Origin of the sequence: Pseudomonas putida, assembly GCF_002025705.1 — a bacterium.
Taxonomy (GTDB): domain Bacteria; phylum Pseudomonadota; class Gammaproteobacteria; order Pseudomonadales; family Pseudomonadaceae; genus Aquipseudomonas; species Aquipseudomonas putida_J.
The window spans coordinates 4,347,111-4,459,840 of record NZ_CP018846.1; the positions used below are offsets into that span (position 1 = coordinate 4,347,111).

Annotated in this window: 107 protein-coding genes, 5 tRNA genes and 4 pseudogenes (2 of these 116 cut by a window edge); 47 read left to right on the top strand and 69 right to left on the bottom strand. The window is 62.4% G+C overall.

The genetic code is table 11. From position 1 onward, the window contains the following. The 5 genes from BUQ73_RS19545 to BUQ73_RS19565 form a co-directional block, all read left to right on the top strand. On the top strand, nt 1–1,571 hold the 3' portion of the coding sequence (locus tag BUQ73_RS19545) for an APC family permease (RefSeq protein ID WP_079229309.1). Its footprint begins 43 nt before the window's first position; the window shows 1,571 of its 1,614 coding nt (coding positions 44–1,614); its start codon lies off the left edge, out of view; the stop codon is at nt 1,569–1,571. Between the two features lie 23 nt (nt 1,572–1,594). After that, nucleotides 1,595–2,521, top strand: a complete 927-nt coding sequence (locus tag BUQ73_RS19550) for a 4-hydroxyproline epimerase (protein WP_079229310.1) — start codon at nt 1,595–1,597, stop codon at nt 2,519–2,521. Between the two features lie 44 nt (nt 2,522–2,565). After that, nucleotides 2,566–3,513, top strand: coding sequence for a dihydrodipicolinate synthase family protein (locus BUQ73_RS19555; protein ID WP_079229311.1), 948 nt, complete (start codon nt 2,566–2,568; stop codon nt 3,511–3,513). 136 nt (nt 3,514–3,649) lie between these two features. Further along, complete coding sequence (locus BUQ73_RS19560) at nt 3,650–5,227, top strand: aldehyde dehydrogenase (NADP(+)) (protein WP_079229312.1); 1,578 nt, start codon at nt 3,650–3,652, stop codon at nt 5,225–5,227. Nucleotides 5,228–5,229: 2 nt separating this feature from the next. Further along, on the top strand, nt 5,230–6,477 hold the full coding sequence (locus tag BUQ73_RS19565) for an NAD(P)/FAD-dependent oxidoreductase (protein WP_079229313.1): 1,248 nt from the start codon (nt 5,230–5,232) through the stop codon (nt 6,475–6,477). Between the two features lie 118 nt (nt 6,478–6,595). Here BUQ73_RS19565 and xenA read toward each other — a convergent pair whose 3' ends face one another. Further along, a complete protein-coding gene (xenA, locus tag BUQ73_RS19570) occupies nt 6,596–7,687 on the bottom strand; it encodes a xenobiotic reductase XenA (protein ID WP_079229314.1) in 1,092 nt (363 codons plus the stop codon). A gap of 49 nt (nt 7,688–7,736) precedes the next feature. Between xenA and BUQ73_RS19575 the strand changes: the two genes are divergently transcribed. Then, on the top strand, nt 7,737–8,072 hold the full coding sequence (locus BUQ73_RS19575; RefSeq protein WP_079229315.1) for an ArsR/SmtB family transcription factor: 336 nt from the start codon (nt 7,737–7,739) through the stop codon (nt 8,070–8,072). Between the two features lie 121 nt (nt 8,073–8,193). Here BUQ73_RS19575 and BUQ73_RS19580 read toward each other — a convergent pair whose 3' ends face one another. The 3 genes from BUQ73_RS19580 to BUQ73_RS19590 form a co-directional block, all read right to left on the bottom strand. Then, entirely contained in the window at nt 8,194–8,805 is a 612-nt protein-coding gene (locus BUQ73_RS19580) for a helix-turn-helix transcriptional regulator (protein WP_079229316.1), read from the bottom strand. After that, complete coding sequence (locus BUQ73_RS19585; RefSeq protein WP_079229317.1) at nt 8,805–9,449, bottom strand: hypothetical protein; 645 nt, start codon at nt 9,447–9,449, stop codon at nt 8,805–8,807. Before BUQ73_RS19585 ends, BUQ73_RS19580 begins: the two co-directional genes overlap by 1 nt. Before the next feature lie 155 nt (nt 9,450–9,604). Then, complete coding sequence (locus BUQ73_RS19590; protein ID WP_079229318.1) at nt 9,605–10,474, bottom strand: LysR family transcriptional regulator; 870 nt, start codon at nt 10,472–10,474, stop codon at nt 9,605–9,607. Between the two features lie 202 nt (nt 10,475–10,676). Here BUQ73_RS19590 and BUQ73_RS19595 point away from each other — a divergent pair, with 202 nt between their 5' ends. From BUQ73_RS19595 to BUQ73_RS19615, 5 genes are read left to right on the top strand one after another with little or no spacing between them, the layout of a single operon-like run. Continuing rightward, complete coding sequence (locus BUQ73_RS19595) at nt 10,677–11,423, top strand: 2OG-Fe dioxygenase family protein (protein ID WP_079229319.1); 747 nt, start codon at nt 10,677–10,679, stop codon at nt 11,421–11,423. Next, nucleotides 11,407–11,889 (top strand): GNAT family N-acetyltransferase, encoded by a 483-nt coding sequence (locus tag BUQ73_RS19600; RefSeq protein ID WP_158541494.1) that lies wholly within the window; start codon nt 11,407–11,409, stop codon nt 11,887–11,889. The genes BUQ73_RS19595 and BUQ73_RS19600 overlap by 17 nt, the downstream gene beginning before the upstream one ends. Further along, nucleotides 11,886–12,587: an AzlC family ABC transporter permease gene (locus BUQ73_RS19605; RefSeq protein WP_050437207.1), complete on the top strand. Its 702-nt coding sequence runs from the start codon at nt 11,886–11,888 to the stop codon at nt 12,585–12,587. Before BUQ73_RS19600 ends, BUQ73_RS19605 begins: the two co-directional genes overlap by 4 nt. Next, nucleotides 12,566–12,886 carry an AzlD domain-containing protein gene (locus tag BUQ73_RS19610; RefSeq protein ID WP_027918627.1) on the top strand — a complete coding sequence of 107 codons (321 nt, stop codon included), beginning with the start codon at nt 12,566–12,568 and terminating at the stop codon, nt 12,884–12,886. The genes BUQ73_RS19605 and BUQ73_RS19610 overlap by 22 nt, the downstream gene beginning before the upstream one ends. 26 nt (nt 12,887–12,912) lie before the next feature. Beyond that, nucleotides 12,913–13,356: a hypothetical protein gene (locus BUQ73_RS19615; RefSeq protein ID WP_079229321.1), complete on the top strand. Its 444-nt coding sequence runs from the start codon at nt 12,913–12,915 to the stop codon at nt 13,354–13,356. 46 nt (nt 13,357–13,402) lie between these two features. On the opposite strand, the gene mqo is transcribed toward BUQ73_RS19615, so the two are convergent. Then, complete coding sequence (gene mqo / locus BUQ73_RS19620; protein WP_079229322.1) at nt 13,403–15,040, bottom strand: malate dehydrogenase (quinone); 1,638 nt, start codon at nt 15,038–15,040, stop codon at nt 13,403–13,405. A 333-nt stretch (nt 15,041–15,373) separates the two neighbouring features. Between mqo and BUQ73_RS19625 the strand changes: the two genes are divergently transcribed. Together BUQ73_RS19625 and BUQ73_RS19630 are read left to right on the top strand one after the other, a co-directional pair. Further along, nucleotides 15,374–15,904, top strand: coding sequence for a sigma-70 family RNA polymerase sigma factor (locus BUQ73_RS19625; protein ID WP_079229323.1), 531 nt, complete (start codon nt 15,374–15,376; stop codon nt 15,902–15,904). A 4-nt stretch (nt 15,905–15,908) separates the two neighbouring features. After that, nucleotides 15,909–16,874, top strand: coding sequence for a FecR domain-containing protein (locus BUQ73_RS19630; RefSeq protein WP_079229324.1), 966 nt, complete (start codon nt 15,909–15,911; stop codon nt 16,872–16,874). A 143-nt stretch (nt 16,875–17,017) separates the two neighbouring features. Here the strand turns inward: BUQ73_RS19630 and BUQ73_RS19635 are convergent, their stop codons facing one another. Next, nucleotides 17,018–17,953, bottom strand: coding sequence for an IS110 family transposase (locus BUQ73_RS19635; protein WP_079228107.1), 936 nt, complete (start codon nt 17,951–17,953; stop codon nt 17,018–17,020). A 406-nt stretch (nt 17,954–18,359) separates the two neighbouring features. Here BUQ73_RS19635 and BUQ73_RS19640 point away from each other — a divergent pair, with 406 nt between their 5' ends. Then, entirely contained in the window at nt 18,360–20,801 is a 2,442-nt protein-coding gene (locus tag BUQ73_RS19640) for a TonB-dependent siderophore receptor (protein WP_079229325.1), read from the top strand. Nucleotides 20,802–21,107: 306 nt separating this feature from the next. Here the strand turns inward: BUQ73_RS19640 and BUQ73_RS19650 are convergent, their stop codons facing one another. Beyond that, nucleotides 21,108–21,299, bottom strand: a complete 192-nt coding sequence (locus tag BUQ73_RS19650) for a DUF4223 family protein (RefSeq protein WP_027918621.1) — start codon at nt 21,297–21,299, stop codon at nt 21,108–21,110. 260 nt (nt 21,300–21,559) lie between these two features. Here BUQ73_RS19650 and BUQ73_RS19655 point away from each other — a divergent pair. Continuing rightward, nucleotides 21,560–22,056: pseudogene (locus BUQ73_RS19655) on the top strand (LysE family transporter). Nucleotides 22,057–22,330: 274 nt separating this feature from the next. Here the strand turns inward: BUQ73_RS19655 and BUQ73_RS19660 are convergent. The 3 genes from BUQ73_RS19660 to BUQ73_RS19670 are packed head-to-tail and all read right to left on the bottom strand — an operon-like array spanning nt 22,331 to nt 26,440. Beyond that, nucleotides 22,331–23,545, bottom strand: a complete 1,215-nt coding sequence (locus BUQ73_RS19660; protein ID WP_079229327.1) for a hypothetical protein — start codon at nt 23,543–23,545, stop codon at nt 22,331–22,333. Nucleotides 23,546–23,555: 10 nt separating this feature from the next. Then, the gene (locus BUQ73_RS19665; RefSeq protein WP_079229328.1) at nt 23,556–25,574 is read right to left on the bottom strand and encodes a hypothetical protein; all 2,019 of its coding nucleotides are present in this window, start codon (nt 25,572–25,574) and stop codon (nt 23,556–23,558) included. Nucleotides 25,575–25,582: 8 nt separating this feature from the next. Then, nucleotides 25,583–26,440 (bottom strand): SH3 domain-containing protein, encoded by an 858-nt coding sequence (locus tag BUQ73_RS19670; protein WP_079229329.1) that lies wholly within the window; start codon nt 26,438–26,440, stop codon nt 25,583–25,585. 627 nt (nt 26,441–27,067) lie between these two features. Between BUQ73_RS19670 and BUQ73_RS19680 the strand changes: the two genes are divergently transcribed. The 3 genes from BUQ73_RS19680 (at nt 27,068) to BUQ73_RS19690 (ending at nt 29,927) form a co-directional block, all read left to right on the top strand. Beyond that, nucleotides 27,068–27,376 carry a type II toxin-antitoxin system RelE/ParE family toxin gene (locus BUQ73_RS19680; protein ID WP_079229330.1) on the top strand — a complete coding sequence of 103 codons (309 nt, stop codon included), beginning with the start codon at nt 27,068–27,070 and terminating at the stop codon, nt 27,374–27,376. After that, complete coding sequence (locus BUQ73_RS19685) at nt 27,373–27,720, top strand: addiction module antidote protein (RefSeq protein WP_079229331.1); 348 nt, start codon at nt 27,373–27,375, stop codon at nt 27,718–27,720. The genes BUQ73_RS19680 and BUQ73_RS19685 overlap by 4 nt, the downstream gene beginning before the upstream one ends. A gap of 515 nt (nt 27,721–28,235) precedes the next feature. Continuing rightward, nucleotides 28,236–29,927: a hypothetical protein gene (locus tag BUQ73_RS19690; protein ID WP_237772717.1), complete on the top strand. Its 1,692-nt coding sequence runs from the start codon at nt 28,236–28,238 to the stop codon at nt 29,925–29,927. A gap of 71 nt (nt 29,928–29,998) precedes the next feature. Here the strand turns inward: BUQ73_RS19690 and BUQ73_RS19695 are convergent. The 5 genes from BUQ73_RS19695 to dapA form a co-directional block, all read right to left on the bottom strand. Continuing rightward, a tRNA-Ser gene (locus tag BUQ73_RS19695) sits at nt 29,999–30,088 on the bottom strand. 91 nt (nt 30,089–30,179) lie between these two features. Continuing rightward, nucleotides 30,180–30,890, bottom strand: a complete 711-nt coding sequence (gene purC, locus BUQ73_RS19700; protein WP_011535129.1) for a phosphoribosylaminoimidazolesuccinocarboxamide synthase — start codon at nt 30,888–30,890, stop codon at nt 30,180–30,182. A 29-nt stretch (nt 30,891–30,919) separates the two neighbouring features. Then, the gene (locus tag BUQ73_RS19705; RefSeq protein WP_027919936.1) at nt 30,920–31,678 is read right to left on the bottom strand and encodes an MBL fold metallo-hydrolase; all 759 of its coding nucleotides are present in this window, start codon (nt 31,676–31,678) and stop codon (nt 30,920–30,922) included. Beyond that, nucleotides 31,679–32,797 carry an outer membrane protein assembly factor BamC gene (gene bamC / locus BUQ73_RS19710; RefSeq protein WP_079229333.1) on the bottom strand — a complete coding sequence of 373 codons (1,119 nt, stop codon included), beginning with the start codon at nt 32,795–32,797 and terminating at the stop codon, nt 31,679–31,681. 15 nt (nt 32,798–32,812) lie between these two features. Beyond that, complete coding sequence (dapA, locus tag BUQ73_RS19715; RefSeq protein WP_027919938.1) at nt 32,813–33,700, bottom strand: 4-hydroxy-tetrahydrodipicolinate synthase; 888 nt, start codon at nt 33,698–33,700, stop codon at nt 32,813–32,815. A gap of 260 nt (nt 33,701–33,960) precedes the next feature. On the opposite strand from dapA, the gene BUQ73_RS19720 reads away from it, so the two are divergent. Then, nucleotides 33,961–34,521, top strand: a complete 561-nt coding sequence (locus tag BUQ73_RS19720) for a glycine cleavage system protein R (protein WP_013973793.1) — start codon at nt 33,961–33,963, stop codon at nt 34,519–34,521. A gap of 11 nt (nt 34,522–34,532) precedes the next feature. Then, the gene (locus BUQ73_RS19725; protein WP_079229334.1) at nt 34,533–35,006 is read left to right on the top strand and encodes a peroxiredoxin; all 474 of its coding nucleotides are present in this window, start codon (nt 34,533–34,535) and stop codon (nt 35,004–35,006) included. A gap of 120 nt (nt 35,007–35,126) precedes the next feature. Here the strand turns inward: BUQ73_RS19725 and BUQ73_RS19730 are convergent, their stop codons facing one another. Together BUQ73_RS19730 and BUQ73_RS19735 are read right to left on the bottom strand one after the other, a co-directional pair. After that, nucleotides 35,127–36,197 (bottom strand): AI-2E family transporter, encoded by a 1,071-nt coding sequence (locus BUQ73_RS19730; protein ID WP_027919940.1) that lies wholly within the window; start codon nt 36,195–36,197, stop codon nt 35,127–35,129. A 19-nt stretch (nt 36,198–36,216) separates the two neighbouring features. Then, complete coding sequence (locus BUQ73_RS19735; RefSeq protein WP_027919941.1) at nt 36,217–36,456, bottom strand: sulfurtransferase TusA family protein; 240 nt, start codon at nt 36,454–36,456, stop codon at nt 36,217–36,219. A 118-nt stretch (nt 36,457–36,574) separates the two neighbouring features. On the opposite strand from BUQ73_RS19735, the gene BUQ73_RS19740 reads away from it, so the two are divergent. Further along, nucleotides 36,575–38,011: a M48 family metalloprotease gene (locus tag BUQ73_RS19740; RefSeq protein ID WP_079229335.1), complete on the top strand. Its 1,437-nt coding sequence runs from the start codon at nt 36,575–36,577 to the stop codon at nt 38,009–38,011. Between the two features lie 146 nt (nt 38,012–38,157). On the opposite strand, the gene nadA is transcribed toward BUQ73_RS19740, so the two are convergent. Beyond that, nucleotides 38,158–39,216 (bottom strand): quinolinate synthase NadA, encoded by a 1,059-nt coding sequence (gene nadA / locus BUQ73_RS19745; RefSeq protein WP_016711984.1) that lies wholly within the window; start codon nt 39,214–39,216, stop codon nt 38,158–38,160. Between the two features lie 263 nt (nt 39,217–39,479). Continuing rightward, the gene (locus tag BUQ73_RS19750; RefSeq protein ID WP_079229336.1) at nt 39,480–40,988 is read right to left on the bottom strand and encodes a YdgA family protein; all 1,509 of its coding nucleotides are present in this window, start codon (nt 40,986–40,988) and stop codon (nt 39,480–39,482) included. 483 nt (nt 40,989–41,471) lie between these two features. On the opposite strand from BUQ73_RS19750, the gene BUQ73_RS19755 reads away from it, so the two are divergent. The 9 genes and pseudogenes from BUQ73_RS19755 (at nt 41,472) to BUQ73_RS19790 (ending at nt 55,248) form a co-directional block, all read left to right on the top strand. Continuing rightward, the gene (locus tag BUQ73_RS19755; RefSeq protein ID WP_079229337.1) at nt 41,472–42,824 is read left to right on the top strand and encodes an APC family permease; all 1,353 of its coding nucleotides are present in this window, start codon (nt 41,472–41,474) and stop codon (nt 42,822–42,824) included. 573 nt (nt 42,825–43,397) lie between these two features. Then, nucleotides 43,398–44,051, top strand: a pseudogene (locus BUQ73_RS29015) (chemotaxis protein); the annotation flags it as partial. Nucleotides 44,052–44,420: 369 nt separating this feature from the next. Beyond that, nucleotides 44,421–44,957, top strand: a pseudogene (locus BUQ73_RS29020) (methyl-accepting chemotaxis protein); the annotation flags it as partial. Between the two features lie 146 nt (nt 44,958–45,103). After that, nucleotides 45,104–46,063, top strand: coding sequence for a cation diffusion facilitator family transporter (locus BUQ73_RS19765; protein WP_079229339.1), 960 nt, complete (start codon nt 45,104–45,106; stop codon nt 46,061–46,063). A 599-nt stretch (nt 46,064–46,662) separates the two neighbouring features. Further along, the gene (locus BUQ73_RS19770) at nt 46,663–47,187 is read left to right on the top strand and encodes a phage tail protein (protein ID WP_079229340.1); all 525 of its coding nucleotides are present in this window, start codon (nt 46,663–46,665) and stop codon (nt 47,185–47,187) included. Between the two features lie 39 nt (nt 47,188–47,226). After that, nucleotides 47,227–47,796, top strand: a complete 570-nt coding sequence (locus tag BUQ73_RS19775) for a phage tail protein (RefSeq protein WP_079229341.1) — start codon at nt 47,227–47,229, stop codon at nt 47,794–47,796. A 15-nt stretch (nt 47,797–47,811) separates the two neighbouring features. Next, nucleotides 47,812–48,342 (top strand): phage tail protein, encoded by a 531-nt coding sequence (locus BUQ73_RS19780; protein ID WP_079229342.1) that lies wholly within the window; start codon nt 47,812–47,814, stop codon nt 48,340–48,342. Then, a complete protein-coding gene (locus BUQ73_RS19785; protein WP_079229343.1) occupies nt 48,342–48,893 on the top strand; it encodes a GNAT family N-acetyltransferase in 552 nt (183 codons plus the stop codon). The genes BUQ73_RS19780 and BUQ73_RS19785 overlap by 1 nt, the downstream gene beginning before the upstream one ends. 103 nt (nt 48,894–48,996) lie before the next feature. Then, complete coding sequence (locus BUQ73_RS19790; RefSeq protein WP_161492852.1) at nt 48,997–55,248, top strand: putative Ig domain-containing protein; 6,252 nt, start codon at nt 48,997–48,999, stop codon at nt 55,246–55,248. A 125-nt stretch (nt 55,249–55,373) separates the two neighbouring features. Here the strand turns inward: BUQ73_RS19790 and BUQ73_RS19795 are convergent. The 19 genes and pseudogenes from BUQ73_RS19795 to BUQ73_RS19885 all read right to left on the bottom strand — a co-directional run. After that, nucleotides 55,374–55,744, bottom strand: a pseudogene (locus tag BUQ73_RS19795) (DDE-type integrase/transposase/recombinase); the annotation flags it as partial. A gap of 167 nt (nt 55,745–55,911) precedes the next feature. Beyond that, a tRNA-Lys gene (locus BUQ73_RS19800) sits at nt 55,912–55,987 on the bottom strand. Between the two features lie 61 nt (nt 55,988–56,048). Continuing rightward, nucleotides 56,049–56,723, bottom strand: a complete 675-nt coding sequence (gene queC / locus BUQ73_RS19805; RefSeq protein WP_079229346.1) for a 7-cyano-7-deazaguanine synthase QueC — start codon at nt 56,721–56,723, stop codon at nt 56,049–56,051. 16 nt (nt 56,724–56,739) lie between these two features. Then, nucleotides 56,740–57,387, bottom strand: coding sequence for a 7-carboxy-7-deazaguanine synthase QueE (gene queE, locus BUQ73_RS19810; RefSeq protein WP_079229347.1), 648 nt, complete (start codon nt 57,385–57,387; stop codon nt 56,740–56,742). A gap of 159 nt (nt 57,388–57,546) precedes the next feature. Further along, a complete protein-coding gene (gene ybgF, locus BUQ73_RS19815) occupies nt 57,547–58,362 on the bottom strand; it encodes a tol-pal system protein YbgF (protein ID WP_079229348.1) in 816 nt (271 codons plus the stop codon). A 6-nt stretch (nt 58,363–58,368) separates the two neighbouring features. Then, nucleotides 58,369–58,866 carry a peptidoglycan-associated lipoprotein Pal gene (pal, locus tag BUQ73_RS19820; RefSeq protein ID WP_023381906.1) on the bottom strand — a complete coding sequence of 166 codons (498 nt, stop codon included), beginning with the start codon at nt 58,864–58,866 and terminating at the stop codon, nt 58,369–58,371. Nucleotides 58,867–58,920: 54 nt separating this feature from the next. Beyond that, nucleotides 58,921–60,201 carry a Tol-Pal system beta propeller repeat protein TolB gene (gene tolB / locus BUQ73_RS19825; RefSeq protein WP_192858727.1) on the bottom strand — a complete coding sequence of 427 codons (1,281 nt, stop codon included), beginning with the start codon at nt 60,199–60,201 and terminating at the stop codon, nt 58,921–58,923. Between the two features lie 17 nt (nt 60,202–60,218). After that, the gene (gene tolA, locus BUQ73_RS19830) at nt 60,219–61,295 is read right to left on the bottom strand and encodes a cell envelope integrity protein TolA (protein WP_079229350.1); all 1,077 of its coding nucleotides are present in this window, start codon (nt 61,293–61,295) and stop codon (nt 60,219–60,221) included. After that, complete coding sequence (gene tolR / locus BUQ73_RS19835; RefSeq protein WP_008090221.1) at nt 61,295–61,747, bottom strand: protein TolR; 453 nt, start codon at nt 61,745–61,747, stop codon at nt 61,295–61,297. The genes tolA and tolR overlap by 1 nt, the downstream gene beginning before the upstream one ends. A 14-nt stretch (nt 61,748–61,761) precedes the next feature. After that, nucleotides 61,762–62,457, bottom strand: a complete 696-nt coding sequence (gene tolQ / locus BUQ73_RS19840; RefSeq protein WP_027919953.1) for a protein TolQ — start codon at nt 62,455–62,457, stop codon at nt 61,762–61,764. Nucleotides 62,458–62,459: 2 nt separating this feature from the next. Beyond that, nucleotides 62,460–62,912, bottom strand: a complete 453-nt coding sequence (gene ybgC / locus BUQ73_RS19845) for a tol-pal system-associated acyl-CoA thioesterase (protein WP_027919954.1) — start codon at nt 62,910–62,912, stop codon at nt 62,460–62,462. A 125-nt stretch (nt 62,913–63,037) separates the two neighbouring features. Then, a complete protein-coding gene (ruvB, locus tag BUQ73_RS19850; RefSeq protein ID WP_027919955.1) occupies nt 63,038–64,084 on the bottom strand; it encodes a Holliday junction branch migration DNA helicase RuvB in 1,047 nt (348 codons plus the stop codon). Next, nucleotides 64,081–64,698: a Holliday junction branch migration protein RuvA gene (ruvA, locus tag BUQ73_RS19855; RefSeq protein WP_079229351.1), complete on the bottom strand. Its 618-nt coding sequence runs from the start codon at nt 64,696–64,698 to the stop codon at nt 64,081–64,083. The genes ruvB and ruvA overlap by 4 nt, the downstream gene beginning before the upstream one ends. A gap of 109 nt (nt 64,699–64,807) precedes the next feature. After that, complete coding sequence (gene ruvC / locus BUQ73_RS19860) at nt 64,808–65,332, bottom strand: crossover junction endodeoxyribonuclease RuvC (RefSeq protein WP_079229352.1); 525 nt, start codon at nt 65,330–65,332, stop codon at nt 64,808–64,810. Nucleotides 65,333–65,472: 140 nt separating this feature from the next. Next, nucleotides 65,473–66,219, bottom strand: a complete 747-nt coding sequence (locus BUQ73_RS19865; protein ID WP_027919958.1) for a YebC/PmpR family DNA-binding transcriptional regulator — start codon at nt 66,217–66,219, stop codon at nt 65,473–65,475. 109 nt (nt 66,220–66,328) lie between these two features. After that, on the bottom strand, nt 66,329–68,104 hold the full coding sequence (gene aspS / locus BUQ73_RS19870) for an aspartate--tRNA ligase (protein WP_027919959.1): 1,776 nt from the start codon (nt 68,102–68,104) through the stop codon (nt 66,329–66,331). 94 nt (nt 68,105–68,198) lie between these two features. Continuing rightward, on the bottom strand, nt 68,199–68,420 hold the full coding sequence (locus tag BUQ73_RS19875) for an FmdB family zinc ribbon protein (protein ID WP_027919960.1): 222 nt from the start codon (nt 68,418–68,420) through the stop codon (nt 68,199–68,201). 92 nt (nt 68,421–68,512) lie between these two features. Further along, nucleotides 68,513–68,839 carry a ribbon-helix-helix domain-containing protein gene (locus tag BUQ73_RS19880; protein WP_079229353.1) on the bottom strand — a complete coding sequence of 109 codons (327 nt, stop codon included), beginning with the start codon at nt 68,837–68,839 and terminating at the stop codon, nt 68,513–68,515. A gap of 150 nt (nt 68,840–68,989) precedes the next feature. Continuing rightward, entirely contained in the window at nt 68,990–69,463 is a 474-nt protein-coding gene (locus BUQ73_RS19885; RefSeq protein ID WP_027919962.1) for a Dps family protein, read from the bottom strand. 278 nt (nt 69,464–69,741) lie between these two features. Between BUQ73_RS19885 and BUQ73_RS28845 the strand changes: the two genes are divergently transcribed. Continuing rightward, nucleotides 69,742–70,335, top strand: coding sequence for a cold-shock protein (locus BUQ73_RS28845; protein WP_079229354.1), 594 nt, complete (start codon nt 69,742–69,744; stop codon nt 70,333–70,335). A 38-nt stretch (nt 70,336–70,373) separates the two neighbouring features. Here BUQ73_RS28845 and BUQ73_RS19895 read toward each other — a convergent pair whose 3' ends face one another. After that, complete coding sequence (locus tag BUQ73_RS19895) at nt 70,374–70,580, bottom strand: SlyX family protein (RefSeq protein WP_027919964.1); 207 nt, start codon at nt 70,578–70,580, stop codon at nt 70,374–70,376. Between the two features lies 1 nt (nt 70,581). After that, nucleotides 70,582–71,010, bottom strand: a complete 429-nt coding sequence (locus BUQ73_RS19900) for an HIT family protein (RefSeq protein ID WP_079229355.1) — start codon at nt 71,008–71,010, stop codon at nt 70,582–70,584. A 740-nt stretch (nt 71,011–71,750) separates the two neighbouring features. Here BUQ73_RS19900 and BUQ73_RS19905 point away from each other — a divergent pair. The 3 genes from BUQ73_RS19905 to BUQ73_RS19915 all read left to right on the top strand — a co-directional run bounded on the left by BUQ73_RS19905 (nt 71,751) and on the right by BUQ73_RS19915 (nt 75,890). After that, nucleotides 71,751–73,040, top strand: coding sequence for an OprD family porin (locus BUQ73_RS19905; RefSeq protein WP_079229356.1), 1,290 nt, complete (start codon nt 71,751–71,753; stop codon nt 73,038–73,040). Nucleotides 73,041–73,200: 160 nt separating this feature from the next. Then, entirely contained in the window at nt 73,201–74,916 is a 1,716-nt protein-coding gene (locus BUQ73_RS19910; RefSeq protein WP_079229357.1) for a proline--tRNA ligase, read from the top strand. A gap of 20 nt (nt 74,917–74,936) precedes the next feature. After that, nucleotides 74,937–75,890, top strand: a complete 954-nt coding sequence (locus BUQ73_RS19915) for a hypothetical protein (RefSeq protein ID WP_079229358.1) — start codon at nt 74,937–74,939, stop codon at nt 75,888–75,890. Nucleotides 75,891–75,921: 31 nt separating this feature from the next. Here the strand turns inward: BUQ73_RS19915 and dinB are convergent, their stop codons facing one another. Then, a complete protein-coding gene (dinB, locus tag BUQ73_RS19920; RefSeq protein ID WP_192858728.1) occupies nt 75,922–76,980 on the bottom strand; it encodes a DNA polymerase IV in 1,059 nt (352 codons plus the stop codon). Nucleotides 76,981–77,188: 208 nt separating this feature from the next. Between dinB and BUQ73_RS19925 the strand changes: the two genes are divergently transcribed. From BUQ73_RS19925 to BUQ73_RS19945, 5 genes are all read left to right on the top strand, one after another. Further along, nucleotides 77,189–77,265: transfer RNA gene (locus tag BUQ73_RS19925), tRNA-Met, on the top strand. Between the two features lie 136 nt (nt 77,266–77,401). Beyond that, nucleotides 77,402–77,478: transfer RNA gene (locus tag BUQ73_RS19930), tRNA-Met, on the top strand. Between the two features lie 134 nt (nt 77,479–77,612). Further along, nucleotides 77,613–77,689: transfer RNA gene (locus BUQ73_RS19935), tRNA-Met, on the top strand. A gap of 333 nt (nt 77,690–78,022) precedes the next feature. Beyond that, a complete protein-coding gene (gene mprF, locus BUQ73_RS19940; protein ID WP_416171831.1) occupies nt 78,023–80,581 on the top strand; it encodes a bifunctional lysylphosphatidylglycerol flippase/synthetase MprF in 2,559 nt (852 codons plus the stop codon). Next, nucleotides 80,581–81,873: a virulence factor family protein gene (locus tag BUQ73_RS19945; RefSeq protein ID WP_079229361.1), complete on the top strand. Its 1,293-nt coding sequence runs from the start codon at nt 80,581–80,583 to the stop codon at nt 81,871–81,873. Before mprF ends, BUQ73_RS19945 begins: the two co-directional genes overlap by 1 nt. Nucleotides 81,874–82,049: 176 nt before the next feature. Here the strand turns inward: BUQ73_RS19945 and BUQ73_RS19950 are convergent, their stop codons facing one another. Beyond that, nucleotides 82,050–83,960, bottom strand: a complete 1,911-nt coding sequence (locus BUQ73_RS19950) for a potassium transporter Kup (RefSeq protein WP_079229362.1) — start codon at nt 83,958–83,960, stop codon at nt 82,050–82,052. A gap of 235 nt (nt 83,961–84,195) precedes the next feature. Between BUQ73_RS19950 and rimO the strand changes: the two genes are divergently transcribed. Beyond that, nucleotides 84,196–85,527 carry a 30S ribosomal protein S12 methylthiotransferase RimO gene (gene rimO, locus BUQ73_RS19955; protein WP_027919973.1) on the top strand — a complete coding sequence of 444 codons (1,332 nt, stop codon included), beginning with the start codon at nt 84,196–84,198 and terminating at the stop codon, nt 85,525–85,527. Between the two features lie 69 nt (nt 85,528–85,596). Here the strand turns inward: rimO and BUQ73_RS19960 are convergent, their stop codons facing one another. The 4 genes from BUQ73_RS19960 to BUQ73_RS28745 form a co-directional block, all read right to left on the bottom strand. Further along, nucleotides 85,597–86,346, bottom strand: a complete 750-nt coding sequence (locus BUQ73_RS19960) for a hypothetical protein (protein WP_079229363.1) — start codon at nt 86,344–86,346, stop codon at nt 85,597–85,599. Nucleotides 86,347–86,400: 54 nt separating this feature from the next. Next, nucleotides 86,401–88,161: a DUF5666 domain-containing protein gene (locus tag BUQ73_RS19965; RefSeq protein ID WP_079229364.1), complete on the bottom strand. Its 1,761-nt coding sequence runs from the start codon at nt 88,159–88,161 to the stop codon at nt 86,401–86,403. Continuing rightward, a complete protein-coding gene (locus BUQ73_RS19970) occupies nt 88,158–89,003 on the bottom strand; it encodes a DUF6502 family protein (RefSeq protein ID WP_079229365.1) in 846 nt (281 codons plus the stop codon). Before BUQ73_RS19970 ends, BUQ73_RS19965 begins: the two co-directional genes overlap by 4 nt. Nucleotides 89,004–89,200: 197 nt before the next feature. Further along, on the bottom strand, nt 89,201–89,809 hold the full coding sequence (locus BUQ73_RS28745; protein WP_237772796.1) for a hypothetical protein: 609 nt from the start codon (nt 89,807–89,809) through the stop codon (nt 89,201–89,203). Nucleotides 89,810–90,019: 210 nt separating this feature from the next. On the opposite strand from BUQ73_RS28745, the gene BUQ73_RS19980 reads away from it, so the two are divergent. The 4 genes from BUQ73_RS19980 to tsaA all read left to right on the top strand — a co-directional run bounded on the left by BUQ73_RS19980 (nt 90,020) and on the right by tsaA (nt 92,516). Then, complete coding sequence (locus tag BUQ73_RS19980) at nt 90,020–90,475, top strand: GNAT family N-acetyltransferase (RefSeq protein WP_079229367.1); 456 nt, start codon at nt 90,020–90,022, stop codon at nt 90,473–90,475. 119 nt (nt 90,476–90,594) lie between these two features. After that, a complete protein-coding gene (locus BUQ73_RS19985) occupies nt 90,595–91,305 on the top strand; it encodes an rRNA pseudouridine synthase (RefSeq protein WP_079229368.1) in 711 nt (236 codons plus the stop codon). A 47-nt stretch (nt 91,306–91,352) separates the two neighbouring features. Next, entirely contained in the window at nt 91,353–91,814 is a 462-nt protein-coding gene (locus BUQ73_RS19990) for a DUF1456 family protein (protein ID WP_054883423.1), read from the top strand. A gap of 6 nt (nt 91,815–91,820) precedes the next feature. Next, nucleotides 91,821–92,516 (top strand): tRNA (N6-threonylcarbamoyladenosine(37)-N6)-methyltransferase TrmO, encoded by a 696-nt coding sequence (gene tsaA / locus BUQ73_RS19995; RefSeq protein ID WP_079229369.1) that lies wholly within the window; start codon nt 91,821–91,823, stop codon nt 92,514–92,516. Between the two features lie 64 nt (nt 92,517–92,580). Here the strand turns inward: tsaA and fpr are convergent, their stop codons facing one another. Beyond that, the gene (gene fpr / locus BUQ73_RS20000; RefSeq protein ID WP_079229370.1) at nt 92,581–93,360 is read right to left on the bottom strand and encodes a ferredoxin-NADP reductase; all 780 of its coding nucleotides are present in this window, start codon (nt 93,358–93,360) and stop codon (nt 92,581–92,583) included. A 118-nt stretch (nt 93,361–93,478) separates the two neighbouring features. Between fpr and finR the strand changes: the two genes are divergently transcribed. Continuing rightward, nucleotides 93,479–94,405 carry a LysR family transcriptional regulator FinR gene (gene finR, locus BUQ73_RS20005; protein WP_079229371.1) on the top strand — a complete coding sequence of 309 codons (927 nt, stop codon included), beginning with the start codon at nt 93,479–93,481 and terminating at the stop codon, nt 94,403–94,405. Here finR and BUQ73_RS20010 read toward each other — a convergent pair. From BUQ73_RS20010 to BUQ73_RS20020, 3 genes are all read right to left on the bottom strand, one after another. After that, a complete protein-coding gene (locus BUQ73_RS20010; RefSeq protein WP_060484470.1) occupies nt 94,402–94,767 on the bottom strand; it encodes a diacylglycerol kinase in 366 nt (121 codons plus the stop codon). The genes finR and BUQ73_RS20010 overlap by 4 nt on opposite strands. A 73-nt stretch (nt 94,768–94,840) precedes the next feature. Further along, complete coding sequence (gene erdR / locus BUQ73_RS20015) at nt 94,841–95,491, bottom strand: response regulator transcription factor ErdR (protein WP_027919985.1); 651 nt, start codon at nt 95,489–95,491, stop codon at nt 94,841–94,843. A 179-nt stretch (nt 95,492–95,670) separates the two neighbouring features. After that, entirely contained in the window at nt 95,671–96,381 is a 711-nt protein-coding gene (locus BUQ73_RS20020) for a tRNA-uridine aminocarboxypropyltransferase (RefSeq protein ID WP_079229372.1), read from the bottom strand. Between the two features lie 225 nt (nt 96,382–96,606). On the opposite strand from BUQ73_RS20020, the gene BUQ73_RS20025 reads away from it, so the two are divergent. Continuing rightward, entirely contained in the window at nt 96,607–97,026 is a 420-nt protein-coding gene (locus BUQ73_RS20025; RefSeq protein WP_079229373.1) for a quorum-sensing-regulated virulence factor family protein, read from the top strand. Here the strand turns inward: BUQ73_RS20025 and BUQ73_RS20030 are convergent, their stop codons facing one another. Continuing rightward, entirely contained in the window at nt 97,027–97,230 is a 204-nt protein-coding gene (locus BUQ73_RS20030) for a hypothetical protein (RefSeq protein ID WP_079229374.1), read from the bottom strand. A gap of 292 nt (nt 97,231–97,522) precedes the next feature. Between BUQ73_RS20030 and BUQ73_RS20035 the strand changes: the two genes are divergently transcribed. After that, complete coding sequence (locus BUQ73_RS20035) at nt 97,523–98,641, top strand: LOG family protein (protein WP_079229375.1); 1,119 nt, start codon at nt 97,523–97,525, stop codon at nt 98,639–98,641. Between the two features lie 65 nt (nt 98,642–98,706). On the opposite strand, the gene recX is transcribed toward BUQ73_RS20035, so the two are convergent. The 18 genes from recX to BUQ73_RS20125 all read right to left on the bottom strand — a co-directional run. After that, nucleotides 98,707–99,177, bottom strand: a complete 471-nt coding sequence (gene recX, locus BUQ73_RS20040; RefSeq protein WP_079229376.1) for a recombination regulator RecX — start codon at nt 99,175–99,177, stop codon at nt 98,707–98,709. Nucleotides 99,178–99,188: 11 nt separating this feature from the next. Next, the gene (gene recA, locus BUQ73_RS20045; protein WP_079229377.1) at nt 99,189–100,256 is read right to left on the bottom strand and encodes a recombinase RecA; all 1,068 of its coding nucleotides are present in this window, start codon (nt 100,254–100,256) and stop codon (nt 99,189–99,191) included. Nucleotides 100,257–100,360: 104 nt separating this feature from the next. Next, nucleotides 100,361–100,843 carry a CinA family protein gene (locus BUQ73_RS20050; RefSeq protein WP_079229378.1) on the bottom strand — a complete coding sequence of 161 codons (483 nt, stop codon included), beginning with the start codon at nt 100,841–100,843 and terminating at the stop codon, nt 100,361–100,363. A 58-nt stretch (nt 100,844–100,901) separates the two neighbouring features. Then, complete coding sequence (locus tag BUQ73_RS20055; RefSeq protein ID WP_237772718.1) at nt 100,902–101,348, bottom strand: lysis system i-spanin subunit Rz; 447 nt, start codon at nt 101,346–101,348, stop codon at nt 100,902–100,904. A gap of 26 nt (nt 101,349–101,374) precedes the next feature. Continuing rightward, entirely contained in the window at nt 101,375–101,923 is a 549-nt protein-coding gene (locus BUQ73_RS20060) for a glycoside hydrolase family 19 protein (RefSeq protein WP_079229380.1), read from the bottom strand. A 28-nt stretch (nt 101,924–101,951) separates the two neighbouring features. Continuing rightward, nucleotides 101,952–102,986, bottom strand: coding sequence for a phage late control D family protein (locus BUQ73_RS20065; protein WP_079229381.1), 1,035 nt, complete (start codon nt 102,984–102,986; stop codon nt 101,952–101,954). 4 nt (nt 102,987–102,990) lie between these two features. Beyond that, nucleotides 102,991–103,197: a tail protein X gene (locus BUQ73_RS20070; protein WP_027919996.1), complete on the bottom strand. Its 207-nt coding sequence runs from the start codon at nt 103,195–103,197 to the stop codon at nt 102,991–102,993. Then, nucleotides 103,172–104,017 carry a phage tail protein gene (locus BUQ73_RS20075; protein ID WP_079229382.1) on the bottom strand — a complete coding sequence of 282 codons (846 nt, stop codon included), beginning with the start codon at nt 104,015–104,017 and terminating at the stop codon, nt 103,172–103,174. Before BUQ73_RS20075 ends, BUQ73_RS20070 begins: the two co-directional genes overlap by 26 nt. Before the next feature lie 9 nt (nt 104,018–104,026). Continuing rightward, entirely contained in the window at nt 104,027–105,829 is a 1,803-nt protein-coding gene (locus BUQ73_RS28415; protein WP_079229383.1) for a hypothetical protein, read from the bottom strand. A 125-nt stretch (nt 105,830–105,954) separates the two neighbouring features. Next, nucleotides 105,955–106,257 (bottom strand): phage tail assembly protein, encoded by a 303-nt coding sequence (locus BUQ73_RS20085; protein ID WP_027919999.1) that lies wholly within the window; start codon nt 106,255–106,257, stop codon nt 105,955–105,957. 10 nt (nt 106,258–106,267) lie between these two features. Continuing rightward, complete coding sequence (locus BUQ73_RS20090; protein WP_027920000.1) at nt 106,268–106,777, bottom strand: phage major tail tube protein; 510 nt, start codon at nt 106,775–106,777, stop codon at nt 106,268–106,270. A gap of 13 nt (nt 106,778–106,790) precedes the next feature. Further along, a complete protein-coding gene (locus BUQ73_RS20095; protein WP_079229384.1) occupies nt 106,791–107,957 on the bottom strand; it encodes a phage tail sheath family protein in 1,167 nt (388 codons plus the stop codon). A gap of 95 nt (nt 107,958–108,052) precedes the next feature. Further along, nucleotides 108,053–108,454, bottom strand: coding sequence for a phage tail assembly chaperone (locus BUQ73_RS20100; protein WP_079229385.1), 402 nt, complete (start codon nt 108,452–108,454; stop codon nt 108,053–108,055). Between the two features lie 11 nt (nt 108,455–108,465). Beyond that, entirely contained in the window at nt 108,466–110,442 is a 1,977-nt protein-coding gene (locus BUQ73_RS20105; RefSeq protein WP_152031583.1) for a phage tail protein, read from the bottom strand. Next, nucleotides 110,435–111,043, bottom strand: coding sequence for a phage tail protein I (locus tag BUQ73_RS20110; protein WP_079229386.1), 609 nt, complete (start codon nt 111,041–111,043; stop codon nt 110,435–110,437). Before BUQ73_RS20110 ends, BUQ73_RS20105 begins: the two co-directional genes overlap by 8 nt. Before the next feature lies 1 nt (nt 111,044). Continuing rightward, on the bottom strand, nt 111,045–111,926 hold the full coding sequence (locus BUQ73_RS20115; RefSeq protein ID WP_079229387.1) for a baseplate assembly protein: 882 nt from the start codon (nt 111,924–111,926) through the stop codon (nt 111,045–111,047). Next, complete coding sequence (locus BUQ73_RS20120) at nt 111,923–112,249, bottom strand: GPW/gp25 family protein (RefSeq protein WP_079229388.1); 327 nt, start codon at nt 112,247–112,249, stop codon at nt 111,923–111,925. Before BUQ73_RS20120 ends, BUQ73_RS20115 begins: the two co-directional genes overlap by 4 nt. Before the next feature lie 72 nt (nt 112,250–112,321). Beyond that, nucleotides 112,322–112,730, bottom strand: partial view of a phage baseplate assembly protein V gene (locus tag BUQ73_RS20125; RefSeq protein ID WP_079229389.1) — the 3' portion only. The gene runs 152 nt beyond the window's last position; only the last 409 of its 561 coding nucleotides appear in the window; its start codon lies off the right edge, out of view; it ends in the stop codon at nt 112,322–112,324.

Genomic DNA, 112,730 nt, shown 5'->3' on the forward strand with positions numbered 1-112,730 from the left:
CCTTCATCGGCCTCGGCGCTATCTTCGGCTCCGGCTGGCTGTTCGCCGCCAGCCACGTCTCGGCCATCGCCGGCCCGGCCGGTATCCTCTCCTGGTTCCTCGGCGGGTTCGCCGTGCTGCTGCTGGGCATCGTCTACTGCGAACTGGGCGCCGCCCTGCCGCGCGCCGGTGGCGTGGTGCGCTACCCGGTGTACTCGCACGGCCCGTTGCTCGGATACCTGATGGGGTTCATCACCCTGATCGCCTTCTCCAGCCTGATCGCCATCGAAGTGGTCGCCTCGCGCCAGTACGCCGCAGCGTGGTTCCCGGGGCTGACCAAGGCCGGTTCCAGTGACCCGACCGTGCTCGGCTGGCTGGTGCAGTTCGCCTTGCTGGGGCTGTTCTTCTTCCTCAACTACCGCAGCGTGAAAACTTTCGCCAAGGCCAACAACCTGGTCAGCGTGTTCAAGTTCATCGTGCCGCTGCTGGTGATCGGCGTGCTGTTCAGCTTCTTCAAGCCGGAAAACTTCGAAGTCCAGGGCTTTGCCCCGTTCGGCCTGTCTGGCGTGGAAATGGCAGTGTCTGCCGGTGGCATCATCTTCGCCTACCTGGGCCTGACGCCGATCATTTCGGTGGCCAGCGAGGTGAAGAACCCGCAGCGCACCATCCCGATCGCGCTGATCCTCTCGGTGCTGCTCTCTACCGCGATCTACGCCCTGCTGCAGCTGGCTTTCCTCGGCAGCGTGCCGACCGAGATGATCACCAACGGCTGGGCCGCAGTGACCAAGGAACTGGCCCTGCCCTACCGTGACATCGCCCTGGCCCTGGGGGTCGGCTGGCTGGCCTACCTGGTGGTGGCCGACGCGGTGATCTCGCCCGGCGGCTGCGGCAACATCTACATGAACGCCACCCCGCGCGTGATCTATGGCTGGGCGCAGACTGGCACCTTCTTCAAGTACTTCACCCGCATCGATGCCGAGTCCGGCATCCCGCGCCCGGCACTGTGGCTGACCTTCGCCCTGTCGGTGTTCTGGACCCTGCCGTTCCCCTCCTGGGAAGCGCTGATCAACGTGGTTTCCGCCGCCCTGGTACTGAGCTACGCCGTGGCACCGGTCACCGTCGCCGCCCTGCGCCGCAATGCGCCGGACATGCCGCGCCCGTTCCGGGTCAAGGGCATGGGTGTGCTCGGCCCGCTGTCGTTCATCATCGCCGCACTGATCGTCTACTGGTCGGGCTGGAACACCGTGTCCTGGCTGCTGGCTTTGCAGATCGTGATGTTCGTGCTGTACCTGCTGTGCGGCCGCTTCGTTCCGACCCAGCACCTGTCGCTGGCCCAGCAAGTACGTTCGTCTGCCTGGCTGATCGGCTTCTACGCCGTGACCATCCTGTTGTCCTGGCTGGGCAGTTTCGGCGGCCTGGGCGTGCTCGGCCACCCATTCGACACCCTGGCCGTGGCCGTCTGCGCCCTGGGTATCTACTACTGGGGCGCCGCCACCGGCGTGCCAGCCCACCTGGTACGCCTGGAAGGCGAGGACGAAAGCGAAGCCGGTACTGAAACCTATACCGGCCGCCCCGCCGCCGTCGCCTCCTGACCCTTCAAGCAATGGACAAGCCCATGAAACAGATTCACGTCATCGACTCGCATACCGGCGGCGAACCGACCCGCCTGGTGATGAAAGGCTTCCCGCAGTTGCACGGGCGCAGCATGGCCGAGCAGCGCGACGAACTGCGCGAGCTGCACGATCAATGGCGCCGTGCCTGCCTGCTGGAGCCACGCGGCAACGATGTGCTGGTCGGCGCGCTGTATTGCCCGCCAGTCTCGGCCGACGCCACCTGCGGGGTGATCTTCTTCAACAACGCCGGTTACCTGAACATGTGCGGCCACGGCACCATCGGCCTGGTTGCCTCACTGCAGCACCTGGGCCTGATCGGGCCGGGCGTGCACAAGATCGACACGCCGGTCGGCCAGGTCAGCGCCACCCTGCATGAGGACGGCGCCATCACCGTCGGCAACGTGCCGTCCTACCGCTACCGCCAGCAGGTGGCGGTGGACGTGCCCGGCCACGGCGTGGTGCATGGCGACATCGCCTGGGGCGGCAACTGGTTCTTCCTGGTTGCCGAGCACGGCCAGCGCATCGAGCTGGACAACCGCGAAGCCCTTACCGAGTACACCTGGGCCATGCTCAAGGCCCTCGAAGCCCAGGGCATCACCGGCGAAAACGGTGCGCTAATCGACCATGTCGAGCTGTTCGCCGACGACGCCAATGCCGACAGCCGCAACTTCGTCATGTGCCCCGGCAAGGCCTACGACCGCTCGCCCTGCGGCACCGGCACCAGCGCCAAGCTGGCCTGCCTGGCCGCCGACGGCAAGCTCGAAGAAGGCCAGACCTGGGTGCAGGCCAGCATCACCGGCAGCCAGTTCCACGGCCGCTACGAGCGTGACGGCGAACGCATTCGCCCATTCATCACCGGCCGCGCCTACATGACCGCCGACAGCACCCTGCTGATCGACGAACAGGATCCGTTCGCCTGGGGCATCTGACCCCGGCTTTTCTACCCAACTGAATACCGCCAGGAGTGACAACAATGACCGACAACATCTTCACCGGCACCATGCCTGCCCTGATGACCCCCTGCACCACCGAACGCAAGCCGGACTTCGACGCCCTGGTGCGCAAGGGCCGCGAGCTGATCGAGGCCGGCATGAGCGCCGTGGTCTACTGCGGCTCGATGGGCGACTGGCCGTTGCTGACCGAAGCCGAACGCCAGGAAGGCGTGGCCCGCCTGGTGGCCGCCGGTATCCCGACCATTGTCGGCACCGGTGCGGTGAATACCCGTGAAGCCGTGGCCCACGCTGCCCACGCCGCCAAGGTCGGCGCCGCCGGCCTGATGGTCATCCCCCGCGTGCTCAGCCGCGGCGCCTCGCTGATCGCCCAGAAGCACCACTTCTCGGCGATTCTCGCCGCCGCGCCAAAGCTGCCGGCGGTGATCTACAACAGCCCCTACTACGGTTTCGCCACCCGCGCCGACCTGTTCTTCGAACTGCGCCGCGAGTTCCCTAACCTGATCGGCTTCAAGGAGTTCGGCGGCGGCGCCGACCTGCGCTACGCCGCCGAGCACATCACGTCTAAGGATGACGACGTGACCTTGATGGTCGGCGTCGACACCCAGGTGGTGCACGGCTTCGTCAACTGCGCCGCCACCGGTGCCATCACCGGCATCGGCAACGCCCTGCCGCGTGAAGTGCTGCAGCTGGTGAGCCTGAGCAAGCAGGCCGCCAAGGGCGACGCCAAGGCCCGCCGCCTGGCGCGTGAACTGGAATCGGCGCTGGCGGTGCTGTCGTCGTTCGATGAAGGCTGCGACCTGGTGCTGTACTACAAGCACCTGATGGTGCTCAACGGCGACACCGAATACAGCCTGCACTTCAACGAAACCGACGTGCTGACCGACGCCCAGCGCAACTATGCCGAGCAGCAGTACGCGCTGTTCCGCAAGTGGTACGCCAGCTGGTCGGCCGAGCAGAACCTGGCCTGATCCTTGGGGCTGCTTCGCAGCCCTTTCGCGACACAAGGCCGCTCCTACAGGGATCGCGCACTCCTGTAGGAGCGGCCTTGCGTCGCGAAAGAGGCGCAAAGCGCCCCCCGTTCCATCTGATTCCGAAGGAGGCTCCATGACCCTGACAGGCAACCTGCTGATCGGCCAGACCGCCGTTACCGGCAGCCGCGACGCGATCCGCGCCATCGACCCGGCCACCAACCAGGCCCTCGAACCCGCTTACGCCGGCGGCACCGGCGAACACGTGGCCCAGGCCTGCGCACTGGCCTGGGCGGCGTTCGACAGCTTCCGCGAAACCTCGCTGGAACAACGTGCCAGTTTCCTCGAAACCATCGCCAGCGAAATCGAAGCGCTGGGCGATGCCCTGATCGACCGCGCCGTGGCCGAAAGCGGCCTGCCCAAGGCACGCATCCAGGGCGAACGTGGCCGTACCTGCACGCAACTGCGCACCTTCGCCCGCGTGGTACGCAGCGGTGAATGGCTGGATGTACGGGTCGACAACGCCCTGCCCGAGCGCCAGCCGATGCCGCGCGCCGACCTGCGTCAATGCCAGGTGGCCCTGGGCCCGGTGGCGGTGTTCGGCGCCAGCAATTTCCCCCTGGCCTTCTCGGTAGCCGGCGGCGACACCGCCTCGGCGCTGGCCGCCGGCTGCCCGGTGGTGGTCAAGGCCCACGCCGCACACCCCGGCACCAGCGAACTGGTCGGCCAGGCCGTGGCCCGCGCCGTCAAACACTGCGGCCTGCCGGAAGGTGTGTTCTCGCTGCTGTACGGCGCCGGCCGTGAAGTCGGTATCGCCCTGGTCAGCGACCCGCGCATCAAGGCGGTCGGGTTCACCGGCTCGCGCAGCGGTGGCCTTGCCCTGTGCCAGGCGGCCCAGGCACGCCCGGAGCCAATTCCGGTCTACGCCGAGATGAGCTCGATCAACCCGGTGTTCCTCTTCGATGCAGCACTGCAGGCCCGTGGCGAAGCGTTGGCACAAGGCTTCGTCGCCTCGCTGACCCAGGGAGCCGGGCAGTTCTGCACCAACCCCGGGCTGGTGATCGCCCGCCAGGGGCCGGCGTTGCAACGCTTCATAGACGCCGCCAGCGAACACGTGCGCCAGGCCGCCGCGCAAACCATGCTGACGCCCGGCATTTTCAGCGCCTATGCAGCTGGCGTCGGCGCCCTGGCCGACAACCCCAACGCTGCAGTCGCCGCCAGCGGCCTGGCGCAGCAAGGGCCGAACCAGTGCCAGGCGCAACTGTTCGTGGCCCATGCCGAAGCGTTTCTCAGCGACCCTGCGTTGCAGGCCGAAGTGTTCGGCGCCGCTTCGCTGGTGGTGGCCTGCGCCAGCGACGAACAGGTCCGCCAGGTGGCCGAGCACCTTGAAGGCCAGCTGACCGCCACGCTGCAACTGGACGATGCCGACATCGCCAGTGCCCGCGCATTGCTGCCGACACTGGAACGCAAGGCCGGGCGCATCCTGGTCAACGGCTGGCCGACCGGTGTCGAGGTGTGCGACGCGATGGTCCACGGCGGGCCGTTCCCGGCCACCTCCGATACGCGCACCACTTCGGTCGGCACGGCGGCGATCCTGCGTTTCCTGCGCCCGGTGTGCTACCAGGACTTCCCCGATGCCCTGCTGCCGCAGGCGCTCAAGCACGGCAACCCGTTGCAGCTTCGGCGCTTGCTCGACGGTAAACGGGAAGGTTGAGCATGGTCGACACCCCCGAAACCGATATCGCCGTGGTCGGCGCCGGCATCGTCGGCGTTGCCTGTGCCCTGCAACTGGCCCGCCAGGGCCGTCGGGTGCTGCTGCTCGATCACCAGGCGCCCGGCCACGGTGCCTCCTACGGCAACGCTGGGCACCTGGCCACCGAGCAAGTGTTTCCGATTGCCGACCTGTCGATCCTCAAGCGCCTGCCGCGCATGCTGCTGGACCCGATGGGCCCGCTGCGTCTGGACTGGAAGTACCTGCCCAAGGCCATGCCGTGGTTCACCCGCCTGTTGCTCAACTTGCGCCCGGCGCCGTTCCAGCGCAGCGTGGCCGGCATCCGCGCGCTCAACGAAGGCAGCCTGGGGGCGTGGCAGCGCTTGCTGGGCTCGATCGGGCGCAGTGAGCTGTTCAAGGAAGATGGCTCGTTGCTGGTGTTCGAGCGGCCCGAGTCACGCCAGGCGCTGCAGGCCTTGCGCGCGCGCATGCAGGAGCAGAACGTGGCGGTGGACCTGTGGTCGGCCGGGACCGTTCGCGAGGCAGCACCACAGCTGAACCCTGCACTGCTGGGTGGCCTGTTCTTCCCGCGTACCGGGCACTTCATCGACCCGTACCGGGTGGTCTGTGCACTGTTCGAGGCCGCCAAGGCCAGCGGTGTGCGTTTCGTTCAGGCGCGGGTTGCGGGTGGGCAACTGCACGGCAACGGGGTCAGCCTGGCCAGCGACCAGGGGACGTTCAACGCGCGCCAGGTGCTGCTCAGTTGCGGCGCACATTCTGCGCAATTGACGGCAGCCCTGACCGGCAAGAGCGTACCGCTGGACACTGAGCGTGGTTACCACCTGATGCTGCCGCAGGAGCAACAGCGCTTGCCATTCGCGGTCACTTCGCTGGAGCGCAAGTTCATCATGACGCCCATGGCGGGTGGGCTGCGGCTGGCCGGCACGGTGGAGTTCGCCGGGCTCGATGCGCCGCCGAGCATGCAGCGGGCGTGGCAGCTGCACCGGTTGAGCAAGGGGTTGTTCCAGCAGGACCTGAGTGTTGAAGGGGCTACGCCGTGGATGGGCTTCAGGCCATCGTTGCCGGACTCGTTGCCGGTGATCGACCGGGTGTGCGATGGGCGGGTGTTGTTGGCGTTCGGGCATCAGCATCTGGGGTTGACCCAGGCGGCGGTGACGGCGGAATGGGTGGGGGGGATGGTTGAGCGGCCAGCCGGATCGGCAACTGCGGCTTATCGACTGGATCGGTTCTAGATTCGGGGGCCGCTGTGCGGCCCGTTCGCGACACAAGGCCGCTCCTACAAGGGATCGCGTTCTGCTGTAGGAGCGGCCTTGTGTCGCGAACGGGCTGCAAAGCAGCCCCCGGCATCACTCAGCGATAACGCTCGAGCCAGTGCGCATAAGGCGCCGGCAAAGTCCAGGAGGCCTTCTCCACACCCAGTTCCTTGGCCGCGAAGTACGCCCAGTGCGGGTCGGCCAGGTGCGCACGCCCGACCGACACCAGGTCCAGCTGATTGGCCTGCAAGGCCGCCTCAGCCAGCTGCGGGGTACCGAAGCCCCACGCCGAGGTCACCGGAATGCCGGCCTCGCGGCGTACCCGCTCGGCGATCGGCCCCATGAACGCCGGGCCCCATGGAATGCTGGTTTCAGCAATGGTGAAGCCGACGCTGACGCTCAGCAAGTCCAGGCCACCGGCCTTGAACATGCGCGCCAGCTCGATGGACTCCTCCAGGGTCTGCTCGTCACGACCGTCATACTCCAATACGCCAAAACGCGCGGTCAGCGGCAGGTGCTCCGGCCACACCTCGCGCACTGCAGCCAGGGTTTCCAGCAGGAAGCGGCTGCGGTTCTCGAAGCTGCCACCGTAGGCATCGGTGCGTTTGTTGGAGTGCTCGGAGAAGAAACTCTGCCCCAGGTAGCCATGGGCGAAGTGCAGTTCGATCCACTCGAAACCGGCATCACGCGCGCGACGGGCGGCGTCGACGAAATCCTGTTTGACCCGGGCGATGTCATCCAGGGTCATCTCGCGCGGAACCTTTGGCAAGTGCGCGCCAAAGGCAACGGCGGACGGCGCGATGGTGTCCCAACCACGGGCATCGTCGGCAGCGATATGGTCATCGCCTTCCCACGGGCGGTTGGCACTGGCCTTGCGCCCGGCGTGGGCAATCTGGATGCCCGGCACAGAGCCTGCAGCCTTGATCGCCCGTACCACCGGCACGAACGCCTGGGCATGTGCGTCGCTCCAGATCCCGGCGCAACCGGGGCTGATGCGCCCTTCCGGGGCTACTGCAGTGGCCTCGACCACCAGCAGGCCAGCGCCGCCACGGGCCAGGCCTGCGTAGTGCACCTGGTGCCAGTCGTTGATCAGGCCGTCCTCGGCCATGTACTGGCACATCGGCGGGATGGCGATGCGGTTGCGCAAAGTGACATCTTTGAGGGTGTAAGGTTGGAACAGGGCAGACATGGGCAAGCTCCGGGTCATCTGAATACGATAGTTCGATCATAATCGAACTATGGCAATTAATGAAACCCCCGTTATCATGTCGGTCATGCGAGCCTACCAACACCCCAACCCTGAAGACCTGATTCTCGAGCGTGTGCTCTATGCACTGAGCGACCCGGTGCGCCTGGGCATCGTCCGCCATCTGGCCGGCGTGGCCGAGGCCAGCTGCGGCGAACTCGATGGCGGGCGACCGAAGTCGAGCATGTCGCACCATTTTCGCGTGTTGCGTGATGCGGGGTTGGTGCACACCCGCAATGTCGGGACTACCCACATGAATTCGCTGCGCAGCGAGATGCTGGCCGAGCGGTTTCCCGGGTTGCTGGACTGCATCCTCCAGCAGAGCTGATTTCAGCCTGTACTGGCCTCTTCGCGGGTGAACCCGCTGCCACAGGTACGGCGCTGCCCTCTGGCCTTGCACTTTTCCTGTGGGAGCGGGTTCACCCGCGAAGGGGCCAGTACAGGCAACATCATTCCTTGCGCAGGGCAAAGCGGCACACCTGCCCGCCTCTCAACATGCATTCCTCATGGCTGACCTCGGCGCCGCCAAGCGTACCGATCAAGGCCAGATCCAGCTCGCACACCACCGGATGCGCCTTGGCCAAGTGATGGAACACGCAATTGTGCGCCACAATCTGCGGTTCACCTGACGAACGGAAAAACACCTCGGCCTCATACCCCGCCGCGTTCATGTGCTCGACGATCCGCCCTTCATCCACCACCTCAGATTCCAGGTCTGCCGCCAGCTTGCGCCCAAGCTCACGCATCAACGCCAGTAACGCCTCCGGCCCCATCAAACCCGCGACTTCACCAATCAGTAGATTGGCCAGCAGCGGATACTGCCGCGGGAACAGCTCGCGGCCATGCTCGGTCAGCTGGTGCAACTGCTCTGGCCGGCGCCCGGTAGGCCGGGTAGCGCCGCGCTTGACCAGGCCGTCGCGCTCCAGCGCGGCCAAGTGCTGGCGCACCGCCGTGCGGGTAACGGCCAGGGCCTGCGCCAGCTCGTCGATGCTCATGCCGACCGGCTGATGCAGCAACGCGTGGAGCAGGTCCTGTTGGGTACGGCCAAGGCCTTCGAGCATCAGAACTTGTCCGGGAACTGCTTGACCAGTGCCGCCGCCAGGGCGTCGGACAAGGTCAGGATATGCTCGCGCATCATCGCCCAGGTACGCGCCTCGCCCGCGTAGTCACCGGCGGCCAGCTGGTCGATCTGCGCCACATGGTGGCCACCGTGGGCACTGAGCAAGGTCAGCAGGGTCTGCTCTGGCAGGTTGGGGTTGGCTTTGGCCAGGAACGCGGCAATGGCTTTGGCATTGCTGCCCAGCTCGTCGACAGCAGCCTGTTGGCCCTTTTTGTCCTTGGCCACGGTGGCATCACTGTAGTGCTTGATCGCGCCCCAATGGCCGGCGAGCAGCTTGAGCAACTGATCGGCGGCGGTCTGGCCGTACAGCGGGGCGATGCTGTTGGCGATCCGGGTGGCATCGCTCACCACTTCATTGGCGGCAACTGCAGCCTGCTTGGCATTGCCGGCCTGGTTGGCGACGGCATAGTTGCGCACCCAGAAGATATGCTCGACCCACAGGTCGCGCAGGGCCATGCGCGTGGTCATCGCACCGGATTCAGCAGGTTTGGCGGCGGGGGTTGCAGAAGAGTAGGAGTAGCTTTGGCTCCATGCCGGCTGTGCGCACAGGGCGAGCAGCAGTAAGGCGGCAATCTTGATGTTCATGACGGCACCCTCCTGGAGGGGATCGACTGACAAGATTAATTTAAGCATCAAAATATGTTTTTATTGTCCCGGCCGCGAAATTCCGATCAATGGTTTGCCCGCTGAAAGCAAGAAGCCACGGATGTCCCGTGGCTTCTGCGCACCGCGATGCCAGGTCAGGCGCTGATGGCGTCAAAACTGCGTATGGGTGTGGGCACCGCGCAGAACAGCGGGAACTCTTCTTCGATGATCCACGGCTCTTTCATGACCAGGTACACATCGAGAAAATCGGAGAAGCCGGGCCAGATGAACAGTTCATTGGCCTCGGCAACAGCACGGGACAACACACCCACCCCGCCAAAGCTCTTGATCATGGAAACACTGACGATCTCGCTGCCGGAGTGGAACACGGTAGCGGCTTCCAGCATGCCGGGACGGCGCTCGGCGAAGCGGGAAAAGATCGAGGAGTAAGGGCACTCGGGCAATGGCTTGATCACCGCGCATGGCGCCGAACGGTCGTTGGACGATGACGAGGCGACCACTTCGATGCGCAACCCCTTGAGCGGCACCGAATGGTAGTTTTCAGGGACGCTGTCGCCCAGCACCACCACCATGTCCGCTTCGTCCTTGGCCAGCTTGGTCAGGTTGTCGGGCGACTCGGAGCAACTGAAGATCGGGCTGTAGCCTGACAGTTTGCTGACCACGCCGCCCATGATCTGCTGGTTGATTTCCATCGACAGCGTGCTGTTCAGGGCAACGCGCAAAGGCAGGCGCTGATTGCGGCTCTGGCGCAGTTGATTGATCTTCAGCTGCATGCGCTCCGACGAACGCACGATTTCCAGGACATGCGGCAAGATGCCCACACCTTCCTGGGTCAGCGATACCCCTTTGTTGGTCCGGTCGAACAATTTGAAGCCGCAATGATCTTCAAGTTTTTTCAACTGAGCGGCCAAGGCCTGGACCGTGACGTGAACCTGTTCGGCCGCATCGGTGATCGACCCCGTTCGGGCGACGTTCACGATGTTTTTGAGCACCTTGATGTCCATTCAATCTCCCTCCCCATTCCGCTGACGCAGACCGTCTACGAAAGCCACGAGGATAACGCACAACAGCCGGCACTGTCTGCCCGCTAACGGTGCACGCCGGCCGGGTAGCAAGCAACGGTTGAGGCACGTCAAAAAAAAGTGAAGTTTCTGCGCGCGATTCAACTGTTAGATTTTCGCCAGTTTTTTATAAGAAGAGATGGCCATGCTGACACTAAACAGAAACATCGATACTGCCCTGCGACAAAACAAGACGGTCAATGTCATGGGCAGTGATTATGCGTTGAACGGGGGCTTCAAAGAGTTCGTCGAGTTTTCCAAAAGTTGGGAAACGATGGGAATTGACCGTTATTACGGCCAGGCCGACAAAGGCACTCGCTACCGCCGCTACAGCGACTTCGACTTCAACCCGGTCACCGGCGAACTGAACCAACTCAATCACCGTGCCTATGAACAATCCGAGGCGCACAACGCCTATGTCGGTGGCATGGCACGTCACTTCGACGACATTTCCGCCGACGTATTCAACTCACCGATATTGCGTTCGCTGATTCGGCTGGACTTCGACGTGTACAAGGCCGTGCTGCCAAAAGAGCTGCACACGGTCAACTGGCAATGCCAGGTGCATCAGATCCGTATCGAGATCAAACCGGGGGCGCAGATCGAAATCACCCCCGAAGGTATTCACTGCGACGGTTATCCGTTCAGCGGCGTGCACTTCTGGGGCCGCCATAACGTCGAGGGTGCCACCAGCAACATCTACGACAAACAGTCGAATGTGATCGATTCCGGAACTTACCTGAATATCCTCGACACCACCTACTTCCTCGACCGTGAATTGCAGCATTATGTCACCCCGGCGATCAACCCGAGCCCCTCGGAAATGGGCTACCGGCAGATCATCGCTATTTCCTTCTCTCGACCGGGCAGCGAGCATGACATTATCGACTAACTACATCGGCACGGCGCCGAAGTTGTTCACGGCCGAACGCATCAATGGCCTGAGCATCAAGAAAGCCACTCCCTTCCATGCCCGCAAGATCGTCGACTTCTTCCGTCGCTTCGAGGAGACCTCGTTCTGCGACTGGCAGGACGAAGTGCTGCTCAAAGGCTTGCTCGGTTCGGAGCATACGTATTGCTACATGGCCGAAAACCACACCGGCTCCATCGTCGGCGCGGTTGCCGGGGGTTTGATGGGCACACGGGGCACCATCAACCACATGGCGGTGGCGCCGGACTATCGCCAGAGCAGGATCGGCACTTCACTGGCCAATTCGATCCTCAGCGATTTCCGCCAGCACGGCATTCGCCGGGTGTTTCTGTTCGTTGAAGAGGACAACCCCAACGCACTGAGCTTCTGGCGCAAGCAAGGCTTCCTGCAAACCCGTGGTGAAATCACCTGCGAGGTCGACCTGTGACCTCGTCGGTGCTGCTGACCACCTCGCGCAAGGAAAGCCTGGTCGACGCCTTGCCGATCGTAACCGGCTACTTCGTCGTCAGCTTCGTGTTTGGTGTGATGTGCATCAACGCCGGCCTGCCCCTGTGGCTGCCGGCCGCCATGTGCCTGTTCGTCTACGCCGGGGCGGCGCAGTTCGCCGCACTGGCGCTGATGACCACCAGTGCACCCCTGATCACCATTGCCTTGTCGACCTTGCTGATCAATTCGCGGCACATGCTGATGGCGATGTACATGTCCAAACGCAGCGCGCAACTGCCGATCAGCAAGTCGCAGAAGTTGCTGTACGCATTCGGCCTGACCGATGAGTCCTTTGCCTTCCACAGCCAACGCCTGGAGAACGGCAAGCCGACCTCGCCCGGCTATCTGCTGCAGTTCAATACCTATTGCCATGCCAGCTGGATTGCCGGTGCGGTGTTTGGCGCGGTGGCATCGGATGCGTTGAACCGGTTTTCCCAGTTCAAGCTGGACTATGCCCTGACGGCAATGATGATCTTTGTGTTGATATCGCTGTGCAGCACCTTCACCAAAGCCGTCATCGCCCTGGTGGTAATCGTTACCACCTGCCTGCTGAACATGTTTGCGCCTTCGCCCCTGAACGTATTCATCGCAACCGCCGTAGGCTGTGGAGCAGGGCTATGCCTGAAAAGAACTACCTGATCGCAGCGGTGATGCTGATGGCTGCCATCACTTACCTGACCCGCGCGACACCGTTTCTGCTGAAGATGGAGAAGTCCCCCAAGCTGTTCAATGACGTCATTGAATACCTGCCGGTGGCAATCATCGCCAGCATCACCGTGCCCGCCTTGCTGGTGGCCAAGGATGGCTCGCTGCTGGGCCTGAATGCCGACCTGCTGGCAGCGATTCCGGTGGTCATTGTCGCTTACTGGTCGAGGAGCTTGATCTACAGCGTGTGTGCCGGTGTCGCCGGGCACGTGGCGATCACGCTGCTGGCTTGAGGCCCGGATCTGAAAAGGAAACCGCTATGAGCCTTGCACGCCGGAAAGTCACCTTGACCAACCTGAGTGAATTTTCCCGCCTGATGCCCCAGGTTCCCCGTGACCGGGTGATCGACGAAATGGCCGACCTGTCGCTGGAATGCTCGCTGGCCTACGCCTTGAGCAAGACGTTTTTGCGCGATGGCTGGATTGCCGAGTATCGCCATCTGCATGCAGCTGCACACTTGAGCCCAGGCAACGACCTGCTGCTCTTCGCCACCTCGGGAAGCATGAAACTGGAAATGGCCGATGGCTCGGAACTGCACGTCATGCCCGGCGACCAGGTAGTGCTCCGGGCCGCCACCGAGGCCAAGGTATTTCCCGTCAGTGACGAGGGTGACGTGAGTTTCCTGGCGTTGGCGGTAGACCTGGACCTGACCGAGGTGCTGCAGGAGCTAGCCGTCGACAGTGCCATGACGAAACCGCAATAAAAAAGCCACGGGGGTTACCCGTGGCTTTTTTCACAACATTGCCTGATCACAGCGCCATGTCGTTCTCGGGCTTGCTTTCAACCGCTTTGCTCGGCGCAACGGTGGTACCGACGCTCTCGTCGATCACCGGTGGCTTCTCCAGCTGCAGCACTTCAGCGGTGTAGTTCCACTCTTTCTGCGTGGCCGCTGCCGAGTCGTTCAGCTTGGTACCGTAGCTCGGTACGATTTCCTTGATCTTGGCCTGCCACTCAGGGGTAGCGACCTTCTCCTTGAACACGGTTTCCAGCACGTTCAGCATGATCGGCGCAGCGGTCGAGGCACCTGGCGAGGCGCCCAGCAGGCCGGCGATGGTGCGGTCCTGGGAAGCCACCACTTCGGTGCCCAGCTTCAGCACGCCGCCCTTCTCTTCGTCACGCTTGATGATCTGCACACGCTGACCGGCCTGCCACAGTTTCCAGTCTTCCTTCTTGGCATTCGGGAAGTAGGTACGCAGCGCGTCGAAGCGGTCGTCATCCGACAGCATCAGTTGGCCGGCGAGGTACTCGACCAACGGGTACTGGTCGATACCGACCTTGGTCATCGGCCACACGTTATGGGTGGTGGTGCTGCTCAGCAGGTCCAGGTACGAACCGTTCTTCAGGAACTTGGTCGAGAAGGTGGCGAATGGGCCAAACAGGATCACGCGCTTGCCGTCCAGCACGCGGGTGTCCAGGTGCGGTACCGACATGGGTGGCGCACCGGTCGAGGCGATGCCGTAGGCCTTGGCCATGTGCTGCATGGCCACGGTCGGGTTCTCGGTCACCAGGAACGAGCCGCCCACCGGGAAGCCTGCGTATTCCTTGGCTTCAGGAATGCCCGACTTCTGCAGCAGCTTCAGTGCGCCGCCGCCGGCACCGATGAACAGGAACTTGGCGTCGGTGGCCGATTCGGTACCGTCCTTGAGGTTCTTGTACTCGACGTGCCAGGAGCCGTCTTCATTGCGGGTGATGTCCTGCACTTCGCTGGACAGCTTCAGGTCGAAGCCTTTCTGGGTCTGCAGGTGGCCAACGAACTGGCGGGTAATTTCGCCAAAGTTGACGTCGGTGCCGATTGGCGTCCAGGTGACCGCCAGCTTCTGGTTCGGGTCACGGCCTTCCATCATCAGCGGGACCCACTTGGCGATCTGCGCGTGGTCCTCGGAGTACTGCATCGGGCGGAACAGCGGGCTGGCCTGCAGCGCCTCGTAACGCTTCTTGAGGAACTTGATGTTGTCATCGCCCCAGACGAAGCTCATGTGCGGGGTGGTGTTGATGAACGAGTGCGGGTTCTTCAGCACGCCCTGGCGAACCTGCCACGACCAGAACTGGCGGGAGATCTGGAAGGCTTCGTTGATTTCGATGGCCTTGGAGATGTTGACGTTGCCGTCTTTGTCTTCCGGGGTGTAGTTCAGCTCGGCCAGCGCGGAGTGGCCGGTACCGGCGTTGTTCCAGCCGTTGGAGCTTTCTTCGGCGACGCCGTCCAGGCGCTCGACCATTTCCATCGACCAGCTTGGCTCCAGCTCGTGCAGCCACACGGCCAGGGTGGAGCTCATGATGCCGCCGCCGACCAGCAGCACATCGACTTTCTTGGTTTCTGCGGCGTGTGCTTGCATGAAGCTCGCAGCAACAGCCAGACCCAGCAAGGTCTTGCCAGCTTTCTTGAACATTGATCAATTCCAGTCAGTAGAACGGAGGTTGGGCCTGTGGCTGGCCCAGCGTATTCCTTGTTCTTCAGCGCAGGCTTGTTGTAGATGATTGTTCAGCAGCCAGAGAACCAGAAAACGCCTCAGGCTTTTGTCGAATTGACCGACAAGGCTGAATCGTTTCGCTGATTGTAACCGAAATGCCAGCACAAACAAATTGCACGGCAGTAGGCAAGGCGGCAGGTTGTCTCATGCTGGCCAAGCGCTTATCGAAGCCATTGCAGTATCGTTCAAGCGCCCCTAGTATTGCGAGCATTTCTCATTCGCACCCAATACGCGCTAGCGCCGGATGCCGCCGTGGTTTCGATTCCTGAGTTGAACAGCTCGATCCATACCCTGTACCAGAGCCATTCGCGCTGGCTGCTGGGCTTTCTCTATCGGCGCCTTGGCAACCGGCCCGATGCCGCCGACCTGGTGCAAGACACCTTCGTGCGCATTTTGCATCGTCCGCGCCAGTTCGAAGGCCAGTCGGCGGAACGTTCCTACCTGGCGACCATCGCCCGCGGCCTGTGCATCGACCATTGGCGCCGGCAGAAGCTGGAACACGCCTGGCTGGAGCATCTGGCCTTGCAGCCCCCTGCCCTGCAGCCGTCTCCCGAGCAGCGCGCGCTGATCGTCGAGACCCTGCATGAGGTCGACGCCATGCTGCAGCGCTTGCCGGGCAAGGTCCGCCACGCGTTCCTGCTGGCGCAGATCGACGGCCTGGCCTATCGCGATATTGCCGCGCACATCGGCGTCAGCGAACGCATGATCAAGAAGTACATGGCCCAGGCGCTGCTGCACTGCGCCATCCTCGAAGCCGAACTCGACGGCCTGCTGGTGGAATGACGCCATGACCCATGCGGCACACAAGCTCAGCCACGCCAGCCTGCAGCAAGCCGCGCACTGGTATGTGCAGTTGCAGGACGAAAATGCCGGCCCACAGGTGCAAGGGCAATGGCAGGCCTGGCTCGATCAGCACAGCGACCACCAGGCAGCCTGGCAATACGTGCAGAGGGTTGGCCAGCGTTTTGCGCCCCTGCAGCACGAAGGCAGCGGGGCTGGTCGAGTACTGCGGGAGCACGATGCGCGCCGCATCACCCGCCGCACTGGCCTCAAGTCGTTGCTGGTGCTGGGTGCCAGCTCGCTGCTGGGCTGGAGTACCTGGCGCGGGGCGCCGCTGCGAGGCTGGAGTGCCGACCTGGCCACCGGCGTCGGCGAAACCCGGGAAACCCGCCTGGCAGACGGCAGCCAGCTGTGGGTCGGCGCGCAGAGCGCGGTGGACCTGGACTTCAGCCTGCTGGCGCGGGTGCTGTACCTGCGCTTTGGCGAAATCCTGGTGGAAACCGCCCACGATGCTCGCCGCCCGTTCTACGTCGATACCACTCAAGGGCGCATGCAAGCCCTGGGTACCCGGTTTGCGGTCTGCCAGCAAGATGAGCTCACGCGCCTGGACGTGTACGCCGGCGCTGTCGAGGTCTGCACCGCAGGCAGTGGCGAGCGTCGTATCGTCCAGGCCGGCCAGCAGGTTGAGTTCAGCGCTCAGTCCATTGGCGGTACACGGCCGGCACAAAGTGCCGGCGAATCGTGGATCCATCAACGCCTGAATGCCGAGGACATGCCGCTGGCGCAATTGCTGCAAACGCTGGGGCGTTATCGCCATGGGCATCTGGGTTGGCACCCGGCGGTCGCGCAGTTGTCGGTGATGGGCGCCTTCCCGCTCGATGACAGTGACCGCACATTGGCGCTGCTGCAGGCGGCATTGCCGGTACGTGTGCAGCGGCTCACGCCCTGGTGGGTGAGTGTGGAGCCCGCCTGACTGGCCGGGCCTTGCCTAAAAGCGCAAGGTTGGCGCGATCCATGTGGGAGCAACTGTCTTCTTGTGGAAGCTGGCCTTGCCAGCGATGGGGCGCGTAGCGCCCCGAGCCCGACTCTGTCAGGCATCGCCAGCAAGGCTGGATCCTATGAGTGAACTACCTGTTCCTGCCAGGGCGCTCCAGTCTTGAGCATCGCGTTCAGCCGCACTATCAATACCCGCATGCACGCCACCACTGCTACCTTCGCGCATTTCCCCTGCGCTCGCAGCGCGTTGTAACGCTCGCTGAAGTCTTTGTTATGCCGGATCACCACCCAACAGGCCATATAGAGCGCCCGCCTGACTTGTGAGCGCCCACCCCAGATTGAACGCTTGCCCGACTGCTTGCCGCTGTCCTGGTTGAATGGCGCAACACCGACCAAGGCGGCAATTTCCTTCTTATCCACCTGGCCCAGCTCTGGCAGCAAGGCCATCAGCTTTCCGGCAGTAATCAGACCAATTCCTTTGACTTGCGTGAGCTGTTTGACACGATCATCAGGCAAAGCTGCTGCCTGCTGTGCGATCTCCTGTTCCAGCGCTCGAATTTCACCCTTCAGATAGGCAATGTGTTGTTCCAACCGCAAACAAACACTGATAGCCCGCGCCTGCTTCAGACGCCGCTTGTCATCGTCGCGCTGTTGGACGAAGCGATCCCGCTGCATAAGCAGTTCGCGCAGCAAAGCTCGCTCAGGTGTCATCACCTGGCAAGGCCGTGGGGGCATCACTTCAGCCAGGTGAGCCAAAACAGCGGCGTCAATGGGATCGGTCTTGGCGCGTTTACCCATCGACTTGGCAAAGTCCCGGGCACGACTGGGATTGATCCGGCAAACCGGAAAGTCGGCATCCTGCAGCGCTTTGAGGACATTGCACTCGTAACCACCGGTAGCTTCGAGCAAAACCATTGAAACTGCATACCCGCCAAGCTTTTCGACGAGCAGTTGAAATCCTTTCAAGTCATTGGAAACACTGAAGTTCACACCCTCAGGGCGGATGTGAACGGCAAGTGTGGCACTGGAAACATCGATGCCGACAGAGGAAGACATGGCCAAACCCTCTTAAACTCAAGGAGTGAGAGCGCTTTGGCTTGGCCCACGCTTGTGATTCGAGATTACGGCCCTCATCCAACTGTTCGGGCTCTCGCCAAAGTGGAACGGTGAATGGCAGCTTTTGCTCCCACACGTGCTCAAGGCACCTCGGGCTATCAGCTTGCCATTCACCGCTCTCACTTCAGATTCTATTCCCTCGCCAAGACACAAGCGGGCTCGCCCGCGAACACCGGCGCAGCCGGTGCCATGCACCGTGTTGGATTCTTCGCGGGCAAGCCCGCTCCCACAGAAATCGCTACACCGACGAAATTTTTTTTCCAACCCGGTTCCCTTTTCCTCGTTTCGTTCGGTTTACCCCGCATACGACACCTCACAACCCACCGTAACGATTCCAGGGACCAGCATGCCGAAGCCCCTCCACCCCGCTTATCGTCTGGCGCTAGCCGCGCCGCTTTCGTTCTGCGCCGTCGCGCCACTGATGCTGCCTGCCACCCTGGCGCATGCCGAACAGGCCGCCAATGCCCAGATGAACTTCGACATCGCCCCCGGCTCGCTCGCCGGTGCGCTCAACCAGTTCAGTAGCCAGGCCGGCATCTACCTGGCCGGCAGCAATGCATTGGCCGCCGGCAAGACCAGTCAGGGCCTGCAAGGCCGCTACAACGTCACCCAGGGCTTGGCCCGCCTGCTTCAGGGCAGTGGCTTGCAGGCCGTGCCACAGGGCACTGCCGGCTATGTGCTGCAACCGTCCGCCGACGGCAGCGCGCTGCAGCTCGATGCCACCACGGTCAATGCCGCCGCCCTGCTCGTCAGCAACGGCCAGAGCGACAGCGGTTACCGCGCCGTGGCCAGCGCCACCGCCAGCAAGACCAGCAGTGCACTGGCCGACATCCCGCGTTCGGTTTCGGTGGTGACTCGCCAGCGCATGGACGACCAGCAGTCGCAGACCCTGACCGAAGTGCTCGGCTACGTGCCTGGCATTTTCTCGCCACCTTTCGCTGGTGGTGACGGGCAAGCAGGCGACCTGTTCTTCATCCGCGGCTTCAACGCCACCGACTATGGCTATGGCCTGCTGCGCGACGGGCTGCGGGTGCAGGGCAACCGTTACGACACCAGCAGCGAACCCTACGGTCTGGAGCGAGTGGAAGTGTTCCGTGGCCCGACCTCGATCCTGTATGGCGAAAACGCCCCGGGTGGTGTAGTCAATCTGGTCAGCAAACGCCCCACCGCCGAAGCCCGAGGTGAAGTGCAACTCAGCTATGGCTCGTACAATCGCCGCCAACTCGGGGTCGACGTCTCTGGCCCGTTGACCGACCAAGGCAATATCCTCGGTCGCCTGGTGATGATGGGCCGCAAGTCCGATACTCAAATCGACCAACAGCCCGACGACCGAATGTACATTGCGCCGTCGCTGACCCTGAACTTCGACGAGTTCAACAGCCTGACCGTGCTGGCCACCTATCAGCGCGACCGCACGCTGATGGAACTGGGCTACCCCGCCGCCGGCACGTTGCTGCACAACCCCAACGGCAAGATCGACAAGGACCAGCTGTCCGGCAACCCGGACTGGGATAACTTCGAACGCGAAACCTGGAGCCTGGGTTACGAGTTCAGCCACCGCTTCAACGACACCTGGCAATTCCGCCAGAACTCGCGTTACCTGCAGTCGCGCATCGACCGCCAGGAAATGTGGCCCGGCAACCTCAACAATGGCGGCTTCGGCACCACCCTGAGCAACCAGGCCTACGACCGCTACAACAAGTCCATCGCCTACTCGCTGGACAACCAGCTTGAAGGCCACTTCATCGATGGTGCTTTCGAGCACACGGTGCTGGTGGGCGCGAGCCTGGACCGCACGTCCTTCAACCAGGACTGGGACGCCGGCAACGGCGGCACCATCAACGTGTTCAACCCGGTGTGGAACGGCAAGCCGAGCACGCCGCTGCATGTGCAGAACGCCCTGCTCGAGCAGACCATGTACGGCCTGTACAGCCAGCTGCAGACCAAGGTCGACCACTGGGTGCTGCTGCTCGGCGGGCGCCTGGACCGGGTCAACAGCCAGTTCCGCAACAAGGCCGGCACCCTCAATGCCGAAGCCGACATGGACAACTGGGACAGCGATTTCACCTGGCAGACCGGCGTGATGTACCAGTTCGACAACGGGCTGTCGCCGTACTTCAGCTACTCCACGGCCTTCGCCCCGACCCAGCAGACCGAAAGCAAGAGCGGCCCGCTGGACCCGACTACCAGCGAGCAGTACGAGGTGGGTATCAAGTACGAGCCCAAGGGCTGGAACACTGCGTTCACCGCATCGGTGTACGACCTGCGCAAGAAAGACGACGTGCTGTACGACGCTGCCGTGGGTGACTATCGCCAGATCGGCGCCAGCCGCGCCAAGGGCGTGGAACTGGAACTCAACAGCGACCTGAGCGAGAACCTCAACCTGACTGCCGCCTACACCTACACCGACTCACGCATTACCAAGGACGTGGCCGGGTCGCTGTATGAAGACCACCAGATGACCGGCGTGCCGCGCAACCAGGCCTCGGTCTGGAGCACCTATCGCTTTCGTGATGGTTTGCTCAAAGGGCTGCAGATCGGAGGCGGCGTGCGGCATTTCGACAGTACCTTCGCGTACACCCCGGCCAACCTGTACGGCAAGCTCGATACCGGTGATGTGACGTTGATAGACGCCAAGGTCGGGTATGAGATCGATGACAACTGGTCGGTCGAGGTCAATGCCCGCAACCTGTTCGACAAGGAATACGTGGCGGGTTGCAACAACGCCGGGCGTTGCTACTGGGGTGAGGAGCGCACGCTGCTAGGCACGGTTACGCTGCGCTGGTAGAAGCGACACCCTACCTGTGGGAGCGGCCTTGTGTCGCGAAAGGGGTGCAAAGCAGCCCCAGGATTTCAACGCTGATGCACCTCTCGCCGGGGCTGCTGCGCAGCCCTTTCGCGACACAAGGCCGCTCCCACAAGGTTGAGCACTCGCCGGGACGCCCATGCGCGTGATCACCGGCGCCATCCCGTCCCCTGCAACAGCGTGCACGCCAAGATGAAGTGGCTCGAAGCCAACAAAAGCCCCCGGCCATTTGCATGACCGGGGGCTTTGGATCAGGCCGCTAGCGGCGAGATCTGGGGTTCACCAGGCTTACTGCTGCTGAGGCAGCTTGTCGATCGGGCCGCAGCCACCGATGACCTTGGAGATGGAAACCGAAGGGTGGAACAGGTAGTCGTACGAGCAGTTTTTCTGCTGGTTGTAGACTTGGCCAGTGCAGCCCGACAGCAGGGCAACGCCGGATACGACAGCAACGGCGACAGTGGCCTTGAACAGCTTTTTCATACTAAGTCCTTTAAATGCTTCATCTTCGGCCATCTTTCTGATGGCGGCGGGATGATACAGAACCCAGGCATTGGATCCAAGTCGCAAAAGCTGCTGCAGGTACAGCGCATGTCTCGATGCCGACGCGGTCGGTGTGGGAGCTGGCTTGCCGGCGAAGGGCAGCACAGCAGCCCCAGAGGACCATGAGTCCATGCCTGACGGGCAACCGAAAGCGCGATAGTCTAGGCGCCTGCCTTCGCACTGCCCAACAAGCGTTTCCCATGCTCGGCGTCACCGACTACGGCGCGTTCGTCATTGCCTTCATCATCGTGCTGGCCATCCCGGGGCCTGGCAATTTCGCCCTGATTACCGCCACCGGCAAGGGCGGCATGGCGGCAACCTGCGGGTGATCCTGGGTGACCAGGTGCTGTTGTGGCTGGCCGTAGCCGGCGGCGCCCCTCGCGCCAGCCGCATGGACAACGGCCACTACCTGCGCCAGACCATGATGATCACCCTGCTCAACCCCAAGGCGATCATGTTCTACATGGCCTTCTTCCCGCTGTTCGTCGACCCGGTGAAGCACCAGGGGCTGGTGACCTTTGGCTTCCTTGCCGCCACCGTGGCAGTGGTGACCTTCCTGTACGGGTTGATTGCGGTGGTGCTGACGCATCTGCTGGCCGAGCGTATGCGGGCCAATCCACGGATCGCCAACATGTTCGAGCGGTTGGCGGGGGCGTGCCTGGTCGGGTTCGGCATCAAGCTGGCGGCGATGAGATAGGGGGAGGCCAAGGGATCGCCTTGGTTTTTGCGTGGGCAGTGAGATCGAGCGCCGCCCGCGCGGCGCATCGCGGATGAATCCGCTCCTACATCTGTTTCGAGCCAGTCTATCCTGCGCCAGATGAGCTGCCCGCCTTGCGCCAAGGGCGGACAAAGGTGACTTCACAGGAAAAACTGGCCCGAAACAGATGTAGGAGCGGATTCATCCGCGATGCGCCGCGCGGGCGGCGCTCGATCACACAGGCGCTAAAAACCTCTAGACAGGCGCTACACCGTCAGTTGGTTTCCAGCTCGTAGGCCTTGCTCACGAAAAGCGCCGCGAACAGGCTCTTGCCTTCCTTGAAGGTGTACGTTTCCTCGAACTTGCCATCCTCGACCAGCTTCTGCCCGATGGCACACTCCGAATCGCTGTGGTTCTTGCCCTTGGCACCAAAGTCACTGCTCCAGGTCGACAGCCCGACCTCGTCACAGAACGCCGCGAACTTCGCCTTCGGTGCGCCCTCCTGGAAGGCGCTGTACGCTTGCTTGAGCGGCTTGAAGCCGCTGTAGCTCACGCTGTAGTTCTCGACCTTGGCCTTGCGCGCAAAGCCGCTCACCGCTTCAGCCAGCACGGCCTGGCCAGTGAACGAGCTGTAGGCGCCGACGATCAGGCCGCTCAGGGCATTCTTGAGCTGAAGCTCGACATCGTCGAGCTCTGGCAGCGACTGGAAGTCGGCCTTGCGCACGATCTGGCCGACCTTCGAGCCGTCGTTGCGGTGCGTCACGACGAATTCCATCGAACCCTCACCATCGCCGGAGCGCTGAAGGGTGAAGTCCAGATCGACCGTGGTGCCGTATTCACCGGTGCTGCTGACCAGGAACGCGCCCGTCACCGGCTGGCGTACTGCCAGGTTGGCGCCCCAGGCGAAGTCCGACTGGGTGGCACGGCCATTGGCGGTCAGCTCGGCACGCGGCTGGATCTCGTCGTTGACGTCCGAAACCAGCACCAGCTCGGCACCTTTGCGCGACACGTAGGGGTTGGCCATCTGCATGCCGATCAGCTGGATGTGGATCTTGCCGTCCTTGCTGTCGCCCTCATGGGCCAGTTTCAGCGCATCGGCCTTCAGGTACACACCTGCGGTGTAGCGGCTGGCGGTGGCATTGAGCTGGTACTTGGCCCAGCCGGCCAGGCCCTCTTCCGGCGAACCGCCACGGGCCGATTCGAACAGGCCCTGCAGGCCACGCATGAATTGCTCGGCACCGTTGGTCTGCGCCGCCGCCATGCGGATCTCGGGGTCGGCCACGGTCAGGTTGCCGGAGAACGCCGAGTAGGAGATATCGCCTTCGGACAGCACGTCTTCCAGGAAGTAGCGTTCCTTGAAGTCCTCGTAATAGGCCATCGCGGCCTTCTTGCCCGAGCTTGAGAGCAGCGCGTAACCGCCGCCCAGCGCCAGCACTGCCGCCGCGACACCGCCAATCAGCAGCTGCTTCTTGTTCATCTGTTTAGTCATGGTGTTTGCCTCACTGGACCTGGGCGGAAGCGTTCTTCCAGTCGTTCACGTACCGTTGGGAGACCTCTGGGGTCCAGCTGAAGTCGATGCCTGCGCCGGGGAACTCCCTGGCCAACACGGCGCCGAAGGACACCTGATCGGCACACTTGTCCTGCTTGCAGGCCTGTGGCTCACCGATGCCGTAGGCACGGTAGGTCGGGATGGCCCGGCCATCTTCCAGCGGGTAGTACGGCGTGGCGTTGGCCACACGGGCGACATACCAGCCTTCGCCATATTCTTCCTCGGCGACCAGGCGGCCCTTGCTCGGGAAGTCGATGCTGTAGAAGTCACCTTGCTTGCCGGTTACATGCACCATCATCGGCGCGACACTGGCCGACGAGCCTGGGTCTTGCAGGGCCAGTGGCGAGCCGATGCGCACGGTGATACCGGCCATCTGCGCCAGGGCTTCGGTTTCGCGGCCCTTGAACTCGCCCATGCCGGCCTGCAGCTGCTCATAACGCGCCAGCACACGGGTGTGCACGCGGGCCAGTTCGGCCTGACGCTGGCGCTCTTCGCGCAGGCGCTCCTGTTCACGCTGAGCCGTCCAGTTGGTGCCTTCGCGCACATCGAAGTACAGGCCGTTGCGGTTGAGGCCAATGCGGTTGCGGACGATCTTCTGCGCGTTGTCATTCCAGCCATTGGCCGCGATCGCCTGCAGGTTTTTCGCGATAAGCAACGTGGCCACGTCGGTGGTGCTCGGCGAAGTGGCCTTGATCAACTCGAACACTTCGACCGCAGCATCTCGGTACTTGGCAGCATCCAGTGCGAACGACTCGTCGGGGGTTACCGCGACGTAGTAAGGGTCGTTGCTGAACGGGCGCAGTGCACCCCAGTTCGAACGTTGGAAGGTCAGATACACCTTCATCTGCCGAGCAGGGATCTCACCGACCAGGAAGGCTGCCTGGTCCGCTTCCGGGGACAGGTAGGCCACCGCTTTGTTCTTCACCGCGGCTTCGAGGTTCTTGTTGAAAATCAGCGTGCTCGGGTGAACGTAGACACGGTTCCAGTTATCGCCACGGTAGGTGGCGGGCACTTTCCAGGACAGTTTCTCGAAGCTGCCCTCACCGAAGCCGGATGCCGGGCACGGCATGGCCGGGGTGGCGCCGAATGCCAGGTTGTCACCGTCGTTGATGGTCGAGGTGCTGAGTACCCACTTGCAACCAGAAGCGTCGGTGATCTGCATCAACTTCGGGTTTTGCAGTACCAGAGAACGGCCGAAATCCGCGCTGGGGGCAGCAGCAATGGCCGAAGCGGGGGCAGGTGCCGGAGCAGCTGCTGGCGCTTCGGCTACAGGTGCCGGAGCAGCTGCTGGCGCTTCGGCTACAGGTGCCGGAGCAGCCGGTGCTTCTGCCTTGGCAGGCTCGGCAGCAGGGGCTGGCGCTGCGGCCACCGGTGCTGGAGCAGCCGGTACTTCTACCTTTGCAGGCTCGGCAGCAGGGGCTGGCGCTGCCGCCACTGGTGCTGGAGCGGCCGGTGCTTCTGCCTTGGCAGGCTCGGCAGCAGGAGCTGGCGCTGCGGCCACCGGTGCTGGAGCGGCCGGTGCTTCTGCCTTGGCAGGCTCGGCAGCAGGGGCCGGAGCAGTAACAGGTGCCGGCGCTGGCGCAGATGCTACCGCCGCTTGCGCTGGCGCGGCAGGTGCTGCGGCAGGCGCCGCGGCGAGCGTTACCAGGCCCAGGTTGGACGCCGTGCCCGAGCCGCTGGCGAAGAGCTTGCCAGTGCCGTCAACGGCCTTCCAGGAGACCTTCGCCGTCGCACAGTCCTTGGCGAACACGAACGGCAGCTTGGTCAGCAAGCCCGAGAGCAGCGCCTGGTCGTCCCAGGCCGGGCGGGTGATGGTCATTTCGACGTCAGGCTTGCACCAGTTGCTGGCGTCCCCTGGCACTTCGACCTTGATGTTGTCTTTCTTCGAAAAGGCCAGCTCGTGGGCGAACGCCTGCGGTACCAGACCACAAGCGCCGATCACAGCCAGCGTGAGCGCGTGCTTTTTCATGGAGTTCCTCAGATCAGTTCCCAGGTGCCGTTGGCTTGTTTGCAGAAGGTGTTCTGCTCCTGCTCGGTCTGCCCGCCTTGCGACTGCAGGCTGACGGTGACCGGGCGGCAGGCGGCCTCGGCGGCCACGGTCTGGGTTGGCAGCGACTGGATCGAATCGAGGTCGAAGCCTTGGGTTTCCTTGCTGGCAGCAACATCCAGGTCGTCCAGGTTGACGGCCGGGGTCACGCGCTTGGCGACGGCCTGGGCCTTCGGTTCGACGTAGTTCTTGTGCACATAGCCGACGGTCACGCCCTTGCGCCCGACCAGGACCCAGTCGCCGGTGGAGCCGACGGCAGTGAACTCGGTGTGGTTCTTCAGGCTGCCAACTTTCTCGCCGCTCGGGTTGGGCGCGGCACGCACGTTGAGGTTGTCGCTGATGGTGACGTAAGGCTCGTTGATCAACTTCATCGACGGCACCGCCTGGATCTTCGGCGCGCGCTTGACCTGGACCTGTTGGGTCTTGGTGTATTCCTTGCCCGGGGTGATCTGCGCGGTGGCGCCAGAGTGGTCGGACTTCCAGGTCACCGGCTGGGCACTGGCAGTGGCCGGCTGGCTCAGTACTTCCTGAGTGCGCAGCGCCAGCGCTTGCTGGTCCTTCTCATCGAGGTGGTGGCCGATGCGGTTGCCGACATAGGCGCCAATACCACCGGCAATCAGGGCGGCGGCGATCTTGCCGTTGCCACTGCCCATGGTCGAGCCGATGGCCACACCGGCCAGGCCACCGATCACGGTGCCCGCTTGCTCTTTGCTGATCCCGAGCTGTGCGCAGGCCGTGGTAGAGGCGATGGCGACCGCCAAGAGGGAAGCGACGAATTTCTTACGCAAGTGGAGCACTCCATTTCCGGTGAGTGAACAGGCGCACGCGCGCGACGGCCAACGACAGGCCGGGCGTGATGAGGCTGTATGGTATTTGCAAGGGGACGGCTGCACTGGCGCGCGGCAACGGCTGGGCGTTGGACGACGATTTGCCCGGCAAGCAGCGGGCATTGAGGGAAACCAGTGCGGCGAAAAGCATCCAACCAATCCATGTCAGAACAGGGTGACCGACCAGGACGCGTAGTCATTACACGGGGGAGCCTGGGCGCTAGTAGCGATTTGCTGGCGCATTCTAGCGCAATGCGAGACAAAATGTTGCAGGGATAAGGCTCTAATCCGGGGCCGGAATACACCTCGGCTCACATTTTCGATTCAGATTTTTCCCATGCCTTGTAGGCCGTTTCTGAATCATGGTGACGGTCCTACCAAACTATTGTGAGTGCTTGGGAGTAGGCCTAGTCTCGGCCCGTCGTTGCAAAATCAGCGACCGGCTTTGACAAGTGAACTTACTCCCGCGTGCATCTACAGCCTATGGCGGCCGTACATGGGGCACCTTCGTGTGCGCCGGCTAGCGCGACCAGAAAAACAACAGACATCGACAATCGACAAGGAGTAGCCAGTAGGCTACTTTTACAAATGACGAACCACATTGACACAACCCCTCAATTTGACGACTGGCTTGATGGACTCAAAGACCCTCTTGGGAGAGGTGCGATCAACGGTCGGATCCTGCGCGCAGCTGGAGGGAATTTTGGCGATACTGAACCCGTTGGCGAAGGTCTCAGCGAAATGCGTGTGTTCGTAGGCCCTGGCTACCGCATTTATTTTGTGCGCGCTGGCACAAACCGCTATGTGATCCTCTACGGCAGTGGCAAGAGCGACCAAGCTAGAGGTATCAGGCGGGCGAAAGAAATTCTGAATACGCTTCGAGGTAAGCAATCATGAGTGAAAAATTCAATCCCGAAAACATGCCCATTCTGGATCTGGATTTAAGTAATACCAAACACTTCGAGGCTTCCCGTTTCCTCGATAGCCCAGAAACCATCGCAGCGTTCCTGGCAGAAGCGATGAAGGCCAATGATGCGCAGATCCTCATGCAAGCGTTGGGAGAGGTTGCGAAAGCCAGAGGCGTAAACCAGTTCGCCCACGATGCAGGCGTGAACCGCGAGTCACTCTACAAAACGCTCAAAGGAGGCGACAAGACACGCTTCGCCACTATCCAGAAGCTGATGCTCGCCTTGGGTGTGGAATTGACCGTAAAGCCGCTAGAGAAAATGCCTGCCACCTGAAAAATGCACCCGAATATCTGGATCGGCTGCAACAGCTCAGTGCTCGCCCCCTCCCGGCGTTGAAACAGAAAGCCCCAATTTGGCATCACACCATGCCCCCATTTCTGGCGTCGCGCCCCCACTCCTGGGTTATCCATTTTTGTAGCCAATGAAAATTAAATAATATTTTTACAATTGGTAACAGTTTCTCTTGGGGCACCGCGAAAATTCAGCTATGGCACAACACGTGCTTTGATCGTTATGGCTCAAGGAACGACCTCTAGCGTGCATGTCCGGAACCGGCCAGAACATCGCCGCTCGAGAGCGTCGGAAGTCCCGTACTCCGGTATTTCAGGTCGAGCTGTTTATTCGATATCCGTATCGCTCCGTAGTTGTTGCACAAGCCGTGCAACACGAGCCCTAACGTCGGTAGGTCGAATGCTTGCAAAGAGGCTGGCAGCATTTCGGAGACCATTATGAGCACATCTGCAGGAGTCAGAACTTCAGCCGCAGCTCCCACCCAAACGCGGCTCAGCATGCTTTTCGCTCGCCCGGCCCTGCTTGCCGGTGCTGTCGTCGCCGCACTGGCACTGAGTATTACCGGGCCTGGCGATGCCTGGGCCAAGGGCGGGACCGACAAGCCGGTCAAGGGCACTCCGTCCCCCTTCACAACGCCAACACTACCTGACCCGGTCTTTGTCGACCCCTTGGCCATTCACGGCTTCGACATCACCGGTTTCATTCAGGACATGACCGTCGACAGCAGCAACAGCAACTGCCCCAATACAAGTAACCCAAACCGTTTGGGCGGTACGGTAGTGGTCAACGGTACAACCATCAACGTGCCCTGTAACTCGATCATCCAGATGCCCGCCAATACCCTCACCTGGGCTGAGTTCGTCCACGGCGGGCCACTGGGCCTCAAACAACTACCCGCCACTTACCCTTCATTTGAAGTGCATGTTGTTGGCAACACGGTCGCCGGAAAACAAATAGCCGGGTTGATCTTCATCTCCCAACAATCGGCTCATGTTGGCAGTGGCTACATCAGCAAGATTGACCAGACCACTGGCAACATAGAAGTGACCAGTACCAACTCACCACAACCGACCATCCTGCAGATCAACGACCCCAACGGGCGTTTCGGGCGAGCCCAGAGCCCTGACCCGCGCTTCTCGGTGGATGACGCCAACCCGACCATTCACTCGGCGACGGGTTACCCGATGTGTGTGCCGCGTACTGGTGATGACCCTCTTTGCCCGCAGAAAAACCGGCCTAAGGTAGTCACCCCGACCACCACCAACAACTGCCGCAACTTTGCCCAGGCCGGCGTGGCGCTGCCTGCTGCGGGTGAATTGACACCACCAAAGGCAGGCCAGCTGTATTGCAGCCAGTTCGTCATGAAGCGCTTCAGTGACCCGACCCGGACTGCAACCGACCCGGACCCGACGCAACAGGTGCCGTTCGAAGTCGGCGACTTCATCACTTACTCCGGCACGCTGTTCAAATCCACCACTGCCGGCGTTCCGGACTTCATTTCAGCCCATACCATCGAGGCCAACCTCGGCATCTACACCCAGCCGGGCAGTCAGCCCAGCTATCTGGCCATTGGCGAGTTCGGCGTCGGCACTGCAGACCCGGCCTTGGTCGCGGTAAACGGCGCGGCCCAGGAAACCCAGGACCGTATCTTCCTTGAAGCCGAAACTACCGACGTGAAGACCCCGGTGGACATCTATCTGATCGATGTCGACCCTGCCACCGGCGTACAACGCAACCGCTGGATCACACCGTTCGAAATGACCGGTGAGTGTGACCCCGCTGGCGTGTTGGCAGCTACTTGCGCCGGCGCTTCAGGCGGGATCACCACGCAAAACGTGGGTGCCCAGCCACAACGCGCTCGCTTGCGTGCGTCGAAGTCACCGACCGGCCTGCTCAGCCAGCCAAGCCGTACCTTGCGGGTAATGGCTCGCTCACTCTGCGTGCCCGCCAACACCCTTGCGCAAACCGGGGTCGACAACTGCCTGCAGAACGCCAGCCGCCTGACCGTGGCCAACGGGCTGGTTGCCGGGCAGTACGTGGCACCGGTGTTCGAGTTCATCTTCCCGGAGAACGTCAAGCCAGGGGACGAGATAGTGCCCAATGACTTCTGGCACCTGCCGTTCCTGCGCAATGGCGAAGGCAGCACCACCCTCAGCGGTGTCGGCGCACTGGAACCAACGCCCTGGTGAGTTGAAGCGAGGTCTATGACCCATAAACGAAAAAGCCCCGCAGACGTTAATCTGCGGGGCTTCATCTTGTATGGCGGAGAGATAGGGATTTGAACCCTAGGTACTGTTGCCAGTACAACGGATTTCGAATCCGTCCCGTTCGACCACTCCGGCATCTCTCCAATGCCGCGCATCATACCAGCGATATTTTAAAAGGCAAACCTTTTTTCAAAAAAAATCACGTGGTATCAGGCGCTTGCGTGAGCGCGCGCCTTACAGCGGCACGCCCAGGCGCTTGGCAACTTCTTCGTAGGCTTCGATCACGTCGCCCAGACCCTGGCGGAAGCGGTCCTTGTCCATCTTCTTGCGGGTCTCTTTGTCCCACAGGCGGCAGCCGTCCGGGCTGAACTCGTCACCCAGAACGATCTGACCGTGGAATACACCGAACTCCAGCTTGAAGTCGACCAGCAGCAGGCCGGCGTCGTCGAACAGCTTGCTCAGCACTTCGTTGACTTTCAGCGACAGCTTCTTCATTTCGACCAGCTGCTCGGCGGTACCCCAGCCGAACGCGACAACGTGGGATTCGTTGATGAACGGGTCACCCTTCTCGTCGTTCTTCAGGAACAGTTCGAAGGTGGACGGCTCCAGCTTGATGCCCTCCTCCACGCCCAGGCGCTTGACCAGGCTGCCGGCGGCGTAGTTGCGCACCACGCACTCGACCGGAATCATGTCCAGCTTCTTCACCAGGCACTCGTTGTCGCCCAGCAGCTTGTCGAACTGAGTCGGCACGCCGGCTTCTTCGAGCTTCTGCATGATGAAGGCGTTGAACTTGTTGTTCACCATGCCTTTGCGGTCGAGCTGTTCGATACGCTTGCCGTCGAACGCCGAAGTGTCGTTACGGAACAGCAGGATCAAGCGGTCGGCGTCGTCGGTCTTGTAAACCGATTTGGCCTTGCCGCGGTAGAGTTCGTCGCGTTTTTCCATGATTGGGCTCCGCTTGCTGAGGTGTTGGGCTAGGCGATTTCGCGCCAGTCGAGCCCGTGTTCCTGATTCGCCACCTGGAGCCAGTCCGGGTCGCACCCGAGGGTGTCGACGAAGCACTGGCGGGCCAAGTGTGGCAGGTTGTTCTTGCTGCTGAGGTGGGCCAGCACCAGGTGCTGCAGGTTGTTCCAGCCCAACTCTTGCACCAGGCGCGCGGCCTGGTGGTTGTTCAAATGCCCTTGCATGCCACCGACCCGCTGCTTCAGGAAGGCCGGGTAGTGACCGCGCGCGAGCAGGTCGCGGCAGTGGTTGGCTTCGATCAGCAGTGCGTCCAGGCCTTGATAGCGTTCAAGCAGCAGCGCATCGTACGAGCCCAGGTCGGTGAGCATGCCGAAACGTCGGCGACCGTCGCTGAACACATACTGCAACGGCTCGTAGGCGTCGTGTTCGACCCGTGCCGCACTCACTTCCAGGGCGCCGATCTGCAGGCGCTCGCCACAAGCGAGAAAACCGGTCACCTCCACCGGCTTGCGCATGCCGCGCAATGTGCCTTGGCTGAGGTAGACCGGTACATTGTAGCGCCGCGACAGCAACCCCACCCCATGCACGTGGTCGGCATGTTCGTGGGTCACCAGCACGGCGCTCAGCTGTGCCGCCGACACCCCGAGCAGCGCCAGGCGCCGCTCGGTTTCGCGCAGGGAAAAGCCGCAATCGACCAGGATGAACGTGTCACCACTGGCGATCAGCGTGCCATTTCCCTGGCTGCCGCTTCCGAGTACCGCGAAGCGCACTTAGCCCAGGTGGTCCTGAATGGCGCTCAGCACGCGGCGGGCGACATCGGCCGGGGCCACGGTGTTGATGTTCTTCTCGACGGTAACCTGCACGCTCTCGCCAACCTTGCTCAGGCGTACCTGATAACGCTCGGCACGGGCTTCACGTTCTTCCTTGGTCGGTGCGCTGCCGAACATGCGGCTGAAGAAGCCAGGCTCGTTCTGCTTGTCTTCAGGCTTTTCCGACAGGTTGATGTAGTACAGGCCCAGGCTGCGGTTGATGTCCTCGACACGCCACTCACCGCCCTGCTCCAGGGCACGGCCCACGCCGGACCATGCACGGTCCAGGTCCGAGCCGAGGAACAGCACGGGGTTGCCGCTGCCGTCTTCGCTCAGGCTGACCCGGCTAGGGGCGTCGAAGTCACGTGCAGCCAGCAGCGAAACCGAACCGCCCTTCTCGGCGCTACGGCTCATGCTGGCCAGCATTTCGTCGACCAGCAGCGCGTCAGCGCCGGTGTTGGCCGAAGTGGACGGGAACGCGGTGTCGGCGGTGCTGCCGGCCGGGCGCTCGACGCTGACGATGTACACCTCGGAGGTGTTGCGTTGTACGCCGGGCTCGATGCGCACACGCACACGCACTTCACTGTCGCCACTGCTGGCAGTGCTCGACAGACGCTGACCGAGCGATGCCGACAGCTCGTCGAAACGCTGCCAGGTGGTGTTGAATTCACCCGTCTGCGGGCGCTCTTCAGCAATGCGGAAGCCATTGTCCTCGAAGAACTGGTGAGCCACCGGCCACACTTCGGCCGGTGAGTGCTGGGCCAGTACCCAGCGGCTGCTGCCGCTGCGCTGCAGGGTGTAGTCGCTGGCTTCGGCGCCGGCGGTCAACGGTTGCGGGCGCGGCACTTCGAACTCGCCAGTGGCACGATCGTCAGCGACATTGCGCGGGATCGGCAGCAACGGGTCAAGGCGCTTGACGTTGCCGGCGTCCGGCGGCAGCTGCATCGGCGCAGTCGGGTGCGCCTGCAGGTAATCGCTTCCGCGGTCGCGGAAATAGCCATCCTCGCCCCACAGCCAGCCACACCCACTGGTGCTGGAAATGATAAGGGCGAGCGCGGAAAGACCAGCCAGTCGCTTCATGCGGTGTACTTCCTCTTAAACCAGTACGCCGGACTGGCGCAAGGCAGTACGGACTTTTTCGTGGCAACCTTCGCTCAGCCAGGTCAGTGGCAGGCGAATGCCTTTGTGCATCAGGCCCATTTCCACCAGCGCCCACTTCACAGGGATCGGGTTGGCTTCGCAGAACAGGTCTTTGTGCAGCGGCATGAGTTTTTCGTTGATTGCGCGGGCCTTCTCGGCATTGCCCTCAAGGGCGGCCTCGCACAGGTCGGCCATTTCGCGCGGGGCGACGTTGGCGGTGACCGAGATGTTGCCCTTGCCGCCCATCAGGATCAGCTCGACGGCGGTCGGGTCGTCGCCGGACATGACGATGAAGTCCTTGTCGACGCCGTCAAGGATGGCCTTGGCGCGGGCCAGGTCGCCGGTGGCTTCCTTGATGCCGATGATGTTCTTGACCTTCGACAGGCGGATCACGGTCTCGGCCTGCATGTCGCAGGAGGTGCGGCCAGGCACGTTGTAGAGGATCTGCGGGATGTCGACGGCTTCGGCGATGTGCTTGAAGTGCTGGTACAGGCCTTCCTGGGTCGGCTTGTTGTAGTACGGCACGACCAGCAGGCAAGCGTCGGCGCCGGCATTCTTGGCGTTCTGGGTCAGGTGCACGGCTTCGGTGGTGGAGTTCGCACCGGTGCCGGCGATCACCGGGATCGGCTTGTTGCTGCGCTTGACGCGCTCGACCACGTGCTTGATGACCAGGATGTGTTCTTCGACATCCAGCGTGGCCGACTCACCGGTGGTGCCGACTGCGACGATCGCGTGGGTGCCGTTTTCCAGGTGGAAGTCTACAAGTTTGTCGAGGCTGACCCAGTCCAGACGCCCTTGTGCATCCATGGGTGTGACCAACGCCACCATACTGCCCGCAATCATGTAACTGCTCCTGCCGGAAAAAGAGAGCGGTAATGGTACTGGGGGCATCGACCTTGCACAAGCGAAGCAGGCGGGCGGAGCATTCCCCTCGGCGCCTTATTTCGCTACCCTTGACCCTTTGATCGGTGCAGCGCGGCCCGCCGGGCCGTCGACCCTGCTCCCCGGCCAGCGTCCACGTCCGCGCATGCGAGCCCCGGGCCCTGCCGACAGGAGGCTTTCGCCCGTCCTGCACCGACCGCTCATCGCTTTAGGAATGCTGCATGTCCACCCCCACCGTCCGCGAACAATTCCTTGTCATCAGCGCCCTGGGCCCCAATCCCATGGAGCTGGCCAACGTCCTCAGCCGTGCCGCCTTCGAAAACCGCTGCGCGGTGGTCACCTCGCGCCTGAGCCGCCACGGCGAGACCAGCGCCCTGGTGCTGCAGGTAGGCGGCAGCTGGGACGCCCTGGCACGCCTCGAAGCCATGCTGCCGGGCCTGGGCAAGAAACACGGCCTGACCCTCGACGTGGTGCGCAGCGCCGACCAGGAAGTGCGCCCGCAAGCCCTGCCCTACGTGGCCTACGTCAGCGCCGCCTACCGCCCGGACATCATCAACGAGCTGTGCCAGTTCTTCCTCGACCACCGCGTCGAGCTCGAAGCCATGACCTGCGATACCTATCTGGCACCGCAGACCGGCAGCAGCATGCTCAATGCCCAGTTCACCGTGATCCTGCCGGCCGGCACCCAGATCAGCTGGCTGCGCGACCAGTTCCTGGACTTCGCCGATGCCCTGAACCTCGATGCCCTGATCGAGCCGTGGCGTCCACAAAACCCCATGTAAGGAAACCGACCATGGCTGTAGCACTCGACCAACCCGTCGCCGACTTCCAGGCCCAGGCCACCAGCGGCCAGACCGTCAGCCTGGCCGAGCTCAAGGGCCAGCAAGTGGTGGTGTACTTCTATCCGAAGGACAGCACCCCGGGCTGCACCACCGAAGGCCAGGGCTTCCGCGACCAGCATGACGCCTTTGCCGCCGCCAACACCTTGGTGTTCGGTGTGTCGCGCGATGGCATCAAGTCGCACGAGAACTTCAAGGCCAAGCAAGGTTTTCCGTTCGAGCTGATCAGCGACAAGGACGAGGCCCTCTGCCAGCTGTTCGACGTGATCAAGCTGAAGAAGCTGTACGGCAAGGAATACATGGGCGTTGACCGCAGCACCTTCCTGATCGACAAGGACGGTGTGCTGCGCCAGGAATGGCGTGGTGTGAAGGTACCGGGGCATGTGGATGCCGTGCTCGCGGCTGCCCAGGCCCTGAACAAGGCTTGAGATTGATTGGGGCTGCGTTGCAGCCCTTTCGCGACACAAGGCCGCTCCTACAAGCGATCACGCTCCCTTGTAGGAGCGGCCTTGTGTCGCGAAAGGGCCGCAAAGCGGCCCCAATTACATTCATAGCATCGGTGAAACGCTAGGCTCCTGCCGCGGCCAGGCATCCAGCACAGCCTTGATCAAGGTCGCCAGCGGGATCGCAAAGAAGATCCCCCAGAACCCCCACAGCCCGCCAAACAGCAACACCGCACAGATGATCGCCACCGGGTGCAGGCTCACCGCCTCAGAGAACAGCAGCGGCACCAGCACGTTGCCATCCAGCGCCTGGATGATCGCGTACACCGTCATCAGGAAGATGAACTGGTCGCCCCAACCCCACTGGAACAGCGCGATCAGCGTCACCGGCACGGTCACCACCACAGCGCCCACGTAGGGCACCACCACCGACAACCCCACCAGCAACGCCAGCAGCGCGGCGTAATTGAGGCCCAGGCTGATGAAGGCGATGTAGGTGGCTATCCCACAGATCAGGATCTCGATGCCCTTGCCGCGAATGTAGTTGGCGATCTGGCGGTTCATCTCGCTGCCCACCCGGCTCAGCAAGGTACGCTGGCGCGGCAGGTAGCCACTGACCCAGCGCCCGATCAGCTCGCGGTCCTTGAGGAAAAAGAACACCAGGATCGGCACCAGCACCAGGTAGATCATCGCATTGACCAGCAGTGGCAGGCTCGACAGCGAGAAGGTCAGCGCCCATTGGCCGAACTTGCCGATTTCGCCCCGCACCGACTCGATCGCATGCAGCACCTGCTCGTCCGACACCAGGTGCGGATACCGCTCGGGCAGCAGCAGCAACAGCGACTGCCATTTGCCAAGCATCCCCGGCAGTTCGTTGAACAACGTGATCAGCTGATGCCAGAGCAGCGGCACCAGCACCAGCATGAACACCGCCAGCGCCCCCATGAACAGGGCAAACACCAGCATCACCGCCAGCCGGGTCGGCACCCGCACGCGCTCCAGGGCGTTGACCAGGCCCTGCATAAGGAACGCCAGGACCATGCCCGCCAGCACCGGCGCGAGCATGCCGCCGAGGGTGAGCACTGCGGTGAAGGCCAGGAACAGCAGGACCGCCAGCACCACTGCTTCCTCATCGGAGAAGTAGCGCTCTATCCAGTCGCGAAGCACTTTGAACATTGACGATCCTTGGGGTGGGTCAGGCCTTGCGTAGCCAGTAGGTATAAGTACCGGCCTCGGCCGTTTCATGCAGCAGGGTATGACCGGCAAGCTGGGCGAAAGTGCGGAAGTCGCGCTGCGAACCGGCATCGGTGGCGATAACCTTGAGTACCGCCCCGCTGGCCAGGCGATTGAGCTCCATCTTCGCCTTCAGCAGCGGCAGTGGGCAATTCAGCCCGCTGGCATCGAGTTCGGCGTCGCAGGTCAGGGTGTCACTCATCGGGCGCGTCTCCAGGGCGGGGCGGACAGTCTTGGGCAAAGCCCGGTAGCATACCGCCTCTGGTCGGCTCCGCGCGACCCGGCTACAGTAAGGCTTTTCGACCGACGCGAGCTTCTGCATGAATCTACTGCGCCCCACCCTGCTGGCGCTGGCCTGCCTGATGGCCCTCCCTGGCCATGCCGACGACCTGCCGTCACTGGGCGACGCCAGCTCCGCGATCGTCTCGCCGAAACAGGAGCACGACCTCGGTCGCGCCTGGCTGAGCCTGCTGCGCGGGCAGGTCAACCAGCTGAACGACCCGCAGCTCAAGGACTACGTCGAAACCACCGTCTACCGCCTGGCCGAAACCAGCCAACTGCAAGACCGGCGCCTGGAATTCATCCTGATCGACAGCCGCGAGCTCAACGCCTTCGCTGCCCCTGGTGGTATCGTCGGCGTCAACGGTGGCCTGTTCCTCAATGCCCAGACCGAAGGCGAGTACGCCTCGGTACTGGCGCACGAACTGGCGCACTTGTCGCAGCGCCACTTCGCCCGTGGCGTCGAGGCCCAGCAGCGCATGCAACTACCAATGATGGCTGCCCTGCTGGCCGGTATCGTGCTGGCGGCCGGGGGCGCTGGCGATGCCGGCATCGGCATGATCGCCGGCACCCAGGCTGCGGCGATTCAGGAGCAACGGCGCTTCTCGCGGCAGAACGAGCAGGAGGCTGACCGCGTCGGCATCCAGAACCTGGAAAAGGCCGGCTACGATCCGCGCAATATGCCAACCATGTTCGAGCGCCTGGCGCGCCAGTACCGCTACGATGCCAAACCACCAGAATTCCTGCTGACTCACCCGGTAACCGAATCGCGTATCGCCGACACCCGCAACCGCGCCGAGCAGGCGCCCAAGGGCGGCGTCGAGGACAGCCAGCGCTACCAGCTGATCCGCGCCCGCGTTGCCCTGACCTACGAGGGCACCCCTGGCCTTGCAGCCAAGCGCTTCCGCGCCCAGCTCGACGAAGACCCGAAACTGGACGCTGCGCGCTATGGCCTGGCCTTGGCGCAGATCAAGGGCGGCCAGCTCAACGAAGCGCGGGAAAACCTCAAGCCATTGCTGGCCAAGGCGCCCAACGACATCACTTACAACCTCGCGCAGATCGACCTGGATATCACCAACAACCGCCTGGCCGACGCGCAGCAGCGCGCCGAGCGCATGCAGGGGCTGTACCCGGGCAACTACCCGCTGAAACAGGTGCGTGCCGACCTGTTGGTGAAACAGAACAAGCCGGCCGAGGCCGAGAAGGTGCTGGACGACCTGCTCAAGAGCCGGCCGGATGACCCGGACGTGTGGTACGACATGGCTGAAGTGCGCGGGCTGTCGGGCAACACCATCGGCCTGCACCGGGCGCGCGCGGAATACTTCACCCTGGTGGGGGATTTCGACCAGGCGATCCAGCAGCTGGACTACGCCAAGCGCCGGGCGGGCAGCAACTTCCCGCTGGCATCGCAGATCGACCAGCGCCAGCGCGAGATCATGGAGCAGAAGCGCATGGTTATGGAAATGATGGGGCGCTGATAATTGGGGGGCGCTTTGCGCCCCTTTCCGACCGGTCCGGCGCCCCGGCAAGGCCGCTCCTACAAGAGGTATGCGATCACCTGTAGGAGCGGCCTTGCCGGGGCGCCGGACCGGTCGGAAAGGGGCGCGAAGCGGCCCCAGCAATTTCAGGCGTTACCGGAGAGTTTCAGGCGAGCTGCCTGGGTAAAATCCAGCATGCGGTTCAACGGTTTGATCGCCTTGGGCACCAGCGCCGGATCGACGAAAATCTCATCGCCGCCGTTACGCAGGCAATGCAGCACCCGCTCCAGGGTATTCATCGCCATCCAGGGGCAGTGCGCGCAGCTGCGGCACGCCGCGCCGTTACCGGCGGTCGGCGCTTCGACGAATTCCTTGTCCGGGCACAACTGCTGCATCTTGTAGAAGATGCCGCGGTCGGTAGCGACGATGAAGGTCTTGTTCGGCAGAGTCTGCGCCGCCTTGATCAGCTGGCTGGTGGAGCCCACCGCGTCGGCCAGTTCGATCACCGCTTCCGGCGACTCTGGGTGCACCAGGATGGCGGCATCCGGATACAGCGCCTTCATGTCGGCCAGCTGGCGCGACTTGAACTCTTCGTGAACGATGCAGGCACCGTCCCACAGCAGCATGTCGGCACCCGTCTGCTTCTGGATGTAGCGGCCCAGGTGCTGGTCCGGCCCCCAGATGATGGTTTCACCGTTGTCCATCAGGCTTTCGACGATTTCCAGCGCGCAGCTCGACGTCACCACCCAATCGGCCCGCGCCTTCACGGCAGCGGAGGTGTTGGCGTATACCACCACGGTACGCTCCGGATGCTGGTCGCAGAAGGCCGAGAACTCTTCGACCGGGCAGCCCAGGTCGAGCGAGCAGGTGGCCTCCAGGGTTGGCATCAGCACGCGCTTTTCCGGGGTGAGGATCTTGGCGGTTTCGCCCATGAAACGCACACCGGCGACGATCACCGTCTCGGCCGGGTGGTTCTTGCCGAACCGGGCCATTTCAAGTGAATCGGACACGCAACCGCCGGTCTCTTCGGCCAACGCCTGAATGACCGGGTCGCAGTAGTAATGAGCCACCAGCACGGCATTCTGCGCTTTCAGCTCGGCAGCGATGGCCGCACGGTATTCGGCCTCCTGCTCGGCAGTCAGCGGGTTCGGCTGCTTGGCGTCAAGGTGGGCCTGAACCAACAGGCGTTCGGAAATCTGGGTCATGATCGCTGGACCTGCAGGCGCGCGTGCGCGTCAAATCGAGTGTATCACCCGGCCCTGGCAGATCGGCTAAGGGTGCCGGACGGCAGGTACACCGCCACGGCCCTCTGCGGGCGCGGATTATTATCGGACGCCGAAGGCTACAGACAATCAAGGGAATTCTAAAGTGGTTTTTGTAGCGCCTGTGCCGGCTTCTTCGCGGCTAAAGCCGCTCCTACGGGAGCCAGCGCTGCACCTGAGGGCAGCGCTTTACCTGTAGCTTTGCGTCAGCCCTCTGGCTGCATGGCTGCGAAATGCGCCGCCAACAGCATGGCGAACTGTTCGACGGTCATCTTCTTGCCGTTGAAGTCGACCATGCCGTCTGCATAGTGCAGGCTCGAAACAACATCGTTGCCCTGCACGGTGGCCATGCCGCTCTGCAGCGCCATCATGCCGACCATCTCCCCGGCCTGGCTCGATTGCGCGGCAATCACCTGGGCATCGGTCTGCCCCTCCAGCAGCGCCTGCAACGTCGCCAGGTCACCGATCATCGGCTTGGACAACGACAGCTTGCTCTTCACCTCGGTGATCAGCTGCTTGCTCAACTGGTCAGGCGGCAGGTCGAACGAGGCCGGGCTGGCGAAATCCATCGACAGGTCGAAACGGCTCTCGCCATTGGCAGTGCGGAACGCCAGGTTCTCGATGGCCAGCTTCGGCCTGGAAGCCAGCAACTGTTGCAGATCGCCGTGGAACCTGGCTTTTTCCGCCTCGTCCATCTGGATTTCCGGCACCGGCTGGCCCGCAGCCTGTGCCGCTTCGAACTCCGGCAGGTGGGCCTGGTACCATTTGGACAGCGACTGCAAGGCCGGCGCGTTGAGCGACTTGATGCTCACACCCATCTGCGCGTTGCCAACCGCACGGCCGTCCCAGGTGATGTCTGCCACTCGGTAATCTACGCGGCCACCCACGGTGTCCGGGCCATCCAGTGTCTGCAGGACGTTCTGTTCAAGGCCCTTGAGCACCAGCACCTGTTGCTTGGCCCCCAAGGTCGCTTTGGCCTCGGCCAGCAGCAGGTCGACATTGCCGACGTACACGGCGTCATGCTTGCTGGCTGCCAGATTGCCGCCGACCTTCAGGCCCGAGAGTTCGATAGTGGCCGGCGGATGGTCCTCGCCGACCAGCTTGATTTCGAAACGATCCGCGCTGCCATGGAACTTCGACGCCTTGCCTTCCTGGTCACCGCTGACCTCCAGCGACATGCCCGAGAAGTCCAGGCTGCTGCCGTTGGCTTCGGTGCGCTTGAGCGGCGCCACAGTGATGTTGCTGTCGACGTTGCCCGAGAAGCCCAGGCTGGTGTGCGCGCTGATCGGCGACTGCTCACCAGCCGCAGCGAACCACGGCGCGGTGAGGTCGTCCTTCTGCAGGCTGCTGTTGCTCGCGGCCAGCACCGGCAACAGCTTCAGTGCCTTGACCCGCGACCAGGGGAACGGGCCGTGCTCTATCTGGTCGGTCATGCCAAGGTCGAAACTGACCACTTCGCCATGGCCAAGATTGATGTCCTTGGCCTTGAGCCGGTACTGCGCCGTGCTGCTGAAGAAATGCTGATCGAGCGAGACCAGTTCGACAGTCATGCTGCCGCCATAGTTGACCAGGGCCTTCTTGAGCTGTTCGTTGCTGCGGCTGACGGCGTTGTCCAGCTCCGCAGGCAACTGCTTGCCGGTGTACCAGGCGCCAGCGGTAGTGACGACGGCAATGGCGATGGCCAGGCCGGAAAGGATGCCTACTGATTTCTTCATGAATAGAACCGATCGATGTCCATATGGGCAGGTTCGCGGCGATGGCCGCACAAGGGCCGAAGAATATCACCCGGCGCCTGGTCAGGTGATGGCTGCGGTGACGAAATCCTATATTTAGGAAGCGTCCGACAAGCCTCCTCTCAACTTCCCACTTGTTAATTTTTACGGACATTCAAGTCGATCGAAACCGCAAAAAAACGCGCAAAAACCGAACATTCAGGCCGTTTAACCGATAAATATTTCAATTTCGCAACATCTTGTCATGTTTAACTTGACGCCTCCCTACCAATCGTTTTTTATTTTCACCACCTCGCCCAGCGCCCGATCCACGAAGAAGAAAAAGTCGCGCCGTCATGATGCTCGGATGCCCCTGCCCGCACGCTTCAACCTCCTCGCCAAGGCACTGCCAGCCTGACGTCGGCGCCTAGCACGCGCCTATCTCTGCTCCGAACAAAAAGGTGAACAACATGGAGCCACACCAGCATGCAGCATGACCACAACGCCACCGGCAACGGCCAATTCCGTAAATCCCTGCGCCTCTGGCACGTAGTCATCATCGGCCTGGCGTACCTCACGCCAATGACCGTGTTCGACACTTTCGGCATCGTGTCCGGCATTACCTCTGGCCACGTTCCCAGCGCCTACTTGCTGGCCCTGGCCGGCGTCCTGTTCACCGCCGTGAGTTACGGCACACTGGTACGCCGCTTCCCGCAGTCCGGCTCCGCCTACACCTACACCCAACGCGCCATCAACCCGCACGTGGGTTTCCTGGTCGGCTGGTCTTCGCTGCTTGATTACCTGTTGCTGCCCATGGTCAACGCGCTGCTGGCCAAGCTCTACCTCTCGGCCATGTTCCCCGAGGTGCCAGCGTGGATGTGGGTGGCCGGCTTCGTCACCCTGATCAGCCTGATCAACATGCGCAGCATCAACCTGGTCGCGCACTTCAACCTGCTGTTCGTGATCGTGCAGCTGATGATCATGTCGGTGTTCATCTACCTCTGCGTGCGCGGGCTGGACCAGGGTGAAGGGCTGGGGACCACCTGGAGCCTGACGCCTTTCGCCGACTCGCAGACGCAGCTCAGCGCCCTGGCAGCCGGCGCAACCATCCTGTGCTTCTCGTTCCTGGGCTTTGACGCAGTGACTTGCCTGTCCGAAGAAACCAAGGATCCGGGCAAGATCATTCCGCGTGCGATCTTCCTCACCGCCCTGATCGGTGGCGTCGTGTTCATCGGTGTGTCGTACTTCATGCAGGCGTACTTCCCGACCAACGCTCGCTTCCATGACCCGGAAGCGGCACTGCCGGAAATCGCCCTGTACGTCGGTGGCAAGCTGTTCCAGTCGATCTTCATCGCCTGCACGGTCATTAACACCATCGCCTCGGGCCTGGCTTCGCAGACCAGCGTATCGCGCCTGTTGTACGTGATGGGCCGCGACAATGTGATCCCGAGCGGCGTGTTCGCCCGCCTGCATCCGCGCTACAAGACCCCGGTGGTGAACATTGCCGTGGTCGGCGTGATTGCCCTCTCGGCGATCTTCTTCGACCTGGTCACCGCCACCTCGATCATCAACTTCGGCGCGCTGGTAGCGTTCAGCTTCGTCAACCTGTCGGTGATCTGCCATTGCTACCTGCGTGAGGGCAATCGCCAGGGGCTGGCCAACAAGATGAAGTACCTGGTCCTGCCGACCATCGGCTTCTGCATCATCGCCAAGCTCTGGCTTGACCTCAACGAACATTCGTTGATATTCGGCGGCCTGTGGGCAGTGGCGGGGCTGATACACCTGGCCTGGCTGACCAAAGCCTTCCGTGTCGCACCACCGAACTACGTCGCTGAATGACACTAGCCACCGACAACGCCCGCGCCTGAACGCGGGCGTTGTTCTTGTTCGAAAAGGAATGCCCAGATGCCGCTGCGCCGCCTCTCCATTCAATGGAAGATCACCCTGCTCGCCGGCCTTTGCTTGCTGGCCATCGTCGCCTTGCTGGTCGCCAGCTCACTGGCTCAATCACGGCGTAGCGCAGCGTTGGTCAACCAGGCCAACACCGAAATGCTCGAACACAGCGCGCGCCTGCGCCTGCAGGCCCACGCCGAGACCCAGGCGTTGCGCATCCAGCGCTATTTCATGGACGCCTACCAGTACGGCAACGGGTTTGCCCGCCTGGTCCAGGTGCTCAAGACCAAGGGCGGCAGCGACCTGCGCGCCGAACTGACCCGCCAGGCCCACGCCAGCCTTGCCGGCAACCCGGACGTTATCGGCCTGTACCTGGTGTTCCAGCCCAATGCGCTGGACCACCTGGATAGCCAGTTCATCGGCCAGGAGAACAGCGGCAGCAACGAAAGCGGACGCTTCTCGCTGTACTGGTCGCAACCCACCCCAGGCACCCTGGAACTGGAGGCGATGCCCGAGTCCATGCTGGGCGACAACAGCCCCGGCACCAATGGCCTGGCCAAGAACCGCTGGCTGACCTGCCCGCAGGAAACCGCCAGGGCCTGCGTGCTCGAGCCCTACCTCGACGAGGTCAATGGTCACCAGGTGCTGATGACCAGCATCGCTCTGCCGCTGCTGGAAAACGGCAAGGTCGTGGGCGTGATCGGCCTGGACATCGGCCTGAACAATCTCCAGCAACTGAGCCTGGATGGCCGCCAGGAACTGTTCGACGGCCAGGGCCAGGTCAGCATTGTCAGCGCTGCCGGCCTGCTCGCCGGGCACAGCCGTGACGCCAGCAAGCTGGGCCAGCCACTGGACAAGGAGGTGGATCAGGGCCTGCTGCGCGTGACACGGCCGTTTGCGCCGATCCCTGACGCCACGCCCTGGCAGGTGCAACTGGAACTGCCCGAAGCGGTGCTGCAAGCACCCGCACTGGCCCTTAACCAGCGCCTGGACACCCATAACCAGAGCGCCAACCTGACCAGCCTGCTGATTGGCCTGGGCGCGGCAATCATCGGCCTGCTGCTGGTATGGCTGACCGCACGTGGCGTTACCCGCCCGATCCTCGCCGTGGCCGCGCGCCTGGAAGACATCGCCAGCGGCGAAGGTGACCTGACCCGTCGCCTGGACTACGCCCGCCAGGACGAACTGGGCCAGCTGACGGGCTGGTTCAACCGCTTCCTCGACAAGCTGCAACCGGTGATCGCCCAGGTCAAGGGCTCACTGCTCGAAGCCCGCGGCACTGCCGACCAGTCCGCCGCCATCGCCAGCCAGACCAGCAATGGCATGCAGCAGCAGCAACGGGAAATCGAACAGGTTGCCACCGCTGCCAACGAAATGAGCGCCACCGCCCAGGATGTTGCCCACAACGCTGCACAGGCGGCCCAGGCTGCACGTGGCGCCGATCAGGCCAGCCGTGAGGGCCTGCAACTGATCGCCAGCACCCGCCAGACCATCGACCAGCTGGCCACCGGCATGGACGTCGCCATGGACGAGGCCCGTGCGCTGGAGCAGCGCAGCGAGCAGATCGGCTCGGTGCTCGAAGTAATCCGCGCGATTGCCGAGCAAACCAACCTGCTGGCACTCAATGCCGCCATCGAAGCCGCACGCGCAGGCGAAGCCGGGCGTGGTTTTGCCGTGGTCGCCGACGAAGTGCGCAGCCTGGCCCAGCGCACCCAGGTGTCGGTAGAAGAGATTCGCCAGGTAATCGAAGGGCTGCAGCAAGGTACTCAGGACGTGGTCGGCGCCATGCATGAAGGCCAACGCCAGGCCCAGGCCAGCGCCACGCGCATGGAGCAGGCGTTGCCCGCACTGGAGCGCATCGGCGAGGCCGTGGCGGTGATCAGCGACATGAACCTGCAGATTGCCTCGGCGGCCGAGGAACAGAGTGCGGTGGCAGAGGAAGTGAACCGCAACGTGGCCGGCATTCGCGACGTGACCGAGTCACTGTCCGGGCAGGCCGATGAATCGGCGCGGATCAGTCAGGCCCTGAACAGGCTGGCCAACCAGCAACAGGCATTGATGGAACAGTTTCGCGTCTAGCCTGTCAGGGCCTCTTCGCGGGCAAGCCCGCTCCCACAAGTACAGCGCCTCACTCAAGGCTTGTGATATCACTGTGGGAGCGGGCTTTCCCGCGAAGAGGCCGGCACAGGCCCCAAAGAGCAACATCGTCTTTCTGAGCTTAAGTTATGCAAACCACACCTCGATCTTCTTTCTTCGATATAACCAGCGAACAGGGCCTGTTACGTACCTCGATCGCCGTCACCTTGTTCATCGCCACCATCGGCATCGGCTTCGGCCTGGCATCCGGCTCGTTCTCGATCGTCTTCGATGGCGTCTACTCGCTGGTCGACGCCAGCATGAGCGGCCTTTCACTGGTAGTGGTCAAACTGATCACCTCGCACGCCACCAGCCTGCAACTCTCGCGCAAGCTGCGTGAGCGCTTCACCATGGGCTTCTGGCATCTGGAACCGATGGTCCTCGCACTCAACGGTATCCTGCTCAGCGGCGTCGCCATCTACGCGTTGATCAACGCGGTCAGCAGCCTGCTGCAGGGTGGCCGACACCTGGAGTTCGGCATCGCCATGGTCTACGCACTGCTGACCGTGATCGCCTGCGCAACCATCGCCGTGGTAGAGGACCGCGCCAACCGCAAACTGAAGTCGGACTTCGTGCGCATGGACGTGAAAGGCTGGGTGATGTCGGCCAGCATCACCGCCGCCCTGCTGATCGCCTTCTGCTTCGGCTACGCGGTGCAGGGCACACCGTGGGAGTGGGTGTCTCCGTACATCGACCCGGCAGTACTGGCACTGGTCTGTCTGGTGATCATTCCGCTGCCACTGTCGGTAGTGCGCCAGGCGCTGTCGGAGATCTTCCTGGTGACACCGGGCGACCTGAAGCTGCACGTTGACGAAGTGGCGCGCGCCTTCGTGGCACGGCACGGCCTGCAGTCTTACAGAGCCTATGTGGCCAAGGTCGGGCGCTCGCGCGAGATCGAACTGTATTTCATCGTGCCGAAGACCATGGCGGCGAAAACCATCGATGAATGGGACGCGTGGCGTAATGAAATCGGCGATGCGGTAGGCGGTGAAGGGCCGGATCGCTGGATCACCGTAGTGTTTACCGGGGATCCCGAGTGGGCTGAGTAATCAGCGGGGGCGCCCCGACACCGGGCAGCCATGAACGACAAAGCCCGCAACCATGACTGGTTGCGGGCTTTGTCTTACTGCATATGGTGGGTCGTGCAGGATTTGAACCTACGACCCATTCGTTAATGCGCTTCTGATCCTGGCGAGCCTGTTCTCGGACAGCGACATCTCAGTAACGCCCTCGCGGCCTGGCGGCTTCGGCCATGGTCAGGATGAGTGCAGGGCCCAGCAGCTTGAACTGTTCAGCTATGCCCTCAGAGGAATAGTACGGAACAAGGGCTCTCTTTCCGCCCTCAGGGTTGGTTTTCAGGTGAGTCGGGAGAGGCAACAACTATCCTGACACCAGGGGCAACCAAGTGATGGCAATTGCCCATCATTTCGCGCTAGGATCCATTCCATCGAAGACCAAAGTCCGTGCCCACGGCGCCTTCGCTCCCCCCATGCGCCAAGGACAGGAACCGCTGCATACTTCACAAATGGATGCTGTGACCTCTAGTTGACCGTATAACCGATTTTTTTCGCTAGTTGTTTGAACTGCGTGCTCCCCTGCGCAAAACATTGCCAGTGCCTCACATTTCCCTGATGGAGTTAACAACTACATGGATTACTTCCTTGGCGAAATCCGCCTGTTCCCGTTTGGAATCATCCCCAGGGGGTGGGCGCCCTGCAACGGTCAACTGCTGTCAGTTCAGTCGAACGCTGCACTGTTCGCACTCCTCGGCTCCCGTTTTGGCGGTGACGGCAGCACCACCTTTGGCCTGCCAGACCTGCGCGGCCGCGTTGCCGTGGGCACCAACCAGGTCACCCAGGTGGGCATGCAAGCCGGCTCCGAATCGAACACCTTGACCGCAAGCGAGCTGCCCCCGCACACCCACAGCATCACGGTCAGCGTCGCCTCGGCCAACAATTCCGCACCTGACGGCGCCTTCTTCGGCGTCAGCCTGCTGAACTCCGGCGTCCCTGGTGGTGCGACCTACGTCGCCGCAGGCAGCCCCACGCAGACCGCCCTTCACCCCGCCACCATCAGCTCGGCGTTCCCCAATACGCCCGCCGAAAACCGCCAGCCCACACTGGGCATGAACTATTGCATCTCGCTGAGCGGCGTTTACCCGCCCCACCAGTAAAACGTCTACGAACAGCACATTTTTGACCAGGGGCAAGACATGTCTGATCCATATGTTGGTGAAGTTCGGATTTTCGCAGGCCAGTACGCGCCAGTCGGCTGGCACCTGTGTGACGGCACAGTGATGCAGATCACGGGTAACGAAGCGTTGTACTCGCTCATCGGTACTGTTTATGGCGGGGATGGCAGAACCACGTTCGCCCTGCCGGACCTGCGCGGGCGCGCGCCAGTCAGCCAAGGCCGGGGCAACGGCCTGAGCAACGTGGCACTGGGCCAGAGTTCAGGGTTCGAGCAGGTCACCCTGACCTACAGCAACCTCCCCTCCCATACGCACCTGTTCGTCGCCAGCACTGCCGTGGCCGACCAGACGGCGCCGACTACAGCCGCGAACACACCCATTCGCACCTTCGGCACCTTCACCCAGAACAAGGCAGTCAACGGCCTGTACAACACCGGGTCCAAGGCAAGCGCGCTGGTTCAGCTCAACCAGGCCTGCGTTGGCCAGACCGGTGGCTCTGGAGCGGCAGCAACGCCCGTCGACAACATGATGAGCTCGATGCCCATGAACTACATCATCGCCCTGCAGGGCGTCTACCCATCGCAAGCCTGAGGAAGTGGAATAAACATGGACGCTTTCTACGGTGAAATCCGGCTGTTTCCGTACAACTACATTCCACAGGACTGGGCGATCTGCAATGGCCAGCAAATGGCGATCGCTCAATACCAGGCGGTGTACGCCATCCTCGGCATCACGTTCGGCGGTGACGGGAAAAACTATTTCAACCTGCCCAACCTCAACGCCAGCACCGTGATCGGCAGCGGCACCGGTAACGGCCTCACGCCGCGTCCGTTCGGCAAGGCGGTGGGGGCCAATACCACCACACTGACGCCTGCGAACATGCCTGCCCATAACCATGCCATCACGGTAGCGGACGGCACCGATGGCGCCATCCAGAACAACCCTGCCAACAACGCCTACCTACAGTCGCCACGCCAGAGCAAGATGTTCAACATGACACCCTCTGCCGGCTGCACCTTGGCCAGCACGACGGTGTCAGTGGCAGGCCTGGCTCAGCCGGTGAACAACATGCAACCTTATCTCAACATGGTCTACTGCATGTGCGTCTCCAACGGCTATTGGCCCGAGAAGCCCTGATGCAAAGCGCTCGCATCGCCGAGCGCCTGTGTTCGGCCTGCCCCGCCCCAACCACTTTCACCTTGCGCACGCAGGGTGAGGATGACTTGGGTTTTTTGCGTCAACTGTTCGTCAGCCGGCGCTGGGCCGAGGCCTGCGCGATGCCGGGTTGGGACGACCAGCAACGCCTGGCCTTTTTGCACAGCCAGGCCGACCTGCAGCAACGCCACTATAGCCAGCACTACAGCGGCGCTGCTTTTCTGATCATCGAGGTGCAAGGCCAGGCCATCGGCCGCCTGTGCATCAACGCCGATGGCGACAACCTGCGCCTGGTGGATATCGCACTGCTGGAGCAATGGCAACGGCGCGGGATAGGCGCCACTCTGCTGTGTTCCCTCGCTGCACTGGCCGATGAGTCCGGGGCCAGCGTGGCCCTGTCGGTGGACAGTTTCAGCCCAGCCCGCAGGCTCTATGAGCGCCATGGTTTCCTGGCCCTGCCAGGCGAAGGCCTGTCGCTGCAGATGCACAGGCCCGCCAATCCACTTCGGGAGCGTGCGCCCATGACCGGCTAGCCGCATCTCAAGCATGCCCCCGAACTCCCGCCGGCCTGCCCGGCGGCGCCCTCGTTACCTTGAGCCGTAGACCATCGCACAGCGGTATATGGCAGGAAGCCCCATGACACATTCAGTCCATCGCCACGGAATCTGGCTGTACCGCACATTCGCCTTGATCTGCCTGCTATGGCTCAGCCAGGTCTTCGCCGTGGCCCAGGCCGCCCCGGTCATCAGCCCGGCCTCTGGCACCTACCTTGGCAGCGTGCCGCTGAACCAACCGTTCAGCGTGGTGCTCACCGCCTCCGGCGGCAGCGGCGGCTACCAGGGCTGGTACGAGTGCGATGCCAGTGACATCAACTACGACCCCAACGCCCAGTGCATGCCGACGGGGCTGGCGATCAACGAAAGCTTCGGCAGCGCCACCACCACCATCAGCGGTACACCCACGGTGGCCGGGCACTATGACTTCTATGTCTCGGTCTACGATGGCAACTCGCTGCTGCCTGGCGTGGCTCGCTACACCCTCGATGTCGGCGCCAGCAGTACCCCGACCCTGTCTGGCATCAGCCCCAACAACGGCAGCACCGCAGGCGGCACCAGCGTGACCCTGACCGGCACCAACCTCACCGGCGCCACCGCGGTCACCATCGGCGGCACGGCCGCCACCAGCGTCACCGTGGTCAACGCCACCACCATCACCGCCACCACCCCAGCCCATGCCGCCGGTACGGTCAACGTGACGGTCACCACCCCGGGCGGCACGGCCACCCTGACCAACGCCTACAGCTATGTGACGCCAGTGCCCACCTTGAGCAGCGTCAGCCCCAACAGCGGCACCACCGCAGGCGGCACCAGCGTGACCCTGACCGGCACCAACCTCACCGGCGCCACCGCGGTCACCATCGGTGGCACGGCCGCCACCAGCGTCACCGTGGTCAACGCCACCACCATCACCGCCACCACCCCAGCCCATGCCTCCGGTACGGTCAACGTGACGGTCACCACCCCGGGCGGCACGGCCACCCTGACCAACGCCTACAGCTATGTGACGCCAGTGCCCACCTTGAGCAGCGTCAGCCCCAACAGCGGCACCACCGCAGGCGGCACCAGCGTGACCCTGACCGGCACCAACCTCACCGGTGCCACTGCGGTCACCATTGGCGGCACAGCCGCCACCGGCATCACCGTGGTCAACGCCACCACCATTACCGCCACCGCCCCGGCCCATGCCGCCGGTACGGCCAACGTGACGGTTACTACCCCGGGCGGCACCGCCACCCTGACCAATGCCTACACTTATGTGACGCCCACGCCGACCTTGAGCAGCGTCAGCCCCAACAACGGCACTACCGCCGGCGGCACCAGCGTGACCCTGACCGGCACCAACTTCAGCGGCGCCACCGGCGTTACCTTCGGAGGCGTTTCCGCCACCGGTATCACCGTGGTCAACGCCACCACCATTACCGCCACCACCCCGGCCAATGTCGCCGGTGCGGTCAACGTGGTGGTCACCACCCCGGGCGGCACCGCCACCCTGACCAACGCCTACACCTACGTGACCCCGGCGCCGACCCTGAGTGGCGCCAGCCCCAACAGCGGCACCACCGCCGGCAGCACCAGCGTGACCCTCACCGGTAACAACCTGATCGGCACCACGGGCGTCACCTTCGGTGGCAGCGCCGCTACCGGCGTGACCGTCAACAGCAGCACCTCGGTCACCGTGGTCACCCCGGCCCATGCTGCCGGCGCGGTGGATGTCGTACTCAGCACACCCGGCGGCACCGCCACCCTGGTCAGCGGCTACACCTATATCGCCCCCTCGCCGCCCGTGGCCGGTGCGGTCAGCGTCGCGGTGGCGGCCAACAGCAGCAACAACAGCATTACCCTGAACATTACCGGCGGCACCGCCACCAGCGTGGCCGTGGCCAGCGGGCCAGGCCAGGGCACCACCAACGTTTCCGGTACCAGCATCACCTACACCCCCACCGCCGGCTATTCCGGTGGCGACAGCTTCACCTACACCGCCACCGGCCCAGGCGGTACTTCGGCGCCAGCGACGGTCACCATCAGCGTCAACTCGCCGACCCTGGTCATCAGCCCGAGCACCCTGCCCAACGCCACGGCCAGCAACGTCTACAGCCAGACTTTGAGCACCGCCAACGGTGCTACGCCTTACAGCTACGCGGTCACCTCCGGCGCCTTGCCGCCCGGCCTGAGCCTGGGCAGCGGTGGCGTCCTGAGCGGCACCCCCAGCGCCGTCGGCACCTTCAATTTCACGGTCACCTCCACCGACGCCCACAACGCCACCGGCAGCCAGGCCTACAGCCTGACCGTGGCCGCGGCGACCATCACCATCACCCCCACGATCCTTGGCACGCTCACCACAGGTTCGGCTTACAGCCAAACCCTGAGCGCCACCGGCGGCAACGGCAGCTACACCTGGTCGACCAGCGGCTCGCTGCCGCCCGGCATCACCGTCAGCAGCAGCGGCCTGGTCAGCGGCACGCCAACCAGCATCGGCAACTACAGCTTTACCGTCACCGTCACCGATAGCCTCGGCTCAACCGGCTCGCGGGGTTACAGCGTGACGGTCAACGACCAGGCCCCGGTCGCCACCAGTTCCACCTTGACCGTGCAAGGCGGCAGCAGCAACAACCCGGTCGCCCTGAACCTCACCGGTGGCTCGGTGAGCCAGGTGAGCATCGTCTCCAATGCCAGCAACGGCACCGCCACCGCCACAGGCACTACCATCCTCTTCACCCCGGCCGCGGGCTATTCCGGCATCGACAGCTTCACCTACAACGCCACCGGCCCGGGCGGTACGTCCAATACCGCCACCGTTAGCGTGACCGTCACCGCGCCGACCATCAGCATCACCCCGGCAACCCTGACAGGCGCCACGCAGAACACCGCTTACTCGCAGGCCCTGACCGCTAGCGGCAGCAGCGGGTCGTACGCCTTCAGCGTAGTTTCGGGCAGCCTGCCGGCGGGCATGAACCTGTCGTCGGCCGGCTTGCTGAGCGGCACGCCCACCGCTGGCGGCAACAGCAGCTTCACCGTGCGCGCCATGAGCAGCAGCGGCTTCTTCGGCGACCAGGCCTACACCCTGGTGGTCACCAGCCAGGCGCCAGTGGCTGGCCCGCTGAGCCTCACCGTGGCAGCCAACAGTTCGGCCAACCCGGTCACCCTGAACCTGAGCGGTGGCGCCACCACCAGCGTCAGCGTGAGCAGCGGCCCGACCCACGGCACCACCTCGGTGAGCGGTACCACCATTACCTACACACCTACCGCCGGCTATTCCGGTGGCGACAGCTTCACCTACACCGCCTCCGGTCCAGGCGGTACTTCGGCGCCAGCGACGGTCACCATCAGCGTCAACGCGCCGGCCCTGGTCATCAGCCCGAGCACCCTGCCCAACGCCACGGCCAGCAACGTCTACAGCCAGACTTTGAGCACCGCCAACGGTGCTACGCCTTACAGCTACGCGGTCACTTCCGGCGCCTTGCCGCCCGGCCTGAGCCTGGGCAGCGGTGGCGTCCTGAGCGGCACCCCCAGCGCCGTCGGCACCTTCAATTTCACGGTCACCTCCACCGACGCCCACAACGCCACCGGCAGCCAGGCCTACAGCCTGACCGTGGCCGCGGCGACCATCACCATCACCCCCACGACCCTTGGCACGCTCACCACAGGTTCGGCTTACAGCCAAACCCTGAGCGCCACCGGCGGCAACGGCAGCTACACCTGGTCGACCAGCGGCTCGCTGCCGCCCGGCATCACCGTCAGCAACAGCGGCGTGGTCAGCGGCACGCCAACCAGCATCGGCAACTACAGCTTTACCGTCACCGTCACCGATAGCCTCGGCTCAACCGGCACGCAGGGTTACAGCGTGACGGTCAACGACCAGGCCCCGGTCGCCACCAGTTCCACCTTGACCGTGCAAGGCGGCAGCAGCAACAACCCGGTCGCCCTGAACCTCACCGGTGGCTCGGTGAGCCAGGTGAGCATCGTCTCCAATGCCAGCAACGGCACCGCCACCGCCACAGGCACTACCATCCTCTTCACCCCGGCCGCGGGCTATTCCGGCATCGACAGCTTCACCTACAACGCCACCGGCCCGGGCGGTACGTCCAATACCGCCACCGTTAACGTGACCGTCACCGCGCCGACCATCAGCATCACCCCGGCAACCCTGACAGGCGCCACGCAGAACACCGCCTACTCGCAGGCCCTGACCGCTAGCGGCAGCAGCGGGTCGTACGCCTTCAGCGTAGTTTCGGGCAGCCTGCCGGCGGGCATGAACCTGTCGTCGGCCGGCTTGCTGAGCGGCACGCCCACCGCTGGCGGCGACAGCAGCTTCACCGTGCGCGCCACGAGCAGCAGCGGCTTCTTCGGCGACCAGGCCTACACCCTGACAGTCACCAGCCAGGCGCCAGTGGCCAGCCCGCTGAGCCTTAACGTGACAGCCAACAGTTCGGCCAACCCGGTCACCCTGAACCTGAGCGGTGGCGCCACCACCAGCGTCAGCGTGAGCAGCGGCCCGACCCACGGCACTACATCGGTGAGCGGCACCACCATCACCTACACCCCTACCGCCGGCTATTCCGGCCCAGACAGCTTCAGCTACATCGCCACCGGCGCCGGCGGTAGCTCGTCAGCGGCAACCGTGAGCATCACCGTGCAGCCGCCAACCCTGGCGATCACCCCGGCCACCCCGACCCTGCCTGCAGCCAGCCAGAACACCGCCTACAGCCAGAGCCTAAGCACCAGCGGCGGTACCGCGCCGTACAGCTTTGCCGTGACCAGCGGCGCACTGCCGGCCGGCCTGGCCCTGGACGCCGGCGGCAATCTCAGCGGCATGCCGACGGCGGTGGTCACCGCTAACTTCACGGTCACCGTCACCGACGCCAACGGCGCCACCGGCAGCCGCCCTTACAGCCTGGAGGTGCAGGCCCTGCCTGTAGTAGTGGCACCGAGCAGCGAAACCGTGGAGCCGGGCCAGACCGCCACGGTCGACCTGACCCGCGGCGCCACCGGCGGCCCGTTCACCAGCGCCACCCTGCTGTCGGTAAGCCCACCTTCGGCCGGTACCGCACGCATGACCGGCGCGTTCACCATGCGCTTCGCCCCGGCTGCAGCCTTCAGCGGCAGCGCGGTGGTGAGCTTCCGCCTGCTGGCCGCCAGCGGCAACTCGGCTGCAAGCTTCGTCACCTTTGCCGTGCAAGCGCGCCCCGACCCGACCAAGGACGCCGAAGTGATCGGCCTGCTCAACGCCCAATCGCGGGCAGCCGAGCGCTTTGCCAGCACCCAGATGGACAACTTCAACCGCCGCCTGGAGCAGCTGCACCGCCCCACCTGTGACCGCAACTCGTTCAACGCCAGCGTGCGCCACGGCCGCGATGACGTGAGCCTGGGCAGCCTGGGCAAGGCACTGCGCGACGAGCTGGAAGGCAGCGGCAAGGGCGGCGATGAGGACGACGACGAAAAACGCCGCCAGGAGCGCGATAGCTCCCGTGCCACCACCGGCGAATGCAGCGAAGAGGCCCTGGCGTTCTGGACCGATGGCTTCGTTAACACCGGTTCCAACCGCGCCCGTGGTGCCAAGGACAACAGCTTCACCACCTATGGCCTGAGCGCCGGCATGGACTATCGCCTGTCACCAAGGGCCGTGGTGGGCGTGGGCTTTGGCTACGGCAACGACCGCGCCGACATCGGCGAGCATGACACCCGCAGCGAAGGTGACGCACTGGGCCTGGCGGCCTACCTGAGCATCAACCCGCTGTCGGAGGTGTATATCGATGCGCTGCTGGGCTACAACCGCTTGAGCTTCGATTCGCGCCGTTATGTCACCGCCGCCCCGTCCAATGGCTATGCCCAAGGCTCACGTGATGCCGACCAGTTGTTCGCCTCGCTGACCGCCAGCTACGAGTACCGCCAGGGGCCGCTATCGCTGGCCCCGTATGCGCGCATCAACAGTAGCTACACCAAGCTCGATGCCTTCAGCGAGCGTGGCGGCGGTGCCTATGCCCTGGCCTACGAAGAGCAGACCCTGCGCTACTTCACCTCGTTCGTGGGGTTGCGCTCGGGCTACGACATCGATACCCGCTTTGGTGTGCTGACGCCGCGGGCGGGCCTGTCCTGGGGCCACAACTTCAGCCGCAACCAGGACTACCGCATGCGCTACGCCGATCAGGGCAGCGACGGTGTGCTGTACCGATTGTCGCCCGACCCGATGGACACCAACTTCATGGACCTGGACACCGGGCTAGACCTGGCCCTGGGACGCAGCTGGCGCCTGGGTTTCTCGTACAAGACTGCGCTGGGCACCAATGAGCGCAACGAGATGTTCCGTATCGGGCTGGATGGCAAGTTCTGACCGTCCCCCCATGTAGGAGCCGGCTTGCCGGCTTCTTTCTCTAGTCCTGCAACAAGTTTCCACCTGTTCAGGTAGACCGATAGGCCTCAAAAAGCCCGATGCACTGCATCGGGCTTTTTTTCGGGGACTAATAGCTGGTGACGACGTCGCTTTTGTAATGCCTGCTTGAAGGCTTGCGCCACTGACTCGACATGCAGGCTTTCATGGGCGTGATGACCAACAATTTTCCTGGAGTACGTATCCGTTATCAGGCTCAGGTACAGCGGGCCGTTACGTGCAGGCAGGTAAGTAATATCGGTAACCCAGACGTGCTCCGGCCTTGTCGGAACGACTTGGCTTGAGCCAGGCTTGAGTAAGTTGGGATGGCGGTAGAAGTGATGAAAGCTTTGTATTGTCTTGTGGTAGGCCGCCTAGGCAGCACTAGCAAACGGCACTCACCCAAGACCTGGGACAGCCAGTCGTGGCCGACTTGGAGTCGTTGCTCAGGATGGCAATGCTTAGTCCTGCAACTTGACCAGGAACGAAAAAGCCCGCCAGAAACGGCGGGCTTTTCAATATTTACATCACGCCGAAGCGAGTCTAAGGCTCGCTCCAGACGGCTGCAAGACTAGAAACTGGCTGGCAAGCCGACCTTGCTAGTACATCACGAACCGCTGTGAATAGTGGTGGGTCGTGTAGGATTCGAACCTACGACCAATTGGTTAAAAGCCAACTGCTCTACCAACTGAGCTAACGACCCATTGGATGGCGCGTATAATACTGATTTCTAACGATAAATCAATACCTGAGCCAACCTTTTGTCAGAAGTAGCGGGTTGGATCTGCTACGCCCGCCGCCTTGAAACCATCAGCACGCAGACGGCAGCTGTCGCACTTGCCACAGGCCTGGCCTTCATCATTAGCCTGGTAGCAGGAGACCGTCAGGCTGTAGTCCACACCTCGGGCGATACCCGCTTGCACGATCTGCGCCTTGCTCATGTTCTGCAGCGGTGCCTGGATGCGGAAGCCCTGCCCTTCGACACCCGCCTTGGTGGCCAGGTTGGCCATGCGCTCGAAGGCCTCGACGAACTCTGGGCGGCAATCCGGGTAGCCGGAATAGTCCACGGCGTTGACACCGATGAAGATGTCACGCGCTTCCAATACTTCCGCCCAGCCCAGGGCCAGCGACAGGAACACGGTGTTGCGGGCCGGCACGTAGGTCACCGGGATGCCCTCGCCCGGAGTCTCCGGCACATCGATGCTGCTGTCGGTCAGGGCCGAGCCGCCGATACCATCGAGGTTCAGGCCAATGACCTTGTGCTCGACCACGCCCAGGTCACGGGCGACGCGGGCTGCGGCATTCAGCTCGGCGCGATGGCGCTGGCCATAGTCGAAGCTCATGGTGTAGCAGCTGTAGCCTTCGGCCTTGGCCATGGCTACGACCGTGGCCGAGTCGAGGCCGCCAGACAGCAGGATTACCGCGCGTTTCTCAGTCATCTCTTTCACTCCTCAATCAACGTCCGGGTTCGTCGTTCCACAGCAGCTTGTGCAGCTGCATCTGGAAGCGCACGGGCAGGTTGTCGGCGACGATCCAGTCAGCCAGGTCGGTGGCGCTCACCTGATGATGGCTGGGCGAGAACAGCACTTCGCCAGCGCGTTCGGCCAGGTTGTACTGGATCAGCTTGGACACTGCCCAGTCATAGTCCTCGCGGGAACAGATGACGAACTTGACCTGGTCGTTGCGGGTCAACTGCTCGATGTTCTCGTAGCGGTTGCGGTGCGACTCTTCCGAGCCTGGGGTCTTGAGGTCGACCACACGGCTGACGCGCACGTCGGTGCCAGAAATATCGAGGGCGCCACTGGTTTCCAGCGAGACCTCGTAGCCGGCATCGCACAGGCGTTGCAGCAGCGGCAAGGCGTTCGGCTGGGCCAATGGCTCGCCACCGGTAACGCAGACATAACGCGGCTTGAAGCCGGCCACCTGCTCAAGGATCGAATCGAGGGTGCGAATGGTACCGCCGGTGAAGGCGTAGGCACTGTCGCAGTACTGGCAGCGCAGGGGGCAACCGGTCAGGCGCACGAAAACCGTGGGCAGCCCAGCCGTTCGTGTTTCACCCTGCAAAGAGTAAAAGACTTCGGTGATGCGTAATGTGTCTTGCATGCTCGCCACGGGCGTGACAGCTAAACAGGCTGTCCGCCTCCGTCAGGCACTGTCGCGGACTCGACATGGCGTTATCCGCTACAGCGTGTTTATAAAAAAAGGGACGTGATTCTAACGAAAAAACCCGCGGCGAGCGCGGGTTTCTTGCAAAGGTGCAGCTTAGAGCTTCTGCAGGTCGCGTTGCGCCAGTTGCGCGGCGGATGTGCCGGGGTACTGGGTGATGACTTGCTGCAGGATACCCTTGACCTTGTCGGTGTGGCCCATGCGGCGCTCGACATCAGCCAGCTTGTACAGCGAATCGGGCACCTTGCTGTGCTTGGGGTACTTCTGGCTGACCTGGGCGAAGGCCTGGCTGGCAGCGGGCAGGTCGCCCTTGGCCAGGTTCACTTCACCCAGCCAGTATTGCGCGTTGCCGGCGTACTGGCTGTTCGGGTACTTGCGCAGGAAGGCGTTGAACGCCTGGCTGGCCTTGTCGAAGTCCTTCTGCTTGATCAGGTCGAAAGCGGCATCGTAATAGAGCTTTTCTTTCGCCGGATCACCGGGCTCGCTATTGGCGGCCGGTTGTTGAGCAGCAGCGCCAGCGGCGCCAGCTGCTGCACCGGCGGCGGCATCGGGTGCACCACCGGTGGAGGAATTGTCGGGGGTCGCGGCAGGCGCGCCACCACTGTTGATGCGACGATCAAGATCCTGGTAACGCTCCAGGTTTTCCTGCTTCATGCGCGACACATCGTTCTGCAACTCTTCGATGATGCCTTGCTGACGGGAAAGTTGATCCTGCATCTGTTGCAGCTGCATGAACAGCTGGCCCTGTGCCGAGGCAGGGGTCGAAGCCCCTGCGCCGGCATAGGCGCCGCTCGTGCCATAACCGGAAGGTGGGTAAGCACCCCCGTTGTCATCAACTACAGGAACCGCAGCCCACGCCGAAAGCGGAAGGCTGAGTGCGAGGACGGTTACAGCACGACGGCACATACGCATAAGAACTTACTTACGCAGTTCTACGCGACGGTTCTGAGCCCAGGACTGCTCGTCGTTGCCAGTGGCAACTGGACGCTCTTCGCCGTAGGAGACCAGTTCCAGCTGAGCAGGGGAAACGCCCTGCAGAACCAGGTAGCGCTGAACGGCTTTCGCACGACGCTCACCCAGAGCCATGTTGTACTCGCGGGTGCCGCGCTCGTCGGTGTTGCCTTCCAGGACAACGCGGTTGCCGTTGGCTTTCAGGTCCTTGGCGTGAACGTCCAGAGCGCGCATGGCTTCTGGCTTCAGGTCCGAGCTGTCGTATTCGAAGTAGAAGGTGGTGATTGCGCGCAGGGCAGCTTCTTCGCTCAGGGAGCCGTCAACAGCGCCAGTGTTGGCACCGTAGCCAGCGTTCGGATCAACAGCGCCTTCACCAGCGTTGTCACCGCCTTTCGAGGAGCAACCTACAGCTACGGCCATGGCCAGAGCCAGCGCAGCAAATTTACCAAACTTCAGCATTTCCATCGTGAAACTCCTAATGAAACCCCAGTGTGTTAAGCAAAACGTGTTACGCCGCAATCAGTTCAGGAAAGGGGACCAGGACGGTTCTCTGACTTCGCCTTGAGCGGTAGGAAGTGGGAGCCTCACACGGCCGTTAAGCGACACGAGCATCAAGACTCCCCGGCCCTGCTGGCGGGTGGCGTAGATTAGCATGGTGCCGTTGGGCGCAACAGTGGGCGACTCATCAAGACTTGTTTCCGAGAGAATCTTTACACTTCCGCGCTGCAAGTCCTGTGCCGCCACTTTGAAGTTGGTGAAACCTTGCTGGCGATGGATCATGACCAGGGTCTTTTCGTCCGCCGACAGTTTCGGGTTGGCGTTGTAGTTACCCACGAACGTTACACGCTCGGCACCACCACCGCTGACCGACTGTTTGTAGATCTGTGGCTTGCCGCCACGGTCGGAGGTGAAGTACAGGGTGTTGCCATCCTTGCCCCAGAACGGTTCGGTGTTGATACCCGGGCCGGCAGTTACGCGGCTGATCTGGCGCGAGGCCACGTTCATCACGTAGATGTCCGGGTTGCCGTCCTTGGACAGCACGAACGCCAGGCGCGAACCATCAGGCGACCAGGCTGGTGCACCGTTCAGGCCTTCGAAGTTGGTCACCTGCTCGCGGCGGCCGGTATCGATGTTCTGCACGAAGATGCGCGGGCGCTTCTGCTCGAACGAAACATAGGCGATACGCTTGCCATCCGGTGCGAAGCGTGGCGACAGGATCGGCTCACGCGACTGCAGCAAGGTCACCGCACGGGCACCGTCGTAGTCCGAACGCTGCAGGGTGTAGCGGGTGTTGTTGGTAGAGAAGCGCTCGGCCGTCACGTACAGCATGCGGGTAGAGAACGCACCCTTGATGCCGGTGAGTTTCTCGAACGACTGGTCGGCAATGTAGTGCGCCATGTCGCGCAGCTGGTCGGTGCTGCCCGCCACGCTGCCGGTCAGCACTTGCTGCTCGGTGGCGACGTTGAACAGTGCGTACTGCACCTGCAGGCGACCGCCGGACGGCACGATGCTGCCGACCATCACGTACTGGGCACCCAGCGCTTTCCAGTCACGGAAAATGACTTCGCTGCCTTGGGTCGGCTGGCTGATCATGTTCTGACGCGGAATCGGCGAATAGTAGCCCGAGTTGCGCAGGTCGTTGCCGATGATGTCGGCCATGTCTTCTGGCAGCACACTGCCACCCTGCAGACCGAACGGCACTACCGCGATGGGCGTGGCCCGATCGCTGCCGCTGGTGACCAGGATGTTCTTTTCCTCTGCCATGGCCATGCCGGCCACGCAGCAGAGCATGACCAGCATTCCTCGAAGGAGTTTAATCACAACGCTAGATCCTCAGGTGTAAATGTCATCTTGAACGAACGATAACGGTTGAAATCGCTCGGCTTCATACCCTGCATCTCGGTCAAACGACCAATGTTCTTCACTGCTGCCACCGCCGAACTGTCGAACGGACCATCGCCACTGGACTTGATCACGCTGACACCGGTGATGGTGCCGTCCGGCAACATGTTGACCTGCAGGGTCACCGTCATGCCCTTACGCGCGGAAGGCGGACGAGCCCAACCCTCGGCCGCGCGCATACGGATCAGGTCGTCGAAGTCGCCGGCCACCTGGTCACCCTGCTCGTCAGCCAGGGCCTGCTGCCGCTCGGTGGTGTCGGACAACAGCTCGGCCAGGGCCTGAGCTTTCTTGTCTTCAGCCGACTTGCGGGCCGCTTCCTGTGCCTTCTTCTTCTGAGCATCTGCAGCGGCCTTTTTCTTGGTCTCTTCAGCTGCCTTCTTCTTAGCGTCCTCGGCCGCCGCTTTCTTCTTGGCGTCCTCGGCTGCTTTCTTCTTCGCGTCCTCGGCGGCCTGCTTCTTGGCCTCCTCGGCTGCTTTTTTCTTGGCTTCTTCCTCGGCCTGCTTCTTCGCCTCTTCCTCGGCCTTCTTCTTGGCGATGTCGGCCTGCTGCTTCTCGGCGGCCTTCTTCGCCTCTTCAGCCTTCTTGGACTCGGCGGCTTTCTTGGCTTCGGCAGCTTTGGCAGCTTCCTCGGCCTTCTTCGCCTCGGCGGCTTCGCGCGCTTCCTCAGCCTTTTGAGCGGCGTCGGCTTTCTTTTGTTCCGCGGCCTTGATGGCCTCCTGCTCGACCTTCTTCTGCTCCAGCTGCTCGACTTCAGTCTGGCGCGAGGCGGTTTTCTTCGCTTCCCCGGCAATCTTCTGATTGGTCTGGGTGGTCGCCTGGCTCTTCGACTTGAGCTGATACAGCGTAGCCTGAACGATCGGCTTGGAAGGCGGCAGTTCAGGCGTCATGGCAAAGCTGACGAACAGCAAGGCGAACACCAGCACATGCAGGCCGATGGCCCAGACACTGGGCCAGAAGTAGCTTTCCGAGGCGGATGGCTCTCGCTGTTGCATCAGGGCGCCTCGGTAATCAGGCCAACGTTACCGACACCGGCCTTCTGCAACCCGCCCATGGCGCCCATGACGGCGCCGTAGTCGACAGCCTTGTCGCCACGAATGAAGACCTGGGTCTGCTTGCCCTGGTCGCGACCGGCGGCAATGATCTTGGTCACTGCGCTGGTCATGTCCGGCAAGGTCATGGCCTTGTCCATCTGCTTGTCGGTGTCGACTTCGCTACCGAGGTTCCAGTAGTAGGTCTTGTCGGCCTTGATGGAGATGGTGAGGATCTGGACGTTGTTGTCCTGCGGCAAGGCTTCGCTGGAAACCTTGGGCAGGTCGACCTTCACGCCCTGGTTGAGCATGGGCGCCGTCACCATGAAGATGACCAGCAGCACCAGCATCACGTCGATGTAGGGCACCACGTTCATCTCGGCGACGGGCTTGCGTTTGTGGCGAACTCGGGCCATGGGCTTCTACCTGATTACTCTTCGCTGGTGTGCACTTTGCGGTGCAGGATCGCCTGGAACTCGTCGGCGAAGGTGTAGTAACGGCCGATCAGCACTTCGCTGCGGGCAGCAAAGCGGTTGTAGGCAATAACGGCCGGGATGGCCGCGAACAGACCAATGGCGGTGGCCACCAGCGCCTCGGCGATACCTGGGGCAACAGTGGCCAGAGTGGCCTGCTGCGCGCTGGCCAGACCGCGGAACGAGTTCATGATGCCCCATACGGTACCGAACAGGCCGATGTACGGGCTGGTGGAACCGACAGTGGCCAGGAACGGCAGGCTCTGCTCGAGTTTTTCCTCTTCACGCGAGATGGCAACACGCATGGCTCGCGCCACACCTTCCATGACCGCGTCCGGGTCCACACCCGGCTGCTGGCGCAGGCGCGAGAACTCTTTGAAGCCGGCGCGGAAAACCTGCTCCACACCGGAATCCGGGTCCGGGTTGCTGCCTGCCTGACGATACAGCTTGGACAGGTCGATACCCGACCAGAAGCGCTCCTCGAAGGCATCCAGCGCACGACGACCGGCGCGCAGCATGGTGCTGCGCTGGAAGATCATGATCCATGAGGTGACCGAGGCGGCCACCAGGGTCAGCATTACCAGCTGTACCACCACGCTGGCATTGCTGACCAGACTCCACATGGAGGTATGGTCGACGACGTTAGCTTCCACGCTTATTCTCCTGCGTTCGATTGATTACCCGAGCCGTCCGCCGCAAAGGCATCGCGCAGCTCCGGGGGTATGGCTCGGGGTTTGAAAGTGTCGGCGCGCACGGCGGCCACCAGGAACTGCCCTTCACAGAGCAGCGTTTCATCTTTTTCCCGCCAGACCTGCTGCACGAAGCGCAGGCTGGCGCGATTGAGTTCAAGTACTTGCGCGGTGACCCTCAGCTCGTCGTCCAGGCGTGCCGGCGCGTGATAGCGGGCTTCACTGGAATGAACCACGAACAGCAGATTGTCCTCGGCCAGTTGCGCCTGGGAAAACCCCAGATGCCGCAGGCGCTCGGTGCGCGCGCGCTCCATGAATTTCAGGTAATTGACGTAATACACCACGCCACCGGCATCGGTATCCTCGTAATAGACACGACAACGGTGTGCGAACGGTTCCAGGCCTTTTAGCGCGCGCATACTCTAGTGCTTACTCCTCAGCTTGCCAATCCGCTGCGGCAACTGTTTTTTCTTCATTAATGTCGTATTGCCAGCGCACCATGGGCATGCCAGCGGTAGGACCACGAAAAGCCGGTTTTGATCTGTCATTCATCGCCTGGCTCGGAAAATTCACCCGCGCCGCCCAGGCTGCCAGGCACGTTCAAGCCAAAGTGCAGATAAGCGTGCCGGGTAACCACACGGCCACGCGGCGTGCGCATGATGTAACCCTGCTGGATCAGGTAGGGCTCAAGCACATCCTCGATGGTGTGGCGCTCCTCGCTGATGGCCGCAGCCAGGTTGTCCACCCCCACCGGGCCACCGTCGAACTTCTCGATCATGGTCAGCAGCAGGCGACGGTCGGAATGGTCGAAGCCGCGCTCATCGACGTCCAGCAGATTCAGCGCCATGTCGGCCACCGCCTTGGTAATCTGGCCCTTGCCGCGTACTTCGGCGTAGTCGCGCACCCGGCGCAGCAGGCGGTTTGCGATACGTGGCGTGCCGCGGGCGCGACGGGCGATCTCGTAGGCGCCGTGGTCCTCGATGGCCAGGCCAAGGATGTTGGCCGAACGACTGACGATGGTTGCCAGGTCCTTGTCGCTGTAGAACTCCAGGCGCTGGACGATACCGAAGCGGTCACGCAACGGGTTGGTGAGCATGCCGGCGCGGGTGGTGGCGCCAACCAGGGTGAACGGCGGCAGGTCGAGCTTGATCGAACGGGCTGCGGGGCCTTCGCCGATCATGATGTCGAGCTGAAAGTCCTCCATCGCCGGATACAGTACTTCCTCGACCACCGGAGACAGGCGGTGAATTTCATCGATGAACAGCACATCGTGCGGTTCGAGATTGGTCAGCATCGCTGCCAGGTCGCCCGGCCGTTCGAGGATCGGCCCCGAGGTGCTTTTTACCGACACGCCCATTTCGTGGGCGATGATGTTGGCCAGGGTGGTCTTGCCCAGCCCGGGCGGGCCGAAAATCAGCGTGTGGTCGAGCGACTCGCCACGCCCCCGCGCCGCCTGGATGAATAACGCCATCTGCTCGCGTACCACCGGCTGGCCGATGTATTCGTCCAGGCGCAACGGGCGGATCGCACGGTCCTGGACTTCTTCACGGTCGCGGCCACTGGCGGCGATCAGGCGGTCGGCTTCGATCACTTGGTAATCATCCCTTTAAGGCTGCGACGAATGAGCTCTTCACTGCTCAGGCCGGCCTTGTCCTTGATTGCGGCAATGGCCTTGCTCGCTTCCTGCGGCTTGTAGCCCAAGGACACCAGGGCACTGACTGCATCGGCCTCGGCGGAGGACTCGCTGGCCACCGGCAGCGGGCCATCGGAGACCAGGGTGAACATTGCCGGGGAGGTTTCCCAGGCCTTGAAGCGGTCCTTGAGCTCGACCAGCAGGCGCTCGGCGGTTTTCTTGCCGACCCCGGGCACGCGCACCAGAACCGAAGCATCCTGGACTTGCACGCAGCGCACCAGTTCGTCCACTTCCAGGCCGGACATAAGCGCCAGCGCCAGCTTCGGACCCACGCCATTAAGGCGGATCAGCTCGCGAAACAGTTCGCGCTCGCGCTTCTCGGCAAAGCCGTAGAGCAAGTGAGCGTCTTCGCGCACCACCAGGTGGGTGTGCACGGTAACCGGCTCGCCGACCTTGGGCAGGCGATACAGGGTCGTCATCGGCACTTCCAGCTCATAGCCCACGCCGTTGACGTCGATAATCAGGTGTGGCGGCTGTTTTTCCGCCAGGGTGCCGCGCAAACGTCCAATCACGTTCCGATCCTTCCTCTCGGGGAGCCGGTCGAAGACCGCTCAACCCTATCAGCAAATGCGCCAGGTGAACGTTTCACCCGAACAAAATGTGTATCAGCTCATGAAGCGCCTACAGACGCAAGCGCCCGCCGCGTCGGCGTGCCGTGGCCAGGCCGTGGGGCACCAGGCTGGAGCGGGTATGGGCATGGCAAAGGGCAATGGCCAGGGCGTCGGAGGCGTCGATCTGCGGCTTCTGGGTCAACTTGAGCAAATGCATGACCATCAGCATCACCTGCTCCTTGTTTGCCCCACCGCTGCCAGCGACCGCTTGCTTGACCTGAGTGGCACTGTACTCGGCGATTTCCAGGCCGGCTTCTGCGGCGGCAACGATGGCCGCCCCTCGGGCCTGGCCAAGCTTTAGCGCAGAGTCGGCGTTGCGTGCCATGAACACCCGTTCGATGCCCATGGTCACTGGGCCGTGCTGGGCGATGATTTCACTGACACCGCGAAAAACGATCTGCAACCGCTCGGGCAACTCGCCGCTGCCGGTGCGGATGCAGCCCGACGCCACGTACTCGCAACCACGGGCAGTCTGGCGAACCACACCGTAGCCGGTGATGCGCGAGCCGGGGTCGATACCAAGAATCAGAGTCATAGCGCCTGCGAGTTCAAAATGTACCGGCCTATTCACGGGCAAGCCCGCTCCCACAGAAATCGCACCGCACTTGAACCGGGTGCAATACCTGTGGGAGCGGGCTTGCCCGCGAAAAAGCCCTGTAAGCCAAGCGCAAAATCTTAGCCGAGTTTTTCCATGATCTCGTCGGAGATCTGTGCATTGGAGTAGACGTTCTGCACGTCGTCCAGGTCTTCGAGCATGTCGATCAGCTTGAGCACCTTCTCGGCGCCCTCCTGATCCAGCTCGGCACTGGTGGTCGGCTGCATGACGATTTCTGCGTCGGCGGCCTTGAAGCCCGCCTCTTCCAGCGCGTTACGCACGGCGTAGAAACTGTTGAACGAGGTGAACACCTCGAACGAGCCATCGTCGTTGGCCACCACGTCGTCGGCATCGGCCTCCATCGCGGCTTCCATCAAGGCATCTTCGTCGATGCCCGGGGCGAAGCTGATCTGCCCCTTGCGCTCGAACAGATAGGCCACAGAGCCGTCGGTGCCAAGGTTGCCGCCACACTTGGTGAAGGCATGACGCACGGCGGCAGCGGTGCGGTTACGGTTGTCGGTCATGGCCTCGACCATGATCGCCACGCCACCCGGGCCGTAACCTTCGTAGCTGAGCTCTTCGACGTTGTCGCTTTCGTTGGTGCCAGCACCACGGGCCACGGCGCGATCGATGATGTCGCGACTCATGTTGGCGCCCAGGGCCTTGTCCAGCGCCAGGCGCAGACGCGGGTTGGAGCCCGGGTCGGCACCACCTTGCTTGGCGGCAACGGTCAGCTCACGGATCCACTTGGTGAAGATCTTGCCTCTCTTGGCATCCTGGCGCTCTTTGCGGTGCTTGATGTTCGCCCACTTGGAATGACCAGCCATAACGACTCCGAATCCTTGAAACAGAAACAGGTTCCGCCCCGAAGGGCGGAACGTGGAAATACTGCGCCGAAGCGCCGGGGCGCACCCGCCGGGATGCGCCCGGGGCCGATTACTCGACCTTGGTCTGCTCGCGCAGACGAATGTGCAGCTCGCGCAGGGCCTTGGCGTCGACCATGCCAGGGGCCTGGGTCATGACACACGCGGCGCTCTGGGTTTTCGGGAAGGCGATCACTTCACGGATCGACTGGGCGCCGGTCATCAGCATGACCAGGCGGTCCAGGCCGAAGGCCAGGCCACCGTGAGGCGGCGCACCGAACTTCAGCGCGTCGAGCAGGAAGCCGAACTTCTCTTCCTGTTCCTCTGCCTCGATGCCCAGCAGGCGGAATACCGCTTGCTGCATCTCCTTGCGGTGGATACGGATCGAACCGCCACCCAGCTCGGTACCGTTCAGGACCATGTCGTAGGCACGGGACAGCGCGGTGGCCGGGTTGGCCTCGAGCTCTTCCGGGGTGCACTTCGGCGCGGTGAACGGGTGGTGCAGCGCGGTGAAGCTGCCGTCTTCGTTCTCTTCGAACATCGGGAAGTCGACCACCCACATCGGCGCCCACTCGCAGGTCAGCAGCTCGAAATCGTGGCCCAGGCGGATACGCAGCGCGCCCAGGGCTTCGCTGACGACCTTGAACTTGTCGGCACCGAAGAACACGATGTCACCATCGACGGCGCCAACGCGGTCGAGGATGTTGTTGAGGTTGGCCTCAGGGATGTTCTTGACGATCGGCGACTGCAGGCCCTCGACGCCTTTGGCGCGCTCGTTGACCTTGATGTAGGCCAGGCCCTTGGCACCGTAGATGCCGACGAACTTGGTGTACTCGTCGATCTTGCTGCGCGGCATGCTGGCACCGCCTGGCAGGCGCAGGGCGGTGACGCGGCACTTCGGATCGTTGGCCGGGCCGGCAAAGACCTTGAAGTCTACGTCTTTCAGCTGGTCGGCAACGTCGACCAGTTCCAGCGGGATACGCAGGTCAGGCTTGTCGGAACCGTAGCGGCGCATGGCCTCTTCGAAGGTCATGTGCGGGAATTCGCCGAATTCCAGGTCCAGCACTTCCTTGAACAGCTTGCGGATCATGCTCTCGGTGAGGCCCATGATCTCGGCTTCGTCGAGGAAGCTGGTCTCGATGTCGATCTGGGTGAATTCCGGCTGGCGGTCAGCACGCAGGTCTTCGTCACGGAAGCACTTGGCGATCTGGTAGTAGCGGTCGAAACCGGCAACCATCAGCAGCTGCTTGAACAGCTGAGGCGACTGCGGCAGGGCAAAGAAGCTGCCCGCGTGGGTACGGCTCGGCACCAGGTAGTCACGCGCGCCTTCAGGGGTGGCACGGGTGAGGATCGGAGTTTCGACGTCGAGGAAGCCGTTTTCATCGAGGAAGCGACGGATGCTGCTGGTGATGCGCGAACGCAGGCGCAGCTTGTCGGCCATTTCCGGGCGACGCAGGTCGATGAAGCGATAACGCAGGCGGGTTTCCTCGCCGACATCGGAGTATTCGTTCAGCGGGAACGGTGGGGTTTCCGCTTCGTTGAGCACGTTCAGCTGATAGCCGAGGATCTCGATGGCACCGGACGCCATGTTGGCGTTGACCGCGCCGTCCGGGCGCTTGCGCACCTTGCCGGTGATCTGCACGACGTACTCGCTGCGCACGCGGTCGGCGGCGGCGAAGGTTTCGGCGCGATCCGGGTCGAACACGACCTGGGCCATGCCTTCGCGGTCACGGATGTCGAGGAAGATCACCCCGCCGTGGTCGCGGCGACGATGGACCCAGCCGCAAAGGGTGACTTCCTGGCCGTCCAGGCTCTCGTTCAGTTGGCCGCAATAATGGCTGCGCATCATGATGGTGGTTTCGCTTCTCGTGATTCGTGTATTCGTTGGAGGCCTTGGCCGCCCGGAGGGCTAATACTGCAAGACCCGGCTACTGCAATTCAACTCAGTCGGCCTTGTCGCCGCCTGCCAGGTTCTTTTTCGCCCCGGTCTTGAAGTCGGTTTCGTACCAGCCATTGCCACTCAGGCGAAAACCGGGGACCGACAGCAGTTTCTTCAATGCCGGCGCCTGACAGGCCGGGCAGTCGGTCAGCGGCGCGGCGCTGATCTTCTGCAGCGCCTCCATCCGGTGATCGCAGGAAGCACATTGATAGTCATAAAGGGGCATGAACGTCTCTCGTCAACCACAACGCTGGCTGCCGGGGCAGCAAAAAGCGGGATTATATATGGTTAACCGACACTGCGCAGCCCGCCGGGCGATCAGCGTGCACTCGGCGGATCGAGCAGCCAGGCGACACAGATCACCCGGATCAGCCCGCTGAAGTTGCGCACCCCACCCTGACGCAGGTGCACTTCACGGTCGACATAAGACAGCACGGCACTGACTGAACACTGGTTCGCTGCGGCAATCTGCTCGAGGATACCCCAATACACCGCCTCCAGGCGCAGACAGGTGGAAAAACCATTCAACCGCACCGAACGCGACACGGGCTGAGTCTGCAACATGTCGAAATCGGCCTTGAACGGGTCGATGCACTGCTTGCCGGGCCAGCGCCCCATCCCCATCGCACACTTGATCGCTTGCATCGCGCCACTTCCTCAGCTCAATCAACTGGGGCCCAATGAAGCGCCGAGCGCAGCGCTCGAAGCAGCGGCAAAACCTTCCCGCACAAACGAAAGGGCCCGGCTGATATGGATTCAGCCGGGCCCTCACACAAGTCCTACACGATTAACCGATCATTTACCGTCGAGCAGAACCCGCAGCATCCAGGCTGTCTTTTCATGCACCTGCATGCGCTGGGTCAGCAGATCAGCGGTAGGCTCATCGCTGACTTTGTCCACTACAGGGAAAATACTGCGGGCAGTACGCACCACTGCCTCCTGCCCCTGGACCAGTTGGCGGATCATTTCGTCGGCATGCGGCACACCCTCTTCCTCCTTGATCGAGGAGTGTCGTGCATAGAAAGCATAGGAGCCTGGTGCCGGGAAGCCCAGCGCGCGAATCCGTTCGGCGATCGAGTCGACCGCCAGCGCCAGTTCGTTGTACTGCTCTTCGAACATCAGGTGCAGGGTGCGGAACGACGGACCGGTGACGTTCCAGTGAAAGTTATGGGTTTTCAGATACAGCACGTAGGTATCCGACAAGAGGCGGGAAAGCCCTTCGACGATGGACTTGCGATCTTCTTCGCTGATACCGATATCGATTGCCATGAAGTTCCCCTTTCCATAAGGCTTGATGATCAAGCGGGCCCGACACACTGTATCAATACTTGGCGCAATGCGCCCATGACACAGGGCAAGCCATCGGTGCCTGCCGCCTGCGGTTTGAGATACCCCCGCCTTTGCTGTTAAATAGGCACGGTGCCACCCGTGCGGACAGTCATTGCCGGGTGCATAGGCTGGCCCACCACGTGTTCGCGCTTTACACCTCATGCGCACCGTGCCGCCAGCTCTTCCTGTGATCGGCCTTATCAACTGTGAGCCAACCCATGTTCAAGATCGTCCATCTGGTGACGGGCGTTGCGGCTTTGCTGCTATCGCTCATGCCCAGCCTAAAACCCGACGCAACACCCTTCCTGCAGCAACCCGACGCGGTCTACCTGGCGCTGCTCGGCCTGCTCAACCTCCTGCTGGCCCCGGTCGTGCCGCTGTATTACCGCGGTGCGCGGCAACAGCTGCAATACCTGGCCTGCGCCCTGCTGGTGGTGGCCGTGGTCCTGCAGACCTTGACCCTGCTGGCACGCCCGGAAATGGGCAACCTGGCGGCGCTGGTCTGCGCCGCACTGGCCGTCGTCCTGCACCTGGTGGCGGGCTTCGCCCGTAGCAGCAAGAAAGTGCGCGCCAGCCAAGGCGCACCGCTGGAGGCCGGCAAGCGGGATACCGGCACGGTGAAGTGGTTCAACACCTCCAAGGGCTTCGGCTTCATTTCCCGCGATTCGGGTGACGACATCTTTGTCCACTTCCGGGCCATCCGCGGCGAGGGCCACCGCATTCTGGTCGAAGGCCAGCGCGTGGAGTTCTCGGTCATGCATCGCGACAAAGGCCTGCAGGCCGAAGACGTGGTCGCGGTCAACCGACGCTGACCCTGCACAGCCCTGGGGCAACCCCAGGGCTGCCACCCTCAGTAGTGCGGCGGCGGCGCCTCTTCCCCTTCACTGCCGTATTGCCCGACCATTTCTTCATGACGCTTGATCAGCTCGGCCATTTGTAGCTGCAAGCGCTCGATGACCCGCCCCTGCTCGACCACCACATCATTCAGCGCCTGGATCGTGTCGTCCTGGAACGCCTGACGGGTTTCCAGTTCAATAATGCGCGACTCAAGCGACATGTCAGGCCTCCTGGTAATCGAGAGCAAGGAGAGCAAGGAGTGCACGCACGCGCTGACGAATGGCATCCACCTGCTCCGGTGTGTACCCGACGGCAGGTACCTTGCCCCAGACCGGCGCTGGCCAGGCTGCATCGCCATGGCGGCGAACGATCACATGCATGTGCAGCTGGCTGACCACGTTACCCAGGGTGGCAACGTTCATCTTGTCAGCCGCAAACTCATGCTTGAGCACTTCGGCCAGGTAGGTGGTTTCTTTCCACAGCTGCGCCTGGTCTTCCTGGCTCAAGTCGAACAGTTCGCTCACACCTGCGCGCTTGGGCACCAGGATAAACCATGGGTAGTTCGCATCCTTGCTGAGCAACAGACGGCACAGTGGGAAGTCGCCAAGGACCAGAGAGTCCTGCTGTAAACGCGAATCCATATCAAACACAATCAATCTCCAGCAATAAACCTATTGCGCCAAGGATACCCTGCTTCGCCCCAGCCGACATGCGCCAGGCGCAGGACTGCACGCTTTAAGTTCATGAATCACCACGACTTGCACAACGCCGGTAACACAGCGCTACTTTTCGCACCAAAATGAGGCCACAAAAGTGTGCGGCAATACGCTTCTACCCACATCAATGACTCAGGATCAACAGTTGCCGGTAACACATTGACTTTTATGGCAGCTTTTTCTTTTAACGTACACATTCAACCTGGCACACCATCAGACAACTCGCAGCCCGTGTTTTCGGCACTTTTCGACCTTTGCCAGCACGGCTTGTGAAAATTTCATGAACCGTTGTTAATTTTGAGCACGCTTGTTGCATTCTCTTCACGCCAAGTCGGCACGGCACCTGCATAGACCAGGTGACGCGACAAATAACAACAGCGAAATTGGATACACCAGGGAGTTTCCCTAGCCGGAATCTGTACTTACAGAATCGTTACGGCACTGGAACAGCGCTGGAGTTGTACGACCCAGTTAATCGGGGCGTGATTTGCGACATGGAAATACCTAAAAGCGACATGGCCATAAAGTTCCCGAAATGGAGATTTTTGCCATATCGCCAACAACAGTCAGCGTGCTATACATTTCCGCCGACATAACAAGAAAGAGCTGCCCCATATAACTAAAAGACTTGGGCGCAGCGGTACTCTTCCTAAAAACCAAAGGAGCAAATCACGATGCGCGTGATGAAGTGGAGCATGATCGCCCTGGCCGTTGCGGCAGGGACCTCGCAGATGGCAGTGGCTTCGTCCCAGGACGATTCCAAGGGTTTCCTCGAAGACAGCAAGCTGAACGTCAAGACTCGCATGCTGTACTTCAGCCGTGACTTCCGTAACAACGAGCGCGACCCTATTACCGGCGATCGTCAGAGCCGCGTTGAAGAAACCGGCCTCGGCTTCCTCGGCACTTACGAGTCTGGCTTCACCCAAGGTGTGATCGGCGTGGGCGTCGATGCCATCGGCATGCTCGGCGTGAAACTGGACAGCGGCAAAGGTCGCCACAGCACCGGCCAGTTCCCGACTGACGCCGATGGCCGTGCGCAGGATGAGTTCTCCGAAGGCGGTGCAGCGGTCAAACTGCGCATCTCCGATACCGTGCTGAAAGTCGGCGACCAGTTCACTGCCATGCCAGTGCTCGCGACCGATGACAGCCGCTTGCTGCCAGAAGTGGCTCAGGGCGCGCTGATCACCAGCAACGAAATCAAAGGCCTGACCCTCAACGCCGGTCACTTCACCGCGCTGAACGCCCAGTCCGAAACTTTCCATGACAGCCTGCACCTGAAGCAAGCCGACGTTATCGGTGGCACTTACGCCTTCACCGACAACCTGTCCACCAGCCTGTACTACTCCAAGGTCGAAGACTACTGGCGCAAGTACTACGCCAACGTTAACTGGGCGCTGCCGCTCTCGGACAAACAAGGTCTGGTGTTCGACTTCAACATCTATGACACCAAGAGCGATGGCCAAGGCCTGCAGCGCGCCGAGAAAGATGGCGTGACCAAGCTCGACAACCAGGCCTACAGCCTGTCGGGCGCTTACAACATCGGCGCCCACACCTTCACCCTGGCCTACCAGAAAGTGCACGGTGACGGCGACTACGGCTACGGTGTGGACGGTGGCGGTACCATCTTCCTGGCCAACTCCGTGGCCCGTTCCGACTTCAACGCCGAAGACGAGAAATCCTGGCAGGCTCGCTACGACCTGAACTTCGCCGAGTTCGGCGTGCCTGGCCTGACCTTCATGACCCGTTACGTGCGTGGTAGCGATGCCAACACCGGTTCCACCAGCAATGGCAAGGAATGGGAACGCGACGTGGACGTCAAGTACGTGCTGCAGGAAGGCCCTGCCAAGGACCTGAGCTTCCGTGTCCGTCAGGCCACCTACCGCTCCAGCGATGGCGTTTACTACGGTTCGAGCTCGATCGACGAACTGCGCCTGATCGTCGAGTACCCGCTGAGCATCCTGTAAGCCTGGCTTATAGTGCCCCGCACCTGAAAAAGCCCGGCACACTCGCCGGGCTTTTTCTTGGCTGACAACTGCCACGCCCTGGGGCATTCTGTACGCCTTCGTTTCGCCCCCGTACAATGCGGGGCTATTTCAACGTCTTAGGCAATCGACACGGCTAACCATGCGCACCAGTCAATATTTGCTCGCCACCCAGAAAGAAACCCCTGCCGACGCAGTGGTCATCAGCCATCAGCTCATGCTGCGTGCCGGCATGATCCGCAAACTGGCCTCCGGCCTGTACACCTGGCTGCCGATGGGCCTGCGGGTGATGCGCAAGGTCGAGAACGTTGTGCGCGAGGAAATGAACGCCGCCGGCGCCCTGGAAGTGCTGATGCCAAGCATCCAGCCTGCCGAGCTGTGGCAGGAATCCGGCCGCTGGGAACAATACGGTCCCGAGCTGCTGCGCCTGAAAGACCGCCACCAGCGCGACTTCTGCGTCGGCCCGACCCACGAAGAAGTGATCACCGATCTGGCCCGCAACGAGCTGTCCAGCTATAAGCAGCTGCCACTCAACATGTACCAGATCCAGACCAAATTCCGTGACGAGATTCGCCCACGCTTCGGCCTGATGCGCGGCCGCGAATTCATCATGAAGGACGCCTACTCCTTCCATGCCGACCAGGCTTCCCTGCAGGAAACCTACGACCGCATGCACCAGGCGTACACCAACGTCTTCACCCGCCTGGGCCTGGACTTCCGCCCTGTGCAGGCCGACACCGGCTCCATCGGTGGCAGCTACTCCCACGAATTCCACGTCCTCGCCGAGTCGGGCGAAGACGACGTAATCTTCAGCGACAGCTCCGATTACGCCGCCAACATCGAGAAGGCCGAAGCCGTCCCGCGTGAAACCGTGCGCCCTGCTCCTGCCGAGGAACTGCGCCTGGTCGACACCCCGGAAGCCAAGACCATTGCCCAGCTGGTGGAAAACCACGGCCTGGCGATCGAAAAGACCGTCAAGACCCTGATCGTGCGCGGCGCCGAAGAGGGCAAGCTGGTCGCCCTGATCGTCCGCGGCGACCACGAGCTCAACGAAATCAAGGCCGCCAAGCTGGAACAGGTTGCCGACCCGCTGGTCATGGCCACCGATGCCGAACTGCGCGAGGCCATCGGTGCCGGCGCCGGCTCGCTCGGCCCGCTGAACCTGCCGCTGGAAATCGTGATCGACCGCTCGGTCGCCCTGATGAGCGACTTCGGCATCGGCGCCAACATCGACGACAAGCACTACTTTGGAGTGAACTGGGAGCGTGACCTGCCGGTTCCACAGGTTGCCGACCTGCGCAATGTCGTCGAAGGCGACCCAAGCCCGGACGGCAAGGGTACCCTGGTGATCAAGCGCGGCATCGAAGTTGGCCACATCTTCCAGCTCGGCACCAAGTACAGCGAGGCACTCAAATGCCAGGTACTGGGCGAGAACGGCAAGCCGGTAACCCTGTCCATGGGCTGCTACGGCATTGGCGTGTCCCGCGTGGTCGCCGCTGCCATCGAGCAGAGCTACGATGACAAAGGCATCATCTGGAACGACGCCCTGGCACCGTTCCAGATTGCCCTGGTACCACTGCGTTACGAAACCGACGTGGTCCGCGAGGCAACCGACAAGCTTTACGCCGAACTGACCGCAGCCGGCTTCGAGGTGCTGCTGGACGACCGCGACAAGAAGACCAGCCCCGGCATCAAGTTCGCCGACATGGAGCTGATCGGCATTCCACACCGCATCGTCGTCAGCGACCGCGGCCTGGCCGACGGCAACCTGGAGTACAAGCACCGCACCGAGCAGGAGGCCCAACCGCTGCCGCTCAATGAAGTGCTGACCTTCCTGCAGGCCCGCGTTCGCCGCTGATAATCAATGCACGAGTAATCATGTCCAAGCGAAGTACCTTTACCCTGGGGGGCGCCGCACTGTGCGGCACCCTGCTCGTCAGCGGTTGCGCCAACCAGATGTCCCAGCGCAGCGACCATGAGGAGCGCGTCGAGCGCAAGCTGCTCGAACACACCCTGCAGATCGATGTCGGCGAGCCGAAGGTGATGGAGCTTCCGCAACGGCGTGTGCGCATCCATGAACAGAAGCGTTTCGAGGTGACCGAGTACGAGGTCACCCGTCGCTACGACCGTTACACCCCTTACCAGCCCTGGCGGGAGATCTACGAGATCCCGCTGGGTGCGGTAGCTGTGGTGGCTGGGATAGGGGCCAACGTGGTCAACGTGTTCGCCCTCGGCAACCTGCCGCAGAGCATGACCCACGACTGGCTCAGCTATGGCGTGGATGGCCTCAACCCGTTCATGAACACGCCGTCCAACGGGCGCGCTCAGCAGAACCTGGCGGGCATCAGTGAAGTGCAGAAGGACAAGCGCGAAGAATTCACCAGCGTGCCCTGGAGCGAGCGCTTGGTCGAAGTCAAGGCTGGCAAGATGACCCACGAGCTGACCACCGACAGGAACGGCGTGTTGCGCCTGAACCTGCTGGACAGCCCATTCTCGGAACAGCACCTGAATCACGTCGGCACCCTGCACATGCAAGTGGTCGACGAGGACAACGGCGTGCGTGGCGATGCCAGCCTGCTGGTCAGCGCTACCTTGCGCAACAAGCTGCGCGAAGCCCATGAGCTGATCTTCGATGACCTCGAGGATGACGATGTCGGCCAGTGGGTACACCGGGTCAAGCGCTTGTCCGAGCTGGGCCTGGAAGAGGAAGCCAGCGAGATGGAGCAGAGCCTGATCGAGCTGACACGCAACGATCCGGAACTGCAGCAGGAATTCCTGACGGCGCTGACCAAGGCCACTGGCCGGTTGGTCGCCGACCCAGGCGTGCAGTAACTATATAGAAGGGGCTGCTTTGCAGCCCCTTTCATTTGGCTGGGAACAACTCCAGCTGCTCATGCGCCCCGCGCAGGTCCCGCAACCTTACCCCCACCCCCAACAAGCGCACCGGTTTGCCACCGCGAGCGAACGCCTGACGCAGCAACTGGCGGTAGCTTTCCAAGTCCCTGCCCGCCCCCGCCTGCTCCATGGTCGTCTGGCTGAAGTCATGGAACTTGACCTTGACGAACGGCTTGTCCGGGCGGTAACTGCTGTCCATTCGGGCAATCCGCTCATTAAGGCTGTCGAGCAGCTCAGGTAGGCGCTCAAGGCAACTGGCCAGGTCCGGCAGGTCGTTGTCATACGTGTTTTCGACGCTGACCGACTGCCTACGGCTATCGTTGTGAACGGCACGCTCATCAATCCCACGCGCCAACCCCCACAGTCGCTCGCCAAAACTGCCGAATTCGCGCGCCAACGCCAACCGCGACCACTCTCGCAAGTCAAGACAGGTATCGATACCCAGGCGGTTCAACTTGTCTGCGGTCACCTTGCCCACACCATGCAGCTTGGCCACCGGCAAGGCAGCAACGAACGTCTCGACCTGGTCCGGGGTAATCACGAATATACCATTGGGTTTTCGCCAGTCGCTGGCGATCTTGGCCAGAAACTTGTTTGGCGCCACCCCCGCAGAGACGGTGATATGCAAGGTACGGGCGACCCGACGGCGAATGTCTTCAGCAATTCGTGTAGCGCTTCCCGCGTACCACTGGCTGTCACTGACATCCAGATACGCTTCATCCAGTGACAACGGCTCGATCAACTCGGTGTAGTCACGAAAAATGGCGTGAATCTCGCGCGAAGCTTCCCGATAGGCTTCGAAGCGTGGTTTGACAATCTCAAGGTCGGGGCAAAGCTTGAGGGCATGCCGGGAGGACATGGCTGAGCGCACGCCATAGGCACGCGCCTCATAATTGCAGGTGGCGATCACCCCGCGACGGTCCGGGGAGCCCCCCACTGCCATGGGGCGACCGGCCAGACGCGGGTCATCACGCATCTCGATAGCGGCGTAAAAGCAATCGCAGTCGATATGGATGATCTTGCGCAAGGACATTGATGACGGCCACCACTGTAAATTCATACAGATATTAGCGCATGCTGCTGACGCAGAGACAGCCTGCTTCGATAATCGGCTTGTAAGCCGCGTCGCGCCTGAGTCGCAGCCTTACATTGACGCTAAGAGGTTGAACGAAAAAGGGTTTTTCACGATATCGCTTGACATGGGCAAGAAAACCCGTAGAATTCGATCTCACAGGCGCGGGATGGAGCAGCCTGGTAGCTCGTCGGGCTCATAACCCGAAGGTCGTCGGTTCAAATCCGGCTCCCGCAACCAGATTCGAGAAAAGGCCACTGTTAACGCAGTGGCCTTTTTCTTTTGCCTCGATTTTAACTACCTAAAGAAAAATCAAGGAAATCAACAAGTAGCGCTTGACACTCGCTGCTTAAGCTGTAGAATTCGATCTCACAGGCGCGGGATGGAGCAGCCTGGTAGCTCGTCGGGCTCATAACCCGAAGGTCGTCGGTTCAAATCCGGCTCCCGCAACCAGATTCGAGAAAAGGCCACTGTTAACGCAGTGGCCTTTTTCTTTTGCCTGGAAATCAGGACAAAAAGTAATTGTGCGTCATTTTGCAGTTAGTTCTTGACTTGAACGCCCAACTCTATAGAATGCGCACCTCTGACGCGGGATGGAGCAGCCTGGTAGCTCGTCGGGCTCATAACCCGAAGGTCGTCGGTTCAAATCCGGCTCCCGCAACCATATTCGTCAGAACAAACCCCGCCTGTGTAACAGCAGCGCGGGGTTTGTTGCATTTCGTCGCCTGAAAAATCCATCTGCCTCAAGCAAACCCGCTTGTTTGAGGTCTCATCTTATAGGATGAACTATCTTTAACACTGCCGGACGACTGAAAGTAACGTTGCCCGGAGTAATATCTGGATACGTTTACCAAAGGGACTTTCACTTGGCCGCAGCTCTTCCCCTCCTCGCGCAGCACGCTCGAGGCATCTCATGACATCGCACACCCCTGAACCCCAGGTGCCTCTAGCCTCGGCACTGCCGACTGCTACCCAGCGCTTGCCTTGGCTGGAGCGGATGAGCCGTTACCGTCAGCCGATTGGCCTGGCCGTTACCTTGCTGCTGTTTGCCATGGCGCTGATTGCTTGCCGGCATCTGTTGAGCGAGCTGGACATCTACGCCCTGCACGATGCCATGCTCGACGTACCGGCACGGTCACTGATCGGCGCCCTGTTGGCGACAGTGATTGGGTTCGTGATCCTGCTGGGTTACGAGTGGTCGGCCAGCCGTTATGCAGCCGTCAAGCTGCCCCCGCGAACCTTGCTGATGGGTGGCTTCAGCGCCTTTGCCATCGGTAACGCGATCGGCCTGTCGATGCTCTCGGGTGGCTCGGTACGCTACCGCCTCTACGCGCGCCAGGGCCTCGGCGCCGCCGAAGTCGCGCGCATGACCGTCTTTGCCAGCCTGTCCCTGGGTTGCGCGCTGCCACCACTGGCGGCATTGGCCACCTTGAGCAACCTGCCGGCAGCGGCAGCGGCTCTGCGCTTGCCCGCGACGGTGCTGGCCGGCATCGCCATCGCCGTACTGGCCGTCACTACCCTGCTGGTGATCGGGCTGTATCGCCGCCGCCTGCCGGAACAACCGTTGGCCGACAGCCTGCTGGTGCAACTGGGCCGTCGCACCCTGCGCCTGCCCGGTGGCCGCCTGGCGGCCCTGCAATTGCTGATCACCGCACTGGACGTGGCAGCTGCCGCCACCGTGCTCTACCTGCTGCTGCCGGAGGCGCCGCCCTTCGGCGCCTTCGTGTTGGTCTACCTGCTGGCCCTGGCCGCTGGTGTGCTCAGCCATGTGCCGGGTGGCGTAGGGGTGTTCGAAGCGATCCTGCTGGCTGCCTTCGCCGACCAACTTGGCGCCGCGCCACTGGCCGCCGCCCTGCTGCTGTACCGGCTGATCTACGTGGTCCTGCCACTGCTGCTCGCCTGCGTGCTGTTGCTGGCCAACGAGGCACGCCGCCTGCTGTTCGCCCAGCAGGCAATCAAGGCGGCTTCAGGCCTGGGCGCACCGATCCTGGCGATTCTGGTGTTCCTGTCGGGCGTGGTGCTGCTGTTCTCCGGCGCCACCCCGGAAATCGACACGCGGCTGGAGCACATGGGCTTCCTCGTGCCACACCGGCTGATCGACGCCTCGCACTTCGGCGCGAGCCTGATTGGCGTACTCTGCCTGCTGCTGGCCCAGGGCCTGCGCCGGCGCCTGTCGGCGGCCTGGCTGCTGACCACCGTGCTGCTGCTGGTCGGCGCATTGCTGTCGATACTCAAAGGCTTCGATTGGGAAGAAGCTAGCCTGCTGACCCTGACCGCCGCGCTGCTGGCCATTTTCCGCCGCTCGTTCTATCGGCCGAGCCGGCTGCTCGAGCTGCCGTTCTCGCCGGTGTACCTGGTGGCCAGCGCCTGTGTGGTCGGCGCTTCGGTATGGCTGCTGCTGTTCGCTTACCAGGACGTGCCCTATACCCACAAGCTGTGGTGGCAGTTCACCCTCGACGCGGACGCACCGCGCGGCCTGCGTGCCGCCCTGGGCAGCGCAGTACTGCTGGTGATCGTCGCCCTGACCTGGCTGCTGCGCACCGCCCGTCCGGTCATTCACCTGCCTGATGACACCGAACTGCAACGCGCCAACCGTATCCTGCTGGCCTCCGACCAGCCCGATGGTGGCCTGGCATTGACCGGCGACAAGGCATTGCTGTTCCACCCCAGCGACAATGCCTTCCTCATGTATGCCCGTCGCGGCCGCAGCCTGGTGGCCTTGTACGACCCGATCGGCCCGGCCCAGGAGCGCGCCGAAATGATCTGGCAGTTCCGCGACCTGTGCGACCTGCACCACGCCCGCCCGGTGTTCTACCAGGTGCGCGCGGAGAACCTGCCGTTCTACATGGATATCGGCCTGACTGCCCTGAAGCTTGGCGAAGAAGCGCGAGTAGACCTGCGCCGCTTCGACCTCGAAGCCAAGGGCAAGGAAATGAAGGACCTGCGTTACACCTGGAACCGCGGCGGCCGGGATGGCCTGAGCCTGGAGATCCACGAACCCGGCCAGGCGCCGCTGGCCGAGCTCAAGGAAATCTCCGATGCCTGGCTCGGCGGCAAGAACGTGCGCGAGAAAGGCTTCTCGCTGGGGCGCTTCAGCCCCGAGTACCTGCAGCACTTCCGTATCGCCCTGATTCGTTTCCAGGGCCGGCCGGTGGCCTTTGCCAACCTGCTGGAAACCCACAGCAACGAACTGGCCAGCCTCGACCTGATGCGCGCCCACCCCGAGGCGCCGAAGCTGACCATGGAATTCATGATGATCGGCTTGATCCTGCATTACAAAAGCCATGACTACGGCCGCTTCAGCCTGGGCATGGTCCCGCTTTCCGGCCTGCAGCCACGCCGTGGTGCACCCTTGACCCAGCGCCTGGGCTCGATGGTGTTCCGCCGTGGTGAGCAGCTCTATAACTTCCAGGGCCTGCGGCGCTTCAAGGACAAGTTCCAGCCGGACTGGGAACCTCGTTACATGGCCGTGCCGGCCGGGCTCGACCCGCTGGTGGCACTGGCCGATACTGCCGCCCTGATTGCCGGCGGCCTGACTGGATTGGTGAAACGTTGATGATCCGACGCTATTGGCTGTACGTACTGATTCCCCTGTTGCTGGCCGCCCTGGCCGGCGCTGCGGGCTTTTGGCTGTGGGCCCGCCCTGCCCCCGAGGCACGGCTGGAGCAGCTGACCCTCAATGACACCAGCATCATCCGCGTCACCCCGGGCGTGCACGCCAAGGCGCGGGTCGCCATCGGCGTACCCCAGGACCAGGCCCTGACCGACAAACAGTTGCTGGACCTGAGCCAGGCCGCCGAGGCACAACTGGTGCAGGTGATCCTGCCGCCGAACGACTGCACCAAGCAGCAACAAGCCATGGATCAGGCACTGACCCAGCTCTCCGACAAACCGACCTTGGTCGCCGGCATTGGGCCGGGCGCAGCCCAGGCATGGCGCTGGCTGGCTACCCAGAATGACGACAAGGCACGGGCCATCTCGGTCGACTTCACTCTGGAGCAGCCAGGCTGCAAGGCCGAGCTGCCGAAGTCGGCCGCCCACGGCCACTGGAACGTCGCCTGGAACGACAACCCGGACGACGCCAGCGCTGCATTCGTGCGCGACCAGGCCAACGCCGAGACCAGCATCAGCGACTACGACATCCACCTGCCACAGGTGCTCAAGGCCCAACTGACCCAGGCCCTGGTCGGTCGCGACGGCAACGCCCTGGCCATCCCGGTGGTGGAAGTACCGGCTGGCCAGACCACCGACACTGTCACCCTGTTCCTGTCCGGTGACGGCGGCTGGCGCGACCTGGACCGCGACGTGGCCGGTGAAATGGCCAAGCTCGGCTACCCGGTGGTCGGTATCGACACCCTGCGCTACTACTGGCAGCACAAAACCCCGGAGCAAAGCGCCGCCGACCTGTCGGAGCTGATGCAGCACTACCGCCAGAAGTGGGGCACCAAGCGTTTCGTACTGACCGGTTATTCGTTCGGCGCCGACGTGCTGCCGGCCATCTACAACCGCCTGCCGGCCGAAGACCAGCAGCGTATCGACGCGGTCGTGCTGCTGGCGTTCGCGCGCAGCGGCAGCTTCGAGATCGAGGTTGAGGGCTGGTTGGGCAAGGAAGGCCAGGAAGCACCTACCGGGCCGGAAATGGCCAGGCTGCCGGCGTCCAAGGTGGTCTGCGTGTACGGCGTGGAAGAAACCGACGAGAGCGGCTGCACCGACAAGACTGCTGTAGGCGAGCGCATGAAGCTGCCAGGCGGCCATCACTTCGATGAGAACTACCCGGCGCTGGCCAAGCGCCTGATCGACGAGATCGAGACCCGCCAGGGCAAGTCCAGCGTGGCTGCGAAGAACTGAGGGTTGGCGCGGTCATTGCGGGAGCGGCCTTGTGTCGCGAAAGGACTGCATGGCAGTCCCCGCAATGTTCGCGTTAAAACTTGAATCGAGGGGCCGCTTGGCGGCCCTTTCCGACCGGCCCGGCGTCCCGGCAAGGCCGCTCCAGGCAGCGGCTCTTCATTGAAATCGGCGAATATTCAAATCTCGACCTGGGTCCCCAGTTCGATCACCCGGTTCAATGGCAGGTTGAAGAAGCGCAGGTTACCGTTGGCATTCTTCAGCAGGAACGCGAACAGGTTGCCCCGCCAACGCGACATCCCCTCCAGACGCGACGCGATCACCGTTTCCCGGCTGAGGAAGTAGGTGGTGCGCATCGGGCTGAAATCCAGCTCGTCCAGGTGGCACAACTTCAACGCCGCCGGCACATCCGGCTCGTCCATGAAGCCAAAGTGCAGCAGCACACGGAAGAAGCCGTCACCGTAGGCCTCGACTTCGAAACGCTCTTGTTCCGGTACCCGTGGGCGGTCTTCACTGACCACCGTCAATAACACCACCTGGCTGTGCAGCACCTGGTTATGCAGCATGTTGTGCAACAGCGCATGGGGCACCGCATCGGCCCGCGCAGTCAGGAACACTGCCGTGCCCTCGACACGATGCGGCGGCTGCACGCGGATGCTGCTGATGAACACTGGCAGCGGCAGCCCGCCTTCATCAATACGCTCCACCAAAATCTGCTTGCCGCGCTTCCAGGTGCTCATCAGCAGGTACAGCACGGCGCCTGCCAGCACCGGGAAGGCACCGCCCTGGACGATCTTCGGCACGTTGGCGGCGAAGAACAGCCCATCGACGAAGAGGAAGCCCACCAGGATCGGTACCGCCAGAACCGGCGGCCATTTCCACAGCAGCAGCATCACCGCCGACACCAGGATTGTGGTCATCAGCATGGTCCCGGTCACGGCCACTCCGTAAGCCGCCGCCAGGGCGCCAGAAGACTCGAACCCGATCACCAGCAGCACCACGCCGACCATCAAGGTCCAGTTCACCGCACCGATGTAGATCTGCCCCTGCTCGTCGCTGGAGGTGTGCTGGATCTGCATACGCGGGATGTAGCCAAGCTGGATGGCTTGGCGGGTCAGGGAGAAGGCCCCTGAGATTACCGCCTGCGAGGCGATCACCGTGGCCATGGTCGCCAGCCCGACCATCGGCAGCAACGCCCAGCCTGGCGCCAGCAGGTAGAACGGGTTACGGGCGGCCTCGGGGTTCTGCAGCAATATTGCCCCCTGGCCAAAATAGTTGAGCACCAACGCCGGCAGCACCAACGCGAACCAGGCGCGGGCGATCGGCTTGCGGCCGAAGTGGCCCATGTCGGCATACAGTGCCTCGGCACCGGTCAGCGCCAGCACCACGGCACCGAGAATAGCCACCCCCATGCCCGGATGGACGATGAAGAAGTTCACCGCCCAGCCAGGGTTGAACGCCTTGAGCACTTCCGGGCTCTGGGAGATGCCATGCGCGCCCAGCGCGGCAAGCGCGAGGAACCAGACCACCATGATCGGGCCGAACAGCTTGCCGATCTTGTCGGTACCGTGCTTCTGCACCAGGAACAGGGCCACCAGCACCACCAGCGAAATGGGCACTACCCAGTGGTCGATGCCTTCGAAGGCCAGGCCCATGCCCTCTACGGCGGATAGCACCGACACCGCCGGCGTGATCATGCTGTCACCGTAGAACAGCGAGGCGCCGATCAGGCCGCAGACGACCATCAGCGCGCGCAGACGCGGATAAGCCGCCGTGGCCCGTCGCGCCAGCGCGGTCAATGCCATGGTGCCGCCCTCGCCCTGGTTGTCGGCGCGCAGGATGAACATCACATACTTGAACGACACCACCCACAGCAGCGACCAGAGGATCAACGAAAGGATGCCCAGCACACCATCATGGTTGACCGGCACCCCGTAACCGCCGGTAAAGACCTCTTTAAGGGTATACAAGGGGCTGGTACCGATATCGCCATAGACCACCCCGACCGCTGCCACGAGCAGGCCCAGCGACCGTGTCGCGCCCTGCTTCCCCGCGTGCCCGCCTTCGGCGTGACTGCTTGCCTGAACCATCGAACACTCCCGCAGATGGCCTTGAAGGCCGGTAGAATTCACTCCTGCGTCAGGGGCATGCAGTGACCCCGGCGCAATGGCGCGAAGCATAGCGCAGCGTTCGTCGCTTTTCTGCTGGTCAAGCGACCGTGTGCTCGCTAGAATTGCGCACTTTTTGATCAGAGGCGCCAAAAGCGTCCGTCAAGATCGCCCCCGGCTTCGCCAGGGCGAACTGCATTCAATACCGAGGTTAGTCATGTCCACCACTCCCGCCACCCCCAAGGTTGGTTTCGTCAGCCTGGGTTGCCCCAAGGCCCTGGTCGATTCCGAGCGCATCCTGACCCAGCTGCGCATGGAAGGCTATGAAGTCGTGCCCACCTACGAGGATGCCGATGTAGTGGTGGTCAACACCTGCGGCTTCATCGACAGCGCCAAGGCCGAGTCGCTGGAAGTGATCGGTGAAGCGATCAAGGAAAACGGCAAGGTCATCGTCACCGGCTGCATGGGTGTCGAAGAAGGCAGCATCCGTGACGTGCACCCGAGCGTGCTGTCGGTGACCGGGCCGCAGCAGTACGAGCAGGTGGTCAATGCCGTGCACGAAGTGGTGCCGCCACGCCAGGACCACAACCCGCTGATCGACCTGGTGCCGCCACAGGGTGTCAAGCTGACCCCGCGCCACTACGCCTACCTGAAGATCTCCGAAGGCTGCAACCACAGCTGCAGCTTCTGCATCATCCCGTCGATGCGCGGCAAGCTGGTCAGCCGCCCGGTCGGTGAAGTGCTGAGCGAGGCCGAGCGCCTGGTCAAGGCCGGCGTCAAGGAGATCCTGGTGATCTCCCAGGACACCAGCGCCTACGGCGTCGACGTCAAGTACAAGACCGACTTCTGGAATGGCCGCCCGGTCAAGACCCGCATGCTCGAACTGTGCGAAGCGCTGAGCAGCCTGGGTGCCTGGGTACGCCTGCACTACGTCTACCCGTATCCGAACGTCGACGACGTGATCCCGCTGATGGCCGCCGGCAAGATCCTGCCGTACCTGGACATCCCGTTCCAGCACGCAAGCCCCAAGGTACTCAAGTCGATGAAGCGCCCGGCTTTCGAAGACCGTACCCTGGCACGCATCAAAAACTGGCGCGAACAGTGCCCTGAGCTGGTGATCCGCTCGACCTTCATCGTCGGCTTCCCTGGCGAGACCGAGGAAGACTTCCAGTACCTGCTGGACTGGCTCACCGAAGCCCAGCTCGACCGCGTCGGCTGCTTCCAGTACTCGCCTGTCGAAGGCGCCCCGGCCAATGACCTGGGCCTGGAAGACGTGCCGGATGACGTCAAGCAGGACCGTTGGGACCGCTTCATGGCGCACCAGCAGGCCATCAGCGCCGCCCGCCTGCAACTGCGCATCGGCAAGGAAATCGACGTGCTGATCGACGAAGTCGAGGAGCAAGGCTCGGTTGGCCGCAGCTTCTTCGATGCCCCGGAAATCGACGGCAGCGTGTTCATCGACGGTAACCATGGCTTCAAGCCGGGCGACAAAGTGCGTTGCCGTGTGGTGGATGCCGATGAGTACGACATGTGGGCTGAACCCGTTTAACGCGGCCCGCACATGAAAAGCCCCTGCCGGGTATTCCCAATGTGGAAATACCCGGCAGGGGCTTTTTTGTCAGAAGGTATGAAAAACCATCAGTCCACCTTCTGCATCAGGGCTGGCATCGGAAAAGCCCTTGACCGCATACAGTTGAACTTTCCATTCCCGGTTGAGCTTGTGGGTCAGGAACAGAGTCAGTTCCTGGATCTGTGACCCCGTGGAGACGACTTTCTGCCGCCAGTCGTACGAGGCGCCCGCCGAGGTACCCTGCGCCACAGGAATGGCAAAGCCCAGGCTGACAAATATCGGATCTCTGAAATCGCTGTCGGGCGGGTCGCCGAACTTCTTCCAGCCCAGGGTTGCGAAGCCGGTCAGCGGGCCGAACACCTTGGCGATATCGACCTGGCCGGTATAGTCGTACTCACCCGTACCCAGGCACTGCTTTTCATCAGCAGTGGGAAATTTGACCTTGCCGATGAGGTCCAGCATCAGGCCACCGTCACTGCCATCGAGCAGTGCATAACCTGCGCTGGCAACCGTGTCGCCCAGCCCGCTCTCCACTGCATGGCAGCCACCCGGCAAGGGGTCACCATTCGGGCCTACTTCAGGGTTGGTGATGCGCAGCCAGGGCACGGTGACTTTGTAAGTCATGGGGCCGGTTTCATACTTGCCGACCACGGGGACGTACCAGATTTCCGAAGTGGTGCCCGTGCCATAGTCGCCACTCGAATAGTCCATGCCAATGGCGGCACTGAAGGTATCGGCCAGAACCGATACGCTGGTACAGGACAACAAACAGGCAAAAAGAGGGAGCGTGGGTCGCATCTGCACCTCAGTGTTGCGTCGGGAAGTGTGATCGGACTTACCCAGCCTAGTTACCTAATGCCCGGAACGCTCTGGATGCTCGACTTTTTCAACCTTCTCTACCGCTTCGGGTCTTTCCACCTTTTCGACTTTTTCCACTTTCTCGGCTTTTTCAGGCTTTTCGACTTTCTCGACCTTTTCCACCTTCTCGACTTTCTCGGGCCTTTCGACTTTCTCGACTTTTTCCACCTTCTCGACTTTCTCTGGCCTTTCGACTTTCTCGACTTTTTCCACCTTCTCGACTTTCTCGGGCCTTTCTACCTTCTCGGCTTTCTCCACCTTCTCGGGCTTCTCTACTTTTTCGACCTTTTCCACCTTCTCGGCTTTTTCGAGCTCTACTTTTTCTACTGCCTCGACTTTCTCCACCCGATCAGAGCTGCCGCTGTTACTGGTCTCGCGCACTTCCACGCTATCGACATGCCCCGACCTTCCAGACCTGTCCTCACTTCCAACGCTGTCATGGCCACTGGAACCGCTATCCGAACTCCGTTCACTCTGATCATCACTGCCTTCGTTGCGGGTGCTGGAGAGACCACGCTCACCCTGGCCACTGTTGCCCGAGCTTCCCGAGTCGCTTGTACCGCGTTCGCTGTCGCGCCCCGAATGCCCTCTGCCCGAATTGTCGGGGCGATCGTCGTGGAACTCGATGCTAGATGCCCTTAGCTCATGCGCAGCACTGAACACCCCGCTCACCAGCACGCGTTGGTCGAGCGCAACTGCCGCAGGCTGCCTGCCGACGATCACGGTATCCTGCCCCAGCGTCACATTGATGCCCGCCACCACCAGCTGATGCGCCTGGGTACGCTGCACCAGCCCCTCGATCACCGCTGTCTGCACGCGGCCAGCAAACGGCAGGCTCGGGTCTTGGCGGGTTTGCGCCACTTCCAGCTGGCGCCCGGTCCATTGGCCACGCACCAGCACTTCCCGCGCCGGTGCCACGCGGGTCCCGAGCTTGAGCCCCTGGAGGCTGCCGGGGCGGTCGATCGCACCAATGGCACTGGCCTCACTGAGCCCAGGTGCCCGCTCGATACGGCTTGCCACCACTTCTCCAGCAGCGTCGCGCAGGCCGCTGACCCTGACCGGCTCGCCCGGGCGCAGCCCTTCAGCCACCCGCGCCCCTGCGGCAAGCCGCACAGGTTGGCCCATGACCCGCAGTGGCTGCGATGCATTAGGCAGTGCCGTCAGTGGCCCTTCGTAAACGTTGAGGATCGCAATCCGCCCAGCTTGCAGGCCGCGCTGTGTGCCATAGGCCTCCACCGCGACAACCTGCCCTATCGCCAGATGAGCGCTGCTGGCAGGGGCACCGTTCTGACTCACCGGTACATCCTTGCCGTAGTGCACCTCCTGGCCATTGACGCAGATCGACGCGAACCCGGTGATGGTGCCAACGATTCCCGTGCCACCGGTACCGCCCGGGCGCTGGATCGGCGCGCCGCTACCGCCCACACCGCCGTGGCCGCGATCGATGAAGCTACCGTCGACGCCCTCCGCGAGCGCACCGGTACCGCCAGTGCCGCCAGGGCGCTGCTGGCTCGGCGCACCTGTGCCGCCCACACCACCGTTCTCGCGGCGCACACCAGTGCCGCCAACACCGCCGGTTCTGGCACCGGTGCCACCCACTCCCCCGGGGAACTGCATGCCCGCTGCGCCGGCCATACCCACTTCATCACGGCTGACACAAACCGGTGCCGCAGCCACCTTGGCAGGCGCCACCAAGTTCAGCCCGAAAGCCAGAACGAGGGTGACGATACTTAGGCTGCGCGCGAGGGGGCTCATGGTGCCGGCGTCTTCGACGAACCGGGATCGGTGGCTTCGGTGTAGAAATAAAGCCCGACCGTGATTCGCTGGCGTTGCTCGTGGCTTGGCACGTCGGTGTTTTCCAGTTCTGCAGCCAGCCTGCTGAAGGCCAGCAGGGTCTGCATCCCGTCCTTGGTCACCGCTTCGCGCAGCGTGTCGACACTGGCCGAAGTCAAGGCATCGTAGTGCACGCTGCGTTCGAAAAATGGCAAGCCTTCGCCGCTGAGGTTATGCACCGCGGCGCAGGCGTGATCATGCAGGTTATGGCCGAAGTAAGCGGCTTTTTCTTCGAAGCCCTTCTGCGGCACGAATGCCTGGGCCTCGAGGTGGACGCAATCCTGATCATCAAGCCGGACGATGCCCAGGCGCAGCCACTCATCCAGCACCACCCGCCCGCGAATGTCAGTACTGATCTTCGCCACCAGGGCATCGAACGAGCAATCGCCGCCAACGCTGGCCAGCCGCGGCAACGCCAACGCCTGCCCAGCGTCGGAGCAGAATGGTGGGGTGCTGGTCCATACATTCACCAGTTGCGCACCCAAGGTGATGTTTTCAGGCAGCCCAGCGATCGACGTGTCAACTTCGCTTCGCAGCCGCCGGACATCCTTGCGATGCACGCCAGTCAGCAGGCTGATGCGGCTGTCTGTTGGTACCTTGTCGTCCAGGCGAAATTCACGATGGGCCACATCGACGAACACTTCCTTGAGCAGGTCGGTAAACATCGTGTAGGTCACCCCCTTGCGCAGCATCAGGCGCACCAGAGGGCGCATGACCTTGCGCAGGGCACTCAACATGAACGGGGGTAAAGTGGGCGATTGCATGAAGCGCATTCCTTGACAGTTGAACCCAGTATACGGCGCGGAAAAAAATCCCACGCAAACTGTAACTACTTCCCACCAAGAATGAGAAAAAGCTGTCAGCGCTCACTGCAAATGCGTGATGGAAGGCAACTGTGTTGCCCAATACCCGCTCATACAAAACCCGTCCCCTGGGTCTTGTATGGGCTGTTCACTGCCAGTCAGCTCCTGCTGTTGTCATCGCCGGCCTCACCGGCGGCATGAGCACCGCGGTCATCACCCGGTTCGCCACCCACATGGTTGCCGCGATCGTCGCCAGGTTCACCACCAACGTGATTGCCATGATCGTCGCCAGGTTCACCGCCAACATGATTGCCATGATCGTCACCGGGCTCACCGCCAACGTGATTGCCATGATCATCACCGGGCTCACCGCCAACATGATTGCCATGATCATCACCCGCTTCAGCGTGGTTGCTGCTGCGCCCGGAGTTTGAACTGCCGTCATGGCCCTGGCCTGCTTCACCATGGCCGCTGCCGCTGTTGCCTGCGTGGCCGCCACTGCCGCTACCACCATGGCCGCCGCCGCTGCCACCACCGCTTCCGCCGCCACTACCGCCGCCGCCGTGACCTCCTCCTCCACTACCACCGCCGCCACCGTGACCACCACCGCCGCCGCCGTGACCACCACCACCGCCACCGCCACCGCCACCGCCACCATCCTTGGCATAGGCGCTGGAGCCATGAGAAATCGAGTCAGGAACCAACACGATGGCCATAGACAGCACGCCTGCAACGGCAGCCGCCAGTAGAGCCCTTTTGAACAGCATGTGAATTTGCATTTTCCGTCTCCAGGTCTTCGCCATGAGAACGCCAAATCAAACCGGGAATCTGTTGTAAGTTTTACTTTTTCTATGCGTGGGATTTTTTCCCACGCCTAATTAATAGACCTCTGCGAACCATGCTTCAAGTGGCGCACGCGAAAGCCGACCAGTGGCTGGCCTGCTATGTTTTTCCTATCGTTCTGGAGATATGCCGGCATGCATTCAGCTCTGACGCTGCAAACCCCGCGCTACAGCGACTACGGCGAACTGGTGCAGCTCTGGGAGGACTCGGTGCGCGCGACCCACGACTTCCTTCCCGATGCCTACATCCTGCTGTTGCGCGAGCAAGTGCTACGCCGCTACCTCGACGCAGTGATGCTGGTCTGCTGCCGGGATCGCCAACGCATCTGCGGCTTCGCAGGGGTCGCCAACGGCTGCGTGCACATGCTGTTCGTCGCACCGGACTACCGTGGCAAGGGGGTTGGCAAGCGCCTGCTGCGATATGCAATCGAAGAACTGAATGCCGAACGCCTGGACGTCAACGAACAGAACCCGCAAGCCCTGGGTTTCTACTTGCATGAAGGCTTCGAAGTGGTCGGACGCTCGGAAACGGATGGCTTGGGGCAGCCTTATCCCCTGCTGCACATGAGGCTGATTCCTACAGCGTCCTAGGGCAGCGTCCGAATATGCCGTGCTCTGCGCCCAAAATGGCGCATCTGACACAGATTCCCATCATCAACCTCCTGCAGGCAGGTACAATGTAAGTCTTTCCCTGCCTTGCGAATTGCCCCATGTCCGAACCCGTCCGCCTGTCCAAACGCCTCATCGAGCAGCTTGGTTGCTCCCGCCGCGAGGCCGAGCTGTACATCGAAGGGGGCTGGGTCACGGTCGATGGCGTGGTGGTCGAGCAACCCCAGTTCAAGGTCGACAACCAGCGCGTCGAACTGCTGCCAGGTGCCCGTGCCGAGGCATTGGACCCCGTCACCCTGCTGATGCATCAAGCGGCCGGTATCGATAGCGAAACCGCGCGCATCAGCATGAACATGGGCAGCCTCAGCGAGGCCCACCGTGAAGGCGTCCGGCCGTTGCACGGGCATTTTGCCCGGCAGTCCTGCCTGGCTCCGCTGGAACGGGGTGCCAGCGGCCTGCAGGTGTTCACCCAGGACTGGCGGGTCACCCGCAAGATCGACGCCGACCTGCGCCGCATGGAACAGGAATACATCATCGAAGTGCGCGGCGAGACCACGCCCCAAGCCCTGGAGCGCCTGGCGCGCGGCGCCACACGCAATGACCGGGAGCTGCCCAAGGCCAAGGCCAGCTGGCAGAACGAGACCCACCTGCGCCTGGTGGTGAAAAACCCGCAACCCGGGCAGATCTCCGAGCTGTGTGCCTACCTGCGCCTGGAGGTACTGGGCATGCGCCGCATTCGCCTGGGCGGTGTATCGATGGGCAAACTGCCCGTGGGGCAGTGGCGCTACCTGGCAGCCACCGAACGTTTCTAAGCAATGCGCCACGCCCTGGCGTGGCTACTGAACAGGATTTTGCAGCAATGAACCACAACGATGTCCTGCGCAGCCTGCGCTACATGCTCAAGGTGAACGACGCCAAGATGGCCGAAATCATCGCGCTGTCCGGCCTCGAAGTTAACCCGATCGTGCTCGCCACCTACTTGAAGAAGGAAGATGAAGCCGGCTTCGTGCGCTGCCCGGAGCGGGTCATGGCGCACTTCCTTGACGGCCTGGTGATCCACCGCCGTGGCAAGGACGATAGCCGTCCAGCGCAACCGGTCGAGCTGCCGGTAACCAACAACACCATCCTGAAAAAGCTGCGCGTGGCCTTCGAGCTCAAGGAAGAAGACCTGCACGCCATCCTCAAGGCGGTCAATTTCCCGGTGTCCAAACCTGAACTGAGCGCGCTGTTCCGCAAGGTCGGGCATGACAACTATCGCCCGTGCGGCGACCAGCTGCTGCGTAACTTCCTCAAGGGCCTGACCCTGCGCGTGCGCGGCTGAGTGGCCATGCAGCATACGGTTGCACCGGTCGGCATCGTTCGCTCCTGCTTCAAGGAGAAGTTCGCCATCCCGCGCCAGCCCCAGCTGGCGCCCGCGGCCCGCGGGGTGCTGGAGCTGCTGCCGCCGTTCGATCAGGGCGATGCGGTGGCCGGGCTGGAGCAGGTCAGCCATGTCTGGTTGCTGTTCCTGTTCCACCAGGCCCTGGAAGACAAGCCACGCCTGAAGGTGCGCCCACCTCGCCTGGGCGGCAACAAGAGCATGGGCGTATTCGCCACCCGCGCCACTCACCGGCCCAACGGCATCGGCCAATCGGTAGTGCGCCTTGAGGGCGTGGAGCCAGGGCGCCTGCTGCTGTCCGGGATCGACCTGCTGGACGGCACGCCGGTACTGGATATCAAGCCGTATGTGCCCTACGCCGACAGTGTTGCCGGGGCAAGCAACCTGATGGCCAGTGATGCGCCGGCCGCGATTGCCGTTGGCTGGAGCGACACTGCCCTGCCCCAGGCCCACGAGCATGGGCTGCGGCTTGGCGAGCCGTTGGTGGAGCTGATCGAGCAATGCCTGGCGCAGGACCCGCGCCCGGCCTATCAGTTACCACCGCCGGAACGGGTTTACGGGGTGAAGTTCTGGGACGTGCAGGTGCGCTGGCACTACCCGCAACCGGATCAGATCCAGGTGCTGGAAGTTGTTCGGGAAGATTGATATCACCACCTTGCAGGCATAAAAAAACGCAGACTCGGGTCTGCGTTTTTTCTTTGCGTTCGTCTTACTTCTCGACGAAAGCTCGCTCGATCAGGTAGTCACCCGGCTCGCGCATGCGTGGCGACACCTTCAGGCCGAAGCTGTCGAGCACTTCGCTGGTCTCGTCGAGCATGCTCGGGCTGCCGCAGATCATTGCACGGTCGTCTTCTGGGTTGATCGGTGGCAGGCCGATATCGCTGAACAGCTTGCCACTGCGCATCAGGTCGGTCAGGCGGCCCTGGTTTTCGAACGGCTCGCGGGTCACAGTCGGGTAGTAGATCAGCTTGTCACGGACCGACTCGCCGAAGAACTCGTTCTGCGGCAGGTGTTCGGTGATGAACTCGCGGTAGGCCACTTCGTTCACGTAACGCACACCGTGAACCAGGATCACTTTTTCAAAGCGCTCGTAGGTTTCCGGGTCCTGGATGACACTCATGAACGGCGCCAGGCCGGTACCCGTGCTCAGCAGGTACAGGTGCTTGCCCGGTTTCAGGTCGTCAAGGACCAGGGTACCGGTTGGCTTCTTGCTGATGATGATCTCGTCGCCTTCCTTCAGGTGCTGCAGCTGCGAGGTCAGCGGGCCGTCCGGGACCTTGATGCTGAAGAACTCCAGGTGCTCTTCCCAGTTCGGCGAAGCGATGGAATAGGCGCGCATGAGCGGACGGCCGTTGTCCTGTTGCAGGCCGATCATCACGAACTGACCGTTCTCGAAGCGCAGGCCCGGGTCGCGGGTGCACTTGAAGCTGAACAGGGTGTCGTTCCAGTGGTGCACACTGAGGACACGTTCGTGGTTCATGTTGCTCATCTAAAGGGCTCCTGAAGAAAAACGCAGCGCGCAAGACGCGCAGTTGCGCGATAGTTTAGGGGCAGCCACAATATCTGTTAACTGAATTATCAAGATATGTGTTATCGGTTATATAGATATGCGATTTACACTTCGTCAGCTTCAAGTATTCGTCGCCGTGGCCCAGCACCAGAGTGTGTCGCGGGCGGCCAGCGTGCTCGCGCTTTCGCAATCGGCGGCGAGCACTTCCATCACCGAACTTGAGCGGCAATCGAGCTGCCAGTTGTTCGACCGTGCCGGCAAGCGCCTGGCCCTCAATGCCCTGGGCCATCAGTTGCTGCCCCAGGCTGTGGCACTGCTCGACCAGGCCAAGGCCATCGAAGACCTGCTTAACGGCAAGTCCGGCTTCGGCTCGCTGGCGGTCGGCGCCACGCTGACCATCGGTAACTACCTGGCCACCCTGCTGATCGGCAGCTTCATGCAGATACACCCGGAGAGCCAGGTCAAACTGCATGTGCAGAACACTGCGCATATCGTGCACCAGGTCGCGCAGTACGAAATTGATCTGGGTCTGATCGAAGGTGATTGCAACCACCCTGACCTGGAAGTGCAGCCGTGGGTCGAGGACGAGCTGGTGGTGTTCTGCGCACCGCAACACCCACTGGCCAAGGCCGGGCGCGCCGATGTCGAGGCCCTTTCGCAGGAGGCGTGGATCCTGCGCGAGCAGGGTTCCGGCACGCGCCTGACCTTCGACCAGGCCATGCGTCATCACCGCACCAGTTTGAACATCCGCCTGGAGCTGGAGCACACCGAGGCGATCAAGCGTGCCGTGGAGTCGGGCCTGGGTATCGGCTGCATATCCCGACTGGCCCTGCGCGATGCATTCCGTCGCGGCAGCCTGGTACCGGTGGAGACGCCGGAGCTGGACCTGATGCGCCAGTTCTACTTCATCTGGCACAAGCAGAAATACCAGACCTCGGCGATGCGTGAATTCCTGGCGTTGTGCCGCAACTTCACTGCGGGCTTTACCCGCAGTGATGAAATCGTCTTGCCAGCGATCGCTTAAAGCAGGATCACGCCCCACACCAGCGCGACCATGCTCAGCGCCACCAGCTGCGCGGCGCTGCCCATGTCCTTGGCGTTCTTCGACAACGGGTGGCGTTCCAGCGAGATGCGATCGATGGCTGCCTCCACTGCCGAGTTGAACAGCTCGACGATCAGGCCGAGCAGGCACACGGCGATCATGATTGCCCGCTCCGCGCGGCTGACCGGCAGCCAGAAGGCAATCGGGATCAGCAGCACGTTGAGCAGCACCAGCTGGCGGAAGGCGGCCTCACCCTTGAAGGCGGCGCGCAGGCCGTCCAGCGAGTAGCCGGCGGCGTTGAAGATGCGTTTCAGGCCGGTCTGGCCTTTGAATGGCGATGTCATGTGAGTCACTTCACAACAGAAAGGCCAGCAGACTAGTGCGGCACGGGTCAAAAAAGCGTGAATCCAGGTATTTTCAGTTGCTGGCAACCGATTCAAGTTGTTGCAGCAACAGCGCGGCCTGGGTGCGGGTGCGCACTCCGAGCTTGCGGAAGATAGCCGTTACGTGGGCCTTGATGGTCGCTTCCGACACACTCAGCTCATAGGCGATCTGCTTGTTCAGCAAACCTTCGCAGACCATGGTCAGCACGCGGAACTGCTGCGGGGTAAGGCTGGCCAAACCTTCGCTGGCGGCCTTGGCTTCGGCCGAGACATCGACCTTTTCAAAGGCCTGCGGTGGCCACCAGACGTCGCCATCGAGCACTTTTCTCACAGCATCCTGAATGACTTCAAGGCCGCTGGACTTCGGAATGAAGCCGCTGGCACCGAACTCGCGGGACTTGACCACCACGGCGGCCTCTTCCTGCGCCGAGACCATCACCACCGGAATCTGCGGGTACTGGCCGCGCAGTAGGACCAGCCCGGAGAAGCCATAGGCACCTGGCATGTTCAGGTCCAGCAGGACCAGGTCCCAGTCGGCTTTTTCGCTCAGGCGGGTTTCCAGTTCAGCGATGCTCGCCACTTCAACCAGGCGCACATCCGTGCCCAGGCCGAGGGTAACGGCCTGGCGCAGAGCGCTACGAAACAGCGGGTGGTCATCGGCTATCAGGATTTCGTATGTGGCCATCGATCTATGGATCCTGTTCTATGCCAGGCGCATGCGGGGTAGTGAGGCGCCTGGCGGGGAATCGGCGCCAAGGATGCCGAGCACGGCTGCAGGTGGTCAAGTCAACTACCCTGCCGTCTCGCCCACCCTGGCTGCCAGCCCCGTCATTATGAACCAAAGTGGGACTTATGCCCCTTGGACTATAGGAAGGTATGCAAACGCTGGTGGGTGTCATCCTGATCATCCAGCGCAAGACGACGCTTGCCGCTGAGGTAATGCAGGCTGAACACGTCCAGGTAGGCATCCAGTGCCTGGGAAGCCAGATTGTCACCCGCCAGGTCCAGGCACATGGCAGCCACTTCGGCAGTGCAGAAATGGTCGTCGCGTTTGGACCGGCGCAGGCGATATCGCGACATCTGCTCGGCTTGCAGGCTCAGCACCGGGAAGCGATCAAGATACGGGCTCTTGCGGAACATCTTGCGGGCTTCGGTCCAGGTGGCATCGAGCAGGATGAATAGCGGGCGCTTGCCGGGTTCACGCGCAACCTCGCTGACTACCCGCTCTTGGGCAACGAATTCGCCGGGGAAGACGATATAGGGCTGCCACTGCGGGTCGTCGAGCAACGCCAGCAGGCGCTCGTCCACCGAGGTGCGCAACCAGCCGAAGGCCGACGTGTCTTCGATCAGGTCGGCGATCAGCCAGCCAGTGTTGGTCGGTTTTAATGGCTCGGTGTCATGCATGATCAGGCACACCCCGGAGTCGGCCTGCACCTTGGGCTTCCACGCACACAGGCAGTGGGTGGCGATCACCCGGCAATCGGGGCAACGCTCGGCGCGCGAACCACGGGCAATGAAAGGCTTGATGCTGCGCGCCAGGCGCTCGGCACGCAGGCGTGCTACCGCATGGCTCATGCTGGCAAGCCTGTGGAGGGGTTGTGACTGGACACTGCAGGGACTCGGCAGAAGCAAAGCGCCAGTCTATCAGAGCAGGCGCCATTTGGCCGTGCAGCGGAGCCAATCGGTCCCTTATAATCGACATCTTTGGCCGCCGTGAACTTGCCTGCGATGCAGCGGGTTTCATGGAACGCCCGCCGCCGGCGCATGTCAAAGCGCCAGTCATCGAACCAGGAGAGATTCATGCTGCGTTTTATCGTCCCGGCCCTGAGCCTGTTGCTCACCCTGCCACTGGCAGCCCAGGCTGCCTCCAAGCAGGAGTTCGAGCTCAACAAGCTGCTGCAGAAGGTCGCCACGGAAAGCAGTGTCGGCACACCACGCGCCATCAACGAAGACATTCTCGATCAGGGCTATACCGTTGAAGGCAAGGCGCTGGTCAACCACCTCAGCGTACGTGCCGAGCATGCGGCACGCATGCAGCAAAACCCGGCGCAAGTCCGCAGCCAGTTGGGCGACAGCGTGTGCCGCAACAGTGGTTTCCGTAACCTGATGTCCAAAGGTGCGGTGATGGTCTATCGCTTCAGTGTTTACAAGACCAACCAGCCGGTGATGGACCAGGCCTTCGATGCTGCCAGCTGCACCGCCGGCAACAAGAAGAAGTAACTAGATAACCCGCTCCACTTCAGCGCGCCGCGGCTCTTCGTCGGCGCGCATCTCCGCCAGCAACGCCTGCACATAGCGTGACTGGCACTCAAGTGCTGCCAGCCTGCGGCGGCACTCTGCTTCCAGGCTCACATGGTGATCCTGGGCTGCATTTTCCAGCTGCTGATAGAGCTGCCGGTCTACCTCGATGACCAAGCGATGCATACCGCCACCTCCTGCATCGACACGTTTCGCTTCTCCAGTTAACCAAACCCTCACCGAGGCTGTTCGCAGCCCGACGAGTGGCCACGGTGATCGCGCCTGCACGATCAGGCGCTACGGTCTAGATTGATAGCGAGGACCCGCAAATCGACAAGATCCTGCACCACGGCCTTGAAGGCCTACTGCAATGCTCGAGATGCACACTCGAGTCACGGCAGCCAGCGACACACGTAGTGTCGCGGCCGAGCCACATCATCGGCCCGGTCAGAGGTTTTGCTGCAGAAGGAGACGTTGAATGCCTTATCAATCGAATGAACACCTGTTCAATCACTTCAGGGATCACAACATCGACCTGAGCAACATCGACCAGCAACTGCAACTGGTCGCACCGGACAGCCCCAACCTGCCGCTGTACCGCGACATGATGCTCACGGTCTTGCGCATGGCCCATGACGACAGCGACCGCTGGAACGCCAAGATCACCTTGCAGGCCCTGCGCGAACTGGACCACTCGTTCCGCATGCTGCAGCGCTACCGGGGGCGACGCAAAGTCACCGTGTTCGGCTCGGCACGCACCCCCGTGGAACACCCGATGTACGCCCTGGCTCGCGAGCTGGGGGCAACACTCGCCCGCTCCGAGCTGATGGTCATTACCGGGGCCGGCGGCGGCATCATGGCGGCGGCCCACGAAGGCGCCGGCAGTGATCATAGCCTGGGCTTCAACATCACCCTGCCTTTCGAGCAGCACGCCAATGCCACGGTGGATGGTACCGACAAGCTGCTGCCCTTCCACTTCTTCTTCATTCGCAAGCTGTTCTTCGTCAAGGAAGCAGATGCCTTGGTGCTCTGCCCCGGTGGCTTCGGCACCCTGGATGAAGCGCTAGAAGTTTTGACGCTGATCCAAACCGGCAAAAGCCCGCTGGTGCCGGTGGTACTGCTGGACTCACCGGGTGGCACGTTCTGGCGCGATTGCCTGGCGTTCATCAGCCACCAGCTCGAGGAAAACCGCTACATCCTGCCAAGCGACCTGAAACTGCTGCGTCTGGTGCACAGCGCCGATGAAGCCGTTGAGGAAATCAACCAGTTCTACAGCAACTATCACTCCAGTCGCTGGCTGAAGAACCAGTTCGTGATCCGCATGCACCATCGGCTCAGCGAGGCCGCACTGCATGACATCCAGGAGGGGTTTGCCGACCTGCGCCTGAGTGGCCGTTATCACCAACACGCCGATAGCGGCGCCGAACACGAGGTGGGCAATTTCAGCCATTTGACGCGGCTGACCTTTGCCTTCAATGGTCGTGACCAGGGGCGACTACGGGAGTTGGTCGACTTCATCAACCTGCCGGAAAACTGGGCCAAGCCAGAGCCGATGCATACCACCCAGCGGGCGCGGGAGGCACTGAAGGTCAGTTGATCGCTGCATGATGCGGTCGTTGTAGGAGCGGCCTTGCCGGGGCGCTCCTACAGGACAATGCAGGGTTAGTAATCGTCCAGATCCCGGCCACTGAGTAGGCGGCCGATCATGTCCATGGGGAAACCGCGGTAGGCAAGGAAGCGGGTCTGCTGGGCGCGACTTCGTGGATCTTGGGGGCGCGGCCCCGCGAATTTGCGTTGCCAGGTATCCCGCAAAAGTGCCGCCCAGTCCACTTCGCTTTCACGCAGGGCCTGTTCGATATCACTTCGGTTCAGCCCGCGCTGACCAAGCTCCTCGCGAATGCGCGCAGGACCATAGCCGGCACCGGAACGGTATCTGATAAAGCTCTCGAGATAGCGGGCTTCGCTAAGTAGCCCTTCTTCGGCGAGCCGATCGAGCGCAGGCTCGATCAGTTCATCCGGGGCACCGCGCTGACGCAACTTGCGCGTCAGCTCGACGCGACCATGCTCGCGGCGCGCGAGCAGGTCCATGGCTGTCCGCCTGACGGCGACGGGGGTGTCGAGTACGGCGGACATACCAGCAGCTATCAATAACCGGCGTCGGCGTCGGCTACGTCGTCTGCGTTGGCGTCAGCAGCAGCGGCCTTGCCGGCCTCGGCTACAGCACCGGCCTTGAGCAGCTTCTCGCGAATCTGCTTCTCGATCTCGGCGCCAACAGCAGGGTTTTCTTGCAGGTACTTGGCCGCGTTAGCCTTGCCCTGGCCGATCTTGTTGCCTTGATAGGCATACCAGGCACCAGACTTCTCCACCAAGCCTTGGGAAACACCCAGGTCGATGATTTCGCCGTTGCGGTAGATACCCTTGCCGTAGAGGATCTGGAACTCGGCCTGACGGAACGGAGGCGAGACCTTGTTCTTGACGATCTTGACGCGGGTTTCGCTGCCCACCACCTCGTCGCCTTCCTTGACCGCGCCGGTACGGCGGATGTCCAGGCGCACCGAGGCGTAGAACTTCAGGGCGTTACCACCAGTGGTGGTTTCCGGGCTACCGAACATCACGCCAATTTTCATACGGATCTGGTTGATGAAGATAACCAGGCAGTTGGCGTTCTTGATGTTACCGGTGATTTTGCGCAGCGCCTGGGACATTAGACGGGCCTGCAGGCCGACGTGCATGTCGCCCATTTCGCCTTCGATCTCGGCCTTCGGTACCAGTGCAGCCACGGAGTCGACGATGATCACGTCAACGGCGTTGGAGCGCACCAGCATGTCGGTGATTTCCAGGGCCTGTTCGCCGGTGTCCGGCTGCGAAACCAGCAGGTCGTCGACGTTGACGCCCAGCTTACCGGCGTATTCAGGGTCGAGGGCGTGTTCGGCGTCGACGAAGGCGCAAGTAGCGCCGTTCTTCTGGGCTTCGGCGATGACCGACAGGGTCAGCGTGGTTTTACCCGAGGACTCCGGGCCGTAGATTTCGACGATACGGCCTTTTGGCAGACCACCGATGCCGAGCGCGATGTCCAGGCCCAGGGAGCCGGTGGAAATGGCCGGGATACCCTGGCGCTCGTGGTCGCCCATGCGCATGACCGCGCCTTTGCCGAATTGGCGTTCGATTTGACCCAGGGCCGCAGCCAAGGCGCGCTTCTTGTTGTCGTCCATTGAAATCCTCACGTGTTCGACTTGGCCCTGAACGGCCGGAATACCTGTATAAGTAGCCAGTATTATTCCACAGGCAAGCGCGCGAGCAAACCCCTGTCGTCGATTTACTCGGCACCAAGCTGTAACAAGCCGTCTAACGCGGCGATCACCGTCTGTCGGCGCACGGCTTCGCGGTCACCGTCGAAGTGCCGGCGCTCGCTGCTCACGTGGCTGCCGTCGGCCCAGGCGAGCCACACCGTCCCTACCGGTTTGGCCGGCGAACCGCCGTCCGGCCCGGCCACGCCACTGACGGCAACGGCAAAGCGTGCGCCGCTGGCGGCCTGGGCACCCCGGACCATGGACTCGACCACTTCCTGGCTGACCGCGCCCACTTCGGCGAACAGCGCCACGGGCACGTTCAGCTGGCGGGTTTTCTGGGCATTGGAATAGGTCACGTAACCGACCTCGAACCAGGCCGAGCTGCCAGGTACACGGGTAATGGCCTCGGCGATGCCACCGCCGGTGCAGGATTCGGCAGTGGTCACCTGGGCGTTGAAGCGGCGCAGGTGTTCGCCGAGGCGGGTGGAGAGAACGGTGATCGGGTCCATGACGAGCTCCTTCAAGATTGCGCACCACCCTACCACCCTGACACCACCAGACAAGAGATCAAGGCCGCAAGGCACGCACATAATCCTGACAAGCCCGCAACGCAATCAACCCCCGGTCCCCTTCATCGGTGATGGCGATAATTCGTCGAGCATGCGCCGGCTCAAGTCCGGCGCGTACGGTTGCATGATCCACGCTGCCGGCGCTGGCGGCGGCCGGCACTGCATTGCAGACGGTGCTCCGCTCGACCAGGACCGACAGGCGCAGATCGGCAGTAGCAAGGCGATCACGCAGGCGAGCCTGAAACTGTTGCGCATCGGCAAGCTCCTTGAAATGAAGGGTTTCACTGTCTTCCAGGCGTTGCTCAAGTGCTTGACGCTGCCCGCGCTCGGCGAGCAGCCGGGCAGCCTCGGCATCGGCCTGTACTTGCGCCAGCTGCACCAGTTGCCGCCCGCAGCGCCAGCCCTGTACCTGCCAGGCCAACGCTGCAGACAGCAGCAACAACAATGCCCCGAGGCCAAGCTGCAATCGGCTCAACACAACACCTCGCGCGCCCGTGCCCAGAGCTTGAGACGATCCTCCAGGCCATTGAGCCCACCATTGATATGGCGCGTGATTCGGTTGAACTCACCACGGTCAGCCAGGGCATTAAGCCCACGCGAGTGCCAGAACCACGCCGCCGACTCGCAGGCCCAGCGCGGCTGCTCTAGCAATTGTGGTTGCGCCAGCAGGCGCTCGTCGCCGAACAGCGCACGGCTGCAGGCCTGGTAGTTATTGCGCCCGGTGACCTGGATCAGGCCGCGCCCGCAGTACAACTGGCCATCGCCATCGGCCTGCGGCGTATTGCCCAGGCGCAAAGCCAGGTTGCCAGTGTCATAGCGCGCCAGGTAGCGGTCACTGCCGAGTTCCTTCACGTAGCGGAACTGGCCGGACTCATGGCCGACCTGGGCAATGAACGCCGCCACACGCTTGGGGTTGTCGATCTCCCAGCGCGGCAGGGTGGCATTCAGTGCCGAAAGAAAAACGCCCGCAACGGGGCGGGTGTTCGGCAGAATCTGTAGCAATTGCGTTTCAGTGAGCATATCTGAATCTCCTTCCCTGTATCGTCCATCAAGCCCTGGTAGCGGCCTGCCGGCGGGGCGCTGCCCCCTTCGCTTTTACCTTGCCCGTCTTGCCGCCATTGCCCTGCACCGTGGTGCGCCAGCCCGAGCTGGTGAACACCTGCTCCACCGAATCGATCTGGTATTGCCCGTCGAGGCCATCGACGAAACCCAACAGGTCGATGCTGCGTTCGGCGAACAGGTCGGTACGCCCCGGCAGGTCCAGGCGCACCTGGGCAGTGTCGCGGTTGAAGCTGGCCAGGCGTGCCCTGGCCGCCTGTTCGGCAGCCGCGCGGTTGGGATAAAGGTGGCGGTCGGTGTGCACCGGCCGCTGGCCGTCAACGGCCTCCTCGTTGACCAGCTCGATGGTTTTCGACTCACCACTGGCGATGTCCAGATGACGAGTGCGCACGGCTCGGCGCGCAGCTTTATCGTCCAGGCGAAAATGCCACTGGCTGACCTCGTTGCGGGCGATACCGACCACGCCCAAGGATTTGCCGCTGGCGCTCTGCCCTGACTGGCGCGGCAGCACCAGTAGCTGCCCGTCGGCGAGTTTGGCGGTACAGTCGTACTGGCGGGCCAGGCGCGTGATGAAGTTGAAATCCGACTCGTTGCACTGATCGACCCGTGGCACCTGAATGAGCACCGGGCAGACCGCTTGCCAACCATTACGCGCGCCGATCTCGGCGACAATGCGCTGCACAGGCACGGCCTCCCAGCTGCCACTGCGAATACTCCTGCCGCTGCCACGCAAGTCACTGGCCTTGCCGCGAATCACCAGGGTATCGGGTGGGCCAGACAGTTCGACCTCGTCAACGGTGTAACGCCCCAGCCGGGTCAGCGGCTGGCCGGCGTAACCCAGATGCACCTCGATCAGTGCGCCGCGCGCCGGCAACGCCACGGCGCCATCGCGCGCGTCGATGCGCAGCTCGAAGTCATCCGATTCCATGCCCGGTTTGTCGGTGGTACGCAGCAGCAACAGTCGGTCGTTGATCAACGCAGTAATGTCCTTGCCATCGGCCTGGATGCGAAATACCGGTTGCATGGCATCAGTCCCACAGCTGCACGACGTTGGCCGCAGCCGGCGCCAGCGTCGGCAAGCGGATCGTCACACCACTGCGAAACGGCTGGGCCTCATCGGCAAGCCCCTGGTTGGCTTGCAACACCGCCTCGACGCTACCGTCGAGATGCCCGTAATAGTGGTGGCAGAGGGTATCGAGCACGTCCCCCTCAGACGTTTTGCAGGTCTTGTCCATAACTGACGAACTCCAGTGAGAATCCTTGTTTGCGGGGAATGCCGCCGGCCAGCAAGGCGCCCTGCTCTTCCTCGATGCTGGTCAGGCACCAGGTACCGAGCACTTCGCCATAACCGGTGGTCAGCGACAGCGGCAGCAGCTGCCGGCCGATACCGCGCAGCGCCTGCAGCTGGCCCAACCCACCCTTGAAACCAGGGAAGATCGCACCACGGATACTGATGCTTTCTTCGCCCAGGCTCACTGCCTGTTGGGCGTTCTCGCGGCTCAGGCGCTCTTGCCCGGCCCAACGGAATCGGGTTTGCCGGCGCAGCTGGTCGAAAGCGGCGGTGTCGAGGTTGAAGTAGTACGGTGCAGCGTTGGCCTTGAGTGGCTGCAGAACCAGCAGGTGCGGGAACGGCTTGATCGCTTCTGCCGCCGGGGTAACATCCGGCGCGAAACCGAAGGTCGAAAGCACACCACTGGCGACCGAACGGGCATCGCCGATCACTCGCCGGATGGCCGCTCCGGCCTTGCCCAGGTGTTCGGCGAAGGCATCGACGCGGTCGCGTACCTTGCGCACCACGTCGAGGGTCTGGTCATACTTGGCAATCACCTTGTCGACACGCTGCTTGGCCGAATCGATGGCGCGCATCGTGCGTTGCAGGCGCTTGCCGATTTCCGGGCCGATCCAGGGCAGGGCTTCGAGCTCGGCGGCCGCCTCCCTGGCGTGGCCGACCGCCTGGTTCATCGGGTCGAGCATGGCGTCGGCACGCCGACGCCCCTCCTCGCCCGCCTTGACCAGTGCATGCAAGCCGCCTTGCAACTGTTCCAGGTAGGTCATGGGTCCTCCTCATGGCTGTGGTTGATCGGCCATCTGCACCGAACGCGCCTGGCGCATCAGGTCGTCGAGCACGCGGCGGGCGATGGCTTCCAGTTGTTGCAGGGTGGTCGGGTCGTCGAAGCTGTTGTTGAAGGTCACCGGCATGTTGGCGGTGAAGGTGAACTGCTGGTTGGTGGGAGCTGGTTGTGTCGCAAGGGTGGGCGCCGATTGCGCAGTAGCGGCCTCCGAGACGCGAACACCACTGCCCGCCGGGGCTTGTGCCCCCGGGGCCTGCCCAACAACCGACGAGGTGATGCCCAAATGACTCGAAGCAGATACAGCAGGCATACTGGTGGAAGTGCCTTCGTTGCCAAGCCCCGCGCCCAAGGCTTTGCCCAACCAGTTGCCGAGACTTTCTCCCCCCATGCCACCTATCACGCCACCAATCAGCCCCCCTACCGCAGTACCGATGACCGGCACGACAGAACCGATCGCAGCACCGGCAGCGGCACCCGCCAGGGAGCCTCCCAGCCCCCCTACCGCGCTGCCGTAACCTTCCATCTTTTGTGCCGGCGTCGCGTTGCTGCTGTATGTGTCAACCAGCTGCAGGGAGGCATCCAGGAGCGCACCGACGGGTACTCGCCTCATCAACCCCTTGACCATGCCGAAGCGGCTACTGCCGCCCTGCCCGGGCGAAGGCGAGAGAGGAGCAAGCCCAAAGCCCCGCTCTGCTCGCTGAGTCCTTGCAGAAGAGGCAGCAAGGCTGGCTTGCTCGATGGATAGGACACCAGAATTGGGAGCAGATGGCTGCGGTTGTCGCGTTTCGCGTTCCTCCTCTAGGCCCTCGTCAACTTCCTCTTCCTCCTCTTCTTCTTCCAGTTCCTCCTCTTCGTCCTCATTCGCTTGCCTTTCGTTGGATTGCGGCGCTTTGTTGCGACTCACTGAGCCCTTGGCATTGCCATCGGTGATGCTCGCCGCTGCAGTTGTCGAGCTTTGTGCTCTCGGCCCTGGCTTGCCTTCGTACATGGCCAGGTCATACAGACCGCCGCCAAGCACTCCGCCGACCCATTCGCCAATAAAACCACCCGCCATGCTGGCGTATTCCTGCACACGCGAGTTCTTGGAAAGCGTTGCCCCCAATGCAGCACCCAACAGGCTGCCACCCAACTCTCCGGCAGCGGCCCCAACACCCTTGGCCTTGTCTTCAGGTGAATCGCCTTCCAACAAAGCCTTGGCACCAGAGACCGCCGCGTTGACAACCCCTGTCTCCAAGCGAGTGCTGACTGCCTTGCGCGCTCGTTGCCTTCTCTCTGGGGGTAAGTGACGGTCAACTTCAAAGGCAGTACGAGCGCCGACAATCAAGCCTCCACCCAATACCGACGTGAGGACCATGGCACTTTCGGCCGCGCTTCTGCGCTTTCGGGATGAAGCCTCAAGTGCAGCATCCGGGGCCTTGGAACCAGAGCCCGATGACTGCCCAAGCTTTGCTCCGTCAACGGTCAACGTCTTGAACTTCGCCAACCCTGCTATCACCTGATCCAGCATCAGATAGTGCTGGCGCAAACGCTCGACTGCCTCAGCCTCACTCCACAACCGGGTGATCTGGTCTTCGTGTTGCTGCTCCTGGTCCAGCTCCAGCTGGCGTTCGACCTGGCGTACCTTGCCGAGCTCCAACCCCAGGCGGATCACCTCGCCGATGAGCCTGCCAAGCCGGGTGCCATCCGCCTGCCTGCGCAGGCGTTCGACATCCTGGCGCAACTGCTCGATGGCATGGCCCAAGGGGTTGGTGACGGTGACGCCGAGCCCGAGGGTGAACACCTGTGTGTTCGCCATAGGTTCCTCCTTGTCACGGCGCGAGCCACCAGACCATGTCGCCGTACGACATGGTCATGATTTCGCTCGCGGAAAAGTTCAGCTCCTTGGCCAGCCGCTTTGCTGCGGCCTTCTGCCGGGCCGGGTCAAAGTTCGTCGTCCTGCACCAGGCGAAAATAGCCGCTTTGCAGGCGGCCATAGTCCTTCAGGGCAAGGCCTTCGAGGTCCTTGATGCCAACCTCGGCCAGCGACGCGAACAGGTTAAGTTCGCGCTGCTCGTCATCAGCCGCACCACCGGCCTGGGCATTGCGGATATCGCGCACGGTCGGCGCCCGCAGCGACAGGCTGTCGACCTGGACGCCGTTGGCCTCGCTGGGGCGCGACAGGCGCACAGTGACGCGGTCGGCACTCAGGGTCAGCCATTGCGGCTGCTTTTTCGCTTGAGCCATGGTCGTCTCCTTACAAGCCGAGCGCGGCGCGCTGGGCAGCCAGCTGGTCGACGCCATCGATCACCCGCTTCATGCCCAGTGCGTCGATCTCGTAGATCAGGCGGCCATCGACTTCGAGCTTGTAGTAGGTCAGGCCGACACTGTGCTTGATCTCGGCCTTGTCGCCGGACTTCCAGTCGCCCATGTCGATTTCCTTCAGGGTGCCACGCAGGGTCACCACCACCGGGTTGATCTTGCCCTTGAGGCCCTTGAAGGCGCCGCGGAAAGTGCCATTGAAGCCGCTGCCATCGGCCAGGCCGAAGAACTTCAGCGCTTCACGGCGTACGCCAGTGGTGGTGAACGCCGCTTCCTGCTTCTCCATGCCCAGGTCCATCTCGACCGGCATGTCCATGCCGCCGGGGCGGTGTTCTTCCATCTTCAGGGTGAGTTTGGGCAGGGTCAGGCTGGGTACATCGCCCTGGAAGCTGACGCCATCGACGAACAGGTTCAGGTTGGCCAGGGTTTCGGGAATCATTGCCATGTAGATGCGCTCCTTAAGCGGCGGAATCGAGGACTTCGGTCAGCCATTGGTTAGTGACTTCAACGCGGAAATTGGGGTTTTCGGCAGGCGGCACGTCGGTGAAGCGGATGTTCCAGTACACCTTGCCCTGTTCGAGCTGGCTGGCCGTGTTCAGCTCCGGGTCGGCGAAGACCTCGAAGTTGATGATCGCGCCCTGGTTCTTCAGGTCGCGCATGAAGGCCTGCAGGCCTTCGGTGACGTCCTTGACGTAGGTGGCAGTGATGGCGCGGTCGACCGCCCACTTGTGGCCGTAGAGGATCGCGTCCATGACGATGTCCATGGTCCGCACGCGGGTGACGAAGGCCCATTTCGGATCGCTGGACAAGGTGCGGTTGCCCCACAGGCGGAAGCCGTCGTCGCGGATGATGGTGGCGATTTTGGCGTTGTTCAGCAGGTTGGCGCGGCAGCTGTCGTCGCCATCGAGGAACTCCACCGGGCGGGTGGTGCCGGTGATGCCGACGAACTCCTTGTTCGACGGCGAGGCCCAGAAGCCGTATTCGCTGTCGGTCCAGGCGAACAGGCCCGCGACCCAGGCTGAGCCCGGCGCATCGACGGTGGCCTCCTCGCCGTTGTCCCAGTACTGCACGCCCGGGTCGACCAGGAAGGCGCGCTTGGCGCCGAAGTTCTTGGCGTAGTCGAGGGCTGCCTCATCAGTGGTGTTGGGGCCGTCGATGATGGCGATGCCGCGCAGCTTGTCAGCCAGCGCTACCAGGGCGGTGCCGACCGCCTGGGTGGCGCTGTGGCGTGGTGCGGCCAGCAGGCGCGGCTGGGCGTTGAAGCGGCTCTTGCCGTCGAGCAGCGCTTGCAGGCCGGTGCGCTTGCCGTCGGCCTGCACGCTGCCGATGATCGCGGCGGTCTGCTCCGCTGCATCGTCCAGCTTGGCCACGCCACAGGCGACGATGACCGCCTTGGCGCGGGTGTAGATGGCCCGGCAGGCCTTGGTGATGGCGGCGTTTTCGCCGAAGGCGGCGACGGCTTCACGTTCGCTGGTGATCAGCACCAGGTCGTTGGCCTTGGCCGTGACGCCAGCGCCTTCGGTGAAGGTGTCGACCAGGCCGATGATCGAGGAAGAAGGCAGCGCGATGCTGCGGGCGCCGGTGTCGACATTGGTTACGGTGACGCCGTGGAAGAATCCACTCATATAGGTTTACTCCAGGTTCAGGTACGAAAAGGCCCTGCGAGTGCAGGGCCGGTAAGAATCAGTCAGATAGAAAAAAGCCCCGAGGAGACGGGGCCTTACTGTGATTGCAGAGCAATCCAAACCGGTGGTTCAGGCTTCGATGAGGAGTCAGGGAACATTGAAGAAGCTGGCCAATCACGAAGACTCTGTCTGTAGGTGAGAAGCTCGGTGTATTGCTGAGACGTCAGCGAAGTACTGATATTCATTGCGAGCTCATCGCGATGACGCATCACTAGCCATTCACCAGATTGCAGCTGATAATCACGCCACATGCGTAACGCTAAATTCGACTCACTTTCAGCCGTGACAGAGGGGGGAACATAACCTCCCTCGACAACTTGCCAACCTGGCATCGTCTCAAGAGTACACTTTTCCCAGACAAGGTCGGAATGGTAGCGGTCGACTGGATTGATATCGGTAACTTCCATCACCTGACCGTTTGCAATTCGTGCCCACATATAAAATCTCTTCAGTAAGTGATGAACACGCAGCCATCGGCGCCAGGCTGCGAACTGCTAATTGTCCGACCGGCACCGCCCATGCCCGGCTGCGTCGGGGTGACAAAATCAGAGGCGGCATAAATTGACTCCCCGCCCCCGCCAGGCCCGCCCCAAGCACCAGAGTTATTAGTATTGCGTACAGGCGGCGAGCCAGCCCCCAAGGAGGCGTTGAAGTCTCCACCAACCCCTATACCGCCACCTGCTCCGTTGAATAGCGTGCCCCCTTCGCCTCCGGTCGAGGAACAAAACGCACCGAACGACGAAGTGCCTCCGCTAAAACCTACCGTATTTAGGACACTCACAGCTTTGCCACCAGCACCAACTGTTACCGTAATGCTTGTCCCAGGTGTAACAAGGCAGATACGGTTGCAGATTCCGCCACCGCCGCCGCCGCCGGCACCTGTCTCAGCAGGCCCGAATGCTCCGCTCCCCCCTGCTCCGCGAATATCAACAAGTACTCGTGTTACATTGGCTGGTACTTGCCATTGGTAAGTACCAGCCTTGGTATAGAGCGCTCGACCACGGAAAGGAAAGTGAACGCTGGTGGCACTCATCGCACCACCTGCAACTAGTGCATAGATGCCGTCGGAAATGCAGGTCAAGATTAGCGGCGGGTCTAAATGCGTAACGGTCACTGCCGCATAGGCTGTTGAGCCAACAGCGATGTACCCTTTACCGGAACGAGGAGCGTTCACCGTAAGTGTTCCGTATCCGGAGCCTACCGACACGATGAAAACAGATCCTTTTGATATACCCGATTCTGGAAGATACAAGGTGCCGACCCAACTACCCACTCCGGCCATGGTGGAATACTTGCCAGCATGAGCCTGACTCAAGGTTTGCCCGTCCGATAGCCCAGCTCCAATACTTGGCAAATTAAGCCCCAGCTGCTTGACGAACTCCGTTGTGGCCAATTGAGTACTGCTGTCATCCGGGGCTGCGGTTGGACCGCTGGGAATACCCGTGAATACCGGGCTGGCCAGGTTAGACTTCAGACTGAGCGCACTATTAACTTGAGACGCTGTAAGAACATCTGTCAGACCATAGCCTGCTACCGTGGTTGGGTTAGTTGCCGCGATCACACGGCCATATTTGTCGACGGTGACACTGCGATACGTTCCCGCCGTAATGCCACTGCGCCCGAAAGCCATTTCATACGCTTGCGCGCTGACTCCCACATTAATCGGCCCGTCGCTGACCAGCTGCCAGGCACTGTCGCTATTGGCTACACCCCGCTCTACCACTATCAATAATCCCGGGGTCACTTTGGCATCGGTATCAGCGTCGCTGCTGCGACTCCACCCCCCTACTGCAGCTTCGTAGATGCCATTGTCCTTAGGGGCCATCTGGTTCTTCACCAGTACCCGTGCGCCCGTGACAAGTGCCACGCCATCTATCGTCTGTAAACCGCTCAAGTTGATGTTCGCTGTAGTTGCAGCCAACACAGAATGCTTAAAATCCTGCCGTGCCAGCTCCTCGGTCACCCACTCCCGCGTAGCCAGCACCACCGCCGGATCAATCTTCAACTGCACGTTGCTGGCACTACTGACCACCAGGTTCATCCGCACCACCTGGGTACGTCCCGAGCCCTGGCTGAGCAGCGGCTTATAAGTAGGCGCACAGTTGGCCACGGCCACCATGTCGCCATCGGCATCGAAAAGCGCGATCTCGCGGATCCATTTGCCGCCGACATCCGCCGGGATGACCTGCTCGGCAATGATGATCGCGCTGTTCCTGTCATCCACTTTCAGCTGGTTCAACGGTGCGCGGCGCCATTCGTTGATCAGGCTGGTCTGGGTGGCGTTGGGGGTGGGGTCGGTGCCGTTGGCGTCGCCGACACCCATCTGGGTGATTTTCCATGCGATGCCCAAGGCATCCGCGTTGGCTTGTTTCGCCGCGCCCACATTGGTGAGGATGGCGTAGAACTGAGAAGTCTGGTCAACCATGTGCAATGTCCAAGGTATCGATTGTATGTTCGCGGCCGCCACGCCCGATGGCGCCGATGACTTCGATGTCACGGGGCGTCAGCGGGTAGATGTCCAGTTCGTCGCCGTCCTGGATCGCGCAGCCGACATGAAGGGCGCCTCGGCTTTCGAGGCTGATCACCAGCCCGGTCAGATGGCGGCTGACTGGCCGGGCGTCATCGATCAGCGATGACAGTTCCTGGTAGGTGCTTTCACTGATGCCCGCATCGGAAACGCCGATCTTCAGTGCGAAGGTGCCCGCCTGTGCAGGCGGCGTGGCTTGCCACCACTCCTGCACCTCGATCAGGTAGCCGAACGGCTCCACCACACGCCGGAGCGCACCGAGGGTGCCTTTGTGGGCGTGGACGAAGAACGCCGCGCGGATCACCGAACGCTTGATCTCGTCACTCCAGCTGTCTTCCCAGCGGTCCACCGACCAGGCCCAGGCCAAGTGATAAAGCAGCGGCGCGGGACAGCTGTCGGGGCTGTAGAGCCGGCGCAGGCTGACCTTCAGGTCCTCATCGGCCGCCACTTCGATGGCCCGCTCCAGCGCTGAGCGATTGAGCGGCAACAGGCTCTGCATGTCAGCCACCCCGCTTCAAGGTGAAACCGCTGCACCACGCTGCCTGGGCCTTGCTCGGGCGAATATCCGCCCAACCGCTCAGCTCGACCCGGCTGACACCATCGATATGCAGCTGGGCATCGATGCCCGAGCGGGCCACTTCCACGCCCAGCCGCCGTCGCGGGTTGATCCAGGCCTCCAGGCGACGCTGGCACTCGGCGAGGATCGCCTCGTACTCAGGGCCGCTGTCGGCCAGGTACAGCACGGCATCGATGCGATAGGGCAGGATATCGGCGCTGCGTACATTGACCCGGTCGGCGACCGGGCGTATGTCGTCATCGTTGAGATAAGCCGCCACCTGCGCCAGCAGCTCGGGGCTGGCCTCGCCATTGCCTTCCAGGCCCAGCACGGTGACATCCACCACGGCCGGCGACGGGCTTTCGGCGGTGGCGTCAGCCACCTGCCCCGAAGCGTTGCGGGCATGCAGGATGTAACTGTTGCGCGGGCCCGCGGTGGTCAGGCCTTCGTAGACCAGCTGCACCCGCTCACGCAGGGCATCGTCCGCCTCCAGCAAGGCCTCGACGGGCGGGACGCTGGCCAGGTCCTCGGCCTGGATCACCAGGCGCTGCAGGCTGACGTTGGCCGCCAGCTGGTCCAGGTCAGTGCCCTGGGCGTAGGCCAGCAGCAGCGCCTTGGCGGCATCGTTGATGCGCGCCCGGTTGAGCAGCTTGCGGTAGGCGCCGACTTCGAGCAGCTTGGTGACCGGGTCACTCTCCAGATTGGCGCTCCAGGCGTCGCCAAGGTATTCGCGGAAGGTGTCCAGGTCGGCCTGATAGAGGGCTTCGTAGTCGAGGTCCTCCAACAGCTGTGGTGCAGGCAGCTTCGACAGGTCGACCTGGCTCATACGCTCACCTCCAGCAACGCTTCGTCGCCCAGGTAGCGACCACTCAAAGCCAGGCTGACCTGGCCGTCGAGCACCGCGACGACCTTGACCCGCTGCAATTGCAGGCGCGGCTCCCAACGGCCCAGTGCGCGAGCCACTTCGGCTTGCACGGCGCTTTTCCAGCCCTCGTTGACTGGCAGGTCGACGAAGCGCCGCAACTGGCTGCCGTATTCCGGGCGCATGCGTCGGCTGCCCAGCGGCGTGGTGAGGATGTCTTCGATGGACTGGCGCAAATGATCGATGCCGGCCAGTGGCTGGCCGGTGCGGCGGTCCATGCCGATCATGGTGCACCGCCCTGTTCATGGGTATGCATGGCATTCTCCTGATATGAAAAAGCCCGCGTGGGCGGGCTTGATTCAGTGTTTGTGATTGGCCGTGTTGCCGGCGGTATCGATAATCCACCCACCGCCGTTGATATCGCCGCTGACCTGCAGCGCGCCGTCGATGGTGACGTTGCCAGTGAGGTTGATCGCTGCCGCCTGAAGATTGATCGCAGCGTCGCTGACCTGAACGGTGCTGGCGCCGACCTTGATGGTCGCGCTGCCGCCAGGCAGCTGGATGTCGTAGTGGCTGGCCTGCCAGTCATAGCTGAGCGAACCACCATCAGCGAAACGCCAGACCTCGGCATGCTCGCGGTTATCCGCCGCACTCCCGGCATTGCCATACAGGCCGGGGAGGAACGTGCCCTGGGCCGGCTCGCCACTGGGGTTGAGCAGTACGCCCTGCTCGCCCAGACTAGGTGCTCGCCAGTGCCGGGCCTGGCCG

Bases quoted from the DNA above. Each gene is read 5' to 3' on its own strand.
- BUQ73_RS19550 (WP_079229310.1), top strand. From the start codon at position 1,595: ATGAAACAGATTCACGTCATCGACTCGCATACCGGCGGCGAACCGACC.
- BUQ73_RS19555 (WP_079229311.1), top strand. From the start codon at position 2,566: ATGACCGACAACATCTTCACCGGCACCATGCCTGCCCTGATGACCCCC.
- BUQ73_RS19560 (WP_079229312.1), top strand. From the start codon at position 3,650: ATGACCCTGACAGGCAACCTGCTGATCGGCCAGACCGCCGTTACCGGC.
- BUQ73_RS19565 (WP_079229313.1), top strand. From the start codon at position 5,230: ATGGTCGACACCCCCGAAACCGATATCGCCGTGGTCGGCGCCGGCATC.
- xenA (WP_079229314.1), bottom strand. From the start codon at position 7,687: ATGTCTGCCCTGTTCCAACCTTACACCCTCAAAGATGTCACTTTGCGC.
- BUQ73_RS19575 (WP_079229315.1), top strand. From the start codon at position 7,737: ATGGCAATTAATGAAACCCCCGTTATCATGTCGGTCATGCGAGCCTAC.
- BUQ73_RS19580 (WP_079229316.1), bottom strand. From the start codon at position 8,805: ATGCTCGAAGGCCTTGGCCGTACCCAACAGGACCTGCTCCACGCGTTG.
- BUQ73_RS19585 (WP_079229317.1), bottom strand. From the start codon at position 9,449: ATGAACATCAAGATTGCCGCCTTACTGCTGCTCGCCCTGTGCGCACAG.
- BUQ73_RS19590 (WP_079229318.1), bottom strand. From the start codon at position 10,474: ATGGACATCAAGGTGCTCAAAAACATCGTGAACGTCGCCCGAACGGGG.
- BUQ73_RS19595 (WP_079229319.1), top strand. From the start codon at position 10,677: ATGCTGACACTAAACAGAAACATCGATACTGCCCTGCGACAAAACAAG.
- BUQ73_RS19600 (WP_158541494.1), top strand. From the start codon at position 11,407: ATGACATTATCGACTAACTACATCGGCACGGCGCCGAAGTTGTTCACG.
- BUQ73_RS19610 (WP_027918627.1), top strand. From the start codon at position 12,566: ATGCCTGAAAAGAACTACCTGATCGCAGCGGTGATGCTGATGGCTGCC.
- BUQ73_RS19615 (WP_079229321.1), top strand. From the start codon at position 12,913: ATGAGCCTTGCACGCCGGAAAGTCACCTTGACCAACCTGAGTGAATTT.
- mqo (WP_079229322.1), bottom strand. From the start codon at position 15,040: ATGTTCAAGAAAGCTGGCAAGACCTTGCTGGGTCTGGCTGTTGCTGCG.
- BUQ73_RS19630 (WP_079229324.1), top strand. From the start codon at position 15,909: ATGACCCATGCGGCACACAAGCTCAGCCACGCCAGCCTGCAGCAAGCC.
- BUQ73_RS19635 (WP_079228107.1), bottom strand. From the start codon at position 17,953: ATGTCTTCCTCTGTCGGCATCGATGTTTCCAGTGCCACACTTGCCGTT.
- BUQ73_RS19640 (WP_079229325.1), top strand. From the start codon at position 18,360: ATGCCGAAGCCCCTCCACCCCGCTTATCGTCTGGCGCTAGCCGCGCCG.
- BUQ73_RS19650 (WP_027918621.1), bottom strand. From the start codon at position 21,299: ATGAAAAAGCTGTTCAAGGCCACTGTCGCCGTTGCTGTCGTATCCGGC.
- BUQ73_RS19660 (WP_079229327.1), bottom strand. From the start codon at position 23,545: ATGACTAAACAGATGAACAAGAAGCAGCTGCTGATTGGCGGTGTCGCG.
- BUQ73_RS19665 (WP_079229328.1), bottom strand. From the start codon at position 25,574: ATGAAAAAGCACGCGCTCACGCTGGCTGTGATCGGCGCTTGTGGTCTG.
- BUQ73_RS19680 (WP_079229330.1), top strand. From the start codon at position 27,068: ATGACGAACCACATTGACACAACCCCTCAATTTGACGACTGGCTTGAT.
- BUQ73_RS19685 (WP_079229331.1), top strand. From the start codon at position 27,373: ATGAGTGAAAAATTCAATCCCGAAAACATGCCCATTCTGGATCTGGAT.
- BUQ73_RS19690 (WP_237772717.1), top strand. From the start codon at position 28,236: ATGCTTTTCGCTCGCCCGGCCCTGCTTGCCGGTGCTGTCGTCGCCGCA.
- purC (WP_011535129.1), bottom strand. From the start codon at position 30,890: ATGGAAAAACGCGACGAACTCTACCGCGGCAAGGCCAAATCGGTTTAC.
- bamC (WP_079229333.1), bottom strand. From the start codon at position 32,797: ATGAAGCGACTGGCTGGTCTTTCCGCGCTCGCCCTTATCATTTCCAGC.
- dapA (WP_027919938.1), bottom strand. From the start codon at position 33,700: ATGATTGCGGGCAGTATGGTGGCGTTGGTCACACCCATGGATGCACAA.
- BUQ73_RS19720 (WP_013973793.1), top strand. From the start codon at position 33,961: ATGTCCACCCCCACCGTCCGCGAACAATTCCTTGTCATCAGCGCCCTG.
- BUQ73_RS19725 (WP_079229334.1), top strand. From the start codon at position 34,533: ATGGCTGTAGCACTCGACCAACCCGTCGCCGACTTCCAGGCCCAGGCC.
- BUQ73_RS19730 (WP_027919940.1), bottom strand. From the start codon at position 36,197: ATGTTCAAAGTGCTTCGCGACTGGATAGAGCGCTACTTCTCCGATGAG.
- BUQ73_RS19735 (WP_027919941.1), bottom strand. From the start codon at position 36,456: ATGAGTGACACCCTGACCTGCGACGCCGAACTCGATGCCAGCGGGCTG.
- BUQ73_RS19740 (WP_079229335.1), top strand. From the start codon at position 36,575: ATGAATCTACTGCGCCCCACCCTGCTGGCGCTGGCCTGCCTGATGGCC.
- nadA (WP_016711984.1), bottom strand. From the start codon at position 39,216: ATGACCCAGATTTCCGAACGCCTGTTGGTTCAGGCCCACCTTGACGCC.
- BUQ73_RS19750 (WP_079229336.1), bottom strand. From the start codon at position 40,988: ATGAAGAAATCAGTAGGCATCCTTTCCGGCCTGGCCATCGCCATTGCC.
- BUQ73_RS19755 (WP_079229337.1), top strand. From the start codon at position 41,472: ATGCAGCATGACCACAACGCCACCGGCAACGGCCAATTCCGTAAATCC.
- BUQ73_RS19765 (WP_079229339.1), top strand. From the start codon at position 45,104: ATGCAAACCACACCTCGATCTTCTTTCTTCGATATAACCAGCGAACAG.
- BUQ73_RS19770 (WP_079229340.1), top strand. From the start codon at position 46,663: ATGGATTACTTCCTTGGCGAAATCCGCCTGTTCCCGTTTGGAATCATC.
- BUQ73_RS19775 (WP_079229341.1), top strand. From the start codon at position 47,227: ATGTCTGATCCATATGTTGGTGAAGTTCGGATTTTCGCAGGCCAGTAC.
- BUQ73_RS19780 (WP_079229342.1), top strand. From the start codon at position 47,812: ATGGACGCTTTCTACGGTGAAATCCGGCTGTTTCCGTACAACTACATT.
- BUQ73_RS19785 (WP_079229343.1), top strand. From the start codon at position 48,342: ATGCAAAGCGCTCGCATCGCCGAGCGCCTGTGTTCGGCCTGCCCCGCC.
- BUQ73_RS19790 (WP_161492852.1), top strand. From the start codon at position 48,997: ATGACACATTCAGTCCATCGCCACGGAATCTGGCTGTACCGCACATTC.
- queC (WP_079229346.1), bottom strand. From the start codon at position 56,723: ATGACTGAGAAACGCGCGGTAATCCTGCTGTCTGGCGGCCTCGACTCG.
- queE (WP_079229347.1), bottom strand. From the start codon at position 57,387: ATGCAAGACACATTACGCATCACCGAAGTCTTTTACTCTTTGCAGGGT.
- ybgF (WP_079229348.1), bottom strand. From the start codon at position 58,362: ATGCGTATGTGCCGTCGTGCTGTAACCGTCCTCGCACTCAGCCTTCCG.
- pal (WP_023381906.1), bottom strand. From the start codon at position 58,866: ATGGAAATGCTGAAGTTTGGTAAATTTGCTGCGCTGGCTCTGGCCATG.
- tolB (WP_192858727.1), bottom strand. From the start codon at position 60,201: ATGCTGGTCATGCTCTGCTGCGTGGCCGGCATGGCCATGGCAGAGGAA.
- tolA (WP_079229350.1), bottom strand. From the start codon at position 61,295: ATGCAACAGCGAGAGCCATCCGCCTCGGAAAGCTACTTCTGGCCCAGT.
- tolR (WP_008090221.1), bottom strand. From the start codon at position 61,747: ATGGCCCGAGTTCGCCACAAACGCAAGCCCGTCGCCGAGATGAACGTG.
- ybgC (WP_027919954.1), bottom strand. From the start codon at position 62,912: ATGCGCGCGCTAAAAGGCCTGGAACCGTTCGCACACCGTTGTCGTGTC.
- ruvC (WP_079229352.1), bottom strand. From the start codon at position 65,332: ATGACTCTGATTCTTGGTATCGACCCCGGCTCGCGCATCACCGGCTAC.
- BUQ73_RS19865 (WP_027919958.1), bottom strand. From the start codon at position 66,219: ATGGCTGGTCATTCCAAGTGGGCGAACATCAAGCACCGCAAAGAGCGC.
- aspS (WP_027919959.1), bottom strand. From the start codon at position 68,104: ATGATGCGCAGCCATTATTGCGGCCAACTGAACGAGAGCCTGGACGGC.
- BUQ73_RS19875 (WP_027919960.1), bottom strand. From the start codon at position 68,420: ATGCCCCTTTATGACTATCAATGTGCTTCCTGCGATCACCGGATGGAG.
- BUQ73_RS19880 (WP_079229353.1), bottom strand. From the start codon at position 68,839: ATGCAAGCGATCAAGTGTGCGATGGGGATGGGGCGCTGGCCCGGCAAG.
- BUQ73_RS19885 (WP_027919962.1), bottom strand. From the start codon at position 69,463: ATGGCAATCGATATCGGTATCAGCGAAGAAGATCGCAAGTCCATCGTC.
- BUQ73_RS28845 (WP_079229354.1), top strand. From the start codon at position 69,742: ATGTTCAAGATCGTCCATCTGGTGACGGGCGTTGCGGCTTTGCTGCTA.
- BUQ73_RS19895 (WP_027919964.1), bottom strand. From the start codon at position 70,580: ATGTCGCTTGAGTCGCGCATTATTGAACTGGAAACCCGTCAGGCGTTC.
- BUQ73_RS19905 (WP_079229356.1), top strand. From the start codon at position 71,751: ATGCGCGTGATGAAGTGGAGCATGATCGCCCTGGCCGTTGCGGCAGGG.
- BUQ73_RS19910 (WP_079229357.1), top strand. From the start codon at position 73,201: ATGCGCACCAGTCAATATTTGCTCGCCACCCAGAAAGAAACCCCTGCC.
- BUQ73_RS19915 (WP_079229358.1), top strand. From the start codon at position 74,937: ATGTCCAAGCGAAGTACCTTTACCCTGGGGGGCGCCGCACTGTGCGGC.
- mprF (WP_416171831.1), top strand. From the start codon at position 78,023: ATGAGCCGTTACCGTCAGCCGATTGGCCTGGCCGTTACCTTGCTGCTG.
- BUQ73_RS19945 (WP_079229361.1), top strand. From the start codon at position 80,581: ATGATCCGACGCTATTGGCTGTACGTACTGATTCCCCTGTTGCTGGCC.
- BUQ73_RS19950 (WP_079229362.1), bottom strand. From the start codon at position 83,960: ATGGTTCAGGCAAGCAGTCACGCCGAAGGCGGGCACGCGGGGAAGCAG.
- rimO (WP_027919973.1), top strand. From the start codon at position 84,196: ATGTCCACCACTCCCGCCACCCCCAAGGTTGGTTTCGTCAGCCTGGGT.
- BUQ73_RS19960 (WP_079229363.1), bottom strand. From the start codon at position 86,346: ATGCGACCCACGCTCCCTCTTTTTGCCTGTTTGTTGTCCTGTACCAGC.
- BUQ73_RS19965 (WP_079229364.1), bottom strand. From the start codon at position 88,161: ATGAGCCCCCTCGCGCGCAGCCTAAGTATCGTCACCCTCGTTCTGGCT.
- BUQ73_RS19970 (WP_079229365.1), bottom strand. From the start codon at position 89,003: ATGCAATCGCCCACTTTACCCCCGTTCATGTTGAGTGCCCTGCGCAAG.
- BUQ73_RS28745 (WP_237772796.1), bottom strand. From the start codon at position 89,809: ATGCTGTTCAAAAGGGCTCTACTGGCGGCTGCCGTTGCAGGCGTGCTG.
- BUQ73_RS19980 (WP_079229367.1), top strand. From the start codon at position 90,020: ATGCATTCAGCTCTGACGCTGCAAACCCCGCGCTACAGCGACTACGGC.
- BUQ73_RS19985 (WP_079229368.1), top strand. From the start codon at position 90,595: ATGTCCGAACCCGTCCGCCTGTCCAAACGCCTCATCGAGCAGCTTGGT.
- BUQ73_RS19990 (WP_054883423.1), top strand. From the start codon at position 91,353: ATGAACCACAACGATGTCCTGCGCAGCCTGCGCTACATGCTCAAGGTG.
- tsaA (WP_079229369.1), top strand. From the start codon at position 91,821: ATGCAGCATACGGTTGCACCGGTCGGCATCGTTCGCTCCTGCTTCAAG.
- fpr (WP_079229370.1), bottom strand. From the start codon at position 93,360: ATGAGCAACATGAACCACGAACGTGTCCTCAGTGTGCACCACTGGAAC.
- finR (WP_079229371.1), top strand. From the start codon at position 93,479: ATGCGATTTACACTTCGTCAGCTTCAAGTATTCGTCGCCGTGGCCCAG.
- BUQ73_RS20010 (WP_060484470.1), bottom strand. From the start codon at position 94,767: ATGACATCGCCATTCAAAGGCCAGACCGGCCTGAAACGCATCTTCAAC.
- erdR (WP_027919985.1), bottom strand. From the start codon at position 95,491: ATGGCCACATACGAAATCCTGATAGCCGATGACCACCCGCTGTTTCGT.
- BUQ73_RS20020 (WP_079229372.1), bottom strand. From the start codon at position 96,381: ATGAGCCATGCGGTAGCACGCCTGCGTGCCGAGCGCCTGGCGCGCAGC.
- BUQ73_RS20025 (WP_079229373.1), top strand. From the start codon at position 96,607: ATGCTGCGTTTTATCGTCCCGGCCCTGAGCCTGTTGCTCACCCTGCCA.
- BUQ73_RS20030 (WP_079229374.1), bottom strand. From the start codon at position 97,230: ATGCATCGCTTGGTCATCGAGGTAGACCGGCAGCTCTATCAGCAGCTG.
- BUQ73_RS20035 (WP_079229375.1), top strand. From the start codon at position 97,523: ATGCCTTATCAATCGAATGAACACCTGTTCAATCACTTCAGGGATCAC.
- recX (WP_079229376.1), bottom strand. From the start codon at position 99,177: ATGTCCGCCGTACTCGACACCCCCGTCGCCGTCAGGCGGACAGCCATG.
- recA (WP_079229377.1), bottom strand. From the start codon at position 100,256: ATGGACGACAACAAGAAGCGCGCCTTGGCTGCGGCCCTGGGTCAAATC.
- BUQ73_RS20050 (WP_079229378.1), bottom strand. From the start codon at position 100,843: ATGGACCCGATCACCGTTCTCTCCACCCGCCTCGGCGAACACCTGCGC.
- BUQ73_RS20060 (WP_079229380.1), bottom strand. From the start codon at position 101,923: ATGCTCACTGAAACGCAATTGCTACAGATTCTGCCGAACACCCGCCCC.
- BUQ73_RS20065 (WP_079229381.1), bottom strand. From the start codon at position 102,986: ATGCAACCGGTATTTCGCATCCAGGCCGATGGCAAGGACATTACTGCG.
- BUQ73_RS20070 (WP_027919996.1), bottom strand. From the start codon at position 103,197: ATGGACAAGACCTGCAAAACGTCTGAGGGGGACGTGCTCGATACCCTC.
- BUQ73_RS20075 (WP_079229382.1), bottom strand. From the start codon at position 104,017: ATGACCTACCTGGAACAGTTGCAAGGCGGCTTGCATGCACTGGTCAAG.
- BUQ73_RS28415 (WP_079229383.1), bottom strand. From the start codon at position 105,829: ATGGCGAACACACAGGTGTTCACCCTCGGGCTCGGCGTCACCGTCACC.
- BUQ73_RS20085 (WP_027919999.1), bottom strand. From the start codon at position 106,257: ATGGCTCAAGCGAAAAAGCAGCCGCAATGGCTGACCCTGAGTGCCGAC.
- BUQ73_RS20090 (WP_027920000.1), bottom strand. From the start codon at position 106,777: ATGGCAATGATTCCCGAAACCCTGGCCAACCTGAACCTGTTCGTCGAT.
- BUQ73_RS20095 (WP_079229384.1), bottom strand. From the start codon at position 107,957: ATGAGTGGATTCTTCCACGGCGTCACCGTAACCAATGTCGACACCGGC.
- BUQ73_RS20100 (WP_079229385.1), bottom strand. From the start codon at position 108,454: ATGTGGGCACGAATTGCAAACGGTCAGGTGATGGAAGTTACCGATATC.
- BUQ73_RS20105 (WP_152031583.1), bottom strand. From the start codon at position 110,442: ATGGTTGACCAGACTTCTCAGTTCTACGCCATCCTCACCAATGTGGGC.
- BUQ73_RS20110 (WP_079229386.1), bottom strand. From the start codon at position 111,043: ATGCAGAGCCTGTTGCCGCTCAATCGCTCAGCGCTGGAGCGGGCCATC.
- BUQ73_RS20115 (WP_079229387.1), bottom strand. From the start codon at position 111,926: ATGAGCCAGGTCGACCTGTCGAAGCTGCCTGCACCACAGCTGTTGGAG.
- BUQ73_RS20120 (WP_079229388.1), bottom strand. From the start codon at position 112,249: ATGATCGGCATGGACCGCCGCACCGGCCAGCCACTGGCCGGCATCGAT.